This is a genomic window from Cupriavidus sp. Met-2, from assembly GCF_049843575.1.
GTDB classification, from domain to species: Bacteria; Pseudomonadota; Gammaproteobacteria; order Burkholderiales; family Burkholderiaceae; genus Cupriavidus; species Cupriavidus metallidurans.
Genome location: NZ_JBBHZL010000007.1, coordinates 171,168 through 284,917, shown reverse-complemented (window position 1 = coordinate 284,917; position 113,750 = coordinate 171,168). Strand labels below are relative to the sequence as shown.

Below are 113,750 nucleotides of genomic sequence, written 5' to 3'. Positions count from 1 at the left end.
AAGCTCAACGCGGAAGGGATCAAGGACAAGGGCAAGCCCAACCGCGTCGATTTCTCAATCCGTCAATGATGGGACGCGTGCCGGCGTTTGAACGAAATGCTCGAACGCCGGCGTGGTGACCGTCATCGAAAACCGCGTATCATGCGCCCCGAAACTTGAATCGATATCGGGAGCGAGATGTGCAGCAGGAAGCAGTAGCCTACAAGACTTGGGTTTGCCTGATTTGCGGCTGGGTGTACGACGAGGAACTGGGCTTGCCCGAAGAAGGCATTGCCGCAGGCACGCGCTGGGAAGACATTCCGGACGACTGGCGCTGCCCGGAATGCGATGTCGGTAAGGGCGATTTCTCGATGATCGAGATCTGAGGTCAGGTCAAGGCGCTTCGCGCTGGGTCGCCGATCGACAGATGCCCGCGCGCCGTCGCTTTTGCGCGCAGCGCGTATAGCGCATCCGGTATGGGTGGCTGCAGCGCCACAATGCCGTGCCCACAGTCACGACCAGCAGCGCCACCATCACGGTGGCGAGCATAAGAAGAGACATCGCACCTCCTTCTCGCCTGCAGCCGCTCTGGCCGTCTTGCCTGGCGGCGTTCTCTCTCTAACTGGTGTCCTGTTCGATCGCCGATCGCTAGATCAGCAGTGGCAGGGCTTCCAGCACCAATACCCCAAGCAGGACTCCCAGGATCGCGCCGGCGCAACGGCAACTGATACGCAACGCCTTGGCCGCAACTGGAATCGCGCCCATCGCCAACAAGCCGACGAGTGCCATGGGGATCAGGAATACAAGATCGTGCGCCTGTAACTGAAGATGCAGCATGGCGGTCTCCTATCTTGTTTCTTTGTTCTTCCAGTATAGGCAGTGTGTGGCGAATACAAGGCTGTAGTGCTTGGGGTTGTCCCGTACTGTTTGCGTCATGTCATGCTCTGCCAAGTATCTCGCGCGAGACTTGGCCCGAAGCCGTTTGTACCGTTGACAGCGCACCTGGACGGTTTCCCACGCGGTTTTCCTGTCGTGTCAGCCGTATTGATGACGAGTGTCCTATGCTGGACGCACGGGGTCACCAAAGCAGACTGAAGCAGACTGGAGGACGCTATGGAACTACATATGCATTCGCACCACTACATGCGTCGCCTGCCGGACTGGACGGCGGCCGCCGTGTCCGGGCTCGCGGCCGGTGCGCTGCTGATCGTCGTGGAGATGTTCTGGTCGACGATGGTGGCCGGCGTTCACCCATGGGGCACCACGCGCATGGTTGCCGCAATCGTGCTCGGGCGCGATGTTCTGCAGAACTCGTTCTTCAGCGTCAGCACGGTCGCCGCAGCGTTGATTATTCACTTCGTGCTCGGCGCGATACTCGGCTGCGTGCTGTGCGCGATCATCGCGCCGTTCCAACTCGATTCGAGCGTCGGCATGTCGCTACTGGTCGGGGCGGTATTTGGCCTGGTGGTGTACATGTTCAACTTCTACGTGATGACAAGCGCCTTCCCGTGGTTTGTCGACCAGCGTGGCTGGCATACGCTGGTAGGGCACCTCATCTTCGGGATGGCCATCGCCATCTGCTACTGGAAGCTGGAGTCGCGCGGTGTATCTCGTTAGATACCTGCCGTGAGATTCTGTACCGAATACATCATGTGCTGATGGTCTGATTGCGTCGCGCACTTTGCCACTACACGGGGCCGCGCGTGGCCACGATGGCGGATCGGGAAGTAAGCTTCCCCTCCGCCATTTTTTATTGTGGCCATGCGCGTCCTGGCGCACCGATATCGGCACGATGTCGCCTTGCCGTGACCTGAAACGATGCACTAGTCTTAATCCACCTGCGCAGTCTGCGCATTCCTCGCGGCTTTTCGTCCGCGCGGAGGAGGGGGGTCATGGCGATCGCCATCGCACTCGTCATCATTGTCGTTGCCTCGGTGCTCTTTCATTTCCTGAGCCCGTGGTGGGCGACACCGCTGGCGTCCAACTGGAAACAGATGGACGACACGCTGACCATTACCCTCGTCATCACCGGCCTGTTCTTTGTCGTTATCAACCTGCTCGTCGGATACATCGTCTGGCGCTTCCGTCATCGTGCGGGGCATCGCGCTGCCTATGCGCCGGAGAACCCGAAACTGGAGCGCTGGCTGATCGGGTTGACCGCCGTGTGCATCATCGCGTTGCTGGCACCAGGCCTGATCGTCTACGCGGAGTACGTGCGGCCACCACGCGATGCGATGGTCATGGAGGTGGTGGGGCAGCAGTGGCAATGGGCCTTCCGCTTCCCCGGCAAAAGTGGCCAGCTCGGTACCACGGATCCGCGATTCGTCAGCGGCACGAATCCACTCGGCCTGAATCCCGATGATCCAAATGGACAGGACAACATACTCGTCATGGGGCCGGAGGTACACCTGCCGCTGAACCGGCCCATCAAGGTGCTCCTGCGCTCGAAGGACGTTTTGCACGATTTCTATGTGCCACCGTTCCGCGCGCGCATGAACATGGTGCCCGGCATGGTCACATCGTTCTGGTTCACGCCCACCAAGACCGGTCGCTTCGATATTCTTTGTGCACAACTCTGCGGTCTGGGCCACTACAACATGCGCGGCCACGTCGTGGTCGAGGAGCAGGCCGCTTTCGACACGTGGCTTGCGAAGCAGCAGACGTTCGCGATGACGCTGGCAAAGGTCGCCGCTCCCACCGCTGCGCCAGCCGAAGGCCCCGCTGTGGCGGGTGCGTCGGCTGGCGCCGCCGATCTCGTGGCGCAGGGCCGCGCACTGGCGCAAAGCAAAGGATGCGTGGGATGCCATAGCGTCGATGGCAGCGTGGGTGTCGGCCCAAGCTGGAAGGGCCTGTACGGCAGCACGCAGACCTTCAGCAACGGCAGCAGCGCGACCGTGGACGATGCGTTCCTGAAGACGGAGATTGAGGACCCGCAGGCCCGCATCGTCAAGGGCTTCGGGTCCGTCATGCCCAAGTTGCCTGTTACCGATGCCGACGTGGTGGCGCTGTCGGCGTATATCCGTTCGCTGGGTGCTGGCGCAACGGGCACCCCGCAGGCCGGCAAATAGCGGCCCGGTGCACAGTCAGAGATCGGAGAGCAAAAAGATGGCCTATGCCGATGATGCCGCCCACCACGGCCCACAGAGTTTCTGGACGCGCTACATCTGGAGCCAGGACCACAAGGTGATCGCCGTGCAGTACACGCTGGTCGCCATCGTGGTCGGGTTGATCGGTGTGACGCTGTCGAATCTGATGCGGATGCAACTGGGTTTTCCGGGGAGGTTCGATTTCATCGACGCCAATCGCTATTACCAGTTCGTGACGATGCACGGGATGATCATGGTGATCTACCTGCTGACGGCACTGTTTCTTGGCGGTTTCGGCAATTACCTGATCCCGCTGATGGTTGGCGCGCGCGACATGGTATTCCCGTTCCTGAACATGCTCAGTTTCTGGGTCTACTTCCTGTCGGTGCTCGTGCTGCTCGCCAGCTTCTTCGTGCCGGGCGGACCCACCGGCGCGGGCTGGACGCTCTATCCACCGCAGGCAATCCTGCCCGGCACGCCAGGGCATGACTGGGGCATCATCCTGATGCTGGTGTCGCTGCTGATCTTCATCGTGGCGGCTACCATGGGTGGCCTGAATTACGTGACCACGGTGCTGCAGGCGCGTACCGAGGGCATGACGATGCTGCGGATGCCGCTGGCCGTGTGGGGCATCTTCATGGCGACGATTCTCGCACTGCTGGCGTTCCCGGCGCTATTTGTATCCGGTGTGATGATGCTGCTCGACAAGACGCTCAGTACCAGCTTCTTCATGCCCGCAGTCGTCTCGATGGGGCAGCAGCTCAACTACAAGGGCGGCAGCCCTCTGCTGTTCCAGCACCTGTTCTGGTTCTTCGGTCATCCCGAGGTTTATATCGTCGCGCTGCCCGCGTTCGGGATCGTCTCCGATCTGATCAGCGTGCATTCGCGCAAGAGCATCTTCGGCTATCGCACGATGGTGTGGGCGATTCTGGCCATCGGTGTGCTGTCGGTGGTGGTGTGGGCGCACCACATGTTCGTGAGCGGCATGAATCCGTACTTTGGCTTCTTCTTCGCCACCACGACGCTGATCATCGCGGTACCCACCGCCATCAAGGTCTACAACTGGGTGATCACGCTGTGGCAGGGCGACATCCATTTCTCGGTGCCGATGCTGTTTGCCATCGCCTTCATCAGCACGTTCGTGATCGGCGGCCTGACGGGGCTGTTCCTCGGCAATGTCAGCGTGGACATTCCGTTGTCGAACACCTACTTCGTCGTGGCGCACTTTCATATGGTGATGGGCGTCTCGCCGATCCTGGTCGTCTTCGGCGGGATCTACCACTGGTATCCGAAAGTCACTGGACGCCTGCTCAACGACACGCTTGGCCGCATTCATTTCTGGATCACGTTCGTGGGCACCTACGCCATCTTCTTTCCGATGCACTACCTCGGTATTCTGGGGATGCCGCGGCGCTACTACGCGTGGCAGGGCTATGACTTCATACCCGAGTCCGCGCACACCCTGAACATGTACATCTCGATCGCAGCGTTCATCGTCGCGGCGGCGCAGTTGCTTTTCATCTTCAACCTCGCGTGGAGCGTGCGGCGTGGACAGCCTGCAGGCGCCAACCCGTGGCGTGCCGCCTCGCTGGAGTGGCAGACGCCGCAGACGCCGCCGGCGCACGGCAACTGGGGCGCGCATCTTCCCGTGGTCTATCGCTGGGCTTACGCGTACAGCGTGCCGGGTGCGAAGGAGGACTTCATTGCGCAGAATGCGCCGCCAGACGCAGGTGGGAGCGAACCCGAGCCACACGCGAGAAGGGGGGCCGTGGCATGAAAGCCGAATCGTTCGCGGTGGATACGGGTGGCGGCGTCTTCCGGGCTTCGCGTGAAGCGCCCGGAGGCAGCCCCGCCGGTGGCGACGCCTTGCATGGACATGGGGCCCACACCCCCGGCAGCTTAGGGTTGTGGGTATTCATGGGCGTAGTCACGGCGCTGTTCACCTTGTTTCTGGCCGCCTACATCATGCGCATGGACAGTCCGGACTGGCAGCGCATTGCGCTGCCGTGGCAGGTCTGGCTGTCCACGGCCGTGCTCGCCGCCGCGTGTGTGGCGATGGAGATCGCCAGGCGGGCGGCGCACTCGGGCCGCATGGTGAGAGCACGTCATGCGTTTCGCCTTGGGGGGATGGGCGCCGTGGCGTTCGTTGGCGTGCAGTTGTGGGCGTGGCAGGCGCTGTACGCGCTTCACGTCGTCCCAGCGAACAATCCAGCGGGCAGCTTCTTCTACTTGCTCACGGCCATGCACGGTCTGCACATGCTTGGCGGGCTGGTGGCCTTCGCGTTTGTGGCGGTGGATCGCGGTAGTGGCACGCGCACGGTGACGCGCATCGGGCTGTGCGCGCGCTATTGGCACTTCCTGTTGGCGGTATGGGTCGTGTTGCTCGGCGCGCTGGGCTGGCTCACGCCGGAGCTCGTCGCGTACATCTGTGGCAGGTCTTGACGGAGAGCGCCCATGCATTCGCAAGTTCCTTCTTCGGCCGGATCGCATCCGGAAGCCTGGAATCCGCCGGGCGGCTTCAGGGGCCTCGTCGCTGACTGGTCATCCGACCAGCGCGCATTCAAGGTGTCATGGGGCAAGGCAATGATGTGGATCTTCCTGCTTTCCGACACCTTCATCTTCAGTTGCTTCCTGATCGGCTATATGACTGTGCGCATCTCCACCACGGTGCCATGGCCGGATACCAGCAAGGCTTTCGCCGAGAACATCGGCGGTCATACGCTACCGCTGATCCTGATCGCAATCATGACCTTCGTGCTGATCACCAGCAGTGGCACGATGGCGATGGCCGTGAATTTCGCCTACCGTCGCGAGCGGCGCCCCTGCGGCCTGCTGATGCTGGCGACCGCCGCGCTCGGGGCAACGTTCGTCGGTCTGCAGGCGTTCGAATGGACCACACTGATCGTGCACGAGGGCGTGCGGCCCTGGGGCAATCCAATGGGCGCCGCGCAGTTCGGCTCCACGTTCTTCATGATCACCGGCTTCCACGGCTTTCACGTGACCTGCGGCGTGATCTACCTGCTGACGATCGCCAGCAAGGTCGTGCGCGGGCACTACGAACCAGGCGGCAACTACCAGGTCGTGGAGATCGCCGGCCTCTACTGGCACTTCGTCGATCTGGTGTGGGTCTTCATCTTCGCGCTGTTCTATCTCTGGTGAGGGCGACCATGGCATCGACACCCATCACTCCGGCCCCCGAGGCGGCCCACGGTGGTCACGGCAAACAGGAACATCCTATCGGCCTCTATCTGAAGGTCTGGGGACTGCTGTTCGTGCTCTCCACGATGTCCTATCTGGTGGACTACTTCGGGTTCACGGGATACCTGCGCTGGTTCCTGATTCTGCTGCTGATGATCCTGAAGGCCGGCCTGATCGTCAGCGTATTCATGCACATGGCCTGGGAGCGCATGGCGCTGATCTGCGCGATCCTGATCCCGCCGCTGTGCCTGCTCGTGCTGGTGTTTCTCATGGCGGCCGAAGCGGATTACACTTTCCTGACTCGCGGCGTGTTTTTTCACTGAAGTCGCATGATGGAATGCGATGAGGGCGCTGCGCAACCCGATCGAGGACTCCGCCGCCCATGCACGCTGCTACCGAAAGCATCCTGATCTACAACCACGGCCGCGATCCCGAGCGGCTGACGATGAAGCTGGCGGCGATCGCAGCCGACCCGTTCGCTTTCTTCCGAGGCACCAACCACCTGTACGCGGCATCGCTCGAGCGCGAGGCTGGTCTGCTCGATGCGCCTAGCACCTATGTGTGTGGCGATCTCCATGTGGAGAACTTCGGCACGTTCAAGGGCGACAACGGACTCGTGTACTTCGATCTGAACGATTTCGACGATGCCATGTTGGCGCCGCTGACGGTCGACGTCATCCGTATGTTGTCGAGCGTGCTGGTGGCCGGAGAAAGCATTGGCCTGTCGGAAGCCGATGCCCGTACGGCCTGCGCACAGATGCTGTCGGTTTACACGGCCATGCTGCGCGCGGGCAAGCCGCGCTGGCTGGAGCGTGCCACGGCGAGCGGTCTGGTGGCCATGCTGCTGCGGCAGGTCAAGCGCCGCAAGCGCGGCGCGCTGCTGAACGCGCGCACGGAGATGCGTGGCGGGCGGCGGCGTCTGAAGTTCGACGGCCATGCGCTACGCGCGGACAAGATGCAGCGTGAACGCGCTTCCGAAATTCTGGGGATCTACTCGAAGCAGGAACATCACGGTCATCGCTTCGTCGCCGAAGACTCGGCGCGACGCGTGGCTGGTGTGGGCAGCCTGGGGCTCGAACGCTACGTCGTGCTGGCGCATGAGCGTGACATGCCGGCAAGTCAGCGGCTTATCGATATCAAACGCGCGGCACCGAGCGCCTGGACCGGGATGCGCACAGGCGGCCAACCGCGCTGGGGCAGCGATGCGCAACGCGTGGCGACCATCCAGCAGATCATGCAGGCCGCATCGCCCGCACTGCTCTCATACGTGCCGCTGGGCAAGGCTTCGTACCTGGTCAAGAGCTTGCAGCCGAGCACCGACCGAGTGAATCTGGAGCACTGCCGGGACAAGACTGTGTTGCAAGACGTGTTCGCCACGATGGCGCGTGCCGCAGCCTCGGCCCATCTGCGGGGCTGTGGCCATCAGGCGGCGGATCGTGTCGAGCAGTTGCAGGATTTCGCCGCAGGTGGGCGCTGGCAATCCACCGTGCTGCGGCTGGCAAAGCACGGGCGCGATGTTTCGCTCGCGCAGTGGAAGCAGTTCCGGGAGGACTATGCGAAGGCGCGGGGGAAGGGCGCCTGATCAACTGAGCAGCTAAACAACTGAGCGGCTGCTCGGTCGTTCCCCTCTCACATTGCATGTGAGAGGGGAGATCCCAGCGAATTACGCCATCAAACCTGGGTAATAAACTTGGTCACCAGGTAACCGTCGAAGGTTTCCTGGCCACCTTCGCTGCCGATTCCCGAATCCTTGATGCCGCCAAACGGGGTCTCGGCCAGCGCCATGCCGAAGTGGTTGATGTTGACCATGCCGGCTTCAAGTCCGTTCGATACAAGGTTGGCCGTCTTCAGAGAGTTGGTGAAGACATACGAGGCCAGGCCGAACGGCAGGCTGTTGGCGCGGCGCAGCACTTCTTCCGCATCCTTGAAGCGCGTGACCGGGGCTACCGGGCCGAACGGTTCATCGACCATCAGCTTGGCATCGTCGGGCAGGTCCGTGACGACGGTCGGCGCGAAGAAGAAGCCCTTGTCGCCGATGCGCGAGCCGCCGGCGACGATCTTGCCGCCGCGATGGCTGGCATCGTCCAGGAACTGCTCCATCGACGCGATGCGGCGTTCGTGTGCGAGCGGGCCCATCTGGGTGCCGTCGTCCAGGCCGTTGCCGACCTTGATCGAGCCGATGACCTCGGTGAAGCGCGCCAGGAACTTGTCGTAGGCCTTTTCCTGAACATAGAAGCGCGTGGGCGATACGCAAACCTGGCCGGCGTTGCGCAGCTTGAAGCGGGCCAGCATTTCAGCGGCCGGTTCGATGTCTGCGTCGTCAAACACCAGCACGGGCGAGTGACCGCCCAACTCCATCGTCACGCGCTTCATGTGCGCGCCGGCCATCGCGGCAAGCTGCTTGCCCACCGGTACCGAGCCGGTGAACGAGATCTTGCGCACGATCGGCGATTCGATCAGGTAGGTCGAAACTTCGCTCGGCACGCCCCATACGATATTCAGCACGCCCGGGGGCAGGCCTGCATCGTGGAACAGGCGGGCCAGCGCCACCACGGCGCTCGGGGAGTCTTCCGGACCTTTCAGGATCAGCGTGCAGCCGGCGCCCAGCGCAGCCACGATCTTGCGGATGGCCTGGTTGAACGGGAAGTTCCAAGGCGTGAACGCGGCGCAGACGCCGATCGGCTCGCGCACCACGATCTGGCGCACCGCTGGGTTGCGCGGCGGAATCACGCGGCCGTAGATACGACGACATTCCTCGGCGTGCCATTCGGCATGTTCGGCGCAGATCATCACCTCGCCCACGGCTTCGGCCAGCGGCTTGCCCTGGTCCAGCGTGATGTCGCGGCCAATTTCCTTGGCGCGGGTACGGGTCAGTTCTGCTACGCGGCGCAGGATCTGCGAGCGTTCCAGCGGCGACGTTTTCTTCCAGGTTTCGAAGGCGCGCTGCGCGGCAGACAGCGCACGATCCAGGTCGGCAGTGGTGGCGTGTGGCAGCTTGCCGAGCAGTTCCTGCGTCGCCGGGTTGATGACGTCCTGCTCGCGGCGGTCGCCTCCCTTGATGAATTCTCCATCGATGTAGAGGGCGAGATCCTGGTACATGCCTGTCTCCTGAAGGAAATGGACGGCGCAGCGAAAGGGGCGCGCCGCGGGTGGTCGAAGAATGAAAGCGCAAGCTTAACGCTTTGGGCGGAAGTCCGCACTGGCAGACTTGCGGGCGATTATCGCCCTGCCGCGACGGTCATGTGCACGGCGGCTGGCATGGTGCCCAGCCAGGGACTAGACTGACACGTTCGCAACCCTCGCACTGCTGCGGTGCGGAAAACCTGTCCCAATGAAGCCTGACGCCAGACTGACCACCGGCCCGATCGGCCGCACGCTGCTGATGTTCTCGCTGCCGGTGCTTGGCAGCAACATCCTGCAGTCGCTCAACGCCTCGATCAATTCGGTCTGGGTCGGCCGATACCTTGGTGAGGCGGCGCTCACGGCCACGTCGAACGCCAACATCATTCTGTTTTTCCTGCTCGGCGTGGTGTTCGGGATCAGCATGGCCAATACGATCATGATCGGCCAGGCAGTCGGCGGGCGTGACATCGAAGAGGCGCGACGCGTGGTGGGCACCAGCACCACGTTCTTCGTCGGTCTGTCGGTGCTGGCCGCCGTGCTGGGCTTTGTCTTCACGCCGCATATCCTGGCCGCGATGCATACGCCGGACGATGCCACGCCGCTGGCCATCATCTACCTGCGCATCATCTTCATCGCGCTGCCGTTCATGTACTTCTACAACTTCGTGATGATGACGCTGCGCGGCGCCGGTGACTCGCGCACGCCGTTCTACTTCATGTTGCTGTCGGTGGTGCTGGACGTCGTGCTGAATCCCGTGCTGATCTTCGGGGTAGGCCCGATTCCCCCGCTCGGCATCGCGGGCTCGGCGCTCGCCACGCTGATTGCGCAACTGACCAGCCTGGCGGCGATGATCGGGTTGCTGTACCGGCGCCGGCACTTCCTGCTGCTGCACCGGGAGCAACTTGCGCTGCTCCGGCCGGACATGGCGATCCTGCGCGCGCTGGTGATGAAGGGGCTGCCGATGGGCCTGCAGATGGTGGTGATCTCGTCGTCGGCCATCGTGATGATGTCGCTGGTTAATACGTACGGCTCGCGGACGACCGCGGCCTACGGTGTGGCATCGCAGCTCTGGACCTATGTGCAGATGCCGGCTCTGGCGGTTGGCGCCAGTGTGTCATCGATGGTTGCGCAGAACGTAGGGGCGGGATTGTGGGTGCGTGTGGCGCGTGTCACGCAGGTTGGCATGCTCTTCAACATGTTGATGACCGGCGCGCTGGTGGCGCTGGTCTATGTATTCAATCGTCACTCGCTTGGTCTGTTCCTGGGGGAGGACAGCGTCGCGATCGAGATTGCTCAGCACATCAACAACGTGGTGCTGTGGTCGTTCATCCTGTTCGGCTTCACCATTGTCGTGTTCGGCGCCGTGCGCGCCACGGGCGCCGTCATGGCGCCGCTGGTCATTCTGTTCGTGTCGATGTGGCTGATCCGGCTGCCGTTCGCGTGGCTGCTCGGCCCGCACATCGGCGCCGAATCGATCTGGTGGAGCTTCCCGCTCGGCTCGGTGGTGTCGGTGCTGCTTTCGTTTGGCTACTACCGATATGGCAATTGGCGCCGCAGCCATATCCTGCCGGTCGCGCCACATCCGGAAGCGGTGGGGAATGCACCCGATACCAGCATGGGTGTGCCATGCGAGGATGCCGATGCGGGCGCGGAAGCCGATGAGGGAGTCGCACGACAACCTTCCTAATGCATCCAGACAGGTTTCTGAATGTATGGATGAGAGACATTTGATCGCGTCGCTTACGCACCGCCCGGCGGTGTAAGCAAGTCGAAAGCTGCGCGGCATCCTCTGCCGCGCAGTGCCGCGCCAATCCGCGTTCTTCCCTTTCAAACACCTTTCCACGCCGTCTTTCATTTAACTTTCAGTGGTGTATTCGGTTGCCCACTGAATACGTCACAACGTGATGGAAATGAAAAATCGACGCGAGCGCTGAGGATTGGGGGATACCCTACACCCCAGACAAATGAAAGGAGCCTGAAAGTTCCCGACTCTACTGTTCGCTGCGATGAACGTGTCGAAGTTGATACGTTCGCCGTGGAGATGCCCCAGAGCCGGTGTGTCGCACGGTGCCGCAATTCACAACCTTGAGGAGAATCGTTTTGCGCATACGCAGCCAAAAGGACTTTGCCTCCGGCCTGATGTTTATTCTGGTCGGTCTGGGCTTTTCCTTCGTCGCGCGCGGCTACAGCATGGGGACGGCCGCCAAGATGGGCCCCGGTTACTTTCCGTTCCTGCTTGGCCTAGTACTGGCCATCCTGGGCGCGCTAGTGTTGATGGGGTCGTTGTCGTCGAAGGGTGAGGAAGATCAACTTGCCCGCTGGGATCTGAAGACGCTTCTGTGGATTCTCGGTTCCGTCGTGCTGTTCGGCCTGTTGCTCAAGCCGCTCGGCATGGTGCTGTCGGTGTTCGTGCTGGTGATGGTGTCGTCGATGGCCAGCCATGAGTTCAGCTGGAAGGGTGCCCTGCTCAACAGCGTGGTGCTCGTGCTGATCGCCCTGGGCGCCTTCGTGTACGGCATCAACCTGCAGATGCCGGTCTGGCCTGCCTTCATTACCGGCTAAGGAGTCGCCCGAAATGGAATTGTTTGACCATCTTGCCCTGGGCTTCTCCACGGCATTGTCGCTGCAAAACCTCGCGTACGCGTTCCTGGGCTGCGTGCTCGGGACGCTGATCGGCGTGCTTCCGGGCCTTGGGCCTCTGGCAACCATCGCCATGCTGCTGCCGGTGACGTACTCGCTGCCGCCGGTGGCCGCGCTGATCATGCTGGCCGGTATCTACTACGGTGCGCAGTATGGCGGTTCGACCACCGCTATTCTGGTGAACCTGCCGGGCGAATCGTCGTCGGTGGTGACCACGATCGACGGCTACCAGATGGCACGTCGTGGCCGCGCCGGTGTGGCGCTGGCTACTGCTGGCCTTGGTTCGTTCTTCGCTGGCTGCGTGGCCACGCTGATCCTGGCTGCGTTCGCTACACCGCTGTCGGAACTGGCGTTCAAGTTCGGTCCCGCCGAGTACTTCTCGCTGATGGTGCTGGGCCTGATCGGCGCCGTGGTGCTGGCTTCGGGCTCGCTGCCGAAGGCCGTGGCGATGATTGTGCTGGGTCTGCTGATGGGCCTGATCGGTACCGACGTGAACTCGGGCGCCGCGCGCTTCTCGTTCGACGTGCCTGAACTGACCGACGGCATCGACTTCGTGGCACTGGCCATGGGTATGTTCGGCTTCGCGGAAATCATCGCGAACCTCGAGCAGAAGGAAGCCCGTGAGACGTTCACGAACAAGGTCACGAACCTGTGGCCGACCAAGGAAGACTTCAGGCGCATGATTCCGGCCGTGCTGCGTGGCACGGCGCTGGGTTCGGCACTGGGTATCCTGCCGGGTGGCGGTGCTGCGCTGGCTTCGTTTGCGGCCTACTCGCTGGAAAAGAAGACGTCGAAGTACGCTCACGAGTTCGGCAAGGGTGCGATCGAAGGCGTGGCAGGTCCGGAATCGGCCAACAACGCCGCTGCCCAGACCTCGTTCATCCCGCTGCTGACGCTGGGCATTCCGCCCAACGCCGTGATGGCGCTGATGGTCGGTGCGATGACGATCCACAACATCCAGCCTGGTCCGCAGGTGATGAGCAGCAACCCTGCGCTGTTCTGGGGCCTGATCGCTTCGATGTGGATCGGCAACCTGATGCTGATCATCCTGAACCTGCCGATGATTGGCGTGTGGGTGAAGCTGCTGACCGTGCCGTATCGCTTCCTCTACCCGGCAATTCTGGTCTTCTGCTGCATTGGCGTGTACTCGGTGAACAACCAGACGTTCGACGTGTTCATGGCTGCCGCTTTCGGCGTGATCGGTTACCTGTTCCTGAAGCTGAAGTGCGAACCGGCACCGCTGCTGCTGGGCTTCGTGCTCGGACCGATGATGGAAGAGAACTTCCGCCGCTCGCTGCTGCTGTCGCGTGGTGACTTCACCGTGTTCGTGACGCGTCCGCTGTCGATGGGCCTGCTGATCGCCGCTGCCGCACTGGTGGCCGTGGTGGCACTGCCGTCGATCAAGGCGAAGCGCGAAGAAGCGTTCCAGGAAGAGTAATTCTGACGACAAGCGCCGGCGTCACGCCGGCGCGAACCGAGTAAGCTTTCGGGGGTGCCAAAAGCGCCCCCGTTTCTTTGATGCACTGAAAGGACTGCCCGACTGCGCTGCAGTCATGGGCTGCGCACGATGATTCGATTCTCCGCACCGCTAGTTGCGTTGCCTGCGCCCATGAAAACGCCATCGCTCGATCGTATCGTTTCCAGGCTTTATATCCTCCGGCTTGTCCAGGCCAGTCCATCCACGGTATTCAACCTGATGGAGCGGCTGCGCGAGCGAGGCATCGACAAGAATATCCGCGCGCTGCGCCCAATCCTGCGTAGCCTGATGATGGCGCGATCCATTACCGCCGAACTTGTCGAGGGAAATGGCCGTGTCTACAGCATCACGGATGCCGGACGGGCCGAACTGGACGCCTACCTTGCACATCTCAACGTCCTTCAGGACGACATGAGCGAGACAGCCGAATAGACCAATGCAAATGCCGGTACGTTGCCTGGAATGAGGCGCGGTACCGGCATTGTCATGTATGCATTGTCGTTATCAGGGTTCTACGAACGAAGCACTCAACAAGGCCGCTGGCTTTGTTCACGAGAGATGAGATGCGCGTCGGCGCGCAGTGTGAAAAAGCGCCGGTGCAGCGTCTTGTTGGAAACGCTGCACCGGCGCCGGGGTGGCAACTTTGCTAGTGCGTCAGAGCTTTTCGAATGCGGCGTTCAGCTTGACCCTGTCAACGATTCTGTCGCCGGCACTGCTGACGGCATGCACGTCGAGCAGCTTTACGGCGTCTGTCATTGTGTAGCGTCCGGCCGGCAACGCGGTGTTATCGTCGGCATGAACCCAGATACTGAGGCGCTGTAGTTTGTCCTTGAGCAATTCCGGCGCGGTCCAATAGTTCGCCGGGCTCAGGCGATAACCATCTGAGGTCGTATTGACGGCGCGCGAGGCTCGGAATACCACGACGCGTTGATTGCCGTCCGGACCGTTCATCAGTACTTCAAGCCGCATCGGCGCGCCCTTGGGGTTCCCAACGGGAGTCGTCAGGCCGAGCGAAGGCCGCCCGGCGACGAAATACAGTTGCGACTCGTCATCCGGATGCCAGGCGATATCGATACTCTCTGTCTCGCATGTCTGAGTCGTGCATAGCTTGCTCACCATTGCCGTACGCGATTCTTGCAGGGAATCACCGCCCCGAGTCACGGGCGCAGGCATGGAGGCGGGTATCGTGATGGCCTGGGTAGACAGGAGTGTGTCAACGGAGGACAGCGCGTGGAAACTGTTTGCGGTGTACGGCAACTGCAAGCGGTACAAGGATACTTCGACAGGCTTGTCGGCAATCGGAAGGTTGAACGAGAAATAGTATGCGCGGTCCTTGCCAGCCATTTCTTTCGGGATAATGAAGATTCGCTGGTTGCCATCAGCGTAGCGGACCCGTGCCGCGTACCTTGCCCCTCTGTAATTGTTGGAAGTAGTGCCGGCTTCTTCCATGACAAAGGTGTTCCCGCTGGCCGCGAACAACGGCGGGAAGAGCATGGTGGCGCCCGGATTCTCGCTGGATGTCAGCGAGCCGATCACGGTCACCACCGGAATGCCCATACGATCGGGTTTCAACTGCAACGCCGCACCTTCCCAGTCTGGCGCGACGGGAGCGAAAGTTCGAGTCGTGTTATCCCAACGATAGTAACCTGGGCTTCCAGCCACGGTCCGCAGGGTTGGCGTTGAATCCAGCCGCAGCTGGATCGCGCGCGTGTTGTAGTTTGTGTAAGGAGAGAAGCAGCTCTGACTGTCGGCAGGCTCTTTATCACCGTAGAACTGTGGATCAATCCGGCCTCGCGGCTTGTCTGACGACCGCATGGTAAATCCATCGGTGGCCGCATACCATGTTCTGAATACACCGCGCGCGGTATCGAATGGCTGCGGGTGCGAGGCTGTCCATACGAGACCATCGGGATACTCGCTACCGAACTTCCAGGGCTCCCCTCGAAAGACTGGGGACAAGCCTATGACGCTGCCTAGTGCCTCGTTCATCTGAGGGGCACACTCCCTGTTCCATTGCGTCTGAGCCCAGCCAGAGAAGGCGATATCAATGGGGAAGGCGTCCTGGAGATTTCCGTCGAGGTCCTTGTACCGTCCTTGGGAGAGGGTGGCTCCATAGGCAAGTGGCGACGACTGATTGAACATAGAGTAGACGTAGATGGCCTGCAAACCGCGTCCGGTGTTTGCCTTGTCCACCATGATGTTCGCGGCCCATGCAGTGTTGCTGGTTGGACTGATTCTAGGGGCCGGTATCTGCCTCAGTGAATCAAACCTCATGGGGGGGCCATCATGATGACGCTGTTCCAGCGTGCGGGCAGGTAGTCCACGACGGATATTCTGCTCACCGGCATGCGGGCGTGGATTTCGTCAGCGAGCTTGTCCGAATCGAGGGTATCGGCATTGGAATCAGCATCCTCCCAGAACAATACCTTGGTTCGTGTGTATGTGAGTTCCGATGGACCCGCCAGTGGGGGGAGGCCATTCGTTATGCGATATGCGTAGATCCGTTTTTCATCGTGGCGCACTTCGTCATAGCCAACGGCTAGCTGGACATCGGCCTTCATCCACCCGGTGGGCATTTGCGTGCTCCACGCTTGTGTGCTGTAGCGTGGCAAGGTGTCCTGGGTAATCCTGTCTTCGGCATAGCCAACCAGGCCGGCGGGTTTCTTCAGGCGGAGGCGCCCCATCGATACGCCGTTCAGCGTTGCTTCGACAAATACCTCTTGATCTTTGCTGATGGGGTTGGTTGGCGTAAACAGCAGGAGCGTGCTGCGGCCTTCGACCAGGCGTGGTGCGATGCGCGTTTCATTCTGCCTCACAACACTGGTTTGCCCATATTCGACCGAGCCGGCCAACGCGAATGTCGTGCGTGGGTATTCAGACGCTGGTGTCGGAGTCGGAGTCGGTTGCGCGCTGCTCGATGACGGGCTGCTGTCTCCACCGCCCCCACATCCGGCCATCGTCGCAAGGGCTAAAGCCGATGCCGCTGCAATGCGAAGGAGTTCCATGCGCGGCCGGCGAAGCATTGAGGCCCTGAAAACAGGTGACGCTGATGCGAAGTACTGTGAATGATGGTTGTTTGTCATTTCAATGCCCTCGTGCATTTCGGTGTAAATAATAATGTTTTTGTCATTTATTATTTTCAATTAAATTCAATTGGTTGCTGAATCAATAATCTTAGCCGGATGCTAGATATTATTCTGGCGGCATTTCTTGCTCTGAGGCAAATAAATGTATTTCTACATTTTTAATGAAAATACTATTTATCTTGCGCATTAGTTTTGATATTGGCGCGCAAGAAAGAAGGCCGATTTTTGTGGATTGGGGTGCCTCGCATTTAAATGCGGAGCATAATGTCGGGCAAGAAGGGGGTTGAAACTAAGAAATATCCGGCACGGCATTGCGCCGGGCCATCTGCCGGGGGAATGAGGGCGATGGTTCCCAAACGCATCGGAATGCCGATGCGTATCAATGAGTTGACTTGTCGCGTCCCAGGCGAGGATCTACGTTGGCTTTGGCTGTGGAAACCAAAAACTGGATGCCCAGGAAACCGAAGATTCGGAACTACGCCATCACTACCTGGTTTCGTCCATTACGCTTGGCCTGATAGAGGCCAGCATCGGCAGCCTCTATCAGCCGGCTGAAATCGGCATCGCCTCCCGGCACTATCACCGCGCCGCCGATACTGACCGTGACAAATCCGCCAGTTGGGGAGCAGGCATGCGGAATGCGCAGCGTCTCGATCGCGCGCCTGACCTTCTCGGCCAGCAGTCGTGCGCCGCCGGGCGATGTGGCCGGCAGGATCATCGAGAATTCCTCACCGCCGAAGCGCGCGGGCAGGTCCGCCGGGCGTGCGCAGTTCTCGCGGATCACGGCGGCCACGCGGCGCAGTACCTCGTCGCCCGCCACGTGGCCGTAGGTATCGTTGTAGCCCTTGAATGCATCGACGTCGATCATCAGTAGCGCGAGCTGGGTCTGTTCGCGCTGGGCGCGTTTCCATTCCGCGCCCAGGTACTCGTCGAAGTAGCGACGGTTCGACAGGGAGGTCAGTCCGTCGGAATTGGTTAGCCGCTGCAGTTCGAGATTGGTCTCAAGCAATTGCTGCTGGCTTTGGCGCAGCGCCCGATATGCCTCGTCACGTTGCAGCAGATTCAGGTAAGAGCGAGAGTGGTAGCGGATTCGCGCGATCAACTCGATCGAATCCGGAAGCTTCACCAGATAGTCGTTGGCGCCGGCCGCGAAAGCCGCGCTCTTCATGGTGGGCTCTTCCTTCGTCGACAGCACGATGATCGGAATATCGCGCGTGGTGGCGTTTTCGCGGTAGCGGCGCACCAACGTCAGCCCGTCGGTGCCGGGCATGACCAGATCCTGCAAGATCACGGTGGGCTGGGTGCGCTCGGCCACCGTCACGGCCTCTTCGGGCTGCGAGCAATAGTGGAAGTCGATATCGGACTCGCTGGCCAGCGCGCGCCGGATAGCCTCGCCAATGATGGCTTGGTCGTCAACCAGCAGCACCATCGCCGGGTATTCATGGGTGGCCGCCGCATCGGCCGAATTGAGTTGTCTGGGCATTATTCGCCTCCTGTACTTTTCTTTTACCGCCGACCACCACCACACGTCATGACTAGCCGCGGCGCGATCTTCTGCAGTGGCAGAATTTCGCTCGCCGCGCCCAGCGTGGCCGCCGCCTTGGGCATCCCGTAGACGGCGCTCGTGGCCTGATCCTGCGCGATGGTCTGGAAGCCGCGTTCACGCATGGCCTTCAGGCCTTGCGCCCCATCGCGTCCCATGCCGGTCAGCAATACTCCGATTGCTTCACCGCGCCAGTGTTCCACCACGCTTTCAAAAAACACATCGATCGAAGGGCGATACAGGTAGTCGCAAGGGTCGGGGGTGTAGATCAGTCGTCCCGCGCTGGTCAGGCGCAAGTGATCGTTCGTGCCGGCCAGCACCACCGCGCCGGCCTGCGGTACCTCTCCAGCCCGGGCAAGGCGCACCGGTAGTTGGCACTGCGCGTCGAGCCACTCGGCCATGCCCTGGGCGAACGCTTCGTCGACATGTTGCACGGCGACGACCGCCGCGCCAAAGTCGGCTGGCAACGCGCCGAGCAGCGTGGCCAGCGCGGCCGGGCCGCCGGCCGATGCGCCAATCGCGACCAGCCGGGGCGCGGTGGGCGTTGGCGTGGCCGCCGCGAGCGGATGGGGCGCCTGCGCGCGTCCGCCAAGCAGGCGTGCGATGTTTCGGATCTTTCGCAATAGCGGGCCGGCCGCGAGCTTGGTGTCGGAGTCGGTAAGCGTCGGGGTGTCCACGGCATCGATCGCACCGTGCCCCATGGCATCAAACACCTGGTTCGCGTTACGACCGAGGTCCATGGTCACCACGACGATCGCGCACGGCGATTCGGCCATGATGCGCCGTGTGGCTTCCACGCCGTCCATGACCGGCATCAGCAGGTCCATCAGGATCAGGTCGGGGGTCTGGGTCGCGGCCATCCGCACGGCTTCCTCGCCGTCGCCGGCGATCCAGGCGATTTCGAGCGTGGTGTCCAGCGCAAGCGCGCGCCGCAACGCGGCAACAGCCAGTGCGGAATCATTGACGATGCCGATTCTCATGAGCGTGCCTCGCCGATCAGGTCACGTACCGCGTCGAGCAGCGCGGTATCGTGGAAGCTGCCTTTGGCCAGATAGTAATCCGCGCCAGCCTGCAGGCCGCGCTCGCGATCCTGCTCGCGGTCCTTATAGGAGACGATCATCACGGGGAGATGCGTCAGGCGGGTATCGCCTCGTATCCGGCTGACGAGTTCAATGCCGTCCATGCGCGGCATGTCGACGTCGGTGATCACCAGATCGAACGATTCCGCGCGCAGCACGTTCCATCCGTCCATGCCGTCCACCGCGACGGCCACGTCGTAGCCGCGTCCGCTCAGCAGCTTGCGCTCCAGTTCCCGCACGGTCAGCGAGTCATCCACCACCAGCACGCGCTTGCGTCGCGTCTGGGTGGCTTCCTCGCCGCCGTGGCGCACCCGTTCGATGCGGCCATCGGAGACGAGTTTCTCCACCGACCGCAGCATGTCCTCGACGTCGAAGATCAGGACCGGCATGCCATCGTCGGTCAGGCTGCCCGCCGCGATGTCCTTGATCTTGCCGAGGGCCTGCGCGAGTGGCTGCACCACCAGCAATCGCTCGCCGATCAGGCGATCCACTGCGATGCCATACACACGATCCTGCTCGCCGATGACGACCACGGGAACGGTATCTCCATCCTGGCCACGCTCGGGACGCTGGAGCACCTGCGCGGCGCTGATCAGCCCCACCGGCTTGCCATCGTGGCGGAAGTGCTGGTGCTGCTCGGTCTGTTCGATGTCTTCGCGGCGCACGGCCACGGCACGCAGCACGTGGCCCAGCGGGAAGGCATAGGCTTCGCCCGATATTTCCACGAGCAGCGCCCGCACGATCGACAGCGTCAGCGGCAACTCGAGATGGAAGTGCAGGCCGCTGCCAGGCTGCTGGGAAAGCCTCAGGCTGCCCCGCACGGCACGCACCATGTCCTGCACGGCGTCGAGCCCGACACCGCGGCCGGAGACCTCGGAAACGGTCTCGCGCATGCTGAAACCCGGCAGCAGCAGGAACTCGAGCAATTCGGCTTGCGATAGCCGCGCGACGGTGTCCGCCTGGGCGAGGCCTCGCCGCACGATGGCGGCGCGCAACGCTTCCAGATCGACGCCCGCGCCGTCATCGAAGATCTCGATCACAAGCCGGCCGGCGTTGTGCCACGCATGGAGTGATACGCGGCCTTCTTCCGGCTTGCCGGCGGCGCGGCGCGTGTCCGGCGCTTCGATGCCATGATCCACGGCATTGCGCAGCAGGTGAGCCAGCGGCGCGTCGAGATGCTCCAGGATGTCCCGGTCGACCTGGGTTTGCTCGCCGGACAACTCCAGTCGGACACGCTTGCCGAGCGAGCGGCCCAGGTCGCGCACCATGCGCGAGTAGCCGGTGATGCCATCGGCCAGTGGGCGCATCCGGCACGACAGCGCCGTGTCGTACAGGCGGCGCGACAGTCCACTTTGGCGGTGATCGTACTGGTCGAATTCCTCCACGCGCTGGGTGAGTTGGCCGTGGCTGTCCTCAAGCAGTTGGCGAGTCTCCATCAGTGCCGCCCGCAGGCGTGGCACGGTGCTATCGGGGCTGTCGAGCAGCGCCTGAACGCCATCGAGCGCCTGCATCACGCGCATCTGTTGACGCCTGGCCTGCTGGATCGCAACTCCGAACGGCCGTAGCCAATGCGTCTCCACCATCGACTCGCCGGCCATCGCCAGCAGCCGGTCCAGCCGTTCGGCATTGACGCGCAGGATGCGTTCCTGGTTGCTGCCGGTGTACTCCTGTGGCTGCGCCGGGACGACGGTGCTCGTTGACGGGTGATTGACCGTGGGTAACGGGGGCTCCGGCGGCGCGGGCTCGGCGGCCGGCGGCAACACTGTCGGTGCTGCCAGTGCCGCCACATCCGCGCCGCCATCGAGCAGCGCCTCGAGACGGGCGACGAAAGCGTCGATCTCTGCCTTGCCGCCAAGCTCCGGCCAATTGGCGTTGCCATCGGGCGGATGGCCGATTCGCTGCAGCAGGTCAGTGCCTTGCAGCAGTGCATCGATATGGGAGGCGCTCAGCAGAAGGCCGCCACGTTGCGCGGCGACGAGGCAATCCTCCATCACATGCGCAACGCGCACGCCACCTTCGAGCCCGACGATGCGCGCGGCCCCTTTTAGCGAATGCGCGGCGCGCATGCATGCCTCGAGCTGGACGGCTGCCGTGGGATCGCGCTCCAGGGCCAGCAGGCCGGCATTGAGCACATCGGCCTGCGCGTCGGCTTCGAGCGCGAACAGGTCCAGCAACGAGGCATCACGGAGCTGTTCCGGATTCATGACAGGCTCCGGGTCAACGCCTGCCGCAGCAGGTCGGCATCAAGCAGACCGACGCTGTGGCCGTTGAAATCGAACAGCGCGCGTGAATAGCGGGCGGAGGCGCGCGCGAGCGTCGCCGGCAAGGGCAGCAAGACATCCTGCGTGACGCGCTCGACGCCGGCTACCTCGGCAACGGGCAGCGCGATCGCATTGCGTCCCTGGCCAAGAATCAGGAAGCGCGCCGCGCGCTGGGCATCCTGGCCGCCACGCCCGTTGGATTCAGTGGATTCAGTGGATTCAGTGGATTCAGTGGATTCAGTGGATTCAGTGGATTCAGTGGGTTCGGCCGATTCGCCAAACAGCAGCGCCAGCGAGATGCACGTCAGCAGCGCGCCGCGCACGGCCGCTACCCCGATCAGCGCGGCATGGCGCCGATGCGGCAGCGAGTGGACCAGTGCGGGCGCAGTGACTTCGCCGAGCGTGGCCGTCGGCAAGGCCAGCCATTCGTCGCCGACGCGGAACACCATGTACGACTCTCCGGCCAGCCGGTCGGCTGACGATTGGTCGATGGGCGTATCGCTATCGCTGGCAGGCTGGACGATCGGGTCGATTGCCAGTGTGTCGAGCAACACCAAGGCGGCCTGGGCGTAGACCGGGCAATTCCTGCAGGTGATGTGCGTGGCGAGTAGCGGGCAGGTGCGGTCGCCGGTCACGCCGATGCGGCGCCAGCAGTCGTCGATGGCGCCTGCCGGGGCGGCATGGGGCAACAATGAATTCGGTTCAGCCATGGCTCATTCGGGCATGACGTTGGGCGCGTTCGCGCAAGCGGTGCGCGCCGGCGGCGTCGCCTGCGCTGTCGAGCAGGGCGGCCAGATGATAGAGCGCTTCTTCATGGCCAGGGTCGAGATACACCGCCTTGCGGTAGGCCGCGTGCGCCTCGGTGGCGCGGCCAGAGGCATCGTGCAGCACGCCCAGCAGGCACCAGCCGTCGGCGGATGTTCCGTGTTCGGTCAGGAATAGCTGGCACGCCGCCAGGGCGCGATCGAGTTCGCCGCGATCGGCCATGGCTGCAATGGCAGCCAGCGCGGCGTCGCGGCTGGGTGCGGATGCCGGCTGCGCTGACGGGTTGCTCGCCGCCACATCCGGCGCGCGCGCCGCGTGCTTTGCCGGGGCGGTGGCGGCCGATCGGGCCCTCGCGATCATTGGCTGTGGCGGCATCACCGTGTGCGCTGCTGACGCGTGGCTCGATGGGCTGGCTGGCTGAGCATGGAAGGCGAAGCCCAGCGGGACCCCTGCGCCGGCCAGCCCCTCGCGCGTCAGCAGGCTTGCTTCCGCGGGCCCAACGAAGATCATGCCGTCTGGCCGGGTCAGGCGGCGCAGGGTCCGGATCGCTTCGCACTGCGTGGCCGGATCGAAATAGATCATCAGGTTGCGGCAGAACGCAAAGTGGTATGGCGCTTCGTGCCTCAGCAAGTCAGGGTCGACCAGATTGCCGCATAGCAGCCGTACCTGATTGCGGACCTTTGGCAGCAGTTGATAGGTCGCCTGAGTGCCGGTGACCGACATGAAGTAGCGGTCGCGGAAGTCCAGCGGCTGGCTGCGAAACGCGTTGTCGCCATAGACGGCGGCGCGCGCGCGTTCCAGGGCGCGGGCGCTGATGTCGATGGCATCGATGCGGAAGCGATCGCCCGGAATGCCGGCGTCAAGCAGCGCCATCGCGATCGAATAGGGTTCTTCGCCGGTCGAGCAGGGCAGGCTGAGGATGCGTAGCATCGGCTCCCCGGCGCCAAACACCCGTTGCGCGGCGAATCGGGCCAGCGCGAGCAGTGCCTCGCGGTGCCGGAAAAACCAGGTTTCCGGGACAACGACGGACTCGATCAGCGCCTGCAGTTCGTCCGGCACCGCATGAAGCAGGTTCCAGTAGGTCGCCGGGTCATCGGCGCCCATGGCCTGGCGCCGTTCTTCCACCGCGCGCTCGATCGTGCCTCGGCCGACCGATGCCGCATCGAGCCCGATGCGCTCCTTCAGCAGCGCCTCGATCAAGGTGGACGGGTGGGGGGCGTCGGTCATGCCGGGGACGATGCGGGAAACAGTATGGCGTGGACGGCGTCGGGCAGCAGCGCACCGACATGTACCCACTGGATCAGGCCACGCGGATCGTGGCGCACCGGTCCAAGGTAGCGGGCGTGTGTCGGGTCGATGCCGCCATCGATGAACGATGCGGGATCGCAGCGCAACGTTTCGTTGGCGTGCTCGAGCCGCAGGCCGAGCACGCGAGGCTGGGTGCCGGAGTCGCGCGCGCGCCGATAATGCACCAGCGCGGTGCGGGTGCTGGCGCGCGCAGTGGCGGGTGTGCCAGTGGCCAGCGCGGTGATGTCGATGACGGGCACGGGCTGTCCGTGCCGGGTCATCAGTCCGCAGACCCACTCCGGCGCGCCGGGAATCTGTTTCACGGGGCCGAGCGGCAGGACCTCGGCCACCTCGGCGCTATCGAGCGCGTAGCGATCGGCGCCGATGCGGAAGAGCAGGAAAAGGGCCATGGCGATGGTGGCTCCGGGATCGCCTGTTCAGACTTTGAAGCGCGAGACGCCGCTGCGCAGTTCGTTGGAAACCAGCGTCAGTTCGTCGATGGCCTGGCTGGACTGACGCAGCGACTCCACCGTCTGCTGCGCGGCTTCGGACAACTGGATCAGCGCCTGATTGATCTGCTCGGCACCGCCTGCCTGCGCCTGCATCCCTTCGTTGACCATCTGCACGCGTGGCGCCAGGGACTGAACCTGCCCAATGATCTGCGAAAGCTGGTCGCCAACCTGGGTGACCTCGGACATGCCGCGGCGGACTTCCTCCGAGAACTTGTCCATGCCCATCACCCCGGCGGCCACGGCCGACTGGATCTCGCGCACGATCTGTTCGATGTCGTAGGTGGCCACGGCGGTCTGGTCCGCCAGGCGCCGAATCTCGGTGGCCACCACGGAGAATCCGCGGCCGTACTCGCCAGCCTTCTCGGCCTCGATCGCGGCGTTCAGCGACAGCAGGTTGGTCTGGTCCGCTACGCGCGCGATGGTGGTCACCACCTGGTTGATATTGCCGGCCTTCTCGTTGAGCGTGGCCAGACGGGCGTTGACCGAGCCGGCGGCTTCCATCACGTGGTTCATCGTCGCTTCCATGCGCGACAGACCCACCTGACCGGTGCCTGCCAGTCCGGCTGTCTGGTCGGCGGCGTGGGAAACCTCGCTCATGGTGCGGACCAGGTCGCGCGCGGTAGCCGAGATCTCGCGCGAAGTCGCGCCGATCTGCGTGGTCGTGGCGGCCGTTTCGGTGGCGGTGGCCTGCTGCTGGCGCGCCGTGGCGGCGATCTCGTTGACCGAGGTCGTGACCTGGATTGCCGAGCGTTGCGCTTGTCCGACCAGCGACGTCAGCTCGTCGGCCATCTGGTTGAAACCTTCCTCCACGGCCTGGAACTCGTCTCGCCGATGCAACACCATCCGCTGGCGCAGGTCGCCGCCGCGCATGGTCTTCAGCAGCGAGACGATCTTGCCCATCGGCACCGTAATGGCGCGTAGCAATTGATAGCCGGCGATCAGGGCGGCGAGCACGGCGATGCCGAATGCCACTTCGATACTGACCTTAGCCGTTACCACCGAGTCGACGATGCCAGTGGAGGCCCGCTCATTGACCTTGCCGTTGTCGTCGACGATGTCCTGCAGCAGCTTCCGGCCATCAGACCAGAGGTCGTGCGCGCTGCCGCGCAAGGCGGCCTGGGCCGTGGCGGCATCCTTCCACTGAGCGGGGTCAAGGTACGGCTGGGCGGCCTGCTGGTACCGGGCGCGGACGGCCTGGTAGTTGTGGAAGCGGGCACGGTCGTCGTCACGGACGATGGTGGCGTCGTACTGCTGTTCCAAACGATCCAGACGCTGCATGGCGTCCTGCGTCTGCGCCAGCAGGCGGGCGCGTTGGGGAGCATCGGCCGCGGTTACCGTCTGCCAGGCCAGCACGTAGATTTCGCCCCAGACCCCGCGCATTCCGGCGCTGAAGTTCAGGCCCGGCAGCGCATCGGTGCGCATCACGGTGGTTTCGTGCTCGATGGCGGACAGCCTTCGGTAGGCGACGCCGCTCATCAGGGCCATGACCAGCAGGATGATGGTGAAGCTCGCCAGAATGCGGGTGCGGATGGTCCAGTGGGTCACGATCAGGATCGTCTCCGGTGAAGCCGCCGGGGTTGGGGCCGGCTGGGTCATGCTTTGGGGCGGGGGGCGCCGTCACCCAGTTGGGGGTATCCCTCGTTTGGGTGGTAGCCTTTTGCGGCGTAGGGTACTGTAACGCCCAAGCCATTTCAACGCGGTGCCCGGGGCGTTGCGCCGTTGCGCCGGAAATTGGAAGCGCTTGCATTTTCCAAGGTTTTCGTCACACTTGCCAAATAGCTTGAGCAGGGAACATGTTCATCACAACAGATAGGGCAGGGATGGTGGCCAAGTCGGAGGCGCAGGCGACTGGTGCCTTGCCGCCGGCGGATGTTGATCCGCTGACCGGCGTGGTCGCTCGCCAGTCATTCTTGAATCGGCTGGAAACGCGCCTGCATAGCGAGGCGACGCCCCGCTTTTCCCTGTTGCTGGTTGGCATCGACGATTTCCGCGCGTTCAACGACATGCATGGCCACATGGAGGGCGATGCAATCCTCCTGCAGGTTGCCCGCCGGCTGCGTGATGCCGCGCCGCGCGACGCCGTGGTTGGCCGCGTGGGCGGCGACGAGTTCGCCGTACTGCTGACCTCCATCTCGGACCCGACGCTGGTGCGGCACGTAAGCGCCGCCATTCTGTCGATGCTGTCTGCCCCCCACGAACTAAATGGCCGCCGCCACCATGTGCTGGCCAGTCTGGGCGCGTGCGTGATGCCGACCGGCGGAGATACCACTTCCGACGTGCTGGCTGCCGCCAGCCTGGCGCTGGCCCGGGCCAAGCACGATGGCGGGCGCACGATTCGTTTCTTCAAGCCGCAGATGCGCACGGACGTGATGACGCGACTGTCGCTCGTCCAGGCCTTGCGGGAAGCCTATGCCCAGCGGCAGTTCGAACTGCTGTACCAGCCGCAGGTGGATCTGCGGGATGGCCGCGTGCTGGGCGCGGAGGCACTGATGCGCTGGCGGCATCCGACGCTGGGCCTGCTCGCCCCGGCCGCGTTTATCGACGCCCTGGCCGCGAGCAGCGTGGCGGCGGACGTCGGTATGTGGCTACTGCACACGGCTTGCGCGCAGGCGCGGGCGTGGTCGCTGACATTTCCCGACGCCCCCCGGGTGGCGATCAACCTGTTTGCCGCCCAGCTGTCCGAAAGCCGGTTGCTGACCGAGGTCCGCCATGTGCTGCGGGCGCTCGAGCTGCCGCCCGACCGGCTGGAGATCGAGATCACCGAGACCATCGCACTGCAGCAGGGCGATGAGGTGTCGGGCCAACTCCAGGCGCTGCGCCGCGATGGCGTGACACTGACCTGCGACGATTTTGGCACCGGCTATGCATCACTGAGCTTCCTGAAGTCCTTCCCTGTGGACCGGCTCAAGATCGATCAGTCGTTTATTCGCAACGTCACGCAAGACAGTGTCGATGCGGCGATCGTGCGTTCGGTCATCAACGTCGGGCAGAGCCTGCGCATCGGCGTGGTCGCCGAAGGGGTGGAGAATGCCGCCCAACGGGAATTCCTGCTGGCCAACGGATGCGTCGAGGCGCAGGGCTATCTCTATGGGCGCCCGATGTCGGCTGACCTCCTGACGGAGCACCTCCGCCACCAGCCGCGCTGACGCCGGCGACGGATTTGTTTCCACCTTTATCCCCCATCGCCTGGCCGGGCTGCGGGGAAATATGTACTTACAAAGTCCGGTACACAGGTAGAACACTGCATCGTTATCAGATGTAGGGTGGCACTGACAGGTCGCCACGATGGCGGCCGCGCGTGGGCGCGGTGGCCCACCGGACTCAGGTAACACACATGCAATCCCATACAAGATTCGCGCTGGCGCCTGTGGCGTTCGGCCTGGCCGCGCTGCTCGCGCAGGCACCGGCCGGCGCTCAGGGCTACAACCCGAACATGCCTCCCGGCTACGTCGAGCAGGGGCAAGGCGGGGCCGGAATGCCCGTCGGCCCGGAAACTGCGCAGTCGGCGGACCCTTCCTCGCGCATCGCCACGGTGACTGATGCGGCGGGCGGCCTCAGTTTTGCTCCGGCGGGCTCCGACGAATGGGCTGCGATCGGCCTGAATCGGCCAGTGACCACTGGCGACCGGGTCTGGGTCGATCCGGGCGGCCGGGCGGAGCTCCACGCCGGCGCCACTGCGATCCGGCTGGGTGGCGGCACCGCCGCAGGGGTGCTGAACCTCGACGATCACACCACGCAGGTAAAACTGACACAAGGCACGCTCCAGTTGCGCGTGCGCGCGCTGCCACCCGACCAACAAGTGGAGATTGATACGCCTAATCTGGCGTTCGTGCCACGAGAGCCGGGTGACTATCGGCTTGATGTTTCCCCCGACGGCACAACGACGCAGGTGTCGATCCGCCACGGTACCGCTGTGCTTTATGGCGACACGCGTTCGATCGAAATGAGCCGTGGGCAGCGGATGCGCTTTGCCGGCGCCGATCTCTCGGACGCCGGGCCGGGCAACGCCGGTGGACCCGACAGCTTCGATCAGTGGACGGCCGCGCGCGACGCGCGCGAGGACGAGTCCGTATCGGCGCGTTATGTGCCGCGCGATATGACGGGCTATACCGCGCTGGACGACTATGGCGACTGGCAGCAGGACCCGGGCTACGGCGCGGTGTGGTTTCCTCGCGCCGAGCCAGCCGGTTGGGCACCCTACAGTTCGGGCTACTGGGCCTGGGTAGCGCCCTGGGGCTGGACCTGGGTCGACGACGCGCCGTGGGGCTTCGCGCCTTCTCACTACGGGCGCTGGGCCTACTTTGGCAACCGGTGGGGATGGGTGCCGGGGCCGATCGCGGTGCGGCCTTACTATGCGCCGGCGGTGGTCGGATTCGTTGGTGGTGTGAGCGCGACGATCAGCATCGGCGGCGGGCCGGGGGTGGCCTGGTATCCATTGGGCCCGCGCGACGTGTATCGCCCGATCTATCGCGCCAGCCCGACGTATATCACGCGCATCAACAACGTCACGATCAACAACAACTTTATCGCCCGTGGCGATCGGGATCGCTGGAACAACCGCGAGGTACCTGGCGCGATCTCTGGCATGTCGTCGCGCAGCTTCGTGGAAGGCCGGCCGGTGCCGCGTGCCCGTACGCGCGACGAGTGGCGGCATCTGCCCGCCGGCGAGGGCAACTTTGGCGCGCCGCCGATGGCGCCGGTCAAGACCAGCCTGATTGGCGCGGCCCAGCCGCGCGGGCTGCCGCCGATGGCGCGCGCGGGGTTTGAGCGGCAGGCGATCGCCGCGCGTCAGCCCGGCAGGGTGGGACCCGACGAACTGGCAAACCGCTTCGCGCGCGAGGGCGGCACGGCGGGCGCGGGGCCGGCATGGCGGGGGCCGACGCAGGACGCGCGGCCGCAGCAGGGTTCGCGCCGGGGTGGGCAGCCAGCCCAGGCCATGCCGTGGCAACCCGATGTGCGCGTCAGCCAGGCGGCCCAGAGCGGTCGCGGCTTCGCGCCGCGCCCGGACCAGATGCGTGGTCTGCCGCAGGAGTCCCAACGACAGGAGCAGGCGATCCAGCGTCAGCAGTTCGACCAGCAACGCCAGACGGAAGAACGCCAGCGGCAGTCGGCGGATTTCCAGCAGCGTCAGCAGCAGGCGCTGCAGCGACAGGCGCAGGACCAGCAGCGGCAGCAACTCGATCAGCAGCGTCAAGCGCAAGAACGCCAGCAGATGGACCAGCAGCGGCAAGCGCAGGAGCGGCAGCAGATGGACCAGCAGCGGCAAGCGCAAGAACGCCAGCAAATGGATCAACAGCGGCAGGCACAGCAGCGGCGGCAGCAGATGGACCAGCAGCGGCAAGCGCAAGAACGCCAGCAAATGGATCAACAGCGGCAGGCGCAGCAGCGGCAGCAGCAGATGGACCAGCAGCGGCAAGCGCAAGAACGCCAGCAGATGGATCAACAACGGCAGGTGCAGCAGCGGCAGCAACAGCAGCTAGAACAGGCACGCCAGCTCCAGGAGCAACAGCGCCAGCAATTCGAGCAGCAGCGTCAGCAGGCCATGCAGCGGCAGCAGGTGGATCAGCAGCGCCAGGCGCAGGAACAACAGCGGCAGGTACAGGAGCAGCAACGGCAGATGCAGGAGCAACAGCGCCAGCAGCAGGACCGCCAGCGCCAGATCCAGCAGCAACAGCAGCAACAGCAACAGCAGCAACAACGTGCGCAGCAGGAGCGCGCGCGTCAGAGCCGCGAGGAACAGGCACATAACGACGGTCGTTGATGAGCCCGTGGTGTTCTACCCTCGCGAGCTGGCGGGATAGGGGGGCGGATGTCCAGCGCCACCGCCTGAAAGACAAAGGGCGTCCGAATCATCGGACGCCCTTTGCTTTCTTTCCACTTGCGATTCTAGTTATGGCGCTGGCTTGCCCGCCAGCAGGGTCCCACTCCTCCGTCGTCTCTCTCCGGCGGACTGCTTACTTGCCCAACTCCGACAGGCGTACCGGCGCGATCTTGCCGTTCTGCACCCAGCCCACCACGGTATCGGCCATGGAGCCGCCCTTGGCGTCGATGCCTTCCACCTCGTTCGGATTGACATCCTTCGGCAGCGTCTTGACCGCCTCGGGCATCTTCGCGCGGATGGCCGCTGCGTCGCTGGTGGTGCCGGCCAGCTTCATGGCAGTGGCCAGCGCCCAGGTCATCGTGTAGTTCAGCGACATTTCCGTGGTGGCATCGCGACCGTCGTGCAGCTTCTTGTAGCGGGCGTTATAGGCCTGTGCCACCGGGCGTGCATCGTTGACCAGCGGCATCACGCCGATCGAGCCTTCGAGCATGGTCAGACCGTTCGTGACCTTGGCCATTTCGTCCATCTTGGCCTGGTCCATGATGATGAAGCCGCCCTTGAAGCCAAGCTCGCGTGCCTGCTTGACCACCAGCGCGGTCGGCTCCGACGGGCCGCCGACGAACATCACGTCGGGTTTGTCGGCGATGGCGCGCGAAACGCCAGTGTAGAAGTCGGTGGCCTTGGTGTACGACATCGGATTGTTGCCCACCACCTTGCCGCCCGCGCCTTCCCAGGCGGGCACGAACGCTTGCACCCAGGCCTTGGCGTAGTCATGCTCGGCAGGTACCAGCGCCACGTTCTTGCCAAAGCGCTTCATCTGCGCCTTGACGAACGGCTCGATGTAGCCGGTGTATGCCGGTGGGATGCGGATCGTCAGCTTGTTGCCGGCGTCGGTAATGCGCGGCACGCTCGAGTACGCCATCACCATGAACTTTTCCTGCTCATTGAAGGCCTGCAGCGCAAAGATGCCGCCCGAGTGGGGTACAAACACCGCCGGGGTCTTGTACTGCTGCACCAGGCGACGCGCATTGATCGCCGCTTCGGCAGGCGCGTACTTGTCGTCGAGCGAGACGACTTCCAGCTTGATCTTCTTACCCTTGACCTCGAGGCCGCTGGCGTTGATCTCGTCGACAGCCATCTGGATGCCCGACAGCACGTTCTTGCCGTAGAGCGCCGCGCCACCCGACAGCGGGCCCGTGTAGCCGATCTTGACCACTTCCTGCGCCAGTGTCGGTGCCGATGCGACCATTGCCGCCACCGCGCACGCGGCCAGCGGGAAGAAACGACCCAATGTCTTGTACTGCATTGCTGTCTCCTTTGAGTATTGACTGCGCTTGTTCTCTACGCCCTTATCGCCCTTTTCCCGCGAGTGAGAGAAGGGTGTATCTACTCGGTTCGGCGAATCGAATTACCCGCCGATGTACGCCTTCCTGATCCCCTCATCCTTCAGCAGCGTATCGCGATCACCTTCCATCACGATGTGACCGTTCTCGATCACGTAGGCGCGATGGGCGATGCCGAGCGCCGCGTAGGCGTTCTGTTCCGCCAGCAGCACGGTGGTGCCAGCGCGGTTGATGCGCTGGATGATCTCGAACATCTGCTTGACCACCAGCGGTGCAAGACCCAGCGACGGCTCGTCGAGCAGCAGCGCGCGCGGGCGGCTCATCAGCGCGCGGCCCAGTGCCACCATTTGCTGTTGCCCGCCAGACAGCGACCCCGCGGGATCGTCCTTCTTCTGGAACAGGATCGGGAACATCTCGTAGACCTCTTCGAGCGTCTTGCGGATGCCGGCGCGGTCACGGCGATGCACATACGCGCCAAGCGTCAGGTTCTTCTCGACGCTCATTGCGGGGAACAGCTTGCGGCCCTCTGGGCAGTGCACGAGTCCCGCCTGCACGATTTGCGACGGTTTCATCCCGCTAAGCTCGCGGCCGTCGAAACGCATGCTGCCGCCGCTGATGCGATGGATGCCGCTCATCGCCAGGAAGATGGAGCTCTTGCCCGCACCGTTCGCGCCAAGCAGTACCACGAGTTCTCCGGCGCCTGCGTGCAGCGAGATATTGTCCAGGGCGCGGAAGCTGCCGTACGACAGCGAGACGCGATCAAGCTGCAACATGGTCGGCTCCCAGGTAGGCCTCGATGACGTGCGGATCTTGCTGGATCTGCGCCGGCGTGCCTTCGGCGATCTTTTCGCCGTAGTTGAGCACCATGATCTTGTCGGCCAGTCGCATGATCATGTCCATTTTGTGTTCGATCAGGCAGACGGTCTTGCCGTGCCGGACCATCTTGCGGATCAGTTCGGCAAGGCCGACCGTCTCCTCAGGGTTCACGCCACCGGCAGGTTCGTCGAGCAGCAGCAGATCGGGGTCGGTGGCCAGCGCCAGCGCGAACGCCACGCGCTTGCGCGCCTCCTGGGTGATATCGGCAGCCAGTTCATGCGCGAGGTGTGACAGCCCGACGAAATCGAGTGCGGCCTCGGCCTTTTCCCGGCACAGCTTCTCTTCCTCGCGCAGGCGGCTCGTGTTGAACAGCACGTCGGCCAGCCCGGATTTTGTGCGCAGCCGATGGCCGACGATCAGATTGTCGAGCACGGTCGCCCGGTCGAACAGCGAGGTTGCCTGGAACGTGCGCGCCACGCCCAGGCGGGCGATCTGGTCCGCGCGTAATCCGGCGACGTCCTGCCCCTTGAGCAGGATCTGGCCTGATGTCGGCGCGTGGGTGCCAGCGATCAGATTGAAGAACGTCGTCTTGCCGGCACCATTGGGACCGATGATCGCGTTGATATGGCCGGTCTCGAACTTTACGGACACATCGTGTACCGCGGTCAGGCCGCCAAATTTCTTGGTCAGGTTGCGGATCTCAAGCATTCTCGGCTCCGGGGCGGGTGGTCGGGACGGACGTGGTTTGCGTCGGGCGCGGGGTGGCCATCTGCCCACGGCGCGCGGCGGCGGCTCGGCGGACTTGCCGCTTCAGGAACGAACCGACGATGCCATCCGGCACGAAGATGATCAGCAGGATCAGCACCGGACCGAACACGAGCATCCGGTAGTCCTGCAGGAACTGCAGGGTCTGCGTGACCCACGGTACCAGCAGCGAACCAAGCAGCGGACCGAGCAGCGTGCCCGTGCCGCCGACCAGCATCGCCATGACCATGTCGAACGTGATGTCGGTGCGGGCGATGTCCGGACCCAGGAAGCGTACCTGGCCGGCATAGAGCGCGCCGGCGAATCCGGCGTAGCCCACGGAGAGCACGAACGACAAGACCTTGGTGCGCATCAGGTTGATGCCGAGCGCTTCCGCGAGAGCATCGCTGTTACGCACGGCCATGAAGCTGCGGCCGACCAGTGAGCTGACGATGCGATGCATGACGAACGTGCCCAGGGCCAGGAAGACCAGCACCAGGTAGTACTGCGCCTGCACGCTGTCGAAGGCGATCGGACCGATCGAAGCCGGGACCGGGATGCCGATCAGGCCTACCGCACCATGGGTCAGGCTTTCCCATTTCTCGATCAACAGATAGATGATGTAGCCTACGCACATCGTGAAGATCGAGAAGTAGTGCCCTTTCAGGCGCAGCGACACCGTGCCGACGACATAACCCAGCACCATGCAGACCACGCCGGACAACGCGAACGCGAGCCAGTACGGCATCTGATGATCGACGGTCAGGATGCCCAGCGTGTAGGCGCCGATGGCCATGAAGCCGCCATGCGCGAGATTGAGCTGGCCCGTGTATCCGGTCAGCAGGTTCAGCCCGAGCGTGGCGATAGCCATGATGAAGGCCAGCGTCATTACCGTCAGGTAGTAGCTGTTTGGGACAGCCAGCGGGAACACGATGGCCGCGACGAACAACAGCGTCCAGCCGATTTTGCCTTGCATTGATTTCATGGTGGTCTCCTGGTTCCTGTCAGGCGGTCTTGCCGGCGAACAGGCCCTGCGGACGCACCGACAGGATGATCACAAGCAACAGGAAGGCGATGATGTCCTTGTAGTCGGTGGAGATGTAGAAGCCACCGAAGCTTTCGGCCATGCCGATGATCAGCCCACCCACGATCGCGCCGGGGATGCTGCCCATGCCGCCGAGGATGATGATCACGAACGCCTTGGTGATGACAAGGTTGCCCATGCTCGGATAGACCAGGTTGATCGGCGCGTAGAGCGTGGCGGCGATGGCGGCCAGCGCGCCAGAGATCGCGAACACAAGCAGTGTCACGCGCATGGCGTCGATACCGACCAGCGCGGCGCCTTCGCGGTTCTGCGCCATGGCGACGATCGTCGAACCCGTGACCGTGCGCGTCAGGAACAGGTGCAGCAGCACCATCAGGCCGAATGCCGCGACGATGATCAACAGTCGTTGCAGTGGAGCGGTCAGGCCGAAGATCTCGACCATCTGTCCATATGGGGTGGGCATGCGGTGGAAGTCGGCCCCCCACAGCGCCTGCGCGCCGGCTTCGAGAAACAGCAGGATGCCGATGGCGGCGATCATGTCGTGAATCTCGGGCGCATGGCGCAGCGGATAAAAGACCAGGCGGTCCGCCAGCATCGACAGCATCGCCACCACGACGGCCGCCGCCAGCATGGCCAGCCAGTAATTCATGCCCAGCGTGGTCATGGCGTAGTACGACACATACGCGCCGGCCATGTAGAACGCGCCGTGCGCGAAGTTTGGTACGTGCAAGATGCCGTAGACCAGGGTCAGCCCGAGTGCGACCAGGCTATAGACGCCGCCCAAAGTCAGGCCATTGAGAAACTGCTGAAAAAACAATGCCATGAACTGTCTCCTTGCGCCGATACAGGGGTTTGTACCGACACTGTCTGTTGACGCCGTGACGTTCTCGCACGGTCGTTCTTTTTTGGTCACTGTTGCATAGCGTTTTAAGCAGCGTCAAGCGAACAGACGTAGTATTCCGCTGTGCGAAATATGGGCTTGCGGAAGCCTTTCAGAACCTCCGCGTTATCCCTGATTTCAGTGTGCAAGTGGCCTCCGGGCGGGCCTTGCCTTACTTGCCGTGTGTATGACCTCTATTCTTTCCGCACATAGCGCGGTCGTTCCTTGCCGGAAACTGATATGAAGTCGAAATGAAGCGCACAACCTCGATTCCGATGCCCGCCGATACCGCCCTGGTATCGGCCGATGCCGCGCGTCCCGCCGAGGACGGGGATCGGAATTTTGTGACGGCGCTGGCCCGCGGCGTGGAGTTGCTGCGTGCGTTCGGGCCGGACGATGACTTCCTTGGCAATGCGGAGTTGTCGCGTCGTACCGGCATCCCCCGACCAACGGTTTCGCGTCTGACGTACACACTGGCCAGTCTCGGATACCTCGTGTACGTCGAGGCCCAGGAGAAGTACCGCATTGGCCAGGCGGCGATGCTGCCCGCGCAGCGCTATCTCTCGGGGGCCGGCATTCGCGATATCGCGCAGCCGCTGATGCAGTCTCTGGCGTTTGCCACTGGCTGCACGGTGGCGCTGGCGGCGCCGGATCGTCACGACATGGTGTATCTCGAGGTGTGCCAGCCGCGTGGTGCGTTGGTGATGAGGCTCACGCCTGGCTCGCGGCTGCCGATGGCGACATCGGCCATCGGCAAGGCGTGGCTGGCGGGCCTGACATCCGATCGGCGAGGCGCGGTGTTCGCCGAACTCGAGCGTCACCACGGGACGCGCTGGGCATCCATCCGCACCAAGCTTGAGCGTGGACTGCGCGAACACGCGCGACGCGGCTTCTGCATGGCGCACGCCGAGTGGGACCGTTCGGTGAGTGGCGCCGCCGCGCCGGTGAGTCTGGCGGATGGCTCGGAAGTGCTGTCGATCAACATCGGCGGGGCGTCCACGCGGCTCTCGCCCGAAATTCTTGAAGGCAATCTTGGCCCCCGCATTCGCGAGTTGGCGGACGCGCTCGCGGCAAGACTCTGGCGGCCAGGCTGATCTTATTCAACGCAGACATCGAACCTTGGAGGCATGCATGGAAGTTCGCAACAAGACCGTAATCGTGACCGGTGGTGGCACCGGTATTGGACGCGCCCTGGTGCTGGCGTTTGCCCGGGCCGGCGCACGCGGCATCGCCGTGGCGGATATTGACGAGGCCGGGGCGTCGCAGGTGGCTGCCGAGGCCGTGGCGGCCGCGCCAGGCTGCCAGATCTTCTCGCAACGCGTGGACGTCGCGAATGCCGAAGCCGTGCAGAAGCTGGTCGATACTGCCACGCAGCGTTTCGGTCAGGTGGACGTGTTCTGCTCGAACGCCGGCATCATCCTGCGCAAGGGCCTGGATGCCACCGCGGACGAATGGCAGCGCATCTGGGAAATCAACGTCATGGCGCATATCCACGCGGCCAAGGCCGTGCTGCCGCAGATGCTCGAACGTGGCGATGGGTACTTCGTGAACACGGTTTCGGCTGCAGGTCTGCTCTCGCAGATCGGATCGGCGCCTTATGCCGTGACCAAGCACGCGGCGATCGGCTTTGCCGAATGGCTGTCGATCACCTACGGCGACCGCGGCATCAAGGTGAGTTGCATCTGCCCGCAGGGCGTGCAGACGAAGATGCTGTTCGGCGAGGGCGGCGAGCGCAAGGGCTTCCTGCAGGCCGGTTCGGTCACGGCCGAGCACGTTGCCGAGAAGACGCTCGAAGGCGTTGCCAACGAGAGCTTCCTGATCCTGCCGCACCCCGAGGTGTTGGAGTACTACCGTCGCAAGGGGCAGGACTATGATCGGTGGCTGCGTGGCATGCGTCGGCTGCACGACCAAGTCACCAAGGAGTTCGGCAACATCGTCGTTTAACGCAGGGCCCCGCGTGGGGCCTATCCCATATCCAGAGGCGAAAAGCCCGGAAAATCAGGAGACAGATCCATGTGTGCACGAATGTTCGCGCGTCGCCAGGTCGTGGCGATGCTGGCTGCCACGGCCTCGTTGGCGGCGATTCCCGCCGCGCAGGCCAACGATGCCTATCCGTCCAAGCCGATCCGCATGGTGGTTGGCTTTCCGAGCGGCGGCGCGCCGGACATTCTTGCGCGGATTTTCTCCGAGAAGATCTCACTGGGGCAGCCCGTTGTCGTCGACAACAAGCCGGGCGCGGGCGGCAACATCGGTGCGGAGACGGTAGCCCGTTCGGCGCCCGATGGTTACACGCTGGCGCTGGGCACGGTCGGCACGCACTCGATCAATGGCGCGCTGTACAGCAAGATGCCCTATGACATGGTCAAGGACTTCACGCCCGTGATCCTGTTGGCGTCCACGCCGAACGTGCTGGTCGTGCACCCCTCCGTGCCCGCGAAGAACGTGCAGGAACTGATCGCGCTGGCCAAGGCCAAGCCGGGGCAGTTGACGTTTGGCACGCCGGGCATCGGTACATCCTTGCACGTGGCGGGCGAGTTGTTCAATACGATGGCGGGAACGAAAATCGAGCATGTCCCATACAAAGGGCGGGCGATGGCCATTCCGGACTTGCTGGGCGGCCACATCACGATGATGTTCGACAACCTGCCGTCCGCGCTGCCGGTGGTGAAGGAGGGCAAGCTGCGCGCGCTGGGCGTGACCAGCGCGCAGCGGTCGACCTCCGCGCCAGATATCCCGACCATCGCCGAGCAGGGCCTGCCCGGTTACGAGGCAACATCGTGGTTCGCGGTCTTCGTGCCGGCGCATACGCCGAAAGAGATCGTGGCCAAGCTGAACGCCGAGATGAACCGCATTTTCACGCTGTCCGACGTGCAGACAAAACTCAAGACGTTGGGTCTCGATCCGATTCTCGGGACGCCTGAGAAGCTGGCCGAGTATCAACGCAGCGAGATCGCCAAGTGGGCGAAGGTTGTGAAGGACTCTGGCGCGAAGGCGGACTAATACCGCATGATCCCAACACGGGCCGGGGCCCTCGCGAGTCCCGGCCCTTGAGTAATCAGGCGTCCGGCTCGGCCGCGCCTTCGGCGGGTGCGGGCTGGGCGTCGCGCAGCCGGCTGAAGCTGATGATCGCGCCGATCGCTGCCACGCCGGCGGCGGCGAAGAGCGCGGTTCTCGCCGCACCAGCGTTGTCGAGGCTGAACAGCAGCGCAACCACCGCGGTTCCCGTGGTCTGCCCCAGCAGACGCGTCGTTGCCTGAGCACCGCTGGCACCGCCGCTTCGCTCACGTGGCGTGGCGCCGATCATCGCCCGGTTGTTCGGGGACTGGAAGAAGCCGAAGCCGATGCCGCACAGCGCGGTGCGCCAGGCGATATCGAAGCTGCTGGCGGTTGGCGAGAGCCAGGCCAGGCCGATCAGCCCGGTAGTCAGCATGATCAGGCCCGCACCCGCCAGGATGCTGGCCGGATAGCGATCCGACAGCCTGCCGGACAGCGCTGCCATCAAGGCGACCATCAGCGGCCACGGGGTGATCAGCAAGCCTGTTTCCTGCAGGCTGCGCCCAAGCTGATACTCGAGATAGAACGGCAAGGCCACGAACGCGAGCATCTGCGTCATGAACGAGCAGAACGATGTGCCGACAGCCAGCGTGAAGGCGCGGCTCGCGAACAGATCGACCGGTACCAGCGGCGCCGGACGTCCGCGTTGCCGACGTACCAGCAGCCAACCAAGGACGACGGCCAACGCAATCCCGATCGCGCCAACGACGCGCAGTGTTGCGTGGCCCATGCTGTCGACGCCGAGGATAAACATGCCGAAGACCACTGCGGACAGCACGGCGCTGGGATAGTCGAACGCGCGCGGCTGGGCCGGTGTATCAGGCAGCGCCCAGCGCGAGATCCATAGCGCGACGATGGCCACCGGTACATTCACCGCGAACAGCCACTGCCAGCTGCTGATGCCAAGGATCAGCGCGCCGAGTGACGGGCCAACGGCGATCGTCACGCCAACCACCAGCGCGTTGAGTCCGATGCCGCGTCCGAGCTTGGTCGGCGGATAGATGAATCGCACGAGCGCGGTATTGACACTCATGATTCCGGCGCCGCCGATGCCCTGGATGACGCGGGCCGCCACCAGCATTGGCAGGTTCACCGCGCATGCGGCGATCAGCGATCCGATGAGGAAGATTGCCAGCCCTGTCCGGTACACACGCTTGTAGCCGAGGATGTCGCCCAGTGACGACAACGGCAACAGACAGATGGTAACGGTCAACTGGTAGGCGTTGACGACCCAGATCGTGCTGGCGGCTTCGGCGTTGAGCTCACGGGAGATCGATGGCAAGGCGATATTGGCGATCGAGCCATCGAGCACGGCCATGATGAGACCGCAGAAGACGGTCAGGATTGCCCAGACGCGCTGGGGATAGGGGAGTCCTTGATGGGGCTGCATGGAACGGGGCGGAGAGCGGCTTGGGCTTGCCATTCCGGGCCCGGAGACCCCGTCAGACCGCTTTTGGCGCCCTGGATCTGGAAGAGAACGGCCCCGCCATTATCGTCCTGTCAGGCCATGCAGCGCAAATCTGGAAATCTCTGGCGGCGTGTCATGCGGCTACGTGACAACGCTTTCCTGCGCCGCCGGATCAGGTGGTTGACGTTTCCTCGGGCTGATTCGGGCTGGCACGGAAGTCATGCACCGCAGCCTGCAATGCCCGGGCTTCTGTTTCCAGGAGGGGTGACCACTCGTTACCGTCATCGCAGAGCCGCTCTACGGCTCGACAAAGCTTGACGATGGTGGTTGCGCCGACGATCAGGAATGCCCCCGCGCAACGGTGAGCCCATTGGCCCAACGCCTGGGTATTGCGGCTGAGCAGGATGCCGGCAAGCTTGGGCTCGTCCGTTTGCAGGTGTTCGCGCAGCAGCGCCAGGTAGCGCTCGCGATCCGCCCCCGCGACGATGTCGGTGGGGCTTCCGGTGGAGGCGGGCGTGGAGCGCGCGGCATCTACGGCCAGTTGCGAGGACACGCCGTGCAGGGCGTGCTCTAGCTCCGCCAGCGACACGGGCTTGGCAATGTAGCCGTCAAACCCGCGCGCTTGCCAGTCAGAGGCCTGACCGGCGTGCGTGACTGCGCTGAATGCGAAAACGGGCAGCGGCGGCCTTTTGGTCTTGATTGCAGATAGCAGTTCATATCCGTTCATTACCGGCATCTGAATGTCGGTCAGCACGATGTCGACAACTCGTTGATCGAGCACCGCGAGTGCCTGGCGCCCATCGTTGACCACGATTGACGCCCAGCCGATCGTCTCGAGTTGCTCGGCAATCAGCATGCGATTCAGTGGGTTGTCTTCGGCGACCAGAACCGTGCCGTGCTGATGGGGCGAGTGGGAAGCCGCTTCGGGCCGCGCGTTTTCACTGGTGCTGGCGGTTCGGTTCGTTGTCTCGACCAGTCGCGGAGGAGCGACCAATGCGGCCTTGACGCCCGCCAGGATGGCGGTGTGGCTGTATGCGGAAACCTCGAAGATCCCCGATTCCAGCTCTGCTGGGCGATCCGGCCCATTGCGCGTGATCCACACGGCGTTTGTCGGGCAAACGGTTCGAAGTGATCTGATTGTGTCGAGTCCATACTCTCCGGTCACAACCATAATCTGGGGGTGGCTGGTACACAGCCACGCGTGGGCGGCGCAACTGGCAGGCAGTACATGCACCTGGCAGCCTACCCTTGTCAGCCACGCTTCCAGCGTGGCGCCGGATTCCGTTTCCTGGCACAGCACCATGACCATGCCACCGAGCATCGTCAGTCCATGTGGAGGGGCCGTTGCCGCGGGCTCGGCAAACGGAATGACTACCGTGAAGGCACTGCCCACGCCCTCGACGCTTTCAACGCTGATGTGTCCGCCCATCAGCTCGCTAAGTCGGGCGCAGATGGAGAGGCCGAGTCCAGTGCCGCTGTATTGAGCCGTGGTGCTGGTCTCGCCTTGCACAAAGGGTTGGAACACACGGGAAGCCAGCGCCTGAGACATGCCGTCTCCGGTGTCTCGCACCCGGCAGACCAGCGTCGCCAGTCCTTGCGCATCTCGAGAAATTTCCGCACTAAGCGAAATTTTCCCGCTCGCCGTGAACTTGAACGCATTGCCAAGCAGATTGTTGACGATCTGCGCCAGCCTCATACGGTCGCCCCTCAGAAGCGTACTCAGGGTAGGCGAAAGGTGGGCGTAGAAGCGGATCGGTCGATCCGTCACCATGGGCGCGTAGGAAAGGGACAGACTCTCAAGTTCGTCGAGTGGATTGAAAGGCGCGGAGACGAGCTTCATCTCGCCAGCATCTATCTTCGAGAAATCAAGAATATCGTTGACGATGCGGCGCAGCCCTTCGGAGGACGACTGCAATGCGCGCAGCCGGGTTGCGTGTGCCTCGAGGCCGGCGCTACGCCCAAGCAGTTCGAGATTGCCCAGAAGCGCATTCAGTGGTGTGCGTATCTCATGGCTCATCGCGGCAAAGAAGTTTGATCGGGCACGCATCATGGCTTCCGTAGCTTGCTGGGCCGAGCGAAGCTTCTGTTCGAGTTGTTGTTGTGCTGTTACGTCCTGAATGGCACAGAAGAGCACGCACTCTCCGCGGTACTTGGCGGGGGCTGATGTAATCTGCAAAAACTGTGGCTTCGAAGCAGGTGCGGCTTCCGTCGTGGAATTGCACTGCTGGGCTGCGTCGGCATTGGCGCACCCGGGCACCCTGATCTGTGCAATTGGCCCGAACGCGTCACTGAAAGCCTGCGAGGGGCGTTGGCGCAGGGCGTCGATGATCCGGGCGGGCATGGTTGCTCCCTGACTGAATCCAAGCAACGTGTCGGCAACCAAGTTCGAGGTCACGATGACGTGGTCTTGCTGGCAGACGATGCAAAGCCCGATCGGGGTGGCATTGACGAGGATATGGTTGATCGTTTCGTTTTCAAGCGCGCGAGTAGCTTCGGCCTGGCCGTGCCGCAGCAGATGAATGTCCCAATAGCGCGCGGATATCACGATTGCGATGATCAACATCATGCTCAGGGAGCCAATGGCTATCAGTTCGTAGTAGATCGAACTGAATAGCTTGCCATAGGACAGGAAATAGACGAGGGAGCCAAACTCCTGGCGCAATGGCTGCACCAGCACCAACCCGGATCTTCCGAGCCGGAGTGTATCGGGGGGCAGGCGGCGCGTGCGCGAGAGAATGCGTTCCGCGACTTCGAGTGAGCTTCCCGACGGGGAGATGTCGATGCGGTCTTCGGCGCGATTGAGCAACAGCAGCATGGCCGCACCGCTCGGGCGCTTGAGCTGGGACAGGAAGGCATTGACAGGTGTACTCGATGCGATGAGCGCAGGTCGGTGTCCGTCGCCTGCCGTTGTAGCGGCCACGGACGTCATCACTTGCGAGTGCAGCACCGGATCCTCGACGGGGCCGATCCATACTTGCTCGCCGCTACGCGGAAGTTCCTGACCAGTCTGGGCCTGCAATGCCTGAACGATTTTGTCCCGCAGTACTGTCACAGGGTCGCTTTGCTCTGAAATCAGAAGCACCGCATCGAGTGACATTGGAGACGGTGTCAGGATGACCGCGTACTCGGCATTCGCGTCGACCACGTAGGCGGGATTATCGAGCTCGAAGGCGAGGCGGGTGGTCAGCGCGGCGATGGCAATCTGCTGCAATTGCCAGACGCGTTCTGGGAGCGAACGGCCCCAAGCCTGCTGCGTGCTCGAGGGTATCAGCAATGTGTAGCGGCCATCAGGAGCAACGGCGACGCCAGTCCGACGAATGCGTTCGAGCAGATCGGGATCGGTAGGCGAATCGCTGTGGGCATTCAGGTAATGCGCCACCGTCAGCGTCGTTCGGCGCAGGAATGAGGCATCGCTCTGGAGTTGAAGGGAGATCGCGCTGACATATTGGGCAAGACGACTGCGCCGGATGTCGAGCTGCTTGGCAGCCGCGAGTCCGCCGAGCAGGATGGCCGATACGATGACGATCGCAATCAGGAGGCCGACTGTGGCGTAGTAGAGCTGACGCTGCCGTCTTGCGTTGCGCGCCAGGGAAGCAAACGCCTGCGCCAGCGACTCCTGAGTGCGATCGAGAACTTGCTGCATTTGAAGGATCAGATCAGACCGTTTTCATAGGCATAGCGGATAAGGTCCGTATTGGTTTGGACGCTCAGCTTGCGCATGGCAACGGTTTTCTGACTGGAGATCGTGCTCACCGACCGCCCGAGCTTGTTGGCGATCTCGGTGAGCTGGAAGCCCTGCGCATAGAGCCGCACGACATCGAGCTCACGCAATGTCAGATCCGTGGCGGGGGCGGCTGTGGCCGCCGCGGTGGCGCTGTCCAGCACCGCCCGAATCGACGGCGAATAGAAGTGGCCGTTGCTGACGGTGACATGGATACAGGCGCGCACGATTTCGTCGAGTTCGTCTTCTTTGCTGACGAACGCACGCGCGCCGAGCTTCATCGCGCGGCTGACCACACCAGGATTCGTCTGGGCGCTGACCACCACGATACGCGTGTCCGGATGGCGTCTGTGCAGTTTGCGCAACAGATTGAATCCGTCCAGCGACGTATCGCCATGCCCCATGCTGAAGTCGGTGACGGCAACGTCGACCGGATTCTGCGTCAAGGCGTCGACCAGTTCACTGCCGTTCGTGCATTCACATGTCACCTGGAAGCCCGGAGTACGCTGCAAGCAATCTCGCAAAGCGACAACGACGAGCGGATGATCATCCGCCAGCGCCACCCGAATGGTTTTCGCAATCATGCATCAATGTCCTTTCGCAGCCAGGCAACGCATTCTGGCGAACGCGCTGCGTGAGAGGGTTTAGCTATCTGAAAATTAGGGAATGCACTCTATATCGTATCGGCACGAGATAGTCGCACCTGTTTAGTCGAAATTGTTTGTGATCAACTTGTGGTGCAACTGTCCGATAGCGAATGTCGCTATGAAATCTCAACTGCACGACTATCGTCGCAGTTGAGTTGGATATGGGAGGGTCATGCGAGGCGTTCAGGCAAGAGTCGTAAGGCGAAGATTCTCGCAATTAACTAATCAAACGAAAATCGTACTTCGACTGATTTTGATGGTTTCGATGCAAATAAATCGAAGGCCGGTAAGACGATAGGTTGAAAAATCGAAGATCTAGCTTGAAAGTTTGCGCGATGCGGAGATCTGACGGTCAAGCGCGGCGGACAAATCTCCATACTGAGGGAGAAGCGTTGTGGCGCTGGTGATGAAGCTGTGACACAGTTGCGATTGAGATGGGGTGGTCGCTTTGAGCATGACCGCCGCAGGGTGGGAGAAAGCACCGTGGCGGGCGAGCCATGCCGGGACCTTGTCGCCGTCGCGCAAGCGCAGAAGCATCAGAAGCTCGACGGGAATGGCCTGCTCGACGGGGTGATCGAAGTCGAACAGCGAGTGGTCGGTGTCGAGCCGGCATTGGTTGACGTGCCTGTCGGCCAGTTCACGAGCCAGCGGCGCGAATGCGATATCGCTATCCTGCCAGTGATTGACGATCTTTGAGAGCACGGCGTCACCCTTCTGGAACGTGACTTGCGGCACACCGACCCCAAGCGCTTGACCCGCGACACCGATGATCAAGCCGGTCATGCCACTGACCGGGTGCAGGGAAGCCAGCTCGCTGTTGGTGCCGAACCAGGCTTGCAGTGCGAAGGCGGCAAGTTCGCGCCACTCCAGCGCTAGCAGCATCGCTACCTGCAAGGCCATATCGCGTTCGTAAGCCTGACGGCTGTGCGGACCACTCCATTTTTCTTTGTGGAGCGCCAGCGCATGTGTGCCGGCGATGGACTCGATGACGCCGAGCTGCAGGGAGGTCATGTTGGGGACCGGGCACGCTTCGTCGCCGCTCAGGTCGATCGCGCGCCATTGCCGCAGCCGCCCGAGCCAGAACATCGCGCGGGCGGCTCGTGGCAGCGGCATGGCATTTGGCGCGACGAGGAACGCTGAGAGTGTGTTCTGATACATCCCGTTGAGCGCTTCCGCCTGGGCCCGTGCCGTTTGCAGGATGGTTTGTCGCTGTTGTTCCGTCTCCCGTAACGTGCTGGATTTCGTCTGCATTGTGTGTCTCGCCCGTGATGAATGAGTAGATGAGCAAAAACACTACGGGCTGGGGAGTGTCGGGTCCATCGCTGTTCCTTGAAATGTGCGATATACACCGTCACGCTACGAACGTCGGCTGCGTCACAATACATTCGATATGGCCATGGTCTTTCGTCGCGCGCCACTTGCCGTTGATTTTGGTGGCATTCTCTAAGCCGCGCGTGGCAGCTTGTATTCGTTGCATCGCGCCGTACAACCCCCGCATGGAGGTGTGCCATGGCAATGCGTCAATTCGCCGAGTTTCCCGCCAACGAACGTCAGGATCTCGAAGCCTTGTTCCGGCAGGTTGGTCTTGCAGCCCAGGAGTTCGAAGTTTTCGATGTAAACGGAACGTCCGCCCGTCAGGTGACGGTGCGGCGGCAGCGTACCGGCGCGGAAAGCGTCTACGAGGCCGGCCCGGGGTCGGCGTGGATCGAGGAATTCGAGAGCGATCTGGAATGCGGCCTGTTCGGGCAGGTATCTACACAGTAAGACGCAAACGCGCAGGCATTTACGTGGTCATGTGGCGGTCGGGCTCGCCTTCGGTCGTCAGTGGCGTCCTCGCTCGCCACCGCGGCCGATGATCGACGCTCCGGCGATCAGTTCCGTGAGGAGTGCCAGCGATGCCGCACCGGGCATGCGGCAGGGGTCGAGTTCGCCTTGCGCGGAGTACTTGAGCAGCGTCGCGGCATTGATCCGGCCCGCGTTGACGCGTCCCATCGACCAGCCGGCGAAGGCCCGCTCGGCGATCTCTTCGTAGCTCAGCAGCACGACGTGGTGGTGGCGATCATCGCGGCCGATATTCAGGAAAAGCCGAGAGACGGCTTCCCGATCACCTTCCAGTGCCTGGAGGAAGACGGTGTTGCTGTGGCACAGCACGCCGGTGATGCCGTGACGTAGGTTCTGTTCCAGGCTGGTGTCGAGGATGGCGTCCAGCACATCGGCGTCAAGCGGTTGTCTGGCGCGGCTGGCGTAGAGCAGGCGGACTAGCATCGGTGTTCCCTCCGGGCAGCGAGTCAGCGGCGATTGAGATTCAGCAGGGTGAGAAATTCACGGCGCAGCTTGTCGTCCTTGAGGAACGAGCCGCGCATGACGCTGTTGGTCATCTTGGCGTCGGTATCGCGCACGCCACGCCAGTGCATGCAGAAGTGCTCGGCTTCCATGACGATTGCCAGGCCGTCTGGATTCATCTTCTCCTGCAGCAGATCGGCGACCTGTGCCACGGCTTCTTCCTGGATCTGCGGCCGGCACATGATCCATTCCGCCAGTCGCGCATACTTGGACAGGCCGATCAGATTGGAATGACGGTTCGGCATCACCCCCACCCACAAGCTGCCGATGATCGGGCACAGGTGATGAGAGCAGGCGCTGCGCACGCGGATGGGCCCGACGATCATCAGCTCGTTGAGCTGTTCCACGTTCGGAAACTCGGTCACATCCGGCGCCTTCGCGTAGCGTCCCGCGAAGATCTCCTTGAGATACATCTTGGCTACGCGGCGAGCGGTCTCGCGTGTGTTGTGATCCTGGTCGACGTCGATCACCAGCGTGCGTAATACGTCTTCCATGCGGGCTTCGACCTCGGCCTGCAGGGCTTCGAGTTCACCGTGCTCGATATGGCGAGAGATATTGTCGTTGGCGTGGAAGCGCTCGCCGGCAGCCTCGATGCGCGCCCGAATCCGGTTGGATACGGGCGAGGCGGTGGGCGTGTGCTCGGGGCGATCGGACTGATCCTTGTGTGACATGTGTGGCCGCAGGGAGTTGGGCGTCGGCGCACGCGGTGCGCGGTGCTTCACTATATGGCAGTTGGCATTGCACCACAACCTGCAACAGCCCGCTGCTGGGCATGGCCTCAGCGCAGTACCGCCAGGGCCGGGAGTAGTGCCAGCGGCATGACGAGCGCACCGGTCTTCAGGAAGGTGCCGGCGCCGACCATATGACCTTCACGGCGCAGGGCGGTCAGCCAGAGCAGGGTGGCCAGCGAGCCGGTAATGGACAGGTTCGGGCCCAGGTCCACACCGATCAGCACGGCAGCCGTGACGGTATCAGAGGCGTGGCCTGCCGCCAGCGCCGAGGCTGCGAACAGTCCGGCCGGCAGGTTGTTGACGATGTTGCTCGTGATGCCGACGAGCACGCCCGCCACACCGGCGCCAAGCACGGCCTCCGGCCCTTGCAGCCCGGATAGCATCCGCACCCAATGTGCAAGCTGAGCGGTCAAGCCGGTCTGGGCCAGGCCGGCAACCAGGACGAACAGTCCGGCCACCAACGGCAATACGCCCCAGGACACCTCCTTGAGCGCCGGCACAAGCAGTCGCGGCTGGGTGGCGCAGACGACAGCCAGGGTCAACAGACCACCGATGAACGTCGGCCAGCCGAGATCCTGCCCGTGCAGCGAGGCCGTCAACAGTGCCGCTCCGGTCAGCACGATGCCCAGCGTCGTCAGCCAGGCCTGGAGCGTCAGAGGGGGCGTCGGCACGTCGTTCTCAATCGGCTCGGCCAGTGCATCGCGTTGCGTCCAGTACAGGACGATGAACGTCATGGCGATGGCCACCACCGACGGCAGCGTGAAGCGTGCCAGCCAACTGGTCAGAGGTGGCATGCGGTCACCGAACAGCACGAGGTTGGCCGGATTAGAGATCGGCAGGAGAAAGCTCGCCGCATTGGCGATGAACGCGCAGGCGTAGAGATAGGGTAACGGGTGCTTGACCCGTGCCGCGCGTGTCGCGGCGATGACCGCGGGGGTGAGGACGACTGCCGTGGCATCGTTCGACATGAACGCTGTCACCGCAATGCCGAAGCCATAGACCAGCGCAAATAGCTTGCGCGCCGACCCCCGCGCGGCGCGCACGGCCAGCGCGGCCACATGATCGAACAGACCTGTCTTGCGGGCGAGTTCCGAGATCAGGATCATCCCGGCCAGGAACAGATAGACGTCGTTGCCGCGTGCCACGGCTTGGAGGGCGTCGCGCCATGGCAGCAGTCCTGCCACGCATAGCACCAGCGCGCCAGCCATTGCCCAGAACGGCTCGGGCAGGCGAAAGGGCCGGAACAGCACGCCCGCCGTGGATAGTGCCGCGACGCTCCAGATCAGCGGTGTCGCGTAGGCGGGCATGTCGGCCGTGGTCACAGGCCGGTAGCGGCAGGACGTTGGGACGATACCTGCGGCGATACCTCAAGCGCTGCAGGGGTCGGCGCCGCGGCTGTCGGTGCGCCGGGAGGGCTGCCCTCGGCAGGTACGTCCGGCGTGACAGTCGGCGGCGGGAATCCAATCGATGCAATTCCGTGGGATCCGTCCGCGTTCTCCGCGTAGGCCCAGTCGTCATTAAGGCGGGCAAGCTGCGGTGGCGTCGGGAAGCTGGCTTCTGGCGCGCCGGCCAGGCGTCCTTCCATGTAGGCAGCCCAGATGGGCAGCGCGGTGGTCGCGCCGAACTCGTGCCGGCCCAGGCTGCGATTGTCATCGAAGCCCATCCACGTCACGGTTACCACATCACCCGCGTAGCCGGCGAACCAGCCGTCTACCGAATCGTTGGTGGTGCCGGTCTTGCCGGCCACATCGTCCCGGCGCAGATAGCGTTTCACGCCGGTACCGGTGCCCTCGTCCACCACGCTTTGCAGCAGGCTGTTCATCACGAACGCATTGCGCTCGGAGATCACACGCGTCACCTCCGCTGCGTTCTGCGCGGCAAACAGCACGTTTCCGTCGCCATCCGTGATCTTGTCTATCAGGTAGGGTTCGATGCGGTGGCCCTGGTTGGCGAACACGCCATAGGCGGCCGCCAGTCGCAGCGGCGACGTGGTGCCCGTGCCCAGCGCAAGCGGCAGATACGGCGGCAGCCGCTTGGTGGAGAAGCCGAACTTGCCCGCGAAGTCGATTGCGTAGGGGATGCCAATGGCGCGCAGCGTGCGGATAGCCGGCAGGTTGCGCGATTCCGCCAGCGCCTGACGTACCGTGATCGGGCCGACGAAGCGATTGTCATCATTCGACGGCTGCCAGCGCGGGTCGTCGAGCGGCGCGTCGTTGATCAGCGTGCCGGGCGAAATGCCGCGCTCCAGCGCGGCCGAATAGATGAACGGCTTGAACGTGGATCCCGGCTGGCGCTGTGCCTGCGTGGCGTGGTTGAACCGGCTCGTATCGAAACTGGCGCCACCCACCATGGCTTCGATCGCGCCGGTGCTCGCATCGAGCGAGACCAGCGCCGCCTGGGGCAGCGCGACCTGTGCCTTCGCCGAGCCGTGCCGCTTGCCGTAACTGGCCAGTCCGGCCTGCACGGCGTCGTACGCCAATGTCTGGCGCACCGACGACACCGTGGTGTAGACATTGATGCCGCGCGTATAGGCTTCGTCGCCGAAGCGGTCGAACGCCAGTTGCCGTGCCAGTTCGGCCACGTACTCCGCGTGCCCGCTGAAGCTGCCGTTGGCGTCGCGGCTCACTACGAGTTGCGCGCCGCGCGCCTCGCGATACTGGTCCTGCGTGATCATGCCCAGCGCCAGCATCCGGCCGAGCACATACTCCTGGCGACGTTTGGCGCGCGGGTAGTTCACCTGCGGATTCATCGTCGAGGGTGCCTTGGGCAGCCCCGCCAGCATTGCGGTCTCCGCCAGAGAGAGCGACGCCAGCGGCTTGCCGAAGTACGTCTGCGCGGCGCTGCCGAAGCCGTAGGCGTGCTCGCCCAGGTAGACCTGGTTCATGTAGAGCTCAAGGACGCGGTCCTTGGGCAGCGTGCGGTCGATCTGCCATGCCAGCAGGACTTCGTACCATTTGCGGGCGAGCGTCTTTTCGCGGGACAGGTAGAAGTTGCGCGCCACCTGCATCGTGATGGTGGATGCGCCCTGCGCGTAGCCCTCGCCGAGGTCTGCCAGCGCCGCGCGGACCAGGCCGGGGATGTCCACGCCGGCATGGTTGTAGAACTGGTCGTCCTCGGCCGCGAGTAGTGCCTCGGTCATCAGCTTCGGCATTTTCTCGATCGGGATGAACTCTCGATGCTCGGCGCCAAACTCGCCAATGAGAACATCGTCGCTGGTGAACACGCGCAGCGGTACCTGGGGACGATAGTCGCGCAATGCGTCGACCGAGGGAAGTTGCCGCAGGCTGACTACCGCGGCAAAGCCGACGAGCAGGACGCCGGCGGCTCCCAGCGCCGCGACGACGCCGGCAGCCTTGACTGCAATCTTTTTCATGGCGCGCATTCTACCGTGCTGCGGGGAGCGGCAAAGGCACACCGGATTCGGTATGGTCGGAGGGAGGATGCTGTTGGGTGCGGTCTGGCGGCTGATGCGGCACTTCCCGCGCGAATTCGCACAGCGCGTGCCATGTCTCCCAACGCTCGATGATCGTGTAGTGATCGACCCCGGAGATCATCTGCAGCGCGACCGGGCCGGGCCAGGCCGCCATCAGCCGTTCAGAGCATTCGTGGGGCACAACGTCGTCGCTCTCGGCCAGAAGGACCTTGGTGCTCTGGACCACCTTCTTGCAATGCGAGATCGAATCGAAGTGATGCCGCATCAACTGACGCAGGGGCACCAGCGGAAAACGCTTTCGCACGATCTCGAGCAGGGAATCGTACGGCGTGATCAGTTGCAGGCTTTCGAAATCCTGCAGGTCGGCAAGCTGGATTGCCACGCCGGTGCCGAGCGAACGGCCCACCACATGCACCCGCACGCCGGGGAAGGCCCGGCGAAGATGCAGCAGGAACTGGCTGGCATCGGCAACGGCAGCCGCCTCGGAGGGCATCCCGTCCGAGTGACCGATTCCGCGATAGTCGAATGTCGCGAAGCCCATTCCGTGCGGCAGCCACTTCACGAACTGAAGCGTTTCCAGCACATCCTCGCCCCGTCCCGGCAGATAGAACAACAGGTCGCCCACGCCCTCGTGGTCGGCGTGGTAGCAGTAGCCGCGAAACTGGCCGCCGGGCACGGCATGAGAGTAGCCGACGATGCCATCCGGCAGATCGCGCGGCGGGCGCCGGCGTGCATCGAAGAGCAGCCGTTCCTGGTTGATGGTCAGGTAGGTCCAGTAGCAGACGAAGCCTCCGGCGGTCACGAGCGTGGCGGCCAGCGTTCTGCGCAGGAGTGAAAACATGGGGGCGAAGGGTTGGTCACGGGCGAACGATCTTGCCCAGCCTAACCGAAAAATGGGTAACGCGGCGTTGGACTGGGCCGGGTGCCCGCGAGTTCTTGTACGATATGCCGCATATCGAATCCAGGCCCAGGAGGGCTGTTGCGCATGAACGACGAACAGAAGCGCGCCGAAGAAGCGCAAGCCATGGAGCGTGTGGTCAATGCCACGCGCCAGGTTCAGGTGGCGTTTACCGCCCTGCTGAGCCAGTATCCCCCGCAGGGCGCCGGCAAGCCGTCGAAGCTTGCGCTGCAAACCTTCGACGCAGCCCTGCAGGGTCTTGAAGACGCTCAGGCCGCCTTCGACGAGATCCTCAACGACCTGCTCGACGGCAACCGCTGACGCGCCTCATTCCAGCGTGAATCGCGCCTCGCGCACCGAAGCCGAATCCAGGCCGATCTGAAGATTGAAATCGCCCGGTTCGGCCACGTACTCAAGGCGCGCGTTATAGAACTTGAGCGTGTCCTCGGTGACGGGGAATTCGATCGCGCGCGATTCGCCGGGCGCGAGCAACACCTTGCGGAATCCCTTGAGTTCCTTGACCGGACGCACGACCGATGCGGTCACGTCCTGCACGTAGAACTGCACTACCGTTTCCCCTGCGTACTTGCCGGTGTTCTTCACGGTCACGCTGGCGTTGATCGTCCCGTTGCGGGCCAGTTTCGGGCTCGACAGCCGGATTTCGGACACGCTGAACGTGGTGTAGCTCAGGCCGTAGCCGAACGGGTAGAGCGGGCCGGATTCTTCCTCGAAGTACTGCGATGTGTAGTTGGCTGGCTTGCCTGGCGTGAACGGCCGGCCAATGCGCAGGTGGTTGTAATAGGTCGGAATCTGGCCGATCGAGCGCGGGAACGAGACCGGCAGCTTGCCCGACGGATTCTCGTCTCCGAATAGCACGTCCGCGATCGCGTGACCGCCTTCGGTACCGGCGTACCAGGTCTCGAGCATCGCGTCAGCGTTGTCCTTCTCCCAATTGACTGTCAGGGGGCGGCCGTTCATCAGTACCACCACCAGCGGCTTGCCGGTGGTCTTCAGTGCCTTGAGCAGTGCCTCCTGGCTGCCCGGCAGTGACAGGCTCGTGCGGCTCGAGGCCTCATGGGACATGCCGCGCGACTCGCCCACGGCCACGACGATCGCGTCGGCATCGCGTGCCGTGCGTACCGCCTCGTCGATCATCTCTCCCGGCGAGCGCTTGTCCTGCACCACCTCGGGGCTGTCCCAGTTCAGGAAGTTCAGATAGCCGACCACGCGGGCGTCGTCGGTCACGTTGGCGCCGCGCGCGTAAATCACCTCGCCCTTGCCGGCCAGCGCGTCGCGCATACCCTGCAGCAGCGAGACCGATTGACGAGGCTTGCCCGCAGCGGACCAACTACCCAGGATGTCGATCTGCGCGTCGGCCAGCGGGCCGATCACGGCTACCTTGCCTGACTTGCGCAGCGGCAGCGTCTGGTTGCGGTTTTCCAGCAGCACGATCGACTTGCGGGCGGCCTCGCGTGCTTCGGCACGGTGCAGGCGGCTCTCCGCATCGACATCGGCCGGGTCCTGCGCCGCGACGCCGATACGGCGGAACGGGTCGGCGAACAGGCCCATGTCGTACTTCGCGCCAAGCACCTCACGCACGGCATCGTCGATCAGCGCTACCGGCACGGCACCCGATTTCACGAGGGTCGGCAGTTGTTCCAGATAGCGCGTGTCCGCCATGCTGATGTCGACGCCGGCTTCGATGGCCAGCTTAGCCGCCTCGCGGCCGTTGCTGGCCACGCCGTGGCGCAGCAGTTCGTCGATCGCGCCGTGGTCGCTGACGGTGACGCCCTTGAAGCCCCATTCCTTGCGCAGCAGGTCACGCAGCAGCCATCTGTTGGACGTGGCGGGTTGGCCGTTGATTGAATTCAGCGCGATCATCACGCCGCCGGCCCCCGCGTCCAGACCGGCGCGGTAGGGCGGCAGGTAGTCCTGGTACATGCGCTGCAGGCTCATGTCCACGGTGTTGTAGTCACGCCCACCCTCTACCGCACCGTACAGCGCGAAATGCTTGACGAAGGCCATCAGGCTGTCGGCATTGGCCGGAGACGTGCCCTGGAAGCCCTTGACGCTTGCGCGCGCGCATTGCGATACCAGATACGGGTCCTCGCCGAATCCTTCCGAGGTGCGGCCCCAGCGCGGATCGCGCGAGATGTCGACCATCGGCGCGAACGTGGCGTCGATGCCATCTGCTGCGGCTTCCACGGCTGAAATCCGCGCGGTCTTTTCCACCAGACCCATGTCCCAGCTCGACGCCAGGCCAAGGCTGATCGGGAACACGGTGCGATGGCCGTGGACCACGTCGTAGGCGAAGAACATCGGAATCTTCAGCCGGCTCTGCATGACTGCCGCATCCTGCAGCGGACGGTTTTCCGCTTGCGTGATGGAGTTGAACGTGCCGCCCACGCGGCCTGCCGCAATCTCTTTGATGAGCTGCGGCTGCGGCATCTCGGGCCCGATGCTGATCAGGCGGAGCTGGCCGATCTTCTCGTCGAGCGTCATCCGGCCGATCAGATCGGCGATGAGCGCCTGCTTGTCGGACTTGCCGGTGGCTTGGATGTCCGCCGCGTAGGCTGACGATACGGAAGTTGGCGCAATCAAGGGCGCGCAGGCAAGGCCAGCCGCGAGGGCCAGCGTGGAAAGCATTCGCATGTTGCTTTTGTCTCTGATGGGCGGATTGCAGTAGCCTCGTCCGGCAATGATGCGGCACGGAGGATGAGCCGGCTGTCGCCATGTGTCTGACAGGCTAGTCAGGCGAAATGGGTTATTTTTGTGAACTGCGCCGCAAGTCTACAGCCTTATACGCCATACACTGGCAATCTTGTGGCCTTTGATCGATGTCTGTACCTGGAGGGTTTTGTGGTTCTTGCCGTCTTTGCCGCGTCTTTGCGTAACAGGATGAAACTTCTCTTGCCGGGGCTTGCGTTTGCCGGGTGCCTTGTCGGCGTGTCGCCGGCCGCCCATGCCTTTTCGCTCGACGACGTGACCGCGCGTGCCAAGAAACTGGCGGAGCAGCCCTATGCGGCGCCAGTCAGCAACCTGCCGCCGGTGTTCGCCCAGATGCAGTTCGCCGATTACATCAAGATCCAGCCTAAGCTGGATCATCTGGCCTGGAACGATCAGGGCACACCATTCCGCCTGGGCTTCTATCACCAGGGCATGCAATTCCGCTCGCCGGTCCGCATCAGCGAAATCGCCGGCGGCAAGGTCCAGGAGATTCGCTACGACGCAAGCCGCTTCGACTTCGGCGATCTGAAGTTGGACCGCGCGGCGACGAACAAGCTGGGCTATGCCGGCTTCCGCGTGCTGTATCCGGTCAACCGGCCCGACAAGCTCGATGAAGTCATGAGCGTGCTTGGCGCCAGCTATTTCCGAGTGATCGGCAAGGGGCAGGTTTATGGCCTGTCGAGCCGTGGCCTGGCCATCAATACGGGTCTGTCCGAGCCCGAGGAATTCCCGGCTTTCCGCGAGTTCTGGATCGAGCGGCCGAACCCGCAAGACAAGCGCGTCGTGTTCTATGCGCTGCTCGATTCGAAGAGCGCCACGGGCGCCTATCGCTTCGAACTCCATCCGGCCGAGGATGCGACGCTCAAGGTGCAGGCACGCGTCTTCATGCGTGGCCCGGTGACGAAGGTTGGCATCGCCCCGCTGACCAGCATGTTCCTGTTCGGCCCGAACCAGCAGCGTGACGCCAACAATTTCCGCCCGGCGTTGCACGATTCGAATGGCTTGGCCATCCATACTGGCGACGGGGAATGGCTGTGGCGTCCGCTGAACAACCCGAAGCACGTGGCGCTGAGCACGTTCGCAGTCAACAACCCGCGCGGCTTTGGCCTGTTGCAGCGCGGGCGGGAGTTCTCTGCCTATGAAGACCTGAAGGACCGCTACGATCTGCGCCCGAGCGCGTGGATCGAGCCGCAGGGTGACTGGGGCAAGGGCAAGGTCGAACTGGTGGAGATTCCCACGCCCGACGAGACCAACGACAACATTGTCGCGTTCTGGACGCCGGACCAGTTGCCGCCAAAGGGGCAGCCGATTCGCGCCGACTACACGATGCACTGGACCATGGACGAGCGCGCGATCTTCGCGAAGGACCTTGCATGGGTCAAGCAGACGATGCGGACCGCGGGCGAGATCACGCAGGCCAACCTGATTCGCCATCTCGACGGCAGTCTTGGATTCGTGATCGACTTCGAAGGCCCGGTGCTGGCGAATCTGCCGCCGAACACGCAGGTGCAGCCGTCGTTCAGCGTCAGCGACAACGCGGAGGTGATCGAGAACGTGATCCAGCCGAATCCCGTGACCAAGGGCTATCGTGTGACGCTGCGCATCAAGGTCAAGGACCCGAAGAAGGTGGTGGAAATGCGCGAGGCGCTGGTATCGAACGGCAAGGTGCTTAGCGAGACCTGGAGCTACCAGATTCCGCCCGACACGGTGAATCAGGTGGTGTCGGGGCAGACGGTGCGCTAGGCGTACCCGGTGTCAGCGGCGGCCCATCTGTGCCCGCAATGGTTTGAGCAGATGGGCCAGGCCGTTGTGGTCAAGCTCATGCATCAGTGCCAGCAGACGGCCGATTTCCCCCGGAGGAAAGCCCTCCCGGGCGAACCAGTTCAGGTAGTTGCCCGGCAGGTCGGCGATCAGTGTGCCCTTGTGCTTGCCGAAGGGCATTTCGCGTGTCACGAGCAGGAGTAGGGATTCGCTGTCCGGCAACATGATGGCGATCTCCGGGAATGGTCGAGCGCGCATTGTAGCGCCGGCAGCGGCCTGCCAGCCTTGCCAGGCCGCTCTACCTGTCTCCCGTGGCCCAGTCGATCGCAGCATCGAATAGCTTGATACCCGCGCCGGACAGGTTCGTGAACGTATCGTTGCCGAGGAAGAACATCACGCGACGGGCGGGCGCGAGCGACTCGTAGTCCATCGTTGCCCCTTTCTCGTAGGTGAAGATCACCGCCTTCTCGGGTTGCCCGTAGAGCGTGGCGATGATGCTGGCACCGAGTCCGGGCTTGCCCCAATTCATCGCCGCCTGTTTCCGATACACGTTCGTGGCGCCAGCCGGCAGCCCTGCCGCGACCGGATGCGGGGCGTTGACCAGCCACACGAAGCGCTCGCGCCGGGATTCGCCGTAGTCGGTGTCCAGACGCTTGCCTGTCATGGCCAGATCGTCCAGCAAGTCGTTCTCCCAGGTCAGCAGCGGCACCGCCAATTCGCGCCAGCCCGCGCTGACCTGCTTGGCGGAGATCGTTGACGACAGGATCACGAGGCGGACGTCACCTGCGTTCGATGCCGGGGTGTCCTGGTTCAGCATCCTGACGGTGAATCCGCGTCCTTCCAGGTGGATACGGATATTCTGGTCGACGTCGGCATTCGGCCCATTGGATTGCATGACAAGCGCGATGGTGCCGCGCGAAGCGGTGGTCGCAAGGGTGTTGGACGTCATGCCGCAGGTGGCGAGCATGACGCCGATTGTCAGCGCGCGGCGGAGCAGGGAAACTGGCATCGTGAATCCTTAGAACTCGAAAGTGGTCAGCAACGTGACCTGACGTGGGTTGCCAACGGCGACCGCATACTGGTTGACCGCCGACGGGTAGTACACGCGGTTGAACAGGTTCTTGACGTTGAGCTGCATACGCATCTTTTGTCCGCTGACCCGCGTTTCGTAGGTGGCGAAGGCATCGAACACCGTATAGGCTGGCAGCCAGAAACTGTTGGCCGAATCGCCGGGACGATTGCCGACGTAGTGCGCGCCACCGCCGAGCCGGAGGCGGTCACCCCCGAATATCTCGCCGAAGTCGTAGACCGCCGACAACGCGGCCGTGTGCTGTGCAACGTTCCAGAGCCGGTTGCCGGCGTACTTGGGGTCTTCAGTGGTCTTGGCGTCGATATAGGCGTAGCTCGCGATCACGTTCCAGCGCAGGCCGATCTGGCCAGTTACGTCGAGTTCCACGCCGCTCGATCGTGCGCGCCCCGATGTGCGCCAGTCGGTCAGTCCGGTGGTCGGGTTGAACTGCGAGACGAGCACGTTGCGCTTGTCGATGTTGAACAGCGCCAGCGTGCCGCTCACCCCGCTGGCCAGATCGACCTTGCCACCGAGTTCCCAGGATTGGGCCTGTTCCGGGGCGATCGACGCGTCGATCACCGCGCCGCCGCTGAGCGGTGCGATCGTCGAATTCGGCTTCAGCGATTGGGTATAGCTACCGTAGAGGGAAAGCGCCGGCGTCCATTTGTAGACGATGCCGGCGCGCGGCAGCCACTTCTGGTCCGAGATATTCGTGTTCGTGACGAACGGTCGGCCGCGTCCGGCTACCTGGCTGTAGCTCAGGTAGCGTGCGCCGCCGACCAGGATCCATTTGTCCGTCAGGTACAGGCTGTCCTGGAAGAACAGCGACGTGGCGTGCAGGGTGTCGGTCTGGTCGCTGTCGCTCGCTGAGATCGTGGTTGATGGAACCTCGCGGCCATAGACCGGGTTCCAGAAATTGAATGGTGCGGTGGCCTTCTGGCGCAACATGTTCTGTCGATAGATACGACGGTATTCGCTGTCCATGCCCATCTGCAGTTCGTTGCGCAAGCCGGCGACGCGGAAATTGCCGCTGACGTACGCCACGCCGTAGCTGTCGGTGCTCAACGCGCCGTCCGTGCCATCGTTGCGGCGAGTGACGGCGCCGGTGACGGGGTTAATCCTGGTATTGCGCAACTGTCCGGCGTCATAGCCTTCGCGGTTGTAGCTATAGGCGAAATGGGCCCGCCAGTCCGTATGGAACTGATGGTCGACGGTCAGTTGCGCGAGGTGCGATTCGCCATGCATTTCATTGAGCGGATCGTCGATGCGCCGGCGGCTTGGAATCGGTAGTGGTTCCATCGTGCGCGGATCAAGTGCCGTGCCGCGATCGAATGGATAGAGAAACTTGCGGTACTCGTACGACAGATTGACCTGGGTATCCTGGCCATACCAGGCTATCGAAGGTGCGATCAACGTCTCGCGGTGCTCGCCGAAATTGCGCCAGTACGATTCGTCGACGTAGTCGGCCACCAGCCGGTAGGCCAGTCCGGTGGTGCCAATGCCGCCCGTGGTGTCGATCGTGCCGCCCGCGCCGTTCTTGCCGTGACCGTAGGTCGTGCCCAACAGCGAAAGCGAGGTGGAACGCTGCAGCGACGGGCGTTTGCTGACGATGTTGATCACGCCGCCTGGATCCATGATGCCGTAGAGCAGTGACGCAGGTCCCTTGAGTACCTCGACGCTATCGGCATTAGCGTTGAGACTGCGGCCTTGTACCAGCGGCATGCCATTGCGCATGATGGAGCCGTCGCGGTTGTTGCCAAAGCCGCGTTTCATGATGGCGTCCATCGTGCCGGCCAGCGTGTTGCCCTGCGTGATGCCGCTGATGTTGTTGACGGCGTCGTCGAGGTTGCGTGGTCGTTGGTCGGCCATGACCTGCGCCGGCACGACATTGACGGCCTGCGGGGTATCCATCAACGGTACGTCCGACCGAAGCACCGATGTGGTGGGTGGCGCGCGATAGTTCTCGGCATCGGCACTGACCGTGACGGGCGGCAGCGCGGCCACGTGGCCATCGGTGGCAGGCTGGCCCTCGGCATGGGTGACTTTGCGTGCCAGCACGTAGCTGCCGTTGGCCTGTGCTGATGCGGCGAGGCCGGTGCCTTGCAGGATCGTATCGAGTCCGTCGTGCACACTGTACTGGCCTCGGAGGCCCGGACTCTGGTGGTTGGCGGCCTGTTCGGGCGTGAATGCCAGCAGGATGCCGGCTTCGCGGCCAAAGCGGTTCAGCGTGGGCTGCAACGGCCCAGCAGGAATGTCATAGGTGCGAAGCGGTGACATGGTCTGTGCGGTCGTGCCCTGCGCGATGACATCGATCGCCGATAGGGCGCCGGCGCCGTACAGGGCGGCCAGCAGGATCGTGTTTTTCAGAACAGCGGTGGAGCGGCGGCGCGGCAGCGCCAGGATTCGGGATGGCATGGATTCGACTGCGGGAGAGGCGTGAAAGTAGGTCTCATCTCCTATGTCACGCGAGAATCCAGAACAGACCACTCCTTGGCGGAAAAAAACGAAACGTCAGGCGGGAAGGACCGTTGTCCAGTAGCGCGTCAGGAAATGGATGCGCACGGGGAGGGCGGTGCGAAGGGCATCGAGGATGCGATCGGTATCGGCTACTGGAAAGGTGCCGGACACGCGCAGATCGGCCACGTCCGGGGCGCAGCGCAGCCGCCCGGGTCGGTAACGGTCGACCTCGGCGAGGAAATCCGCCAGGCGCATGTCCGTGGCGACGATCATGCCGTCGGTCCAGGCGGTATCGCTCTCGGGCAGCGGCGTGGGCGCACCGACGCTCGCCGGGGTGAATCGTGCCTGCTTGCCCGCGGCGATGATGCGTCCGCCAGTAGGGTCCGCCTGTGGCTGAACCGCGACGGCGCCTTCGGTGACGGCGATCCAGCCGGCGTCACCCGATACGCGCACCGCGAACCGGGTGCCCATTGGGCGTAGCGTGGCCGAGGCGGTTGCGACGATGAATGGGCGCGCTGGCCAGTGTCGATCCGGGGCTGTCTGGACATGGATCTCGCCGCGTCGCAGGACAACACGCCGCTCGGTGGCCGTGAAGGTGATATCGATGGCGGTATCGGAATTGAGTCTGATCTGCGTGCCGTCCGCGAGCGACAGAAGACGTTGCTCACCCACGGCCGTACTTACATCGGCCAGCCAGTCCTGCAATGGCGCGTGATCTCGCGCAGCCCATGCTGCCGCGCCGCCGGTGAAGGCAACCACCAGCGCCTGGACGGCCCGGCGGCGACTCGCGGAGCGCGGCGTAGTCAGCGCCGCGTGCGCGACGGCCGTGGTCAGTGGCGACGCGACGTCGCGCAGCCGCGCATTCACTGCCTCGATCCGCGCCCAGGCGCGCGCGTGGTCGGGATGCTGAGAGAGCCAATGGCGCCACGCGGCGTGGGATGCCCCATCCGTTTCACCGCCTTGCAGCGTTACCAACCATTCCACTGCGGCGAGTGCCACGTGCGGTGGTATCCCCAGATCTTGCGCGCTCATGCGAGGGACATCGCGAAATAGCACTTTGTGCCGGCGCGAACCAGATAGCGCTTGACCGTCGTCACCGAGATTCGCAAGGCGGAAGCAATATCGGCCTGGCTCTGGCCTTCGAGCTGCGCCATCAGGAACGCGCGCTTGACCACCACAGGCAATCCGTCGAGCCGTTCAGCGATGTCGTTGAGGGTTTCCAGCAGGATCGCGCGTTCTTCCTCGGAAGGAGCCAGTGCGGCCGGCCGGCTGGCGAGGGCTTCCAGATACGCCTGCTCGAGCTTCTCGCGTCGCCACTGGTTGGCCAGCACCCGTTGGGCGACGGTCGTCAGGAACGCGCGGGGTTCGGCGATCGCCAGGGCTTCCTCACGCGCCAGCAGACGCATGAAGGTGTCATGTGCGAGATCGGCTGAGCGGTGCCAGCAGCCGATCTTCCGATGCAGCCAGCCGAGCAGCCAGCGATGGTGGCAGCTGTAGAGCGCTTGGATATCGTGATGTGGGCCAGCGTCGGCGGCCATCGTCCATTCCTTGTCGCCCGATGGGCCGGCTGAGGTTAGATTGTTTGTAAATGAGAATCGTTATTGTATGGATTGCCGCGAAGCCATGCAATGCTCGGAGTGGTGTAGCTACCACGCCGAGCGCCTGGTTGCGCCTGGGGGCACAGCAGGTGAATCGAAAGAGATGATTAAGGCGCTCGCGGGTGCTATCAAGGCCGGTGCTTCAGGGTGACGGGATGGCGTGCCATCGTGTGGCAATCATTCCTGTCCGTAACGGCCGGGCGCGGCATTGAGAAACACGTCGATGGGCTCGGGCGGTGCCCACAGGTATCCCTGGCCGATATCGCACCCGAGTGCGTGAAGCGCCGCGCACTGCGCAGGCGTTTCCACGCCTTCGGCTACGCACTCCATGCTGAGATCCTTGGCCAGCCGGATGATGCTGCGGCAAATCGTGGCGCGCTGGTTTCCGGCCAGCATCTGGCTGACAAATGACTTGTCCACCTTCATCTGCGTGAATGGAAGGTCCGCCAGCAGTTTCAGCGTGGCAATGCCGATACCGAAGTCGTCGATGGCAATGCGGTAGCCGAGCAGCCGCAGGCGGTTGAGCGCAATGCCGAGCGCGAAAGGATCCCGGACGGTGGTTTCCTCGGTCAATTCGAGTGTCAGCCGTGCGCGCGGCACGCCGCTTGCGGCGACCACGCTTTCGAGCCGCTCCACGAGGCCAGGTCGGCAGAGCGTCTGCGCCGACGCATTGACACTGATTGGCACGGCAACGCCGGCCTTGGCCAGAAGAATCAGAGCCGCAAGGCACCGGTCGATCGCGGTGAGGAAGATCACATCGGCGGCGTCCAGCGCTTCGAGCTGGGGGATGAAGAGCGTGGGCGGTATCAGGCCCAGTCTCGGATGCTGCCAGCGGCAAAGCGCTTCCGCACCAGCAAGGCGACCGGTCGCAATGTGAAACTGTGGCTGGAGCATGAAGACGAGCGCGTCCGGGTGGCTGGTCAGATCACGCAACTCGTCGTCGGTTGGCCCGTTGTGGTTCGCAATGTTCAGCACGCTCTTGCTGGTTGCGACCTCTTCCAGGATGGCCTGAAGCGTTATCAAATTCAGCGGCTTGGCCAGCGCGTACACGCGCGGGAAAATGTGCTCGCTGGCGAAGGCGCGATGCGAATCGAGGATGTCTGGTGCCAGACTGCTGGTCCATGCCCAAGTCGGCGGTGTGCCAAAGAACGCGTGCTCGCGATCGCGGGTCAGCCGCGCCATCAGTTCCGGTCCGTTGCAGTTGGGCATATCAATGTCGCAGAGGACCAGGTCGAACGCCTGTTCGCGCAATGCCTGTTCCGCCTCGCGCCCGTCTGCCGCCGCATGGGTATTCATGGCACCCAGCCGGTGGAGCAAGTGGCCCGCTACCGCACGCTGGAACGGATGGTCTTCGACGATCAGGACTCGCAGGGCTTCGAATTGGGCGGGCATGGGGCTTTCTGCGATGGCAGGTGGAGAGCGAAGTACTTGAATTCTACGGAGCTTTATGAGAAAGGACAGGCCATATTGGTAGGGGCAACGCCATTCGATCCGAGGTTTCTCGGCGAAGATGCAGAGGTTTCTCCACGGCACTCGGGGGTGATTTGTCCATGCTTGAGCGGAGATGAAAGCAAAGGGATGCGCAGGATGAAAACAATAGGACTGATTGGCGGCATGAGCTGGGAGTCGTCGGCCGAGTACTACCGGCTGATCAACCAGGGGATGAAGGCCCGCCTGGGCGGACACAGGAATGCCCGTAGCGTCATGGTCACTGTCTGCTTCGAAGAGGTCAAAACGTTACAGCACGCGGAGCGATGGGAGGACTTGGGAAGCCAGATGCAGCAGGCGGCACGCCAGGTCGAAGCCGGCGGCGCCGATTTTGTCGTGCTTTGCACGAACACAATGCACAAGCTGGCCCCCGCTATTGAAGCGGTGCTCGAAGTGCCCTTCCTGCATATCGTCGACCCGACCGCGGACGCGCTGCGCCGTGCCGGTATCGAACGGGTCGGCCTGCTCGGCACGCGATTTACCATGGAGCAGGATTTTTACCGCGCCCGAATGGAACAGCGCCATGGTATCCAGGTTGTGATACCGGATCAGGATGACCGTACGCTTGTGCACGACGTCATCTACGACGAGCTTTGTCACGGCGTCGTGCGGAGTGAATCGCGCGCAGTCTATCAGCGCATCATTGAATCGCTGAAAGCCGGTGGTGCGCAGGGCGTGATTCTCGGCTGCACGGAAATCACGTTGCTGATCAAGCCCGAGGATTCGGCATTGCCGACATTCGATACCACCGAGCTACATGCCATGGCAGCGGTGGCGCTTGCAGCCGGGGAGGTGGCCAGGTGGCCTGAGGCGCTTCTGCCCGGATAGATGCGACGCTCCAAGATGGACTTGTCGCCCGGATTCGAACGTTCTCTATGTTGTTGCGTCAGGGGGCGTTTTATTCTCGGGCCTGTCCGCGCCGAATGGCGTGGACATCGCTGGTTCGAGGAGTGACTCCCCGGAGCCATGTTTCCCTTGCCTCAAGTTGTCCTGCGACTTGAGGCATTTTCTTGCCCTGAGCGCCGCAAGGCAGGGCGGCTTGTATCGCTTGTGCGTGATGCTTGCCGCTTGCGGCTATCAGTCCAATATTCGGACAACTGCGATGGAGGGGGCCGGGTCCTTGTGGCACTCTGTGCAGCCTTAACGTATGCGGATGTACGTTTGTCATTCGAAATCGTCGGGGTTGCATTGTTGAAAATACTTGCCTCAAATTGGAGAAACCGTTGGCTGGCGTCCGTGTTCCTGTTTTTGGCCTGGTCTCCTGCTATGGCAGCCTGGTGTACCTCGACGTCACCAGTGGCTACCTTGAATATTAATCTTGGCACTGTTTCTGAAGCTACCGCCGACCGTATGCCAGTTGGATCGGTGATTTACACCGTGTCTGGCGACTGGGATGCCTACGGCGGTCATAATGCGGGCTGGTGCCAAAATCTTCCGGCTGGGAATCTAAGCCCTATCGGAAATCTCCGGGTCAAGACAAAAGTCTATTTCTCGATGCTAGGCACCCCGGTGCAAGGGTATTGGAATGATGTTTACCCCACGAATTTGGCGGGCGTTGGCGTGCGGATCTATATCTGGAATCCGAGTTCGTATTACGGCACACCCACCAGAGCGACCGCTATCCCACTGTCGTTCACCGCAGACTTGCAGAATTCCCTGCCATCCATGCGACCCGCATATGGCACAGGCGGTCTGCGAGTACGCGTGGAAGTCATCAAGACAGCGCCAAATTGGCAGGCGGGATCACTTCGATATGTTGGGGGCCAGTTGCGAGTGACCGCAGCCGATAACGCAAGCAACAGCGTGACTCTCACGCAAGTCAGCATCATGGGAACAATGAATACGCGTTCCTGCTCGGTTGCCGCGGGCTCCCGGAATGTAAGCGTCAATATGCGAGAGGTTGCCTATCCAAACGGGTTCAGTGGGCGTCAGGCAGGTGCTTACGGACCCACGATACCGTTCCGGATTACTATGAATTGCGTTTCTGGCCCGAGAACATCTATCCAGTTCGACCCAGTGACGGCGATAGCCGGAAAGCCCGATATCCTTGGCCTCACACCTAACTCATCGAATGCCTCGGGCATAGGCGTGCAATTGCTGAGTTCGGTTGGAGTACCGCTGCAACTGCGGACGCCGGTGCTGCTGACAGCGCGGGCGCCAGATGGTGCAAGTACCTACAGTTTTGGTGGACGATATATTTTGACTGGCGAGCCTGTAAGAGGCGGGCGAGCGGATGCAACTTCGATCTTCACCATGATGTACGAGTAGGGTACGAGCACTGAGTATCTGATTGTCTGGTCATGAACAGAGCGTGTTGTACATCTTGGGTGCAATCGCTCCGAGGGTCCGCTTGGGCCCGTTGAATGGACCTGGTGATTCGTGGTCCCCGCGCTTGTCAGTCTCTTATGCCTACGCGGCAGTTCATATCCGCCTTGCCGGGGAGCGTTAACTGTGCGTCCGGCCCCTTGTCCCAGAACACTGCTTCCCCATTAGCGGTCGTGGCCGTATAGCGTGCGCCTGAAGCAGCAGGCGTTTGCGTCAGTACCAGTTGTTGATCGAGCCAGCGCAGATAGGCGAACCCCGGCTCTGTCTGTACGAATGTGCCGGCAATCACGGCTTTGACGTCTGGGCAGCGGATATCGAACGGGCCGCGGCTGATGCCCTTGTCGTCCTGCGTGCGAGCACCAGCATAGGCGTGGCGCAGCTCGTGGATGCGCTCCAGATAGCTGGCAGCGACGCAGACCCCGGCATCGCTGGCTTTCCAGCAGTCGTTGCGGCCCTTGATCCAGCCGCGCTGCTCCGCCAGGAGCGTTTTCTTCTGTGGGGCCGGCAATGATCGGGCGTCGAGCGCCATTCCGTAGAGCCGGGTGGTTTCTCGATCGAGTCGTGCCAACGTATCGTCCTTGCAGATCAATTGCTCCACCTGTCCTTTGGCGTTCCCGCAATCGAAGCTTGGGCTGGCGGCCATTGCCACGCTGGTGGTGCCAAGCATTGCCAGTGCTACGGTCGGAACGGATAGACGGATGGGCATGGCACGGTCTCCTGAGAATGAAATCAACTGGCGTTGCGATCGATAACGACGAAATGCTTGCGCACGGGCTCGAGCACCTCGAACACGCCCTCGAATCCGGCGGGAATCACACAGGCGTCGCCGGGCCCGAACTCACGGGCCTCGCCGGCCAGGCTGGTAATGCGCAAGCGGCCGCTGATGACGTGGAAGAACTCTTCCTTGCCGGCGGGGAAAGCGATGCGCCACGCGCCTGGCTCGCACGCCCAGATGCCACAGTCGAAGTCGCCCTGGGTGGCGCTGTAGTGCGTCCAGGTGGTGCGATCAGGGTTGCCTTTCACGAGTCGGTCCGGCCGCGGATTGTCGTGGCTCGGCGCCGGACGGCCCAGGAAGTCGGTCAAGGTTGGCAGAGAGGGTTGAGTCGTGGAGTTCACAGCGGAAGCGATAAAGACGGCGTTGAAACTGTAAGTGTAGTCTCATGGCCGGCTGCTTCCTTGACTCAGCACCGTGCCGCCTGGCATCGCCCGCGGAGTAAGCGTGGGCATAAAGCGAGAACCCGTCGCACGGACGGCACGTCGCTGAAGGGGTTCAGGATTCGGACGCCGGTGTTCGCGAAGTCCCGGACGTTGCGCGTTACGACTGTCAGTCCGTGCACGAGCGCTGTGGCAGCGATCAGTTTATCGAGTGAGTTTTGCGTGTCGGGCACGCTCAGATGGCCCCAGAGTTCGACGATTTGCGCATCGATGCCGAGGATGTTGTGGGTATGGCGCCGGTGTACCGTCAGCACCCAGTCATCCAGGACCTGGCATTGCTTGTGGTCCCCGCGGAAGCGCTTGAGCTCCACGCCGCGTCGCAGTTCTTCAAGTGTGATGACCGAGAGAAATATCTCGCGACCGTTGGCGGCGGCATCCTCAAAAAATTCGAGCACGCCCGGGTTCGCCCGGGCGCTCTTGCGTTGCTCGCTGATGATGTTGGTGTCGACCAGATACATGCTCGGTCGCTCCGCTCACTGGACCCGCGCGAAATCCCATTCATCGCTGGCGTCGCCGGGAGGAATTGCCAGGATTAGCGCGGCAAGGGATCTGGATTGCGCGACTGCTGGATTCGAGGGCTGGTCCTGCGCTTCGACGGGGCATTGACCATCTGTCGCCCGGTTGAGGCATTGCGTGTCGGGGTGGTGTGTCATCTCCATGGTGGACCTCCTTGCTGAGTCGTTGAAGAGGTCGCCATCGTGCACCATGGCGGGGTGGAAAGTTGTGTCCGTCTGTGCCGAGAGGTTTGAGGTTTGATACAGGGCAATCGAGTCGGCCCTTGTCGGCAGAAGCGGTGCCGCAAAAGAAAATACCCCGGCGCGCGGGATCGCCGGGGCAGCAAGAGTTGCCAAGTCGTTTCAGGGTCGTGTCGACTGACCCCCGGCAAGTGTGCATCCAGAGTAGCTTGCGGACCAATAACTCACTTGAGTTATTGGTCATGAGTGGTCACTTCATGCGTGGGGGAATGGATCGGGAGGCGCAAGGTCCAACCGTGCCAGGACATTGGCGACAGCCTGGGCAATGCTGCCACCATGGGCTGGCATGACGATGTGGGCAATTTCCCGGTACAGCGGGTCGCGTTCGCAAAACAGCGCCTCGAGCCGCGCGCGCGGATTGTCGGTCTGCAGCAGCGGACGGTTGCGGTTGCGCCGCGTGCGGCGCCAGATCTCGGGCAGCGAGGCGTCGAGGTAGACCACTTGGCCGCGCGCACGCAGCATGGCGCGGTTCTCCGGACGCAGTACCGCGCCCCCGCCGGTGGCCAGCACGATCCCGCTGCGCTGCGTCAGTTCATCCAGGACGCGCGACTCGCGCTGGCGGAAGCCTTCCTCGCCCTCGAGCTCGAAGATCGTGGCGATCCGCACACCGCAGCGCGTCTCGATCTCGTGGTCGGTGTCGAAGAACGGGCGGCCGAGCTCGTGCGCCACGGCGCGCCCGATCGTCGTCTTGCCGGCGCCCATGAAGCCGATGAAGAAGAGATTGTCTCCGGAGGTTTGCTGATCCAAGATCGCGCGCTGGACACTGGTACCTCCGAACGGTAGCACGTATGGGGCAACTTCACCGGCGCCTGGGCGGCGCCGGCCGGTCTCAGTGCCCGGACACCATGGCTCCGCCAGTGTCGACGGGGGCCGCGCCCCGGGCGCCCACATGCTTGGCGACCAGCGCGGCAGTGGCGGCGAACGCGGGGATCGCCAGCAGCGTGAAGATGACGTCGAAGCCCAGATGCAGGCGCAACAGTTCGGCGCCGAGCAGTGCGCCGGTGATGCCGCCGAATCGTCCGATGCCGAGCATCCATGCCACGCCGGTGGCGCGGCCTTGCGTCGGATAGAACGCGGCGGCCAGCGACGGCATCGACGACTGCGCCCCATTCATCGCGGTGCCGGCCAGGAAGATCAACACGCCCAGCACCACCTGATCGCCGCTGGCGACCTGGCCCACGGCATAGATCAGCACGCCGGTCAGGGCGTAGGTCATGGCGATGACCTTGTTCGGATTGAAGCGGTCCATGAACCAGCCAGCCGCGATGGTGCCGATGCCGCCGCCAAGTGGGAACAGGGCGGTCAGGAAGGACGCACGCTGCAGTGAGAAACCGGCGTCTTTCATCAGCGTCGGCATCCAGCTCGTCAGCAGGTAGAAGATCACCAGTCCCATGAAGTAGGTAAGCCACAGCATGGTCGAGCCCAGTCGATAGCGCGGCGCCAGCACAGTGCCGATGGCCGACGACGACGCGGGCGCGGCCTCGCTGATCGTGAAGACGCCTGCGCCATCCACTCGGGCGCCGGTCACGCGCGCCAGCACCTGCCGGATCTGGTCGGCGGGGTACTGGCGCACGACCATATAGCGGACCGACTCCGGCAGCGTAGTCACCAGCACCACCGCAAGTACCAGCGGCACTACGCCACCGAAGACCAGCACGCTATGCCAGCCGAACTGCGGGATGATCGCCGCCGCGAAGAAGCCGCCGGCGGCCGAGCCCAGCGGGAAGCCGCAGAACATCGTGTTGACCAGTACCGCGCGGCGGCGCGCTGGCGCGTACTCGGACATCAGCGTTACCGCGTTGGGCATGGCGGCGCCCAGGCCGAGGCCGGTCAGGAATCGCAAGACAGTTAGCCACCAGATCGTCGGCGCAAATGCCGTGGCAAGACTGCAGGCACCGAAGAAGAACACGGACAGCACCAGCACCTTCTTGCGGCCGACGCGATCGGCCATCGGCCCCGCAAAGATCGCGCCGAAGGCCAGGCCGAACAGCGCGGCGCTCATGACGGGGCCAAGTGACGATTTCTCAATGCCCCAATCCTGTACCAGGGCCGGCGCAACGTAGCCCATGGCCGCTGTGTCAAAGCCATCTACGGCGACGATAAGGAAACATAGGGCTAGGATGAGCCATTGATACGCGGAGAAGCGCTGGCTGTCGATGAGCGACTGGACGTCTAGCGTACTGGTCGCTGAGTGCGGGGCATGGGACATGATTGTCTCCGTTTCGGATCTGTCGGCGACCGCTCTCGCATTTCTGACGGGCGTTTGGCGCGGCCGTTTCGCCTTTATTGTTCTAAGGGCGAACCACTGTTCTCAGTAGGAACGGATCATACGCAGCGTTTCGGCGCGCGAAATATCGGCGTAAACCCGCAAGACACGGTTGGCTGGAGCCCGCGTATCCGCCGCGATGCCTCAGCGGAAAAGGGCGCGCGGGGAATGCGGAATATCGGGAAAAAACCGGGCAGGCGGCAGCGAGTGCCGACGGCAACCCTATCGGCTGGCCGCGATGCGGCGGATCGTATCGGCGAATGCTTCGGCCACCGGCTCAAGTGTGCGATCGCTCCGGCGGAGCAATCCGATCGGCTCTTCGGTGCCTTGCGTGTCGACGGACAGCAGCACCAGTTCGCCGGCCGCGACGGCGCGGCGCGTTGCCGAAAGCGGTGCCGCCCAGACGCTGTCGCCTTGCTGTGTCACGAGCCGGCCCAAGTAGCCATCGGCCGTTTCCAGACAGCCGGCCGGCAAGGCGAATCCGTGTCGCGCCAGCAGGCTCTCGGTGCTGTGGCGCGGGATCGAGCCCACCGCCGGCACCACCATCGGCCAGGCCAGCACGTCGCGCATCGTCGGGCGAGCATTGCCGGCAAGCGGATGGCCCGCCCGCACCGCGAGCACCAGTGGTTCGGCTGCGAGGGATTCGAACCACAGCCCCTCCATCGCGCCGGGGTCGTCCATGCGGCCGATCACCACATCGAGCACGTCAGCCTTGAGCAGGTCGATCAGCGTCCGGTTCATGCCGCTTTGCACCGCAAGTCCGACTTCCGGGTGATTCGCGCGGAAGTCGGTCACTGCCTCGAGCAGCAAAGCCGGGACGATGCTCGGCAGCGCACCCACGCGAATACGCTCCTGCCGCGCGGCGTCAGCGCCGGCCAGGCTGTCCGCCACGGCGTCGAGGTCCTCGAGCACGCGCAGCGCCTGGCGCAGAAAGCGCATCCCGGCGGCGGTCAGGTCCGTGCCTGCACGCTGCCGCACCAGCAGCCGGGCACCGACCAGTTCCTCAAGTTCGGTCAGCGTCTTGGAGACGGCCGGCTGTGTCAGGCCGAGGCGCTCCCCGGCCCGGCCCAGATGCTGGGTTTGCGCCACAGCGACGAAGCAGTGCAGATGGCGTAACCGGATCCGGCTGCGGAACGTGTCGATGCGGGCTTCACGTGACGGCGAGCTACCATGCATAACAAAAAATCATTCAAATTGCGGAAAAACTCAATTTACATGACTTATGGCGTTGAATACAGTCGAGCCCATTCACTCACACAACACAACCACGGAGACAGCACGATGCCCCCACGCTCCGCCCGCCCGGACCAGTACCGTCGGCCGTACTGGAACACCCAGCCCGAGTACCGTTTCGATCCGTATGCCTCGACGCAACTCCGCTCGCCGAGCCAGTCGCTGATCGCCTTGCCGCAATCGCTTTCCGAGGTCACCGGCCCGACCTTCGGCCCCGAGTTTGTCCGTGAGGGCGATAACGACCTGACCGTAGGCACCGGTGGCGAGCCGATCGGCGAACGTATCCTGGTGACAGGCCGCGTGCTCGATGAAAACGGCCGCCCGGTGCCGAATGCGCTGATCGAGGTCTGGCAAGCCAACGCCGCCGGCCGTTACGTGCACAAGCGCGACCAGCACGATGCGCCGCTCGACCCGCACTTCTCGGGCCAGGGCCGCACCATCACGGATGCCGACGGCCGCTACCAGTTCAAGACGATCAAGCCCGGCGCCTATCCGTGGCGCAACCACCATAACGCCTGGCGGCCGCAGCACATCCATTTCTCGTTGTTCGGCAACGCGTATGCCACGCGGCTGGTCACGCAGATGTACTTCCCCGGCGATCCGCTGCTGCCGTTCGATCCGATCTTCAACTGCGTGCCGGACGAGAAGGCACGCAATCGGTTGATCTCGACCTTCGACTGGGAAAACACCGCCCCCGAGTACGCGCTCGGCTACCGTTTCGATATCGTGCTGCGCGGCCGCGATGCCACGCCGATGGAGTAAGGCCATGCTGTACGCCACCGCATCCCAGACCGTTGGACCCTACCTGCATATCGGCCTGGCCGGCCTGAACTGCGCCGACCTGACCGCCGACGCGCCCGACCTGGCCGCGCAGCGCATCGTGATCGAAGGCCGCGTTATCGATGGCAACGGCGAGCCTGTGCCCGATGGCATGGTCGAGATCTGGCAAGCCAATCCGGCTGGCCGCTATCGCCATCCGGAAGACAAGCGCGAGCTTGGGCTGGTCCCCGGCTTTACCGGTTTCGGCCGGGTGCCGACCGAGGGCGACGGGTCGTTCCGCTTCGTTACCGTCAAGCCCGGCGCCGTGCCCGACGTGGAAGGCCGCCCACAGGCGCCGCACATCATGGTGTCGGTGTTCATGCGCGGGCTGGTCAAGCACGTCGCCTCGCGCATCTACTTCCCCGAGGAAACCACGGCCAACGCCGCCGACGGCGTGCTGGCGCTGGTGCCGGCCGAGCGTCGCGCCACGCTGATCGCGCAGCCGAATGGCCAGAACAGCTACCGCTGGGACGTCGTGCTGCAAGGCGCGGGCGAGACCGTGTTCTTCGATATCTGATCTGATGCACTGCAAGCAGGGCGCGGGGTTTCCCCCGTGCCCTGCTTTGCATGACAATCGGCGCATTACCACCGGTTTGCCCCCACCGACGATGCCCACGCTTTCTCGCCTGACCGACCCGATGTTCGGCAGTCCCGCCGTGCTCGAGGTCTTCTCCGATACTGGCACCGTACGCCGGATGCTCGATGCCGAGGCCGCGCTCGCGCGTGCCGAAGCGCAGTGCGGCGTGATTCCCGCCACTGCCGCCGCCGTCATTACTGAAGTCTGCGGCAGGGTCGATGTGATCGACCTCGAGGCGCTGGCGCAGGCGGCAGTATCCGCCGGCAATCTCGCCATCCCGTTCGTCAAGCAATTAACTGCAGCCGTCACCCAGCGCGACGCCGACGCTGGCCGCTACGTGCATTGGGGCGCAACCAGCCAGGACATCATCGATACTGCGCTCGTGCTGCAACTGCGCGATGCCCTGCGCGAGATCGTCGTCGATTTGCTGCGCGCGGGGGATGCCTGCGCGACGCTGGCCGCGACCCATCGCGCCACGCCCATGGTGGCACGCACATGGCTGCAACATGCGCTGCCCACCACGTTTGGCTGCAAGGCCGGCGGCTGGCTCGATGCCTTGCGTCGCGATCTGACGCGGCTAGACCACGTTGGGGCGCAGGTCCGCGTGATCCAGTTCGGTGGCGCCGCCGGCACCCTTGCCAGCCTGGGCGATGACGCGCCGGCCGTGGCGGCCCGCTTCGCCGCCGAACTCCAGCTCGATGTGCCCGCGCTGCCGTGGCACGCGCATCGCGATCGTCTGGTCGAAGTGGCCACCGCGCTCGGTATGTTGACCGGCACGCTGGGCAAGATGGCGCGCGATGTCTCGCTGATGATGCAGACCGAGGTTGGTGAGGTAGCCGAGCCATCTGGCCCGGGACGCGGTGGATCGAGCACGATGCCCCACAAGCGCAACCCGGTGGGATGCGCGGCGGTGCTGACCGCGGCGACGCGTGTGCCACCGCTGGTGGCGACGATGCTTGCGGGCATGACACAGGAACATGAGCGTGCGCTCGGTGGCTGGCAGGCCGAATGGGACACGCTGCCGCAGATCGTCACGCTGGCGGCAGGCGCGCTGCGCCAGATGGCAGACGTCGTGTCCGGGCTGCAGGTCGATGAAGCCCGTATGCGCGCGAACCTCGATATCACGCATGGCCTGATCCTCGGTGAGGCAGCCATGCTCGAACTGGGGCGGCGCATCGGCCGGTTGCAGGCTCACCATCTCGTGGAGCAGGCTTCGCGCAGCGCGGTGGCGGAAGACACCACGCTGCGTATCGCGCTGGCCCGCACACTGGCCGAAGATCCGAATCATGCGGGATTGCTCGACGACGCCGCGCTCGACCGCCTGAGCGATCCGGCGCAGTACGCTGGGCAATCCGAACGTTTCGCCGATGCCGCCGTTGCCGCATGGCAGGCGCTACGCGCGAACCCACAGAACTAAGAGAACCAAGACCAGGCCTGACAGGAGACTCCCTTGCCTTACCTCGATCAAGCCGGCGCCCGGCTGTTCTACACCGTCGACGGACCGGAAGACGCACCGGTCATCGTTTTCTCGAACTCGCTCGGCACCGATCACACGATGTGGCAGCCCCAGGCCGACGCGCTGGCTGGCCGTTTTCGCGTGGTGCGCTACGACGTGCGCGGCCACGGCCGATCCACTACGACCGAGACTTCGCTGACCGTGGAGACATTGGGCCGCGACGTGCTGGCCATCCTCGATGCGCTTCACGTTGACAAGGCCGTGTTCTGCGGCCTTTCGATGGGCGGTCTGACGGGCATGTGGCTCGGCGCGTATGCGCCAGAACGCTTCTCGAAGATCGTGCTGGCCAATACCGCGCCGAAGATTGGCACGGCCGAATCCTGGAATACGCGCATCGACGCGGTGATTCGCGATGGCCTGGGCGGCATGGTCGATGCATCGCTGGGCCGCTGGTTCACGCCGACGTTCGTCGCCACGTCCGGACGCGCGCTCGATGATCTGCGTGCCGTGCTGGCGGGGCTCGATCCGCGTGGGTATGCGGCGAGTTGCGCCGCCGTGCGCGATGCCGACCTGCGCGAGGCGGTCAAGACGATGCCGGTACCCGTGCTGGTGATCGCCGGCAGCGACGATCCGTCGACCACCGCGGAAGAGGGCAGGGCACTGGCCGCAGCCATTCCCGGGGCCATCTATGTAGAGCTCCACGCCGCGCATCTCTCGAACCGCGAGCAGCCGGGGCGCTTTACTGCCGCGCTGCTTGACTTCATCAACGGCCGCCTGCCGGTGACGGATGATCAGGCGCGCTACGATGCGGGCCTCGCCGTGCGCCGGGAAGTGCTTGGCAGCGCGCACGTCGACCGTTCGCTGCAACGGCTGACGCCGCTGAACGAGGAATTCCAGAACCTGATCACGCGCTATGCCTGGGGCGAGATCTGGACGCGTGAAGGGCTGCCACGTCATTCGCGCAGCTTGATCACGATCGCGATGATGGTGGCGCTGAACCGTTCCGAGGAACTGAAGCTGCACCTCCGTGCAGCCGCCAACAATGGCGTCACGCGCGACGAGATCAAGGAAGTCCTGTTGCAGACCGCGATCTATTGCGGTGTGCCGGCGGCCAACTCGGCATTCCACATGGCCGGGGAAGTGTTTGCAGAATTGGATCGCGCACGCGGTTGATGCTTAGGCGTCCGCCGCGCCTGCCATATCTGTCGCGTTCAAGGCGTCCTTGATTGCGAACGCTGGCAGGCGGGCGCGGCCCGATTCACGGAATGCGGTGGGCGTCTGCCCGGTCAGCCGCGCGAAGAAGCGCGAGAAGTAGCCTGCGTCCGAGAAGCCGAGTGTCATCGCGATCTGCTTGATGTCGAGATCGCTGAAGAGCAGGTCGCGCTGCGCTTCGGCCAGCACGCGTGCGTGAATGAGCTGCAATGCGCTATGCCCGGCCAGTTGGCGGCAGATGCGGTTGAGCTGCGTCGGGGTGACGCCGATCGCCCCGGCGTAGTACGCGATGTCATTCTGTTCGCGATAGTCGGTCTCCAACAGTTGCTGGAACTGCCGGAAGTGCCGGGCCGGCCGGCTGCCGGCCTGCGTCTTCGCCGGGGCCGACGCCTCGGCGATGCGCGCGATGCCCACCAGCATCAGCGTCAGCAACGCCGATAGCGATGCGCCGCGCCACGGCGATACCGATTCCATCTCCTCCCTGAACAGCGCCAGCGTGCCCGCCAGCGCGTGGCGTCGCGCCACGCGGTCATGCCGTGGGTGCTCGAACAGCGGCACCGTCCCCGGCAAGCCGGCCAGCAACGTGCGCAGGTAGGTGTCGGTCATCGTCACGATGATGCCGTCGACGTCGGGCGCGAACACGAAACCGTGCACGTGGTGCGGTGGCACCGTGATCAGCGACCCGCTTGCAAGTCGTTCCTTGCGGCCCTCCAGCAGGGCCTCCCCACTGCCGCGATGGATGTACAGAAATTGAAGGAAGCGTTCGTGCCGGTGTGGCTTGATCTCCCATGCGTAGAGCTGGCTGCGCGAGGCGATGGACTCGAAATGGAGCTGATCCAGCAGGGGCTCCGAGGAATTTACGCCATAGAGCGAGTAGGTCGGAACGGTTCTCATGGGGGCATATCGGGTGAACCCTGAATGTTCGGATTGTCACTTCGATGGTTCGATCTGTCCATTCCTGCAGGGCGCGCGAGGCTCTATCGTTAGGCCCAACAAACACACACAAACCAGGAGACTCGCCATGGCCCCCAATGGCTCGATCAATTCCCGTTCCACGCGCGTCGCCATCATTGGCGCAGGTCCTGCCGGGCTGCTGCTTGGGCAGTTGCTGACCGTCGCGGGCATTGACAACATCGTCATCGAGCAACGCAGCCCCGAGTATGTTCTCGGCCGCATTCGCGCGGGCATTCTCGAATGCGTGACGGTAGAGGCGCTGAAGCGTGCCGGTGTTGACGGCCGGCTACGTGACGAAGGATTGGTGCACCACGGCATCGAACTGTCGTTCGGCGGCGAGCGCCACCGCATCGACTTCCATGCGCTGATCGGCAGTGACGTTACCGTCTATGGGCAGACCGAGGTCACGCGAGACCTGATGGCCGCGCGTCAGGCGTCGGGCGTGCCGACGGTCTATGAGGCCGAGGATGTTTCGCTGCACGATTTCGACAGCAATCGCCCACGTGTGTGCTATCGCAAGGATGGTGTCGAGCATGAGGTGGTCTGCGATTACATCGCCGGTTGCGATGGATTCCACGGCGTCAGCCGTGCCAGCGTGCCGGAACCGTCGAAGCGCATCTTCGAACGTGTCTATCCTTTCGGCTGGCTTGGGATTCTTTCCGAGACCCCGCCGGTGGCCGACGAACTGATCTACGCCAGCCACGAACGCGGATTTGCGCTGTGCAGCATGAGGTCGAAGACCCGCAGCCGCTACTACGTGCAGGTGCCGTCCACGGAGAAACCCGAGGACTGGTCTGATGCCCGCTTCTGGGACGAACTGCGCCATCGCCTGGACCCGGCCGCGGCAGAGGCGCTGGTCACTGGCCCGAGCATCGAAAAGAGCATCGCCCCGCTGCGCAGCTTCGTGTGCGAGCCGATGCGCTACGGCCGGCTGTTCCTGGCGGGCGATGCGGCGCACATCGTGCCGCCAACAGGCGCCAAGGGCCTGAACCTGGCCGCCAGCGACGTGCTCTACCTGGCCGATGGCCTGATCGCGCACTACCAGCACGACGACTCGCACGAACTGGACATGTACTCGGAGAAGTGCCTGCGCCGCGTCTGGAAGGCGGAGCGTTTCTCGTGGTGGATGACGTCGTTGCTGCACCGATTCCCAGACGCCGACGCGTTTGCGCACCGCATCCAGCAAGCCGAACTCGACTACCTGGTCGGCTCCGAAGTCGCATGCCGTTCGCTCGCGGAAAACTATGTCGGCCTGCCGCGCTGAGTGTGACGAGGGTTTGCGCCCGACGTCCACGTCGGGGCGGTCGCGAACCCATATCAAGGGCTGATAGTCAGCGGGAATGGAGCGGGATCGGCTAAAGTAAGGGTCGCTTTCGCGCGGCGCTTCGGGGCTGCGCGGCGGGCCTTCTCCAACCACCTGAGCCTATTCCATGTCTGAACCTGTAGTCGAACGCGTGCTCCTGACCAATGACGACGGCATCGATGCGCCGGGCCTTGCGGTGCTGGCGGAGGTCGCCGCCACGATCGCGCGCGAAGTCTGGATCGTCGCGCCCGAGCACGATCAAAGCGGCACCTCGCACTCGATCAGCCTGCATGATCCGCTGCGTATCACCGAGCATGGCCCGCGCCGCTTCGGCATCAGCGGTACGCCGGGAGATTGCGTCGTGATGGCAGTACGCCACGTGATGCGCGATACGCCCCCGGACCTGGTGCTGTCCGGCATCAATCGTGGTGGCAATCTCGGTCTCGAAACCGTATTCTCTGGCACCGTCGGCGCAGCCATGACCGGCATGCTGCTGGGCATCCGCTCGATCGCGCTGAGCCAGGTTTTCAAGGATCGCAATGCGGTGAAATGGGGGACGTCCCGGGCGCTGGCAGGTGATGTGATTCGTCGACTGGTGACGGCGGGCTGGAGTGATGACGCGTGCCTGAACGTCAATTTCCCGGACGTTGAAGCCGATGCGGCCGGTCCGCTGACGGTATCGCGGCAGGGCGTCGGGCTGATCAATGCGATCGACGTCCGCGCGCACGTGGACCCGCGCGGCTTCCCCTATCACTGGTTGCAGTTCTCGCGCGGCCCGAGGCCCGATGTGGACGATGCGGAGGCGATGGTGGTGGCGCGTGGCGCGGTGTCGGTGACGCCGCTGCGTTTCGAGCGCACCAGCGAGGAAGCCGCAGTGGCGCTGGCGGACAACCTGATGCGGGCCTGAGTGCGGCACAAAGGTGGAGGGGGAAGTCCGAGGCAGACCTCGGGGTAGCCCCTCTTGCCAGAATTTGTCAGTGACGATAGTCTTCTGTTTGCATACAAAAAATGAACGCAAAACGGAGACAAAGATGGAGCTTGCGGCCCAAATCCCCAACCTGCTCAACGGACTGGAATGGTCGGGCTGCGCCCTCGCGATGAGCGGCTCCTTCCTTGTTGCACTCCACAACCGCGCGTCGCGCTGGGGCTGGATTGCCTACATCTGCTCGAACCTGGTGTGGAGTGCCTTCGCGCTGGCCACCGGCACCTATGGCCTGTTCGTGCAGCAGCTCGGTTTCACGGCAACCAGCCTCTACGGGCTCTATCGTCATACGCGTTATTACCGCGAACTGGCTGCCCACACGCCCACGGCTGCCGCAGCGGCCTAGTTCTCCAGCGCCACGTGCGCCGCGAATCCGGTCTGTCCGGGTGAGATGTCCGACCGCAGGATCAGTGACGGAATCTCGTACTGGCCGCCGTTCTGTGGCCGGAAGGCGATGGGTTCCGTCGTGAATAGCGTGTCCAGCCGCTGACCAAGTTCTTCGGTCACCGCGGCATAGCGATCGCCGTCGATCCGGCCCGACCGAAACACCAGGAAGGGCGGCAGCACGTCGAATCCCGGGTAGTACAGGATGCCGTGATGGATCGGGAACAGGATGTCCTCGATCGGTCCGTTGATCCCGCGCGCATCGTAGTGGGATTCCCACCCCCCAGTCGTCACCATCAGCATGGCGCGCTTGCCTGCAAGCGTGCCCTCGCCATATCGATTGCCCCAGCGCGAATCGGAATGCTCGCCCACACCGTAGGCGAAGCCAAAGGCATAGACGCGCTCGATCCAGCCCTTGAGGATGGCGGGCATTGAGAACCACCAGAGCGGAAACTGCAGGATTACCGCGTCGGCCCACTTCAGCTTTTCCTGCTCGCGTGCGATGTCAGGACTTTGCAGTCCGTTCTCGAATGCGTGCTTCGAAGCGAGCGACGGATGAAACGGCGTGCCATTCGCAGGTGCCAGCGAGTCGCCGGCATCGAGCGGCGCCTTCCATTGCATGGCATAAAGGTCCGAGACCCGCACCTGGTGGCCTGCTGCCTCCAGCCGTTGCACGGCGAAGTCCTTGAGCGAGCCATTCAGCGATTTCGGTTCGGGGTGAGCATAGACAAGCAGTACGTTCATGTCGGTGTCCTGATGACTGAGGATGGGGCAGGACCAAGATTAGGTTCGCCTGAGCTATATTGGAAATGAATTCCTAATATCCCAGGTATTGCCATGATTAATTTGAGGCGTCTCGATCTGAACCTGCTCGTCACACTCGACACGCTGCTGGCCGAGCATAACGTCACGCGCGCGGCCGAGCGGCTGCACTACTCCCAGCCCTCGGTGAGCGTGCATCTGGCCAGGCTGCGAGAGATCTTTGACGATCCGCTTTTGCTGCCCGGGCCACGTGGCATGCGCCCCACCGCCCGCGCCGAATCACTGCGCGAACCGCTGCGCGAGGCGCTGGCCGCGCTGGAGGCGGCCATCTCGCCAGAGCATCCGTTCGACCCCGCCGAGGCCACGCAGACATGGCGCGTTGCCGCCACCGACTACAGCGAAACAACCGTATTGCTGCCGGCGCTGGCCGGCTTGCGCCAGGCTGCGCCCGGCACCCGCATGGCGGTCATTGAACTGGCGCCGCCACGGATTGCGCGTCAGGCGGAGCAAGGTGACGTCGATCTGGTGTTCCATATCACCACCGATGCCCCGGAAAGCCTGCATCTCCGTCCGCTGTTCACCGAGCGCTTCGTGCTGGCCGGCCGCCGTGGACACTCGCGCCTGAAGCGCAAGCCGACCATCGCCCAGTTCTGCGCACTGGAGCATGTGATCGTGTCGCCCGAGGGCGGGGGATTCGTCGGTGCCACCGATGAGGCGTTGGCCGAGGTGGGGCTGTCGCGACGGGTCGTGCTGTCCGTGCCGCACTTCCTCTACCTTGAATCGGTGCTGGCCAGCACCGATCTGGTAGCGATGCTGCCGGCCCGGCTGGTGCGGGACAACGACCGGCTGCAGATCGTCGATGCGCCAGTGGAGGTGCCAGGATTCGAGATGTCGATGTTGTGGCACGAGCGGGTCCATCGCGACCCCGCGCATCAGTGGCTGCGGGAGTCGATCGCGGCGGCGGTGCGATAGGTGGGGCCCGGATGGCTCCGGGCCCGTGATGGCGGTGTGATGGTGGTGTGATGGCGGCCGCCGGATGACAGTCAGATGTCGTCGGGATGACGTTGGGATGTCGATGGGGAAGTCTGCAAGCGTTAGTTGCAGGCCGTTCCGGGAACTGGCTTGCCCGTGGCAGTCAGGCCCTGACAGGCGTCGCCGACCATCAGCGCGGCATCGCCCGATTGAGGTGTGGTCAACCGCAACTTACCTGCCACGGTGCAACAGTTGCGCGGCGCGCTCGCGGTGGTAGACGCGGGAGCCAGCCTCATGGCCGACTGCGCGGGTGGTGCCGGCTGTACAGGTTGTGCCGGTTGCCCAGATTGTCCCGATTGTCCCTTGGAAGTGGCGGCGTCGGAGTCGTCGCTTTCGGGCGTCATGCACTGGCCCTGCTGACAGATTCGGTCGCCCTTGCACTGCATGTCGTATTGGCAGCCCGCCGCGGCTGCAGGCGAATTCCAGGTAATGGTGACGGCGGCGATGAACAGGATGCTACGCAGGGACATATCCCCTCCCACACACGAGTCGCGGCACCCGGGCCGTGGTTCACGGGTACGGGACGCGGGCGTCGCATAACTTCAGCATAGGGCGGCGCATCGTGCGCCGATAGCCCTGCGCGCAGTACTGATGCGATGGAATCGTGGGATCGACCACCATGGCGCGATCGTGCGCGGATTGCGCGCGGATTGTGCGTCGATCGGCCTTTTCATCCACACCGGGCCGTGTCCGGCAGGCTGCGCCGTTTTGCTTCACAATAGCGCCTTCGCGCCGCGCGGAGCACGCTGGAGCCCCCGAGACAGGACGCAAGATCCTGTCCGCCAGTGAGCGGCGACAAGCTATGACAAGTGCTTCGCAATCTCTCTGCTCATGACCGCCCCACACGGAAACTTCGACAGCGTTCCCGATCTCACCCGTTCGTCCCCGAATTCATCTACCGAAGGCGATGCCGCCACGGCCCGTGATCGCGCGGCTGACCGCCGTGCCTTGCTGGCGCTAGGCGTTGGCAGCTTTGGCATTGGCACCGGCGAGTTCGTCATCATGGGCTTGCTGCCCGACGCCGCGCGCGATCTGGCAATCACCATTCCCGAGGCCGGCCACCTGATCAGCGCGTACGCGCTGGGTGTGGTCATCGGCGCGCCCTTGCTGGCCGTGCTGGGCGCGCGCTGGCCACGCCGTAACCTGCTGATTGCGCTGATGAGCGTCTTCGCCCTGGGCAACTTCGCCAGCGCGCTGGCGCCGGGGTATCTGCCGATGCTCGCCGTGCGCCTGCTCACAGGATTTCCGCATGGCACCTACTTCGGCGTGGCCGCATTGGTGGCGGCGAGTCTGGTGGCGCGCGAGCGCCGTGCGCAGGCCGTCGGCCTGGTCATGCTCGGGCTGACCGTGGCGACCCTTGTGGGAGTGCCGATCGCTGCCGGCATTGGCACGTGGCTGGGTTGGCGCGCCGCGTTCGTGATCGTGGGCGCCATCGGCGCGCTCACGGCTTTGCTGGTGTGGCGCTGGGTGCCGTTTGTGCCCGCCGATCGCCATGCAAGCCCATTGCGCGAACTGTCCGCGCTGGCGCGCAAGCAGGTCTGGTTCACCCTCGGCATTGGTGCCATCGGCTTTGGTGGCATGTTCGCGGTGTTCAGCTATGTCAAGCCGACGATGCTCGAGGTGGCGCATATGCCCGCCAGCGGTATTCCCATCGTGCTGGCGTTGTTCGGCGTCGGCATGGTGGCCGGCAATCTGGCCGGCGCGAAGCTGGCGGACAAGGCATTGATGCCAACCATCGGTGGTGTGCTGCTCTGGTCCGCGCTGGTGCTGGGCGCCTTCGTGTACACCGCGCCACACCCGTGGCTTGCTTCGCTCAATGTGATGCTGGTAGGCACCGCCGTGGCGCTGGGCCCGCCGTTGCAGATACGCCTGATGGACGTGGCCGGAGACGCCCAGACGCTGGCCGCCGCGCTCAATCACTCGGCGTTCAATATGGCGAACGCGCTCGGCGCATGGCTTGGTGGCGTGACGATCGCCGCCGGTCTCGGCTGGACCTCAACCGGCTGGGTCGGGATGCTGCTGGCGTTGGCCGGTATGGTCGTGTTTGGGTGGTCACTGATGAGTGCCTCTCGCCGTGACATCACCGTGACAGCCTGAGCAAGACCCCAAGGCGCGGGACCGGAGGCAGGATCCCGCGCCGGGCTCAGGACGGCCAGAAGAATCAGAAGATCGAGTCGTCGTTCCGGTAGTCGTCGTCGACGAAGTCGTCCAGACCATTGTCGAGGTTGCCACTGTCGAGGTTACCGTTGTCGGCCAGCAGCGCATTGCTGCCACCACTGCCGCCGTTGCTACCGCTGCCATCCTCGTAGTAGTTGTTGATCACGGTCTCGGTGGGCGCCGAACCCATTGCAGGTTGCCCGAAGAAGCCGCCGCTGTTGCGGTGGAACAGATTTTCGATGCCCTGGAATAGCATCGCGCCGCCCGCGACACCCGCTGCCGTGGTGGCGATGCTGCCAAGCGTGCCGCCCAGGCCTCCGCTCAGGAAGCCGGGCCGGGCCGCTTGCGGTGGCTGCGGGGCGGGTTGCGGCGTGGATGGATACTGCGGGGCGGCCTGATAGGGCGGTGGCGCGGACGGAGCGGCGCCGGGCATCGCGCGGCCGGGATGGTTGCCCCAGGCGTTGGCGTCATCGATAAAGCTGCGCGAGCCCTGGCCCTGCTGCATTTGTTGAAGCTGCTGCTGGAGCGATGCAATCTGGGCCTGGGCATTCACCAGTGCGCGATCAAGCAACATGGCGCGCTGCACGAGCAGATAGGCGGCGTCGGGCTGCCGGCCGGCCGCATCGGCGATCATCGCCGCGGCCTGCGGGTCCTTGCCATCGGCGCGAGCCTGCACGAGTTGGCTCAGGAAGGTTTCCAGTGCTTGCATGTCTTGAGGGGTCATACGTCACCTTTCCAGGAGGCGGTTGCGGTACGGCTCCACTGTAGGGACCAAGACTTAAACGAAACTTAAAGGCGCGTTGCACTGCACGATGGCACTACACTTGGCTTCCCTCAAGGCTTTCCGGGAGGCGACATGCCTGAGCCGCGCACCCTTTATCCCGCTATCGAACCCTACGAGACCGGCACGCTCGACGTCGGTGATGGCCACGTGCTGTATTACGAGCGCGTCGGCACGCGCGGTGCCAAACCGGCGGTGTTCCTGCACGGCGGGCCGGGTGGCGGCATCTCGCCAGATCATCGACGTCTGTTCGACCCCGCCCGCTACGACGTGCTGCTGTTCGACCAGCGCGGCTGCGGCCAGTCGACGCCTCATGCCGAACTGGAGGCCAATACCACCTGGCATCTGGTCGACGACATCGAGAAGCTGCGCGAGCGGATCGGCGTCGAGCGCTGGCTTGTGTTCGGGGGATCATGGGGATCGACGCTGGCGCTTGCCTACGCGCAGACACATCCTCGGCGCGTGAGCGAACTGGTGCTGCGTGGCGTCTATACGGTGTCGCGGGCCGAAGTCGACTGGTATTACCAGTTCGGCGTATCGGAGATGTTCCCCGACAAATGGGCGCGTTTTCAGGCGCCGGTGCCGGAGGCCGAGCGCGGCAACATGATGGCCGCCTATCGGAAGCTCCTGACCGGCGACGACAAGGCAAAACAGGTCGAGGCCGCTCAGGCCTGGAGCGTCTGGGAAGGTGAGACGATCACGCTGCTACCGGACGCCGGTATCAGCACCAAACATGCCGACGGACATTTCGCGCTGGCATTCGCGCGCATCGAAAACCACTACTTCACACACGGTGCCTGGCTTGACGACGGGCAACTGCTGCGCGACGCCCATCGTCTGGCCGGCATCCCTGGCGTGATCGTGCATGGTCGCTACGACATGCCTTGTCCGGTGCGTTACGCCTATGCCCTGCATCAGGCCTGGCCGGACGCGGACTTTCATCTGATCGAAGGCGCGGGCCATGCCTGGAGCGAACCCGGCATTCTCGACCAATTGATCGCCGCAACGGACCACTTCGCCGGTAAGGAATAAGTCACACCGCCCGGGCGTGGCGATCGAACGATCGTGCGCCTATACTGGATTCTGCTGCGTTGCACAAAAATCACCTGTCGCGGGTGTCATTGCCGCGAATCGCACCAGAATCTGGAGAGCGCCATGGTTCCTTGCGAACTCTGCAAGAGCCTGCTGGGTCGTCCCGGTTATGTTCCGCCACACCCCCGCCTGATCCGCACCGGCGATGCCATATCCGGCACCGGTGCGCAGGCCTTTCTCTACACATGCCAACGGTGCACCCAGGTGATCGCGCTCGCCACCCATGACGATGGCGCCGATTATTGGACTGGGCACGAAGGAGCAATGGGGTGACGTGGTGATGGGGTGACGGGGAGTCAACTCGTCCCAATCTACGTCCCTGATCTACACCCCTATTTACGTCCCCAATGCCTCCATATTTTCCAGCCGCAGCGTTTGTGGCGCCGACAGTGGAATCTCCTCGGCGCGTAGCCGCTTGAGGATCTCGAACAGCAGGTCGCTCTTGGTGCCACCAGCGATGCGGGGGCTGTTCACATAGCCGGTGACGCTCAGCGTGATGCCGTTCGGCGCCAACTGGCTGAACGTCACCGATGGCGCGGGGATGTCGAGGATCGCTTCGTTCTGGCGGTAGACGTCGAGCAGCAGGTCGCGCACGGCTTCGGGGTCGGTGTTCAGCGGGAACGTCAACTGCAGCGTGGCCACACCTTGCGTGTTGTTGTGCATCGTCACGTTACGCAGGTTCTGCGAGATCAATTGCGAGTTCGGCACGATCACGGTCGAGCGGTCGGCCAGCTGGATTTCCGTCGCGCGTACGTTGATGCGACGGATATCGCCTTCGACGCCGGCCAGGCTGACCATGTCGCCTACCTTGACCGGGCGCTCGGTCAGCAGGATCAGGCCGGAGACGAAGTTCTTGACGATCTCCTGCAAGCCGAAGCCGATACCGACCGACAGCGCGCTGACGATCCACGCCAGGTTTTCCCATTTGACGCCCAGCAACGAGAGCGTCAGCAGCACCAGCAGCACATAGCCGATATTGCTGAACAGCGTGATCAGCGACGCACGCAGCCCGGACTCCGAGCAAAGCTTCGGCAGCAGTTCCGCATCGAGCCATCGGCGTACCGAGCGTAGCAGCCAGATGCCGACCACAAGCGCGATCACCGCGTTCATGATGCGGTCCGGCATGATGTTCAGCGCGCGTAGCTTCTCGCCGCCGAGCATGGCCAGCAGGCTGTTGAAGAGATCGGCGGGTGTCGTGCCGAAGCCGCCGGTGAGGAGCGCCAGCACGGCCAGCAGAAGCAGCACGCTGGAGCCGAGACCGGAAAAGACCGTGGAGGCCTGTTCGAGCTGGGTATCGCCTGCGCCGAACAGTTGCTTGATGACGCGTCCGCCGCCGTACTGCGTGGAGAACGTGGCCTCGCAGATGTCGCGCGTCAGTTGCGTGAGCAGGTAGAGGCTGCACAGCACGATATCGAACCAGACCAGTTCGTAGGTCAGGAAGCGCGCGATGCTGATGTAGCCGATCAGCAGCGCGCCGAACGAGATCGCCACGGTCAGCGTGACGCCGACGTGGATCAATCCGACGAGCGTGGCGCGGGCTTCGGGCTGTTCTCCGGCTGCGAGCAGCTCGGCGCGCACGCGACTGGCACGCAGCAGTGCGGCGCCAATCGTCAACACCACCACCAAGGACACAACGCCTCTGCCGAGCAGCGTGACCGGCAGGCTCGTATCGGCCATGCGGTTGAACTGCTCAAGCGTGCCGGCCAGCAGGAGCAAGCCTGCCAGCACCGTCGGGAACGGCTTCATGGCGAGCGCCAGCCGGTCGGCCAGCGCAGGCAGCCGCCATGAAGGATGCCGCGTGCAGAGCAGGGCGCGGCCCAGGCCCGCGATCAGTGCGCTGGTCATTGCCAGCTTGGCGATCTCGTTCAGCAGGTCCTGAATCTCGGGCGGGACGTCTTCGCCGCCGGTGAACGCCGCGAATGCAATGCGCACGCCGGTGGCCGTGGCGATCACCGTGGCCAGTGTTGTGGCGAACGCCAGCGCGCTACGGCGGATGCGAGCTTCGGGCAACTGCGTCAGGCAGAGCCACGCCGCGCCGCGTTCGAGCAGACGGCGCCCCAGTGTCCACGCGGCCAGTGCGATCACGAGCAGGATGACCGTGGTCGCCCGTTGCCCAGACGCCCAGGCGTGCTCGAACATTGGGACGATCTCGTCGGTGAAGGCGCCGGGCTGCTCCGGATCCTCGGGGGCGCGCCCGAAGAGCGGCTTCCAGAACTGGGGATTCAGGATGCTCTCGGACCGCAACGCAAGCTGATCCTTCATTTGCGTGCGTTGCAGTTTGGCCAACTGTTCCTGCAGGTGCGCGATGTTGTCCTTGCTGCTGGCCGCCTGCTTCAGTTCGTCGTCGAGCTGCGTCTTGCGCGCGGTGAGTTCGGCGCGCTGCGCGACCACGGCCGGGGCTTCCTTTGCCTTGCCGGTTTCGGGCGGCGGGCCCAGCACATCAAGCTGGGATTGCAGCTGCGCGCGTTGCGGCGTCAGTGATGCAGCGAGCTTGTCGACATCGGTGGCCAGTTGCTTGAGGTCGTCGTCGAGTCCATTGATTTTGGTGCGCCCCAAGGCGCTGGAGGCCTGCTGCTTGATCTGGTCCTGCGCGGTCTGCAGGCGCTTGAGTTCGGCAACGGCCTCCGCGTGCGTCAGCACGGGAATCTGCTGGGCCTCGGCGTCCGAGGCGCTTTCCGCGGCAAGCGCGGGGGCGGCGACATGAAACAGTGCGGCCAATACAAGGCTCAAGGCGAGCCTGGAAATCTTGCTCATGGCGAATTGCACTTCGTGGAAATTTTCCGGGTTCGCCAGTCCCGGCAGGCAGTGCCGGGCGCGACGCGCCAGGATGAACAACGAAAGCGCAGCCGCGCATGGTGCGCTGGGCCGCCACTTTCAACGAGTGCGGGCTGACATGCGGATGGGATGCCGCCCGGCGGAGGAGACTGAGTCTGGGCGCGTCAGTTACGTACTACGCGCCCGTCGTGGAAGACCGCATTATACGTACGCGTATGCATCACACGGGGTGTACAGTACCGCTTGTTTCACAGCCAAACGTCTTGTTACATCTCGCTGTCGGTATCGTACGGACCCCGACAATCCCTTCAGGAAAAAGGCCCCCATGACGCTCGCAATCGATCGCTTCGACCATATCGTGCTCAATGTGAAGGACATGGAAACCAGCGCCGCGTGGTACGAGCAGGTGCTCGGCATGAAGCGTGAGGACTTCGAGTCACGTTCCGGCAAACGGGTATCGGTGAAGTTCGGCCAGCAGAAGATCAACCTGCGCCCGGTGGGCGAAGACACCGTTGCATGGTTCACGGGTGTGCATCCGACCTCCGGCAGCGACGATCTCTGCTTCATCACGCACATGCCGCCGAAGGAGGTGGTTGCGCATTTCCTGGCCCACAAGGTGGCCGTGGAAGTCGGGCCGGTGCAGCGCACCGGGGCGCTGGGGGCGATCACGTCGGTCTATTGCCGTGATCCCGATGGAAACCTGATCGAGGTGGCGAGCTATCCCGCAGCATGAAATACGCATTACCCCTCGTTCTTGCCCTGCTTGTCCATCCAGTCGCCAATGCAGCCAATGCCACCGTCGGTAATGTCCAGACCGGCAAGGAGACCTTCACTCGGCTCTGCGCCTCATGCCACCGCGTCGGCCCGTCGGCGCGTGGCGCATTCGGACCCCAGCTCAATGGCGTGTTCGGTCGCAAGGCCGGCAGTACGGCGGATTATCGTTATTCCGATGCGATGAAGACGTCGAACGTGGTCTGGTCGGATGCCACGCTGGGTGCCTTTGTACAGTCGCCAGGCAAGGTGGTGCCGGGCACGAAGATGCGTTTCTGGGGCATGAGCGATCCGCAGCAGATCGCCGATCTTCTTGCTTACCTACGCACCTTCCAATAGCGGCAAAGGCGGCGGCAAAGGCGGCGGCAATGGCGGGAGCGCAGGGAAAGCAGGAAGAGCAGGAAGAGCAGGGCGGCGCGTCAGCGCGGCTGGAACACGATGATGGCCATGCCACCCAGCGCCACCGCCACGCCCGCGATATCCCACGGACTCGGGCGCACGCCATCCACCGCCCAGAGCCATGCGATGGCCATCGCGATATAGACGCCGCCGTAGGCTGCATACACACGGCCGGAGGCGTCCGGATGCAGTGTCAGCAGCCACGCGAACACGGCCAGCGATGCCGCGCCGGGCAGGAGTACCCACGGGCTCGCACCCTGGCGCAGCCAGAGGTAGGGCAGATAGCAGCCGAGAATCTCGGCCAGCGCGGTAAGCAGATAGAGTCCGACGGTTTTCATCCCGGTTTTCAGCCTTTTCCTTTTTCCTGCTGTCGATTCAGATGGCCTGGCGCAGTGCCGCTGCCAGCCCCGTCACCAGTTCGTTTTCCTGCGACTCGCGCCGCCACATCAAGCCCACGGGTGGCAGGTCCCACGAGAGCGAGAACGGCAGCATCGCGGCATCGCCCAGTTCGACCAGTTCTGCCCCAACTGACCTCGGCACGATCGTGATCACGTGCGGCTGGCTGCGTAGCAGTGTGGCCATGGGCTTGACCGAATAAGTCTCGACGATCGGCAGCGGCGGCGCCACGCCGGCCAGCGCGAACATCGTATTGATCGTGCGGCGCACCGGCGTATGGTGCGGCGGCAGAATCCAGTCGAGCTCGGCCAGCCGCTTCCAGTCCAGTCCGCCGCGCGACAGCCGCGCGGCAGCGCGTGACGGTACCACGAGCACCGGCTCCTCGCGATAGAGCGGTTGCTGGACGATGTCTTCCCCCGCCAGGTAGAACGAGCGCGCGATCGCGCAGTCGAGTTCATGCTGGCGCAGCGCGACGACCAGTTCGTCGGTGGTGCCCTCCCTGACCAGCACCGAGATGCGCGGCGTGCGGTTCAGCCCGTAGGCGAGCGCGGCATCGAGCACGGCGCGCGCCGTATAGGGGATGGCGCCGATGCGCAGCCGGCCGCGCAGACCGGCTTCGATCACGGCCAGCTCGCGCCCCAGCGCGTCAGCGTCGGCCAGCGCCATGCGCGCATGGCCCAGCACTGCCGTGCCGGTTGCGGTTGGCTCCAGGCCGTTGCGGGTGCGGGTGAACAGCGGCGTGGTGAAAATGTCCTCGATTTCCCGCAGCGCCTTGGTCACGGCCGGCTGTGACAGGTTCATTTCGGCCGCCACGCGCGAGATCGAGCGCTGCTGCTCGAGCGCAAGCAGCAGCGGCAGGTGACGCAGGCGCAGCCGGGAGACGATGTTGTGCAGCAGCTTGTCGGTGGCGATCGGCATGGCGGCAATGGGAAGGAGTTGTATAACCAAATGGTAATGCATCGATAAGTATTTGGCTCTTGGTGGTTATTTCACTTGCCTATACTCGAATACATTCCGATCCAGCCATTGCGCGCACACTTCATGTTCACGACACGCCCCGAGATCGTCGGCACGTTCGGCGTTGCCGCTTCCACCCACTGGCTTGCGACGCAGACCGCCATGGGCGTGCTCGAACGCGGCGGCAATGCGTTCGATGCCGCCGTGGCAGCCGGCTTCGTGCTGCAGGTGGTGGAGCCACATCTGAACGGGCCTGGCGGTGAGGTGCCGATCCTGTTCTGGAGCGAGCGTGAGCGTGCCGCGCGCTCGGTCTGCGGCCAGGGCCCCGCCCCGGCGCTGGCTGATCCGGAAGCGCTGCGGAAGATGGGCATGGAGATGATGCCCGGCATCGGGCTGATGCCGGCGACGGTGCCGGGGGCGTTCGGCGCATGGATGACGATGCTGCGTGATCACGGCACCTGGTCGCTCGCCGACGTGCTTGAGCCGGCCATCGGCTACGCGCGCGATGGCTTTCCGCTCGTGCCTCGCATCTCGCAGGCAATCCTTGCCGTGCAGGCGCTGTTCCGCGACGAATGGCACAGCTCGGCCGATACCTGGCTGCCGGACGGCAAGGTGCCGCGCCCCGGCAGTTTGCACACGCTGCCGGTGCTGGCCGATACCTATACGCGCATCGTGACGACTGCGATCGCGCAGAGCGACACCCGCGAGGGCCAGATCGACGCGGCCATGCGCTGCTGGTATCAGGGCTTCGTGGCCGAGGAGATCGACGCGTACTGCCGCAACACGCCGGTACGCGACACCACTGGCGAAAAGCACGTCGGCCTGCTGCGCTTCGAGGACATGGAGCACTGGCAAGCCACGGTCGAGGCGCCTGTCTCGCTGGACTTTGGCCGTTACAGCGTGGCCAAGTGCGATATCTGGAGCCAGGGCCCGGTGTTCCTGCAGCAACTCGGGATGCTGCGCCATGCGGGGCTGGAGGCGCACGCGCCAACATCGCCCGAGTTCGTCCACACGATCGCCGAGGCTGCCAAGCTGGCGATGGCCGACCGCGCCGCCTGGTATGGCGATCCGCGCTTCGTCGATAGCCCGCTGGCCGCGCTGCTCAATCCGCACTATCTGGCCAGCCGCGCGGCGCTGATCGGTGATCGGGCGGCGCTGACGATGTTCCCCGGCGCGCTGGGTGGCCGCGCGCCGCGTATGCCTGACCCCGCCGTGGCCGAGCGCACGCTGACTGCCGCCGATACGCGCTTCGGCGTGGGCGAGCCGACCTTCGCCGCGCTGCCGCCGGTAACCGAATGGGCCGAACGCGAGCTGTTCGTCGGCGACACCTGCCATATCGACGTGATCGACCGCCACGGCAACATGGTGGCGGCCACGCCCTCGGGCGGCTGGCTGTCGTCGAGCCCGACGATTCCGTCGCTCGGCTTCGCGCTCAACACGCGCCTGCAGATGACGTGGCTCGAACCGGGCCTGCCCAACACGCTGGCGCCGGGCAAGCGGCCCTGCACCACGCTGTCGCCGTCACTGGCGATGCGCGACGGCGAGCCCTACATGGTGTTCGGCACGCCCGGCGGCGACCAGCAGGACCAGTGGTCGTTGGCATTCTTCATGCGCCACGCGGTGCATGGCATGAACCTGCAGGAATCCATCGACGCGCCCGCCTGGCATATCGACCACTTCCCGCAGTCGTTCTGGCCGCGCCAGACCACACTGAACCGCATCACCGTCGAATCGCGCTTTCCCGCTGCCACGATCGAAGCGCTGCGTGCCCGTGGGCACGAGGTTCGCGTCGGTGATGACTGGTCGGAGGGCCGCATGTCGGCATGCACACGCGAGCGCGATGCCAGAGGGCGGCTCGTGCTGCGCGCCGGCGCCAACGCGCGCGGCATGCAGGGCTATGCCGTCGGCCGCTGATACACACACGACATTACCGAAGACCGAGACAGAAACAGAAACCGAAGGGGGTTGGAGATGAAGTCCGAGATGAAGTCCGTATTGAGAAGCCTGCTGTGCGGTGCCGCCGCATTGACGATGTCGTTTGCGAACCTGGCCAGCGCGGCCGATGCCTGGCCGACCAAGCCGATCACGCTCATCGTGCCGTGGGCGGCGGGTGGTTCGACGGATATCCTGGCGCGCACGCTGTCCGAGCAGTTGACCAAGTCGCTCGGCCAGCCGGTCATCGTCGACAACCGGCCGGGTGCTTCCGGCAACATCGGTTCGGCAATGGTGGCACGCGCGAAGCCGGACGGCTACACGCTGCTGATCGGCTCGATGAGCACGCACGCGATGAACCCGGCGTTGATGCCGAACATGCCGTTCAAGGGTGTGGATGATTTCACGCCGCTGGGATTGCTGGCCTATGTGACCAACACGATGGTCGTGAACGCGTCCGTGCCGGTGCACAACGTCAAGGAACTGATCGCGTACGCGAAGGCCAATCCGGGCAAGGTCGCCTACGCCAGCGCGGGCCCCGGCTCCACCAATCATCTGAGCGCGGTGTTGTTCGAGAAGATGGCCGGCGTGCAGTTGCTGCATGTGCCGTACAAGGGTGGCGCGCCGGCCGTGGTCGATACGGTGGCGGGCCAGACGCAATTGCTGTTCTCGGCGGGTACCCAGACGCTGACGCACGTGAAGTCCGGCAAGCTGCGCCTGCTGGCCGTGACCGAAGCCAAGCGCTCCCCGCTGCTGCCCAATGTGCCAACGGTGGGCGAGACCCTGCCCGGCTACGAGCTTTCGGTCTGGTACGGCGCCTTTGGCCCGAAGAACATGCCTGCGGAACTGGTGACGCGCTTGAACAACGAGATCAACCGCGCGATGGCGCTGCCCGACGTCAAGGCCAAGATGGAGTCGATCGGCGTCGAGACGGCGACGTCCACCCCGCAGGAATTCGGCAAGATCCTGCGCCGCGATGCGGACCGCTACGGCAAGCTGATCCGCGAACTCGGCATCCAGGGCGAATGATGGTGGACGCGGCGAACATGACATTGCCGATGCATTGGCAGGCACAACTGAATGCACTGCTGGACCGCCTGCGCGATGCGGCCACGCCGCAGGGCGCGATGGATGCCGTTGGGCAGGCCACGCTGGCGATGGTCGGCCCCGGCCTGCTGACGATCAACGCATGGCACGTGAGGACGGGCGAGATCGAACGGCTATGGTCGTCGGACTCGGCGGCCTATCCGGTGGGCGGCAAGAAGATCAAGGGCGATACGGCCTGGACGCGCCAGTTGCTGGTGCGCGGGGAGGTCTTCGTCGGTGAGGGTGACGAGGCGCTGGCAGCGGTGTTCGACGACATCGCCGTGATTCGTGGCCTTGGCCTGAACGGTGTGGTCAACGTGCCGCTGAGCCGGCGCGGCGCGGTGATCGGTACGTTCAACTATCTGGCGGATGTGCAGGCGTGGACGGCCGATGAGATTACTGCGCTGCGGCTGCTGGGGCAGCTTGTGGCGCCGGCTGTCGTTGAAGTGATTGCCGGTTGAAGGGCCGACCCCGCTTCTATTCCGTCGTGCTCGCGCTCCAGAACGCCTGACTGACCACGCTGGTGCCGCCGAGTCGGGCGACGCTCGCGTCGAGCGCGTCGCCGTCCGCCGAGGTGGCCACCAGTGCTGCCTCGATTTCCACATCCTGATCACCGAACGCGCGGACCTCCAAGTCGCGCGATTGTGGCACAGGCACTGCGCTCCCTGACACCCGTCGGGGTTTCATGTTCCTGTCATGAAGCTGGATCTCCGGGCCAGACGCCAGTCCGCAGCGCCTGCGGCGATTCGCCGCCGGGCATGAAATCCCAGCGCAGCGGCAGCGCCCGATCGCGGCGCACGATCTGCTGGGGGAAAAAGCGCCACAGCCGCTCCGCACCCTCGACAGTGCCGATCTCGGGCGAATCGGTGATGACCTCGGCGCGGCCCGTCATCTGCAGCAGGTCGCCGGTCGGATAGCTGACGAACACCAGTCCCGCCACCGGATTCACCAGCATGTTGCCAAGCGTATTGAAGAACGTATTGCCGGGGAAGTCCGGAATCGTCAGGCTGCCATCGGCATCCACGCGCACGAAGCCGGGTCGGCCGCCACGATGGGATACATCCACCTGGCGTCCCCCCGGCAGATCCACATAAGTCGCGACGAAGAACGAATCGGCATGGCGGATCAACGTCCGCGCCCGAGCATCGAGTGCGGTCAGGATCTGGGGCGCGACGGTGCCTGGCGTCGCGGGGTCACGCGTGACCACGAACTCGCGCTTCTGAATGTACTGCGGGCAGTTGCCGAAGCTTTGTCCCACCGTCACGCCAAAGCCGCGCGCGTCATCGCGGTGCACAGTGCCGTTCAGCCGGTTGCGGCGGCGGGTCATTGGGTCAAGGCCGAGCAGTGCGATGGCGTTGCCGTCTTCCATACCACTGTCGGCGGGATCATCGGCATCGCGCGGGCTCGCGACTTCCAGCAGGTACGGATTGGGCGATTGGAGGAAGTCGGGCTGTCCCGCGCGCAGGGTGGCCCAGACGTGGCCGTCCGGGGCCACGGCGCCGATGACGACGGAAGGCAGCATCGCGAAGAATTCGCGATGCTGGTCGGACATGTAATCACGCACCACGCGCGGACCCACTTCGGCCAGACGCTCTTCCACGCCGGCCCGGGATTGCAGGATGCGCTCGCCGGTATGCCAGGGCGTGCCGGGCAGCAGCGCCGCATGGGGGGCAGGTTGACGGTTCATGGTGCGCTCCAGGTGGTGACTTGTCGGGCAGGCGATTTCAGGCAGGCGGATTCAGGCTGGCGATTTCAGGCTTCGAGCCCCACCGGGCTTTTCACAATCGGCACGAAGCCCGGCAGGGCCTCCACGCGAGCCAGCCATTGGCGCACTTTGCCGTAGTCCCGCAGATCGACAAAGCCCTCCGGCGCCCGCGCGGTGTAGCTGTAGAGCGCCACGTCTGCAATCGTTGGATGATCGGCGGCGATCCATGGACGATCGGCCAGCGCATCGTCCATGCGCTTGAGCACGACGTGGGCCCGCGCGACAGCATCATCCAGATCGTACGGCGCGTTGAACAGCGTGGCGATGCGCGCGCGGGCAGGTCCGAAGGCAATGTCGCCCGCGGCGACCGACAGCCAGCGTTGCACAGCCGCTGCCGTCGCCGGTGCTTCGGGCAGCCAGTCGGTGCGGCCAAGCTTCTTGCTCAGGTAGACCAGGATCGCGTTCGAATCGGGCACGACCGTTTCGCCATCGACCAGCACCGGGATCTGGCCAAACGGATTCAGCCGCAGGAACTCGGGCGATTTGTGCGCGCCGGTCATCAGGTCCACTTCGATCAGTTCCGCCGGCTGGCCGAGCAGGGACAGGAGCAGCTGTGCGCGGTGGGCGTGGCCGGAAAGCGGGTGCACATAGAGTTTCATGGTCGGGACGTCCTTGGATGCGATGGTTCGGCGCCACGGCAAATGCCGGGTTCGCATCAAATATAGGGACGTCCCGTGCCACGAAAAACGGCCGGGGGAAGAAGTGACTCTTGCGGATTCGAGAAGAATCCGCGGAGAACCCGACGATGGGGCGTCCTACGGATTCAGCGACGCCGTGCCGCGCAGCGTATCAACGGCCAGATCGATGAAGGCGCGCACCTTGTGCATGGCATGGCGGCCTTCGCGATGGATCACGTGGATCGGCAGCGGCGGTTGCTCGAATGTATCGAGCACGATGCGCAGCTTGCCGTCGCGGACTTCGTCGGCGATCTGGTAAGAGAGTACCGCCGCCAGCCCGAAGCCCGCAACCGCCGCGCCAATGGCCGAGTCGTTGGTCGAGGTGGCCAGGCGCGGCGTCAGGCGCGTGGGCGCGGTCTCTCCATCGCGCATGAAGCGCCATTCGGGCAGGGTGGAGATACCCGTGGTCTGGATGACGGTGTGGTGGGCAAGATCGTCGGGCGTGGCTGGCGTGCCGAACCGGGCCAGATAGTCAGGCGCGGCGCAGACCACGCGGCGGACCCGACCGACCGGGATGGCCTGTAACGACGAACTGGGCAGTGGGCCGATGCGGACCCCGACGTCGATGCCTTCCTCGACAAAATTGACGTTGCGGTCGATCAACAGGCATTCGGCATCGACTTCCGGATAGCGTCGCAGATACTCGACCACGATCGGCGTGACGAACCGACGGCCGAACAGGACCGAAGCCGTGATCGACAGCTTGCCGCGCGGCGCGGCATGGGCGCCCGTGGTGGCAAGCTCGGCTTCCTCGATCTCGGCCAGGATGCGGCGGCAGTTTTCGTAGTAGGTGGCGCCGGTTGCCGTCGGGCGCACCAGCCGCGTGGTGCGCGTGAGCAGGCGCACGCCCAGGTGTGTCTCCAGCTCGGTGATGACCCGGCTGACCACCGAGAGCGACACGTCGAGCTTCCGGGCCGCGGGCGTAAAACCCCCCGTATCCACCACGGTTACGAACGTCTTCATGGCCTGCAGGCGATCCACCGTCGTTCTCCGTCAGGCGGCGGGGCCGTTGCTGCCGATATCGCCGTTCTCGTCGATACCGTGGGCGTTCAGGTCCCAACAGGCGATGAACAGCGCGGCGATCAGCGGCCCAATGACGAAGCCGTTGAGCCCGAACAGCGCCATGCCGCCGAGCGTGGAGATCAGCACCACGTAGTCCGGCATCTGGGTGTCCTTGCCAACCAGGATCGGGCGCAGCACGTTGTCGACCATGCCGATCACCAGCACGCCGAACCCAATCAGCACCAGGCCCGTGACCGTCGATCCGGTCAGCAGAAAGTAGACCGCGACGGGCGCCCAGATCAGACCTGCGCCCACGGCGGGCAGCAGTGACAGGAACGCCATGATCACGCCCCAGAGCAGCGCGCCCTGGATACCAAGGACCGCGAAGATGCCGCCGCCGAGTGTCCCCTGCACAAGTGCCACAGCCACGTTGCCCTTCACGGTGGCGCGTACCACGGTGGTGAACTTCTGGATCAGGTGCTGCTTGTACAAATCGCTGAGCGGCACGGCCGTGCGGATCTTGCGGGACAGCCGCGGGCCGTCGCGCAGCAGGAAGAACAGCAGGTACAGCATGATGCCGAAGCTGATCACGAACTGGGCCGTATTCTGGCCGATGCTCAGTGCCCGCGTGGCCACGAACTGGCTGGCCTGCAACGCGCTGGCGCTCAGCTTTTCCTGCAAGTCCGCGATGCTGGTCAGATCCACCTTCGCCAGCAGCGTGCGCACGTAGGGCGGCAGGGCGTCCACGGCGCGCTGAAAGTACACGCCGAAATTCAGTTGGCCCGAGCGGATGCTGTCGTAGAGACTGACGCCTTGGTTGATCAGCGAGGCGGTGATGATCGTCAGCGGCAGGATGACCAGCACTAGCACGAGCAGCAGCGTGAGCAGCGCGGCCACATTGTTGCGCCCACGCAGCCCGGCCGTCAGGCGCCGTTGCAGCGGGGCGAAGATGATGGCGAGGACGGCGCCCCAGAAAACAGCGCCATAGAAGGGCAGCAGAATCCAGAAGAACGCGATGGAGACCGCCGCGAGCAACAACAGGAACGTCTTGTGATACAGACCGGGTGATTCGGCCATGGTGGAATCCTTAAGCGCAAGCCAGCAGCCATTCTACGATGCCGTGAGGTCGCCACCCGTGACATGTGCCCAGGTGTGGCCGCACGGCCGTGAATGGCGCTATTTGCGCTGTCCGGGTTCCGCTACCGACCGGGCGGCCGCCAGATTGGCGGCGATCCGGCCGGCGGTCTGCGAATCCGGGGGCAGCAGCCGGTACAGGTGCTCCCAGTAGGCGATCGCGCCGGCCTTGTCGCCGCGTTCGGCCGCGGCGCTGGCGGCCAGCGCCAGCCCCTTCGGGTCGTCGGGGTCGAGCCGCAGCGCGGCGTCGATCTGTGCCATCGCCGGGCCTTCCAGCGATCCGCCGTTGACGCTCGCCAGCACGTCCGCGTAGTCGGAACGCAGCGACGCCACCTCCGGCTCCAGCGCCACGGCGCGGGCGAATGCTTCCGCCGCGTCGTCGTTGCGTTCGAGCACGGTGTACGAACGCCCCAGCATGACCCAGCCCTCGGCGTCGTTCGGATTCTTGCGCAGGCGCGCGGCGAGCTGGTCGACCATGTCCTCGACGCGGGCCGCCGCCAAGGTGACCTCGCCATCGGGGCCGTGAGGTCCATCGTGCGCCACCGCCGATCCGAGCAGCGATACTGGCGAGCCCAGGTGCAGATACAGCGCGACGGCCACCGGTGGCAACACGGTAAACAGCATCGCATTGGTCAGCAGCGACTGGCGGCGCGCGGGCGATTGCATGTCCCGCTCCGTCTCCTCCACGGCATTGCCTGCGGCCATCTGGCGGCGCCTGCCGCGCCAGAGCCAGGCCAGCACCGCCACGAGCAGGAGGAACGGGCCGAGCCACAGCAGCCACGTCTGCGGCTTGAACGGCGGCTTGTAGAGCACGAAGTCGCCGTAGCGCTGCACCAGATAGGTCTTGATCGCGTCGTCGCTGGCCCCTTGCGCCATCTGGGCCCGGATCTGGCGGCGCAGGTCGACGGCCAGGTCGGCGTTCGAATCGGCCAGTGTCTGGTTCTGGCAGACCAGGCACCGAAGCTGCGAGGAGAGCGCCAGCACGCGCGCGTCGAGTTCCGCATCCGTCAGCGCGAATGCCGCCCCGGTATGGAGCGCGATCAGCAGCGTCAGCGTGGAGAGCCAGGTTCTAGGCACGACTGCCCCCGTTTTCGAGCGATTTCAGGAGTGGCAGCAGCTTCTGTTCGAGGACCTGCTGCGTGACCGGGCCGACCTGGCGATAGCGCACCACGCCCGCTGCGTCGATGATGAAGGTCTCTGGCACGCCGTACACGCCAAGGTCGATGCCGACGCGGCCATCCGCATCGACGGCCGAGGCCTTGTAGGGGTCGCCCATCCGTTGCAGCCACTCCAGTGCTGCGCCGCGCGTGTCCTTGTAGTTCAGGCCATAGAGCGGCACCTGCGTTTGCCCGGCCATGCCGAGCAGGACCGGATGCTCGGCGCGGCACGCGGTGCACCAGGACGCCCAGACATTCAACACCCAGACCTTGCCGCGCAGGCTGGCCGGGTCGAATTTTTGCGCATTGGCGTTTGCAGAGGTCTCGAGTACCGGCAGCACGAATGCGGGCGCAGGCTTGCCCACCAGCGAAGAAGGCAGCTCGCGCGGATCGTGGCGCAACCCCGCCGCCAGGGCGATCACGATCGCCAGGAATACGCCCAATGGAAGCAGGAAGCGCATCATGCTTCGGACTCCTTGCCAGCAGGCAGCGTCAGCGGTGGCGTGGCGGGCCGGGCCCCCGCATCGTCATTGGCCGTGACCGCAGACGTGACCGCTGCCGCCGGATGGCGCGCGCGATATCGGCGGTCGCTGGCGGCAAGGAGTCCGCCCAGCGCCATCAACGCGCAGCCGCCCCAGACCCACGAGACGAAGGGCTTCACGTAGACCCGCAGCGCCCAGCGGGCATCGGCGGACGTGGCATCCGACGAATCGCCGAGCGCCACATAGAGATCGCGTGCGAGCCCGGTGTCGATGGCGGCCTCGGTGGTCGGCATGTCCTGGCTGCGGTAGACGCGCCGCTCGGTGGCGAGCGTGGTGACCGGACGGCCTTGCCGCGTCACCGTGACCGTGCCCCGCAGCGCGTCGTAGTTCGGTCCCCTGACCGGCGCCACGCCGTCGAAGCGGAAATCGTAGCCGCCCACCGCGACCGAATCGCCCACGCGCATCGACAACTCGCGCACGCTCTCCTGGCTCTTGACCAGCGTGACGCCGGTGATGAACACGCCCACGCCGATGTGGGCCAGCAACATGCCGTAGTAGCCGGCCGGCAACTGGCGCAGGCCGGAGCGCCAGTCCCGCGCGTGCCGCATCTGCGTGGCCAGGCTGGCCAGCCCGCTCATTGCGCACCACGCGGCCAGCGTGAGGCCGAGCCCGGTCATGGCGGAGCTGTTGCGCAGCACGGCCAGCAGCCCAAGCGCGATGACCACACTTGCCACGGCCGCCCAGCGCAGTCGCCTGGCCATGTCGGGCAGGTCGCTGCGTCCCCAGCGTGCCAGCGGGGCGGCACCCATCAGCAGCACGGCGGGGGCCATCAGCGGCACGAACACCTCTTCGAAGTACTCGGGGCCGACCGATACCTTGCCGAGATCCAGCACGTCCAGCAGCAGCGGATACAGCGTGCCGAGCAGCACCGCCGAGGCGGCCACGGCCAGCAGCACGTTATTGGCCAGCAGGAAAGATTCGCGCGAGGTCAGGTTGAAATCGGTGCGCTGGGTCAGCCGGGGCGCGCGCCACGCGAATAGCGCGAGCGCCAGCCCCGTGACCAGTCCCAGCAACGTCAGGATGAAGATGCCGCGCCGAGGATCCACCGCGAACGCGTGGACCGAGGTGAGCACGCCAGAGCGGACCAGGAACGTGCCGAGCAGGCTCAGCGAGAACGTGAAGATCGCCAGTAGAGCGGTCCAGGCGCGGAACGCGCCGCGCTTCTCGGTGACCGCCAGCGAGTGGATCAGCGCGGTGCCGGCCAGCCAGGGCATGAACGACGCGTTCTCCACCGGGTCCCAGAACCACCAGCCGCCCCAGCCCAGTTCGTAGTAGGCCCACATGCTGCCCATCGCAATACCGATGGTCAGGAACATCCAGGCCAGGATCGTCCACGGGCGCGACCAGCGTGCCCAGGCCGCGTCGAGTCGTCCTTCGAGCAAGGCCGCCACCGCGAATGAGAACGCCACCGCGAAGCCGACGTAGCCCATGTACAGGAATGGCGGATGGAACACCATGCCGGGGTCCTGCAGCAGTGGATTGAGGTCGCGCCCCTCCATCGCGCGGGGCAACAGACGCAGGAACGGATTCGAGGCGAACAGCACGAACAGCAGCAGTCCGGTGCTGATGCCCCCCATCACGCCAAGCACGCGGGCGACGAACGCCAGTGGCAGGCGGCGGCTGAAGCCAGCCACGGCCATTGCCCACAGCGCCAGCATCAGCGACCACAGCAGCATCGATCCCTCATGGCCGCCCCATACCGCCGCCATGCGGTAGATCAGTGGCAGCGCGCTGTTAGAGTTCGCCGCCACATAGAGCACGCTGAAGTCGTTGTCGACGAAGGCGTATGTCAGCGAGAGGTAGGCCGCGATCAGCAGCGTGCCATGCAGGAAGGCGGCGGGCCGTGCAAGGCACATCCAGGCAACATTGCCGCGCGCCGCGCCCACCATCGGCAGCGTTGCCAGCACCAGCGCCACGAGCATGGCCAGGATCAATGCGAAGTGGCCCAGTTCCGGATTCATCGCGTTTTTTCCGTGGGGTTGTCCGATGCGGCGCGTTTGAGCGCGTCGGCGGCTTCGGGCGGCATGTAGTTCTCGTCATGCTTGGCCAGGATTTCGCTGGCGACGAACGTGCCGTCGCGATCGAGTGCCCCGCGTGCCACCACGCCCTTGCCCTCGCGGAACAGGTCCGGCAGCAGGCCACGGTAGACCACGGGTATGTCGTGCCGTGTATCGGTCACGACGAAGCGGATCGTCAGGTTTTCTGGATCGCGCTTCAGCGAGCCGGGGGCGACCAGGCCGCCGAGACGAAAATTGCGTGACGCCGGCGCTTCGTGCGCGGCCACCTGGGTCGGGCTGAAGAAGAAGACGAGATTGGAGCGAAACGCATTCAGTACGAATGCCAGTGCCGTGCCGCCGCAAAGCAGCGCGGCCAGCAGCAGACCGAGGCGACGTTGCCTGCGCGTCATCGGCGCGACCGTGCCCGCAGGCTGTTGCGGCGCCGCGCGCGGAGCAGGATCAGTTCCGCGGCGATTAGCACAAAGGTCATGCCGAAGGCGCTTGCGATATAGCCGGCGTGTCCGGCCAGCATGTCGAGATTCAGCGTGCTCATGGCATGGTCTCCAGGGTGCCGGTGTCGATCTCGCCGCGCTCGCGCAGGATGCAGCGCAGGCGCACCAGCGCCACGCCGATCGCGTATAGCCAGCAGGCCACCGTCATCGTCAACATGCCGGCCAGCATCGTGGCCGCCATGGTTGGCGCGGCGGTCAGGCTGACCGATGCGCCCTGGTGCAGCGTGTTCCACCACTGCACGGAAAAGTAGATCACTGGCACATTCGCCACGCCGACCAACGCCAGCACGGCGCAGGCGCGCTCGGCGCGACGGGGCTCGTCGATGGCCGCCTCCAGCGCCATGTAGCCGAGGTAGAGGAACAGCAGGATCAGCTCCGACGTCAGCCGTGCGTCCCAGACCCAGTACGTGCCCCACGTGGGTTTGCCCCAGAGTGCCCCGGTCCACAGCGCGATGACCGTGAACATCGCGCCCGTGGGCGCCAGCGCCGACGCCATCATCGAGGACAGCCGCGTGCGCAGCACCAGCGCCAGCGCACACCAGCCCGCCATGACCACGTAGATGAACATCGACATCCACGCTGCCGGCACGTGGATGAAGATGATCCGGTAGACCTCGCCCTGCTGGGCATCGGTGGGCGCCACCACGAATCCGAGGTACAGGCCGAGGGCCAGGAACAGCGCCGCAACGGCGAAACACCAGGGCGCAAGCCGTCCCGCGAGCGGGTAGAAGCGCACTGGCGCGGCAAAGGCCAGCCAGCGCGCCCGCGCGGTGCGTGGCGAACGGGCGTTGGCGTCGAGGGAAATGTCGCGCTGCATCGTGTTACTCCATGGCGATGCGCAAGCCTGCCGCCGTGGCCAGCGGACACAGGAACAGCGATAGCGCCAGGCAGGCCCCGAGTAGCGAAAATTGCGGGATCACGTCGAGTCCGGCATCGGCCGCCGCGCCCGCGCTGGCGCCGAACACCAGCACAGGAATTGACAGCGGCAGCACCAGGATGCACAACAGCACGGCGCCACCGCGTACGCCCAGCGTCAATGCCGCGCCAACGGCGCCGATCAGGCTAAGTGCAGGGGTTCCCACCAGCAGCGAGGCCGACAGCAGCAGCGCGGAGCCGGCCGGCAGGCTGTATTGCTGGGCCAGCAGCGGCGTCAGCACGAGCAGCGGCAGGCCGCTGGTCAGCCAGTGCGCGCCGATCTTGGCCAGCACGAGCAAGGCCAGCGGGTGGGGTGACAGCAGGAACTGGTCGAGACTGCCATCCTCGTGTTCCTGTGTGAACAGCCGCGACAGCGACAGCATCGACGCGAGCAGTGCCGACACCCACAGGATGCCCGGCGCCAGCGCGCGCAATTGCTGCGGGTCCGGGCCGATGGCCAGCGGAAAGAGGCTCGTGGCGATGACGAAGAAGACCAGGCTGGAAAGCAGCCCGGTGCGCCGCCGCCATGCGATCGACAGGTCGTGCGCGATGATCGTGCCGATGGCCTGGATCATGGCGAACCCGCGTCTGTGGCGAGATCGAGCACCGCACCCTCGGCGGGCAGCCGCTGATGCGTGGCGACCACGGCGATGCCGCCCCGCTGCAGGTGCTCGGCGAGCAGCGTGTGGAAGCAGTCGGTCGATGCGTCGTCGAGCGAAGTCAGCGGTTCATCGAGCAGCCATAGCGCGCGTGGCGTCAGCGCCAGCCGGGACAGCGCCACGCGGCGGCGCTGTCCTTGCGAGAGCGTGCGCGCCGGGGCATCGGCGACACGATCGAGACCGAACCGGGCAAGAGCATGGTGCATGGCATCCGCATCGGGCTGCTGGCCAGCCATGCGAGCGGCGAACTGAAGATTCTCGAAAGCGGACAGGTCGGGGTAGATGCCGTTGACGTGGCCGAGGTAGGCAACCTGCGCGAGATAGTCGGGGTCTCCGGCCCGCACCGCGCGGCCTCGCCAGTACAGGTCGCCCTCGGCGGGTGGCATCAGGCTGGACAACACGCGTAGCAGGCTGGTCTTGCCAGCACCGTTCGGGCCCATCACCTGCAACAGGTCGCCGGGTGCCAGGGAAATGCCGAGGCCACGGAAGATAGCGCAATGGCCGCGCCGGACGCCAAGCTCGCGGGCCTCCAGTACCGCGTCGGCCATAGGCTATTGCTCCTCGGCCTTGGAGATGTCAGGCAGATGGTGGGCGATCCCCTTGTGGCAATCGATGCAGGTCTTTTCCTTGTTGGCCAGATAGGTCGAGTGCATGGCCTGCGCGCGCGGGCTCTGGCGCGTGAAGTCCATCGACTGGTAGTCGTGGCAATTGCGGCATTCGAGCGAATCGTTGGCCTTGAAGCGGGCCCATTCGTGCTGCGCCAGCTCCAGCCGGTGCGCCTGGAACTTCTCGCGCGTGTCCACGGTACCGAAGATCTTGGCCCAGACTTCCTTCGACGCCTGCATCTTGCGCGCCATCTTGTCGGTCCAGTTGTGCGGCACGTGGCAGTCCGAGCATTTGGCGCGCACGCCGCTGCGGTTGGTGAAGTGGATCGTGCCCTGCAGTTCCTGGTAGACGTTGTCGCGCATCTCGTGGCAGCCGGTGCAGAATTGCTCGGTGTTGGTGAGTTCCAGCGCCGTGTTGAACGCGCCCCAGAACACCACGCCGGCGATGAAGCCGCCCAGGGTCAGGAATCCCAGGCTGAAGTAGGCACTGGGGCGGTTGATGGTATGCCAGTAGCGCTTGATCAGGTCCCACATGATCGGTCACCGTCGCCTGGTTATTTGGCACCCTTGGTGCCGCCACTGCGTTTGAGGATCGCCTCCACATCGACGAACGTGTTGTTCACCAGTGGCTTGGCGTCGGCCTGCGGCACGTGGCATTGCGTGCAGAAGTAGCGCCGTGGCGAGATCTCGGCCAGCACGTTGTTGTCACGATCCATGTAGTGCGTGATGCTGACCGGGATGGCCTGCGTTTCCTCCGTGCGCGTGCGCGCGTGGCAGAACATGCAGCGGTTGAAGTCCTTGTCGAGCTGGTAGCTGTCGATCTTGTGGGGGATCGTCGGCGGTTGCATCGTGTAGTTGCGGGTACGGCGGATGTCCTTGTTCTCGGTCGGGAACAGTATTGGCGGCGAGGTCTCGTTGGCCACCGGCGTGGGGCCACGCATCGAGTCCACCAGGCCCTGCGCGCGCGCCAGCGGCACGCTGAGCAGCATGACCACCAGCATGAGGACCAGCAGGGGCAGGGGGACCCAGGATCGGCTTGGCAACATGGCGTGTCCTCCTGTACTCATACCTTGACGATCTTGACCGCGCACTTCTTGAAGTCGGTCTGCAGCGAGATCGGGCAGGTGGCGTCGAGCGTGACCTTGTTGATCAGCTGGCTGGCATCGAACCAGGGCACGAATACCAGACCGCGAGGCGGCGCGTCGCGTCCGCGGGTTTCGATGCGCGTGCGCATACGGCCGCGACGCGAGACCACTTCCACTTCCACCCCGCGCCGCAGCCCCAGTGCCTTGGCGTCTTCCGGATGCATGAAGCACACCGCGTTCGGGAAGGCGCGGTACAGCTCCGGCACGCGCCGTGTCATCGAGCCGGAGTGCCAGTGTTCGAGCACGCGGCCCGTGGCCAGCCAGAACGGGTATTCCTTGTCCGGGGACTCGGCCGGCGGCTCGTAGGGCAGCGCGTAGATCACGGCCTTGCCGTCCGGGTTGCCGTAGAACTGGAAGCCGGTACCCGCCTTCACGTACGGGTCCGAGCCTTCGCGATAGCGCCAGCGCGTTTCCTTGCCGTTGACCACCGGCCAGCGCAAGCCGCGTGCCTCGTGGTACATGTCGAACGGCGCCAGGTCGTGGCCGTGGCCACGGCCGAAGGTCGCGTATTCCTCGAACAGGCCCTTCTGGACGTAGAAGCCGAAAGCCTTGGACTCGTAGTTGTTGTAGTCGGAGGCGGTTTCCTTGAGCGGGAACTTGTCGACCTGGCCGTTGCGATACAGCACGTCGAAGAGCGTCTTGCCCTTGTACTCGGGTTTCTTCGCGATCAGTTCCGCCGGCCAGACGTCCTCGACCTTGAAGCGCTTCGAGAATTCCATCAACTGCCAGAGATCGGAGCGCGCCTCGCCCGGGGCGTCTACGAGCTGGTGCCAGAACTGCGTGCGGCGTTCCGCGTTACCGTACGCGCCTTCCTTTTCGACCCACATCGCGGTGGGCAGGATCAGGTCGGCCGACAGCGCGGTGACCGTCGGGTAGGCGTCGGAGACGACGATGAAGTTCGTCGGATTGCGGTAGCCGGGCAGGGTCTCCTCCATCATGTTGGCTGCCGCCTGCATGTTGTTGTTGACCTGCACCCAGTACGCGTTGAGCTTGCCGTCCCTGAGCATCCGGTTCTGCAGGACGGCGTGGTAGCCGGGCTTGTCGGGGATAGTCCCCGGCGGCAGCTTCCAGATACGTTCGGCTTCCTCGCGGTGCTTGGGATTGGTGACGACCATGTCGGCCGGCAGCCGGTGCGAGAACGTGCCTACCTCCCGTGCCGTGCCGCAGGCGGATGGCTGCCCTGTCAGCGAGAACGGACTGTTGCCCGGCGTGGCGATCTTGCCCGTCAGCAGGTGGACGTTGTAGGCCATGTTGTTGACCCACGTGCCGCGCGTGTGCTGGTTGAAACCCATGGTCCACAGCGACATGACCTTGAGATTCGGGTCGGCATAAAGCTCGGCCAGTTGCTCGAGCTGCTTCTTGGGCACGCCGGAGAGCTTGCTGACGTAGTCAGCATCGTACTTCGACACGAACTTCGCGAAGTCGTCGAACGTAATCAGCTTGGAGTCGTTCGGGTTGCCGGCGTTCTTGGCCGCCTTCTGGAGCGGATTGTCCGGGCGCAGGCCATAGCCGATATCGGTCACGCCTTCCTTGAACACCGTGTACTTGTTGACGAAGTCCTTGTTGACCTTGTTATTGCGGATGATGTAGTTGGCGATAAAGTTCAGCATCGCCAGGTCGGTCTGGGGCTTGAAGATGACCGGGATATCGGCCAGGTCGAACGAACGATGCGTGAACGTGGACAGCACGGCCACGCGGGTCTTGGGGTGGCTCAGGCGGCGGTCCGTGATGCGTGTCCACAGGATCGGGTGCATCTCCGCCATATTGGAGCCCCACAGCACAAAGACGTCGGCGGCCTCGATGTCGTCATAGCAGCCCATCGGCTCGTCCATGCCGAAGGTGCGCATGAAGCCGGTCACGGCCGACGCCATGCAATGGCGCGCGTTCGGGTCGATGTTGTTGGAGCGGAACCCCGCCTTGTACAGCTTGGAAGCGGCGTAGCCTTCCCATACGGTCCACTGGCCGGAGCCGAACATGCCCACGGCGGTCGGGCCTTTCTCCTTGAGCACGCGCTTGAACTGGGCCTCCATCTCGTCGAAGGCGCGATCCCAGCTGACCGGCGCGAATTCGCCGTTCTTGTCGTACTTGCCGTTTTTCATCCGCAGCAGCGGCTTGGTCAGGCGGTCCTGCCCATACATGATCTTCGACAGGAAGTAGCCCTTCACGCAATTCAGGCCCTTGTTGACCTCGCAAAGCGGGTCGCCCTGAGTGGCCACCACCTTGTTGTCCTTGACCGCGACGGTCACACCGCACCCCGTGCCGCAGAAGCGGCAGGGCGCCTTCGACCATTTCAGTTTCGTGACTTCGCTGTCCGTCACGAAGTTGGCCGCATCCGTCGGCAGCGAGACGCCCGCCACCGAGGCCGTGGCGGCGATGGCTGTCTGCTTGATGAAATCACGGCGCGTGAGTGGCATCGGAGATCTCCTCGTTCATGGCGGCGGCATCTTCGTTGTGCTGGTAGACCAGCGTGGCGGAAAAGACGCCTTCGAGTTGATGCAGACAGGTGAGTTGCGCGGCGATGGCGCGCGAGCTGGGTGCTTCCGCGGTGACGACGATCTTGCCGGCGTCACTGATCGCATGGATCTCCATGCCAGTCATGGCGTCGATGGCCGAGCAGACGGCATCGAGCTTTTCCGGGTTCGCGTACACCATGATGCCGGCGATATGCCACTCTTCGCCGGCCGGCACGGGCACGATGGGAATCGACACTCCTGATGCTGGCATGACGGGGGACTCCAGCTTTTCGGCTGCTCAGGCTAGCTTCGCAGCCTTGTTATGGCACGGGCATTGGACCAAAGGCCAATCCTGCATGGCAATGTTCAATGGGTTGGCGGTCCGCTGATCAGTTGGCTCATCCAGACGATGAAGCCATAGCCGGCCACGACGATGACCGAGAGCACGGGCACCATCACGGCGGTCAGAAACAGGAAGCTGCGCAGTTCTTCCGTTTTGCGCTGGGGATCTTCGACGCTGCCTGATTGCATAGCGGCCTCTGGTTATGTACAGGCTTGCCGGACTTTGCGCCGGTTATGCGTACTTATTAAAGAAACCATTAAGCAAAGTGTCAAGGCGGCCACACGCGGTGGTCACGCCGCTCCGACGGCGGTGGAATATATCAAGACGTGATCTGATTCGTGACCGTGGCCTGCGCGAAGGCGCTGAAGATGGGAAAAGCGTGGTTCTGGTACCTTCGACGGAGATCGCCGTGGCCGCCGCCGGCCCTACCATGCCCATCGCCCGTAAAGCCATGCAAAGCAAAGATCACTGGGAGACCGTCTACGCGACGAAGCCGCCAACAGAGGTCAGTTGGTATCAATCCGCGCCGACCCTGTCGCTCGACCTGATCCGCAAGCTCGATCTGCCAGCGGACGCCACCATCGCCGACATTGGCGGGGGTGCCTCGACGCTGGTCGATCATCTTTTGTCACTGGGATTGCATCGCCTGGTAGTTGTCGACCTTGCCGGCCATGCACTGGCCGCTGCGCGGGACCGTCTGGGTGCACGGGCGGCCGGTGTGCGCTGGATCGTCGGCGATGTCACCACGCCGGTATTGCCGGAAGCGTCCGCCGATCTCTGGCATGACCGTGCTGTGTTTCACTTTCTGACCGCGTCAGAGGATCGCGCGGCGTATGTGGCGCAGGCCAGGCGCGCGGTCCGGCCCGGCGGTCACTTGATCATCGCTACCTTCGCGCTGGACGGGCCCACGCAATGCAGCGGCCTGCCGGTGGTGCGATACGACGTCGCAGGGCTGCGGGCCGAGTTCGCCCCCGCCTTCGATCTCGTCGCGCACACCACGGAGACCCATACAACCCCGGCGGGGCACGCGCAGTCATTCCTGTACTGCCACTTCGTGCCTCATCCTTCGGCCTTGATGCCCGACTGAGCCACGAGCGTCTGCCAGACCTGCTGGTCGCGTCGGAGCAACGCGGCGAACTCCTGCGCCGTCGTGCCTCTGGGCAACATGCCGCTGTCAATCAGCATCTTCGAGCCGGCAGGCGTCTTGATGATCGCCGCAAGCTCGTTCGAGAGCCGCTGCACCAGTGACGCCGGCGTCCGGGCCGGCGCCAACATGCCGATCCAGCCGATGGACTCGAAGCCGCTGAACCCGGCTTCGGCGAACGTCGGTACATTCGGCATCGATGGCACGCGCGACCGGCCTAGTGTTGCCAACACCTTGATCCGGCCGGCATCGCCATAGGTCTTGGCCATCACCGTGGATACGAAGCCTACCGGCAACTGGTTGGCCAGCAGATCGCCGATGGCTGCCGTATCGCCCTTGTAAGCGGCATGGACGATATTGATACCGGCCTTGCGCTTGAGTAGTTCTCCGTACAGATGGCCAGTGGAGCCGACCCCCAGGCTGCCATAGGCGGAGCCGGGATGTTTGCGGGCCCATTCCACGTACTCGGGCAGTGTCCTGGCCGGGGTGGCATCGCTGGCCACCAGGACCTGCGCGGCATCTGCCACGAGCGTGAGTGCCTCGAAGTCGGTCAGCGGGTTGTACAGCGGCTGCGGCTGGATCAGCGGGCTCTGGATCAGGGCGGTGTTCGTGAACAGCAGCGTGCGGCCATCAGGCGCGGCTGTGGCGACAGCGGCGGCGCCGATCATGCCCGCCGCGCCGGGACGGTTGTCGACGATCACGTTGGTCTTCAGCGCGGTACCGAGCTTGTCCGCGATAAAGCGCGTGATCGCATCGGTGGAGCCGCCGGGCGGATAGGGCAAGACGATGCGGATCGGGCCGGTGACGGTCTGCGCCAACGCTGGGCGGTGCAGCGCGAGGCCGCCGAGCATCGCGGCGGAGAGCTTCAACAAGTGGCGTCGCTGGGTGTTCATCGTTGTCTCCAATGGTCTCTTGGTCGTGTCGGGGCGCGGTGGCGGGCTGTCAGCCCACCTCTTGTTCGTCCTGCTCGAACTGTTTCTGCAGTTCCCCCTTCTTGACCTTGCCCGTTGCCGTCATCGGCAACTCGTCCACCACGCGGATCTCGGGCACCTTGTAGGTCGCCATATGCTCGCGGCACCATGCCGTCAGCGCCTCGGCCGACACATCGTCATACCCGGGGCGCAGGCGGATGAATGCCACCGGCACCTGGCCCTTGTCCGGATCGGGACGTGCCACCACGGCAGAGCCGAGTACGGCGGCATGACGTCCGAGCAGGACTTCCAGCTCTGACGGGAATACGCTCATGCCGCGCACCTTGATCATCTCCTTGCGCCGTCCAAGGAAGTGCAGGTAGCCCGCATCGTCATAGGCGCCGATATCGCCTGTCCTGAACCAGCCGTCCCGGAACACCTCCGCATTGGCGTCGGGGCGGCCCCAGTAGCCCTTGAGCAGCGAAGGCGTGGTGACGACAATCTCGCCTTCCTCGCCAACCGGCAGCGTCATGCCGGTTTCGAAGTCGCAGATCTTGATACGCGTGCCCGGCACTGGCAGACCGACGAAGACTGGCCGGCCGTGCAAGTCCATGTCGTCTGTCTGCATCCCCGTGGTGAAGGTGTCGCTCGTGTGCGTCTCCGTCATGCCCCAGGCGCCTTCGGCCACGACGCTGCCGGTCAGCGCGTGCCACTGGCGGCGCAGGTCCACGGTCAGCTTGCGGATGAACGATGCCACGCGCGTATGTTGCAGCGAGCGCATGTCGTGCCGCGCAAGTTCGGGGTGCTGCAGCAGTTCCACAAGGTTGTCGACCACCATGAACGTGCGATTGACGCGGTAGCGATCCACGGCAGACATGACGGCGAGTGGGTCCCAGCGCGCCAGCAGCACCAGCGTGGCGCCGCTGAAGATCGGATAGATCAACCCGAGGTTCTCGCCGGCGATCCAGAACATCGGCAGGAAGTTCAGCATCACGTCGGACGACGGCAGCGTTGCATCCTGGTCTTCGCGCCCGCTGGTGACCGCCAGCGTGGCGGCCGCCGTGTAGATCATGTCGCGCTGGGTATGCATGCAGCCCTTGGGCATACCGGTGGTACCGCCCGTGTAGTTCAGCGCGGCCAATGCGTCGAGATCCACGCTCACGTCGCGCACGTTGCCTGTGCATGTCTGGATGGCCGCCATCAGGTCGATCGTGCCCGCGTGCGCCACTGGCGCGGCGTCGAGTCCAGCCGGAACGGGCAGCGTGGGATGCGCGGGCAGGAATTCGCCGGCCGATGTGCTGAAGACCGTTTCCACGCTGGTTTGCGGCTTCACCGTCATCAGCATCGGCACGAGCGTGTCGAGCGCGATCACCATGGTCGCGCCGGCATCGTTCAGCTCGTAGGCCAGTTCGTGTTCCTTGAACAGCGGATTCACGGGCACATAGACGGCGCCAAGCTTGAGAATCGCGTAGAACACGATATGGAACTGCGGACAGTTGCCCAGCAGTACGGCCACACGATTGCCGGGGCCGATGCCGTGGCCCCGGAGCAGTTCCGCGCAACGCTCGCTCAGGTCGTCGAGTTCGGCGAAGGTGATCTCGCTGCCGTAGTAGACCAACGCCGGCCGCTCAGGCTGGATGCGTGCCCATGCCCGCAGGGTCTCGCCAAGGCTGATCTCGCCGTGTGGATACTGCGGCGAGGTGGGCAGGCCTGCGGGCCAGATGCGGCGATGCCGCGCTTCAAGATCTGCGAAGAAAGCTGCGTCTTCCATCGTGTCTCCAGGAGTATTTGCTCCGCGCTCCGGCATGGCGGGAGCGGAGTCAGGGGGCAGTTCAGTCAATGCGGTGGCTACCACGCATCCACGTAGCGTCGGGGCGCCTCGTCTCGTGGGGCGGCATCGAGGCCGGCCAGCAACCAGCGCCGCGTTTCGGCCGGATCGATGACCGCGTCGATCTCGAGCCCGGCTGCGGCATTGATCGCGTGTCCGCGTTCGTACATCTGCGCCACGAGCTGCTGGTAGAGCGCGTCGCGTTCGGGGCCGGCCGGCAGCGCTTCCAACTCCTTGCGGAAGCCGAGCCGTACCGCCCCTTCCAGTCCCATGCCGCCGAACTCGCCGGTTGGCCAGGAGATGGTGAAGGCCGGCGCGCGGAAGCCGCCTGCAGCCATGGCCATCGCGCCCAGGCCGTAGCCTTTGCGCAGCACCACGGCCATGAACGGCACGCGCACCTTCGCGCCCAGCACGAACAATCGGGACACATGACGGACTTGCGCGCGGGCCTCAATCTCCGGGCCGACCATAAAGCCCGGCGTGTCGATCAGCGAGACGATCGGCAGGCCATGCGTATCGCACAGCTGCATGAATCGCGCGGCCTTGTCCGCGCCGTCTACGTCGATGGCGCCACCCAGGTGGCGCGGGTTGTTGGCGACGATGCCCACGGGTCGGCCTTCGATACGCGCCAGCGCGGTATGCACGCCAGTGCCATAGCCCGCGCGCAATTCGATCACGCTGCCAACGTCGGCAATGCCCTGGATCGCGGCACGGGTGTCGTAGACGCGCAGGCGGTTCTCGGGCACCACGCCGCGCAGCATCAGGGCGTCGGGCGCCTCCCAGTCCTGCGTGCGGCCCTGGAACATCGACAGGTAGTGCTTCGCCGCGCGCACGGCCTCGGCTTCGTCGTCGACAAGCAGGTCGACCACGCCATTCTGGTACTGCACGGCGGCGGGGCCGATGTCCTCCGGGCGATACACGCCAAGGCCGCCGCCTTCGATCATCGCGGGGCCGGCCATGCCGATGTTCGCGTCGCGCGTGGCGATGATCACATCGCTGCAGCCGAGCAGGGCAGCGTTGCCCGCGAAGCACCGGCCAGCGGCGATGCCGATCACCGGCACCTCGCCGCTCAGCGCGGCAAATGCGGCGAAGGACGGTTGGTAGAGGCCAGCGACGGTAGGAAAGTCCACATCGCCGGGGCGTCCGCCGCCGCCTTCCGCGAAGATCACGGTTGGCAGCTTCTGTTCGGCGGCCACCTGCAGGATGCGATCTGTCTTGATGTGATTGCGCTTGCCCTGCGTGCCCGCCAGCACCGTGGCGTCGTACGCCAGCACTGCGCAGCGCGCGCGCTCCGGTGCGAATCGGGTGCCGTTGATGCGGCCGGTGCCGGTGATCAGGCCATCGGCTGGCGTATTGGCGATCAGGTCCTCGGCGCTGCGTCGGCTGGCCTGCGCGGCTACCGCATAGGCGCCGTACTCGACGAAACTGCCTGCGTCGCACAGATCAGCCACGTTCTCGCGCGCGGTGCGCTGGCCGCGCGCATGGCGTTTCGCCACCGCGTCCGGCCGCGCGGCATCATCGAGGAACGCATCGCGATCGCGCACACGTTGCAGATCGGGGCGGATCGCGCGTGGGTCTGCCGCCTCGCTGCGGTGATGCGCGACGCCGGCGTCAGCCACCGGCTCCAGCACGAGCAGGATTTGCCCTTCGACAGTCTGCCCGGTGGCACCGACGCGCACGTCGATCACACGCCCCGCGCACTCGGCCGCGATGGTGTGCTCCATCTTCATCGCGTCGAGGATCGCCACGATCTGGCCCGGTTGCACGATGTCGACTTCCTGGACGCGCATCTCGACCACGCGCCCGTTCATTGGCGCGCGCACTGCAACCAGTCCTTCGTCGATGGCCTCGGCAGTAGCGGTCGGTACAGGCACGGGGGCGGTCTGCGCGATGCCGATGGAAGCCTGTCGCGCGGCGTCACTGGCCGCCACGCGTTGCGCGGCGGTCAGCAGTTCCGGCAGGATCGCCTCGAAGTGACGTGTATGGACATGCTGTGTCGCGAAGTCTTCGCGTGCCACCAGGGCGCGCAGCAGGTCGAGGTTGCTTGGCACGCCGTCAACACGGCATTCACCGAGCGCACGCCGCACGCGCCGCACCACGTCCTCGAAACGGGGTGAAGAAGTGCTTACGATCAGTTTGGCCAGCAGCGAGTCATAGCCAGCTGGCGGCGCGTAGCCGGTATAGCCGTGCGTGTCGACGCGAACATCGGGCCCGGTGGGCGGATCGAAACGTTCGAGCCTTCCGTGCGCCGGGCGCGCCTGGCCCTGCGCATCGGTGGCCTCGGCATTGATGCGTAGCTGAACGGAGAACCCGCGCGCCGCGGGCGGCGCGGCGGGGTCGAGACCCAGGTCGCGCAGGCTCCGGCCATCAGCAAGGCCAAGCTGGAGGGCAACGAGATCGAGACCCGTCACCTGTTCCGTGATGGTGTGCTCTACCTGCAGACGGGGATTGGCTTCGATGAACACGAAGCCGTGGGGCGTGCCGGCGTCGTCGGTCTCCACCAGGAACTCGAACGTGCCCAGGCTGCGGTAGCCGGTGTGCTTTGCGATTCTGCTGGCGGCCTGCACGATGCGGTCGCGCAGGGCGGGTGTCAGCACCGGGCTCGGCGCGATTTCCACCAGTTTCTGGAAGCGCCGCTGTAGCGTGCAATCGCGTTCGCCGAGCGCGATTGTCTCAGTCCCATCGCCGATGATCTGCACTTCAATATGGCGCGCGCGTTCGACCAGCCGCTCGGCATAGATCGCTTCGATGCCGAAGGCGCTGCGGGCCTCCGACTGGCAGCGCGCGTAGGCTTCGGCCAGCGCTTCGGCATCGCGGACGACGCGCATCCCGCGCCCACCGCCGCCGCCCACGGCCTTCAGCACGATGCCATTGCCTTGCTGCGCCGCGAAGAATGCGCGGACGTCGTCGAGCGAAGCGCCACCGGGGGTGGCCGGCATCACCGGGACATCGCACTGCGCGGCCAGCTCGAGCGCGCGGCCCTTGTCGCCGAACAGGGCAAGCTGCTCGGGCGTGGGGCCGACGAACGTGATACCTGCTGCCGCGCATGCCTGCGCGAAGTCGGCACGCTCGCTCAGGAAGCCGTAGCCGGGATGGATTGCATCGCAGCCAGCGGCGCGCGCCGCGCCGAGAATGGCGTCGATGTCGAGATAGGCAGCCGGACCATTGCCGGGCAGCGCGATGGCTTCGTCGGCAAGCTGGCGATGGCGCGATTGAGCGTCGTCGGTGGCGTACACCGCGACAGTGGCAATGCCGAGATCCTGCGCGGCGCGTTGAACCCGCAGCGCGATTTCGCCGCGGTTGGCAATCAGAAGCTTTTT

General features: G+C 64.2%; 107 protein-coding genes (2 of these 107 cut by a window edge). 39 read left to right on the top strand and 68 right to left on the bottom strand.

Annotated features, from left to right (window positions below):
• A protein-coding gene (locus WD006_RS17420; protein ID WP_080711498.1) for a DUF748 domain-containing protein crosses the window boundary here: on the top strand, positions 1-69 show its 3' end. It extends 3,945 nt beyond the left edge of the window; 69 of the gene's 4,014 nt are visible here — the last part of the coding sequence; the start codon falls outside the window, past its left edge; its stop codon occupies positions 67-69.
• A 110-nt stretch (positions 70-179) separates the two neighbouring features.
• Positions 180-365, top strand: a complete 186-nt coding sequence (locus WD006_RS17415; RefSeq protein WP_008644636.1) for a rubredoxin — start codon at positions 180-182, stop codon at positions 363-365.
• 7 nt (positions 366-372) lie between these two features.
• On the opposite strand, the gene WD006_RS17410 is transcribed toward WD006_RS17415, so the two are convergent.
• Both WD006_RS17410 and WD006_RS17405 read right to left on the bottom strand, forming a co-directional pair.
• Positions 373-540, bottom strand: a complete 168-nt coding sequence (locus WD006_RS17410) for a hypothetical protein (protein ID WP_155714372.1) — start codon at positions 538-540, stop codon at positions 373-375.
• Positions 541-627: 87 nt separating this feature from the next.
• Positions 628-816, bottom strand: a complete 189-nt coding sequence (locus WD006_RS17405; protein ID WP_008644630.1) for a hypothetical protein — start codon at positions 814-816, stop codon at positions 628-630.
• 276 nt (positions 817-1,092) lie between these two features.
• Here WD006_RS17405 and WD006_RS17400 point away from each other — a divergent pair, with 276 nt between their 5' ends.
• The 7 genes from WD006_RS17400 (at position 1,093) to WD006_RS17370 (ending at position 7,845) form a co-directional block, all read left to right on the top strand.
• Positions 1,093-1,596, top strand: a complete 504-nt coding sequence (locus WD006_RS17400; protein WP_011518461.1) for a membrane protein — start codon at positions 1,093-1,095, stop codon at positions 1,594-1,596.
• 275 nt (positions 1,597-1,871) lie between these two features.
• Positions 1,872-3,047, top strand: a complete 1,176-nt coding sequence (locus tag WD006_RS17395; protein ID WP_029309293.1) for a cytochrome c oxidase subunit II — start codon at positions 1,872-1,874, stop codon at positions 3,045-3,047.
• A gap of 37 nt (positions 3,048-3,084) precedes the next feature.
• On the top strand, positions 3,085-4,842 hold the full coding sequence (ctaD, locus tag WD006_RS17390; protein WP_008644623.1) for a cytochrome c oxidase subunit I: 1,758 nt from the start codon (positions 3,085-3,087) through the stop codon (positions 4,840-4,842).
• Positions 4,839-5,507: a bb3-type cytochrome oxidase subunit III gene (locus tag WD006_RS17385; RefSeq protein WP_029309294.1), complete on the top strand. Its 669-nt coding sequence runs from the start codon at positions 4,839-4,841 to the stop codon at positions 5,505-5,507. The genes ctaD and WD006_RS17385 overlap by 4 nt, the downstream gene beginning before the upstream one ends.
• Positions 5,508-5,519: 12 nt before the next feature.
• Positions 5,520-6,224, top strand: coding sequence for a heme-copper oxidase subunit III family protein (locus WD006_RS17380; protein WP_011518465.1), 705 nt, complete (start codon positions 5,520-5,522; stop codon positions 6,222-6,224).
• A gap of 8 nt (positions 6,225-6,232) precedes the next feature.
• On the top strand, positions 6,233-6,586 hold the full coding sequence (locus WD006_RS17375; RefSeq protein ID WP_011518466.1) for a cytochrome C oxidase subunit IV family protein: 354 nt from the start codon (positions 6,233-6,235) through the stop codon (positions 6,584-6,586).
• Between the two features lie 59 nt (positions 6,587-6,645).
• Positions 6,646-7,845 (top strand): DUF2252 domain-containing protein, encoded by a 1,200-nt coding sequence (locus WD006_RS17370; RefSeq protein WP_029309295.1) that lies wholly within the window; start codon positions 6,646-6,648, stop codon positions 7,843-7,845.
• A gap of 89 nt (positions 7,846-7,934) precedes the next feature.
• Here the strand turns inward: WD006_RS17370 and WD006_RS17365 are convergent, their stop codons facing one another.
• Positions 7,935-9,362: an NAD-dependent succinate-semialdehyde dehydrogenase gene (locus tag WD006_RS17365; protein ID WP_029309296.1), complete on the bottom strand. Its 1,428-nt coding sequence runs from the start codon at positions 9,360-9,362 to the stop codon at positions 7,935-7,937.
• A 232-nt stretch (positions 9,363-9,594) separates the two neighbouring features.
• On the opposite strand from WD006_RS17365, the gene WD006_RS17360 reads away from it, so the two are divergent.
• The 4 genes from WD006_RS17360 (at position 9,595) to WD006_RS17345 (ending at position 13,935) form a co-directional block, all read left to right on the top strand.
• The gene (locus WD006_RS17360) at positions 9,595-11,073 is read left to right on the top strand and encodes an MATE family efflux transporter (protein ID WP_011518469.1); all 1,479 of its coding nucleotides are present in this window, start codon (positions 9,595-9,597) and stop codon (positions 11,071-11,073) included.
• A 413-nt stretch (positions 11,074-11,486) separates the two neighbouring features.
• A complete protein-coding gene (locus WD006_RS17355; protein ID WP_008644611.1) occupies positions 11,487-11,948 on the top strand; it encodes a tripartite tricarboxylate transporter TctB family protein in 462 nt (153 codons plus the stop codon).
• A 13-nt stretch (positions 11,949-11,961) separates the two neighbouring features.
• Complete coding sequence (locus WD006_RS17350) at positions 11,962-13,464, top strand: tripartite tricarboxylate transporter permease (RefSeq protein WP_011518471.1); 1,503 nt, start codon at positions 11,962-11,964, stop codon at positions 13,462-13,464.
• 171 nt (positions 13,465-13,635) lie between these two features.
• Positions 13,636-13,935 (top strand): helix-turn-helix transcriptional regulator, encoded by a 300-nt coding sequence (locus WD006_RS17345; protein ID WP_029309297.1) that lies wholly within the window; start codon positions 13,636-13,638, stop codon positions 13,933-13,935.
• 222 nt (positions 13,936-14,157) lie between these two features.
• Here the strand turns inward: WD006_RS17345 and WD006_RS17340 are convergent, their stop codons facing one another.
• From WD006_RS17340 to WD006_RS17300, 9 genes are all read right to left on the bottom strand, one after another.
• A complete protein-coding gene (locus WD006_RS17340; RefSeq protein ID WP_227874005.1) occupies positions 14,158-15,699 on the bottom strand; it encodes a TagA domain-containing protein in 1,542 nt (513 codons plus the stop codon).
• A gap of 74 nt (positions 15,700-15,773) precedes the next feature.
• Positions 15,774-16,355 carry a M66 family metalloprotease gene (locus WD006_RS17335; RefSeq protein ID WP_029309299.1) on the bottom strand — a complete coding sequence of 194 codons (582 nt, stop codon included), beginning with the start codon at positions 16,353-16,355 and terminating at the stop codon, positions 15,774-15,776.
• 709 nt (positions 16,356-17,064) lie between these two features.
• Positions 17,065-18,072, bottom strand: coding sequence for a response regulator (locus WD006_RS17330; RefSeq protein WP_029309300.1), 1,008 nt, complete (start codon positions 18,070-18,072; stop codon positions 17,065-17,067).
• Positions 18,073-18,095: 23 nt separating this feature from the next.
• Complete coding sequence (locus tag WD006_RS17325; RefSeq protein WP_029309301.1) at positions 18,096-19,112, bottom strand: chemotaxis response regulator protein-glutamate methylesterase; 1,017 nt, start codon at positions 19,110-19,112, stop codon at positions 18,096-18,098.
• Positions 19,109-21,415, bottom strand: a complete 2,307-nt coding sequence (locus tag WD006_RS17320) for a hybrid sensor histidine kinase/response regulator (RefSeq protein ID WP_011518476.1) — start codon at positions 21,413-21,415, stop codon at positions 19,109-19,111. Before WD006_RS17320 ends, WD006_RS17325 begins: the two co-directional genes overlap by 4 nt.
• On the bottom strand, positions 21,412-22,182 hold the full coding sequence (locus tag WD006_RS17315; RefSeq protein WP_062794295.1) for a chemotaxis protein CheW: 771 nt from the start codon (positions 22,180-22,182) through the stop codon (positions 21,412-21,414). Before WD006_RS17315 ends, WD006_RS17320 begins: the two co-directional genes overlap by 4 nt.
• A complete protein-coding gene (locus tag WD006_RS17310; RefSeq protein ID WP_011518478.1) occupies positions 22,175-23,464 on the bottom strand; it encodes a CheR family methyltransferase in 1,290 nt (429 codons plus the stop codon). Before WD006_RS17310 ends, WD006_RS17315 begins: the two co-directional genes overlap by 8 nt.
• Entirely contained in the window at positions 23,461-23,934 is a 474-nt protein-coding gene (locus WD006_RS17305; RefSeq protein ID WP_011518479.1) for a chemotaxis protein CheW, read from the bottom strand. Before WD006_RS17305 ends, WD006_RS17310 begins: the two co-directional genes overlap by 4 nt.
• A gap of 27 nt (positions 23,935-23,961) precedes the next feature.
• On the bottom strand, positions 23,962-25,632 hold the full coding sequence (locus WD006_RS17300; RefSeq protein WP_051723380.1) for a methyl-accepting chemotaxis protein: 1,671 nt from the start codon (positions 25,630-25,632) through the stop codon (positions 23,962-23,964).
• A 224-nt stretch (positions 25,633-25,856) separates the two neighbouring features.
• Between WD006_RS17300 and WD006_RS17295 the strand changes: the two genes are divergently transcribed.
• Together WD006_RS17295 and WD006_RS17290 are read left to right on the top strand one after the other, a co-directional pair.
• Entirely contained in the window at positions 25,857-27,182 is a 1,326-nt protein-coding gene (locus tag WD006_RS17295; RefSeq protein WP_011518482.1) for a putative bifunctional diguanylate cyclase/phosphodiesterase, read from the top strand.
• Positions 27,183-27,370: 188 nt separating this feature from the next.
• Positions 27,371-29,797 (top strand): DUF6600 domain-containing protein, encoded by a 2,427-nt coding sequence (locus tag WD006_RS17290; protein WP_029309304.1) that lies wholly within the window; start codon positions 27,371-27,373, stop codon positions 29,795-29,797.
• A gap of 193 nt (positions 29,798-29,990) precedes the next feature.
• Here WD006_RS17290 and WD006_RS17285 read toward each other — a convergent pair whose 3' ends face one another.
• From WD006_RS17285 to WD006_RS17265, 5 genes are all read right to left on the bottom strand, one after another.
• A complete protein-coding gene (locus WD006_RS17285; protein ID WP_029309305.1) occupies positions 29,991-31,163 on the bottom strand; it encodes an ABC transporter substrate-binding protein in 1,173 nt (390 codons plus the stop codon).
• A 102-nt stretch (positions 31,164-31,265) separates the two neighbouring features.
• On the bottom strand, positions 31,266-31,973 hold the full coding sequence (locus tag WD006_RS17280; protein WP_011518485.1) for an ABC transporter ATP-binding protein: 708 nt from the start codon (positions 31,971-31,973) through the stop codon (positions 31,266-31,268).
• Positions 31,960-32,724 carry an ABC transporter ATP-binding protein gene (locus WD006_RS17275; protein WP_011518486.1) on the bottom strand — a complete coding sequence of 255 codons (765 nt, stop codon included), beginning with the start codon at positions 32,722-32,724 and terminating at the stop codon, positions 31,960-31,962. Before WD006_RS17275 ends, WD006_RS17280 begins: the two co-directional genes overlap by 14 nt.
• Positions 32,717-33,745: a branched-chain amino acid ABC transporter permease gene (locus WD006_RS17270; protein WP_029309307.1), complete on the bottom strand. Its 1,029-nt coding sequence runs from the start codon at positions 33,743-33,745 to the stop codon at positions 32,717-32,719. The genes WD006_RS17275 and WD006_RS17270 overlap by 8 nt, the downstream gene beginning before the upstream one ends.
• A gap of 19 nt (positions 33,746-33,764) precedes the next feature.
• Complete coding sequence (locus tag WD006_RS17265) at positions 33,765-34,628, bottom strand: branched-chain amino acid ABC transporter permease (RefSeq protein WP_011518488.1); 864 nt, start codon at positions 34,626-34,628, stop codon at positions 33,765-33,767.
• A gap of 308 nt (positions 34,629-34,936) precedes the next feature.
• On the opposite strand from WD006_RS17265, the gene WD006_RS17260 reads away from it, so the two are divergent.
• From WD006_RS17260 to WD006_RS17250, 3 genes are all read left to right on the top strand, one after another.
• Positions 34,937-35,779, top strand: coding sequence for an IclR family transcriptional regulator (locus WD006_RS17260; protein WP_029309308.1), 843 nt, complete (start codon positions 34,937-34,939; stop codon positions 35,777-35,779).
• Positions 35,780-35,816: 37 nt separating this feature from the next.
• Positions 35,817-36,629: an SDR family oxidoreductase gene (locus WD006_RS17255; protein ID WP_011518490.1), complete on the top strand. Its 813-nt coding sequence runs from the start codon at positions 35,817-35,819 to the stop codon at positions 36,627-36,629.
• 108 nt (positions 36,630-36,737) lie between these two features.
• Positions 36,738-37,685: a Bug family tripartite tricarboxylate transporter substrate binding protein gene (locus WD006_RS17250; protein ID WP_375199042.1), complete on the top strand. Its 948-nt coding sequence runs from the start codon at positions 36,738-36,740 to the stop codon at positions 37,683-37,685.
• 55 nt (positions 37,686-37,740) lie between these two features.
• On the opposite strand, the gene WD006_RS17245 is transcribed toward WD006_RS17250, so the two are convergent.
• From WD006_RS17245 to WD006_RS17230, 4 genes are all read right to left on the bottom strand, one after another.
• Complete coding sequence (locus tag WD006_RS17245) at positions 37,741-39,129, bottom strand: MFS transporter (RefSeq protein WP_029309310.1); 1,389 nt, start codon at positions 39,127-39,129, stop codon at positions 37,741-37,743.
• Between the two features lie 190 nt (positions 39,130-39,319).
• Positions 39,320-42,790 carry a hybrid sensor histidine kinase/response regulator gene (locus WD006_RS17240; RefSeq protein ID WP_029309311.1) on the bottom strand — a complete coding sequence of 1,157 codons (3,471 nt, stop codon included), beginning with the start codon at positions 42,788-42,790 and terminating at the stop codon, positions 39,320-39,322.
• A gap of 8 nt (positions 42,791-42,798) precedes the next feature.
• A complete protein-coding gene (locus WD006_RS17235; protein WP_011518494.1) occupies positions 42,799-43,452 on the bottom strand; it encodes a response regulator transcription factor in 654 nt (217 codons plus the stop codon).
• A gap of 378 nt (positions 43,453-43,830) precedes the next feature.
• Complete coding sequence (locus tag WD006_RS17230) at positions 43,831-44,766, bottom strand: hypothetical protein (protein WP_029309312.1); 936 nt, start codon at positions 44,764-44,766, stop codon at positions 43,831-43,833.
• Positions 44,767-45,024: 258 nt separating this feature from the next.
• Here WD006_RS17230 and WD006_RS17225 point away from each other — a divergent pair, with 258 nt between their 5' ends.
• A complete protein-coding gene (locus tag WD006_RS17225) occupies positions 45,025-45,279 on the top strand; it encodes a hypothetical protein (protein WP_008643850.1) in 255 nt (84 codons plus the stop codon).
• A 57-nt stretch (positions 45,280-45,336) separates the two neighbouring features.
• Here WD006_RS17225 and WD006_RS17220 read toward each other — a convergent pair whose 3' ends face one another.
• From WD006_RS17220 to WD006_RS17200, 5 genes are all read right to left on the bottom strand, one after another.
• Complete coding sequence (locus WD006_RS17220; RefSeq protein ID WP_011518497.1) at positions 45,337-45,780, bottom strand: BLUF domain-containing protein; 444 nt, start codon at positions 45,778-45,780, stop codon at positions 45,337-45,339.
• Between the two features lie 23 nt (positions 45,781-45,803).
• Entirely contained in the window at positions 45,804-46,529 is a 726-nt protein-coding gene (folE, locus tag WD006_RS17215; RefSeq protein WP_011518498.1) for a GTP cyclohydrolase I, read from the bottom strand.
• Positions 46,530-46,636: 107 nt separating this feature from the next.
• Entirely contained in the window at positions 46,637-47,896 is a 1,260-nt protein-coding gene (locus WD006_RS17210) for an arsenic transporter (RefSeq protein WP_029309313.1), read from the bottom strand.
• 11 nt (positions 47,897-47,907) lie between these two features.
• Complete coding sequence (locus tag WD006_RS17205) at positions 47,908-49,971, bottom strand: penicillin-binding protein 1A (RefSeq protein WP_029309314.1); 2,064 nt, start codon at positions 49,969-49,971, stop codon at positions 47,908-47,910.
• Position 49,972: 1 nt separating this feature from the next.
• Positions 49,973-50,863: an alpha/beta hydrolase gene (locus WD006_RS17200; RefSeq protein ID WP_011518501.1), complete on the bottom strand. Its 891-nt coding sequence runs from the start codon at positions 50,861-50,863 to the stop codon at positions 49,973-49,975.
• 144 nt (positions 50,864-51,007) lie between these two features.
• Between WD006_RS17200 and WD006_RS17195 the strand changes: the two genes are divergently transcribed.
• Positions 51,008-51,241, top strand: coding sequence for a hypothetical protein (locus tag WD006_RS17195; protein ID WP_011518502.1), 234 nt, complete (start codon positions 51,008-51,010; stop codon positions 51,239-51,241).
• A 6-nt stretch (positions 51,242-51,247) separates the two neighbouring features.
• Here the strand turns inward: WD006_RS17195 and bglX are convergent, their stop codons facing one another.
• Positions 51,248-53,566 carry a beta-glucosidase BglX gene (gene bglX / locus WD006_RS17190; protein ID WP_029309315.1) on the bottom strand — a complete coding sequence of 773 codons (2,319 nt, stop codon included), beginning with the start codon at positions 53,564-53,566 and terminating at the stop codon, positions 51,248-51,250.
• Between the two features lie 252 nt (positions 53,567-53,818).
• Between bglX and WD006_RS17185 the strand changes: the two genes are divergently transcribed.
• Complete coding sequence (locus WD006_RS17185; RefSeq protein WP_175582362.1) at positions 53,819-55,390, top strand: glucan biosynthesis protein G; 1,572 nt, start codon at positions 53,819-53,821, stop codon at positions 55,388-55,390.
• Positions 55,391-55,402: 12 nt separating this feature from the next.
• Here the strand turns inward: WD006_RS17185 and WD006_RS17180 are convergent, their stop codons facing one another.
• The 6 genes from WD006_RS17180 to WD006_RS17155 form a co-directional block, all read right to left on the bottom strand.
• On the bottom strand, positions 55,403-55,633 hold the full coding sequence (locus WD006_RS17180) for a DUF3820 family protein (RefSeq protein WP_008643829.1): 231 nt from the start codon (positions 55,631-55,633) through the stop codon (positions 55,403-55,405).
• Positions 55,634-55,706: 73 nt separating this feature from the next.
• Positions 55,707-56,417, bottom strand: coding sequence for a hypothetical protein (locus WD006_RS17175; protein WP_029309317.1), 711 nt, complete (start codon positions 56,415-56,417; stop codon positions 55,707-55,709).
• A gap of 9 nt (positions 56,418-56,426) precedes the next feature.
• Positions 56,427-58,892: a TonB-dependent siderophore receptor gene (locus tag WD006_RS17170; protein WP_029309318.1), complete on the bottom strand. Its 2,466-nt coding sequence runs from the start codon at positions 58,890-58,892 to the stop codon at positions 56,427-56,429.
• 96 nt (positions 58,893-58,988) lie between these two features.
• A complete protein-coding gene (locus WD006_RS17165; protein ID WP_029309319.1) occupies positions 58,989-59,966 on the bottom strand; it encodes a FecR domain-containing protein in 978 nt (325 codons plus the stop codon).
• Positions 59,963-60,472: a sigma-70 family RNA polymerase sigma factor gene (locus WD006_RS17160; RefSeq protein WP_029309320.1), complete on the bottom strand. Its 510-nt coding sequence runs from the start codon at positions 60,470-60,472 to the stop codon at positions 59,963-59,965. Before WD006_RS17160 ends, WD006_RS17165 begins: the two co-directional genes overlap by 4 nt.
• A 237-nt stretch (positions 60,473-60,709) precedes the next feature.
• Positions 60,710-61,924, bottom strand: a complete 1,215-nt coding sequence (locus tag WD006_RS17155) for an EAL domain-containing response regulator (protein ID WP_029309321.1) — start codon at positions 61,922-61,924, stop codon at positions 60,710-60,712.
• Between the two features lie 195 nt (positions 61,925-62,119).
• Here WD006_RS17155 and WD006_RS17150 point away from each other — a divergent pair, with 195 nt between their 5' ends.
• Positions 62,120-62,848 carry an aspartate/glutamate racemase family protein gene (locus WD006_RS17150; RefSeq protein WP_029309322.1) on the top strand — a complete coding sequence of 243 codons (729 nt, stop codon included), beginning with the start codon at positions 62,120-62,122 and terminating at the stop codon, positions 62,846-62,848.
• Positions 62,849-63,181: 333 nt separating this feature from the next.
• Entirely contained in the window at positions 63,182-64,288 is a 1,107-nt protein-coding gene (locus WD006_RS17145) for a fimbrial protein (RefSeq protein ID WP_227874004.1), read from the top strand.
• Positions 64,289-64,415: 127 nt separating this feature from the next.
• Here WD006_RS17145 and WD006_RS17140 read toward each other — a convergent pair whose 3' ends face one another.
• The 7 genes from WD006_RS17140 to WD006_RS17110 all read right to left on the bottom strand — a co-directional run bounded on the left by WD006_RS17140 (position 64,416) and on the right by WD006_RS17110 (position 69,757).
• Entirely contained in the window at positions 64,416-65,051 is a 636-nt protein-coding gene (locus tag WD006_RS17140) for an MliC family protein (protein ID WP_011518513.1), read from the bottom strand.
• Between the two features lie 23 nt (positions 65,052-65,074).
• Positions 65,075-65,461, bottom strand: a complete 387-nt coding sequence (locus tag WD006_RS17135) for a cupin domain-containing protein (protein WP_011518514.1) — start codon at positions 65,459-65,461, stop codon at positions 65,075-65,077.
• A 65-nt stretch (positions 65,462-65,526) separates the two neighbouring features.
• Complete coding sequence (locus WD006_RS17130; protein WP_425648220.1) at positions 65,527-66,018, bottom strand: type II toxin-antitoxin system VapC family toxin; 492 nt, start codon at positions 66,016-66,018, stop codon at positions 65,527-65,529.
• A gap of 15 nt (positions 66,019-66,033) precedes the next feature.
• A complete protein-coding gene (locus tag WD006_RS17125; protein WP_011518516.1) occupies positions 66,034-66,411 on the bottom strand; it encodes a hypothetical protein in 378 nt (125 codons plus the stop codon).
• 99 nt (positions 66,412-66,510) lie between these two features.
• Complete coding sequence (locus tag WD006_RS17120; RefSeq protein WP_029309323.1) at positions 66,511-67,017, bottom strand: shikimate kinase; 507 nt, start codon at positions 67,015-67,017, stop codon at positions 66,511-66,513.
• A gap of 127 nt (positions 67,018-67,144) precedes the next feature.
• Positions 67,145-68,524, bottom strand: coding sequence for an aromatic acid/H+ symport family MFS transporter (locus tag WD006_RS17115; RefSeq protein WP_029309324.1), 1,380 nt, complete (start codon positions 68,522-68,524; stop codon positions 67,145-67,147).
• Positions 68,525-68,803: 279 nt separating this feature from the next.
• On the bottom strand, positions 68,804-69,757 hold the full coding sequence (locus WD006_RS17110; RefSeq protein WP_029309325.1) for a LysR substrate-binding domain-containing protein: 954 nt from the start codon (positions 69,755-69,757) through the stop codon (positions 68,804-68,806).
• Between the two features lie 105 nt (positions 69,758-69,862).
• Between WD006_RS17110 and pcaH the strand changes: the two genes are divergently transcribed.
• The 4 genes from pcaH to pcaD all read left to right on the top strand — a co-directional run bounded on the left by pcaH (position 69,863) and on the right by pcaD (position 73,839).
• Positions 69,863-70,576 carry a protocatechuate 3,4-dioxygenase subunit beta gene (gene pcaH / locus WD006_RS17105; RefSeq protein WP_029309326.1) on the top strand — a complete coding sequence of 238 codons (714 nt, stop codon included), beginning with the start codon at positions 69,863-69,865 and terminating at the stop codon, positions 70,574-70,576.
• Positions 70,577-70,580: 4 nt separating this feature from the next.
• On the top strand, positions 70,581-71,150 hold the full coding sequence (pcaG, locus tag WD006_RS17100) for a protocatechuate 3,4-dioxygenase subunit alpha (RefSeq protein WP_011518522.1): 570 nt from the start codon (positions 70,581-70,583) through the stop codon (positions 71,148-71,150).
• A gap of 121 nt (positions 71,151-71,271) precedes the next feature.
• Positions 71,272-72,627 (top strand): 3-carboxy-cis,cis-muconate cycloisomerase, encoded by a 1,356-nt coding sequence (locus WD006_RS17095; protein ID WP_051723388.1) that lies wholly within the window; start codon positions 71,272-71,274, stop codon positions 72,625-72,627.
• Positions 72,628-72,660: 33 nt separating this feature from the next.
• Positions 72,661-73,839: a 3-oxoadipate enol-lactonase gene (pcaD, locus tag WD006_RS17090; protein ID WP_011518524.1), complete on the top strand. Its 1,179-nt coding sequence runs from the start codon at positions 72,661-72,663 to the stop codon at positions 73,837-73,839.
• Between the two features lie 3 nt (positions 73,840-73,842).
• On the opposite strand, the gene WD006_RS17085 is transcribed toward pcaD, so the two are convergent.
• Positions 73,843-74,772, bottom strand: coding sequence for a helix-turn-helix domain-containing protein (locus tag WD006_RS17085; protein ID WP_011518525.1), 930 nt, complete (start codon positions 74,770-74,772; stop codon positions 73,843-73,845).
• 127 nt (positions 74,773-74,899) lie between these two features.
• Between WD006_RS17085 and pobA the strand changes: the two genes are divergently transcribed.
• The 3 genes from pobA (at position 74,900) to WD006_RS17070 (ending at position 77,463) form a co-directional block, all read left to right on the top strand.
• Positions 74,900-76,096, top strand: a complete 1,197-nt coding sequence (gene pobA, locus WD006_RS17080; protein ID WP_029309328.1) for a 4-hydroxybenzoate 3-monooxygenase — start codon at positions 74,900-74,902, stop codon at positions 76,094-76,096.
• Positions 76,097-76,262: 166 nt separating this feature from the next.
• Positions 76,263-77,042, top strand: coding sequence for a 5'/3'-nucleotidase SurE (surE, locus tag WD006_RS17075; RefSeq protein WP_011518527.1), 780 nt, complete (start codon positions 76,263-76,265; stop codon positions 77,040-77,042).
• A 124-nt stretch (positions 77,043-77,166) separates the two neighbouring features.
• Positions 77,167-77,463, top strand: coding sequence for a nicotinamide mononucleotide transporter (locus WD006_RS17070; RefSeq protein WP_008648027.1), 297 nt, complete (start codon positions 77,167-77,169; stop codon positions 77,461-77,463).
• Here the strand turns inward: WD006_RS17070 and WD006_RS17065 are convergent.
• A complete protein-coding gene (locus WD006_RS17065; RefSeq protein WP_011518528.1) occupies positions 77,460-78,245 on the bottom strand; it encodes an NAD(P)H-dependent oxidoreductase in 786 nt (261 codons plus the stop codon). The genes WD006_RS17070 and WD006_RS17065 overlap by 4 nt on opposite strands.
• A gap of 93 nt (positions 78,246-78,338) precedes the next feature.
• Between WD006_RS17065 and WD006_RS17060 the strand changes: the two genes are divergently transcribed.
• Complete coding sequence (locus tag WD006_RS17060; protein ID WP_029309329.1) at positions 78,339-79,235, top strand: LysR family transcriptional regulator; 897 nt, start codon at positions 78,339-78,341, stop codon at positions 79,233-79,235.
• A 122-nt stretch (positions 79,236-79,357) separates the two neighbouring features.
• Here WD006_RS17060 and WD006_RS17055 read toward each other — a convergent pair whose 3' ends face one another.
• Complete coding sequence (locus WD006_RS17055; RefSeq protein WP_029309330.1) at positions 79,358-79,765, bottom strand: hypothetical protein; 408 nt, start codon at positions 79,763-79,765, stop codon at positions 79,358-79,360.
• Between the two features lie 361 nt (positions 79,766-80,126).
• Here WD006_RS17055 and WD006_RS17050 point away from each other — a divergent pair, with 361 nt between their 5' ends.
• Positions 80,127-81,392: an MFS transporter gene (locus tag WD006_RS17050; protein ID WP_029309331.1), complete on the top strand. Its 1,266-nt coding sequence runs from the start codon at positions 80,127-80,129 to the stop codon at positions 81,390-81,392.
• Positions 81,393-81,456: 64 nt separating this feature from the next.
• On the opposite strand, the gene WD006_RS17045 is transcribed toward WD006_RS17050, so the two are convergent.
• Positions 81,457-82,176, bottom strand: a complete 720-nt coding sequence (locus WD006_RS17045; protein WP_029309332.1) for a DUF2076 domain-containing protein — start codon at positions 82,174-82,176, stop codon at positions 81,457-81,459.
• Positions 82,177-82,308: 132 nt separating this feature from the next.
• Between WD006_RS17045 and pip the strand changes: the two genes are divergently transcribed.
• Positions 82,309-83,265, top strand: a complete 957-nt coding sequence (gene pip / locus WD006_RS17040; protein WP_029309333.1) for a prolyl aminopeptidase — start codon at positions 82,309-82,311, stop codon at positions 83,263-83,265.
• 396 nt (positions 83,266-83,661) lie between these two features.
• On the opposite strand, the gene WD006_RS17035 is transcribed toward pip, so the two are convergent.
• Entirely contained in the window at positions 83,662-86,079 is a 2,418-nt protein-coding gene (locus WD006_RS17035; RefSeq protein ID WP_029309334.1) for a DUF3772 domain-containing protein, read from the bottom strand.
• 346 nt (positions 86,080-86,425) lie between these two features.
• Here WD006_RS17035 and WD006_RS17030 point away from each other — a divergent pair, with 346 nt between their 5' ends.
• Positions 86,426-86,833, top strand: coding sequence for a VOC family protein (locus WD006_RS17030; RefSeq protein WP_029309335.1), 408 nt, complete (start codon positions 86,426-86,428; stop codon positions 86,831-86,833).
• Positions 86,830-87,210, top strand: coding sequence for a c-type cytochrome (locus WD006_RS17025; protein WP_029309336.1), 381 nt, complete (start codon positions 86,830-86,832; stop codon positions 87,208-87,210). Before WD006_RS17030 ends, WD006_RS17025 begins: the two co-directional genes overlap by 4 nt.
• Before the next feature lie 80 nt (positions 87,211-87,290).
• Here the strand turns inward: WD006_RS17025 and WD006_RS17020 are convergent, their stop codons facing one another.
• Both WD006_RS17020 and WD006_RS17015 read right to left on the bottom strand, forming a co-directional pair.
• Positions 87,291-87,608 (bottom strand): YnfA family protein, encoded by a 318-nt coding sequence (locus WD006_RS17020; protein WP_011518539.1) that lies wholly within the window; start codon positions 87,606-87,608, stop codon positions 87,291-87,293.
• A 37-nt stretch (positions 87,609-87,645) separates the two neighbouring features.
• Positions 87,646-88,584: a LysR family transcriptional regulator gene (locus tag WD006_RS17015; RefSeq protein WP_024570653.1), complete on the bottom strand. Its 939-nt coding sequence runs from the start codon at positions 88,582-88,584 to the stop codon at positions 87,646-87,648.
• Positions 88,585-88,707: 123 nt separating this feature from the next.
• Between WD006_RS17015 and WD006_RS17010 the strand changes: the two genes are divergently transcribed.
• From WD006_RS17010 to WD006_RS17000, 3 genes are read left to right on the top strand one after another with little or no spacing between them, the layout of a single operon-like run.
• Positions 88,708-90,537, top strand: a complete 1,830-nt coding sequence (locus WD006_RS17010; RefSeq protein WP_029309337.1) for a gamma-glutamyltransferase family protein — start codon at positions 88,708-88,710, stop codon at positions 90,535-90,537.
• A gap of 57 nt (positions 90,538-90,594) precedes the next feature.
• Positions 90,595-91,584: a Bug family tripartite tricarboxylate transporter substrate binding protein gene (locus WD006_RS17005; protein WP_008644606.1), complete on the top strand. Its 990-nt coding sequence runs from the start codon at positions 90,595-90,597 to the stop codon at positions 91,582-91,584.
• A 17-nt stretch (positions 91,585-91,601) separates the two neighbouring features.
• A complete protein-coding gene (locus WD006_RS17000) occupies positions 91,602-92,102 on the top strand; it encodes a hypothetical protein (RefSeq protein WP_029309338.1) in 501 nt (166 codons plus the stop codon).
• A 16-nt stretch (positions 92,103-92,118) separates the two neighbouring features.
• On the opposite strand, the gene WD006_RS16995 is transcribed toward WD006_RS17000, so the two are convergent.
• The 18 genes from WD006_RS16995 to napE form a co-directional block, all read right to left on the bottom strand.
• A complete protein-coding gene (locus WD006_RS16995) occupies positions 92,119-92,328 on the bottom strand; it encodes a hypothetical protein (protein WP_011518544.1) in 210 nt (69 codons plus the stop codon).
• A gap of 7 nt (positions 92,329-92,335) precedes the next feature.
• Positions 92,336-93,328 (bottom strand): pyridoxamine 5'-phosphate oxidase family protein, encoded by a 993-nt coding sequence (locus WD006_RS16990; RefSeq protein ID WP_029309339.1) that lies wholly within the window; start codon positions 93,326-93,328, stop codon positions 92,336-92,338.
• 65 nt (positions 93,329-93,393) lie between these two features.
• On the bottom strand, positions 93,394-94,005 hold the full coding sequence (locus WD006_RS16985; RefSeq protein WP_029309340.1) for a glutathione S-transferase family protein: 612 nt from the start codon (positions 94,003-94,005) through the stop codon (positions 93,394-93,396).
• Positions 94,006-94,161: 156 nt separating this feature from the next.
• Entirely contained in the window at positions 94,162-95,064 is a 903-nt protein-coding gene (locus WD006_RS16980; RefSeq protein WP_024570657.1) for a LysR family transcriptional regulator, read from the bottom strand.
• A gap of 12 nt (positions 95,065-95,076) precedes the next feature.
• Positions 95,077-96,162, bottom strand: coding sequence for an AI-2E family transporter (locus WD006_RS16975; RefSeq protein ID WP_011518548.1), 1,086 nt, complete (start codon positions 96,160-96,162; stop codon positions 95,077-95,079).
• 99 nt (positions 96,163-96,261) lie between these two features.
• The gene (locus WD006_RS16970) at positions 96,262-97,296 is read right to left on the bottom strand and encodes a cytochrome c-type biogenesis protein CcmH (RefSeq protein WP_029309341.1); all 1,035 of its coding nucleotides are present in this window, start codon (positions 97,294-97,296) and stop codon (positions 96,262-96,264) included.
• Positions 97,289-97,840, bottom strand: a complete 552-nt coding sequence (locus WD006_RS16965; RefSeq protein ID WP_017514931.1) for a DsbE family thiol:disulfide interchange protein — start codon at positions 97,838-97,840, stop codon at positions 97,289-97,291. Before WD006_RS16965 ends, WD006_RS16970 begins: the two co-directional genes overlap by 8 nt.
• Positions 97,837-99,879 carry a heme lyase CcmF/NrfE family subunit gene (locus WD006_RS16960; protein ID WP_011518551.1) on the bottom strand — a complete coding sequence of 681 codons (2,043 nt, stop codon included), beginning with the start codon at positions 99,877-99,879 and terminating at the stop codon, positions 97,837-97,839. Before WD006_RS16960 ends, WD006_RS16965 begins: the two co-directional genes overlap by 4 nt.
• A complete protein-coding gene (gene ccmE / locus WD006_RS16955; RefSeq protein WP_011518552.1) occupies positions 99,876-100,325 on the bottom strand; it encodes a cytochrome c maturation protein CcmE in 450 nt (149 codons plus the stop codon). The genes WD006_RS16960 and ccmE overlap by 4 nt, the downstream gene beginning before the upstream one ends.
• Positions 100,322-100,468, bottom strand: coding sequence for a heme exporter protein CcmD (ccmD, locus tag WD006_RS16950; protein WP_008644368.1), 147 nt, complete (start codon positions 100,466-100,468; stop codon positions 100,322-100,324). Before ccmD ends, ccmE begins: the two co-directional genes overlap by 4 nt.
• Positions 100,465-101,244 carry a heme ABC transporter permease CcmC gene (gene ccmC, locus WD006_RS16945; protein WP_029309342.1) on the bottom strand — a complete coding sequence of 260 codons (780 nt, stop codon included), beginning with the start codon at positions 101,242-101,244 and terminating at the stop codon, positions 100,465-100,467. The genes ccmD and ccmC overlap by 4 nt, the downstream gene beginning before the upstream one ends.
• Positions 101,245-101,248: 4 nt before the next feature.
• Entirely contained in the window at positions 101,249-101,917 is a 669-nt protein-coding gene (ccmB, locus tag WD006_RS16940) for a heme exporter protein CcmB (RefSeq protein ID WP_029309343.1), read from the bottom strand.
• Positions 101,914-102,549: a cytochrome c biogenesis heme-transporting ATPase CcmA gene (ccmA, locus tag WD006_RS16935; RefSeq protein ID WP_011518556.1), complete on the bottom strand. Its 636-nt coding sequence runs from the start codon at positions 102,547-102,549 to the stop codon at positions 101,914-101,916. Before ccmA ends, ccmB begins: the two co-directional genes overlap by 4 nt.
• Before the next feature lie 3 nt (positions 102,550-102,552).
• The gene (locus tag WD006_RS16930; protein WP_008644358.1) at positions 102,553-103,140 is read right to left on the bottom strand and encodes a cytochrome c3 family protein; all 588 of its coding nucleotides are present in this window, start codon (positions 103,138-103,140) and stop codon (positions 102,553-102,555) included.
• 20 nt (positions 103,141-103,160) lie between these two features.
• Positions 103,161-103,652 (bottom strand): nitrate reductase cytochrome c-type subunit, encoded by a 492-nt coding sequence (locus WD006_RS16925; RefSeq protein ID WP_011518557.1) that lies wholly within the window; start codon positions 103,650-103,652, stop codon positions 103,161-103,163.
• A gap of 17 nt (positions 103,653-103,669) precedes the next feature.
• On the bottom strand, positions 103,670-106,165 hold the full coding sequence (gene napA / locus WD006_RS16920) for a periplasmic nitrate reductase subunit alpha (RefSeq protein ID WP_011518558.1): 2,496 nt from the start codon (positions 106,163-106,165) through the stop codon (positions 103,670-103,672).
• Entirely contained in the window at positions 106,146-106,475 is a 330-nt protein-coding gene (locus tag WD006_RS16915; RefSeq protein WP_011518559.1) for a chaperone NapD, read from the bottom strand. The genes napA and WD006_RS16915 overlap by 20 nt, the downstream gene beginning before the upstream one ends.
• Before the next feature lie 95 nt (positions 106,476-106,570).
• Positions 106,571-106,735, bottom strand: a complete 165-nt coding sequence (napE, locus tag WD006_RS16910; protein WP_011518560.1) for a periplasmic nitrate reductase, NapE protein — start codon at positions 106,733-106,735, stop codon at positions 106,571-106,573.
• 221 nt (positions 106,736-106,956) lie between these two features.
• Between napE and WD006_RS16905 the strand changes: the two genes are divergently transcribed.
• Positions 106,957-107,634 carry a class I SAM-dependent methyltransferase gene (locus WD006_RS16905; protein ID WP_324608822.1) on the top strand — a complete coding sequence of 226 codons (678 nt, stop codon included), beginning with the start codon at positions 106,957-106,959 and terminating at the stop codon, positions 107,632-107,634.
• Here WD006_RS16905 and WD006_RS16900 read toward each other — a convergent pair.
• The 3 genes from WD006_RS16900 to WD006_RS16890 form a co-directional block, all read right to left on the bottom strand.
• The gene (locus tag WD006_RS16900; protein ID WP_011518562.1) at positions 107,607-108,584 is read right to left on the bottom strand and encodes a Bug family tripartite tricarboxylate transporter substrate binding protein; all 978 of its coding nucleotides are present in this window, start codon (positions 108,582-108,584) and stop codon (positions 107,607-107,609) included. The genes WD006_RS16905 and WD006_RS16900 overlap by 28 nt on opposite strands.
• A 49-nt stretch (positions 108,585-108,633) precedes the next feature.
• A complete protein-coding gene (locus WD006_RS16895; RefSeq protein ID WP_029309345.1) occupies positions 108,634-110,373 on the bottom strand; it encodes an AMP-binding protein in 1,740 nt (579 codons plus the stop codon).
• 77 nt (positions 110,374-110,450) lie between these two features.
• A protein-coding gene (locus WD006_RS16890) for an acetyl-CoA carboxylase family protein (protein ID WP_029309346.1) crosses the window boundary here: on the bottom strand, positions 110,451-113,750 show its 3' portion. It continues 3 nt past the right edge of the window; the window shows 3,300 of its 3,303 coding nt (coding positions 4-3,303); the start codon falls outside the window, past its right edge; it ends in the stop codon at positions 110,451-110,453.

What these genes read in the sequence shown, in the direction of transcription:
- WD006_RS17410 (WP_155714372.1), bottom strand. Translation starts at nt 540, where the DNA reads ATGTCTCTTCTTATGCTCGCCACCGTGATGGTGGCGCTGCTGGTCGTG.
- WD006_RS17405 (WP_008644630.1), bottom strand. Translation starts at nt 816, where the DNA reads ATGCTGCATCTTCAGTTACAGGCGCACGATCTTGTATTCCTGATCCCC.
- WD006_RS17400 (WP_011518461.1), top strand. Translation starts at nt 1,093, where the DNA reads ATGGAACTACATATGCATTCGCACCACTACATGCGTCGCCTGCCGGAC.
- WD006_RS17395 (WP_029309293.1), top strand. Translation starts at nt 1,872, where the DNA reads ATGGCGATCGCCATCGCACTCGTCATCATTGTCGTTGCCTCGGTGCTC.
- ctaD (WP_008644623.1), top strand. Translation starts at nt 3,085, where the DNA reads ATGGCCTATGCCGATGATGCCGCCCACCACGGCCCACAGAGTTTCTGG.
- WD006_RS17385 (WP_029309294.1), top strand. Translation starts at nt 4,839, where the DNA reads ATGAAAGCCGAATCGTTCGCGGTGGATACGGGTGGCGGCGTCTTCCGG.
- WD006_RS17380 (WP_011518465.1), top strand. Translation starts at nt 5,520, where the DNA reads ATGCATTCGCAAGTTCCTTCTTCGGCCGGATCGCATCCGGAAGCCTGG.
- WD006_RS17375 (WP_011518466.1), top strand. Translation starts at nt 6,233, where the DNA reads ATGGCATCGACACCCATCACTCCGGCCCCCGAGGCGGCCCACGGTGGT.
- WD006_RS17370 (WP_029309295.1), top strand. Translation starts at nt 6,646, where the DNA reads ATGCACGCTGCTACCGAAAGCATCCTGATCTACAACCACGGCCGCGAT.
- WD006_RS17365 (WP_029309296.1), bottom strand. Translation starts at nt 9,362, where the DNA reads ATGTACCAGGATCTCGCCCTCTACATCGATGGAGAATTCATCAAGGGA.
- WD006_RS17360 (WP_011518469.1), top strand. Translation starts at nt 9,595, where the DNA reads ATGAAGCCTGACGCCAGACTGACCACCGGCCCGATCGGCCGCACGCTG.
- WD006_RS17350 (WP_011518471.1), top strand. Translation starts at nt 11,962, where the DNA reads ATGGAATTGTTTGACCATCTTGCCCTGGGCTTCTCCACGGCATTGTCG.
- WD006_RS17345 (WP_029309297.1), top strand. Translation starts at nt 13,636, where the DNA reads ATGAAAACGCCATCGCTCGATCGTATCGTTTCCAGGCTTTATATCCTC.
- WD006_RS17340 (WP_227874005.1), bottom strand. Translation starts at nt 15,699, where the DNA reads ATGGTGGACAAGGCAAACACCGGACGCGGTTTGCAGGCCATCTACGTC.
- WD006_RS17330 (WP_029309300.1), bottom strand. Translation starts at nt 18,072, where the DNA reads ATGCCCAGACAACTCAATTCGGCCGATGCGGCGGCCACCCATGAATAC.
- WD006_RS17325 (WP_029309301.1), bottom strand. Translation starts at nt 19,112, where the DNA reads ATGAGAATCGGCATCGTCAATGATTCCGCACTGGCTGTTGCCGCGTTG.
- WD006_RS17320 (WP_011518476.1), bottom strand. Translation starts at nt 21,415, where the DNA reads ATGAATCCGGAACAGCTCCGTGATGCCTCGTTGCTGGACCTGTTCGCG.
- WD006_RS17315 (WP_062794295.1), bottom strand. Translation starts at nt 22,182, where the DNA reads ATGGCTGAACCGAATTCATTGTTGCCCCATGCCGCCCCGGCAGGCGCC.
- WD006_RS17310 (WP_011518478.1), bottom strand. Translation starts at nt 23,464, where the DNA reads ATGACCGACGCCCCCCACCCGTCCACCTTGATCGAGGCGCTGCTGAAG.
- WD006_RS17305 (WP_011518479.1), bottom strand. Translation starts at nt 23,934, where the DNA reads ATGGCCCTTTTCCTGCTCTTCCGCATCGGCGCCGATCGCTACGCGCTC.
- WD006_RS17300 (WP_051723380.1), bottom strand. Translation starts at nt 25,632, where the DNA reads ATGACCCAGCCGGCCCCAACCCCGGCGGCTTCACCGGAGACGATCCTG.
- WD006_RS17295 (WP_011518482.1), top strand. Translation starts at nt 25,857, where the DNA reads ATGGTGGCCAAGTCGGAGGCGCAGGCGACTGGTGCCTTGCCGCCGGCG.
- WD006_RS17290 (WP_029309304.1), top strand. Translation starts at nt 27,371, where the DNA reads ATGCAATCCCATACAAGATTCGCGCTGGCGCCTGTGGCGTTCGGCCTG.
- WD006_RS17285 (WP_029309305.1), bottom strand. Translation starts at nt 31,163, where the DNA reads ATGCAGTACAAGACATTGGGTCGTTTCTTCCCGCTGGCCGCGTGCGCG.
- WD006_RS17280 (WP_011518485.1), bottom strand. Translation starts at nt 31,973, where the DNA reads ATGTTGCAGCTTGATCGCGTCTCGCTGTCGTACGGCAGCTTCCGCGCC.
- WD006_RS17275 (WP_011518486.1), bottom strand. Translation starts at nt 32,724, where the DNA reads ATGCTTGAGATCCGCAACCTGACCAAGAAATTTGGCGGCCTGACCGCG.
- WD006_RS17270 (WP_029309307.1), bottom strand. Translation starts at nt 33,745, where the DNA reads ATGAAATCAATGCAAGGCAAAATCGGCTGGACGCTGTTGTTCGTCGCG.
- WD006_RS17265 (WP_011518488.1), bottom strand. Translation starts at nt 34,628, where the DNA reads ATGGCATTGTTTTTTCAGCAGTTTCTCAATGGCCTGACTTTGGGCGGC.
- WD006_RS17260 (WP_029309308.1), top strand. Translation starts at nt 34,937, where the DNA reads ATGAAGCGCACAACCTCGATTCCGATGCCCGCCGATACCGCCCTGGTA.
- WD006_RS17255 (WP_011518490.1), top strand. Translation starts at nt 35,817, where the DNA reads ATGGAAGTTCGCAACAAGACCGTAATCGTGACCGGTGGTGGCACCGGT.
- WD006_RS17250 (WP_375199042.1), top strand. Translation starts at nt 36,738, where the DNA reads ATGCTGGCTGCCACGGCCTCGTTGGCGGCGATTCCCGCCGCGCAGGCC.
- WD006_RS17245 (WP_029309310.1), bottom strand. Translation starts at nt 39,129, where the DNA reads ATGCAGCCCCATCAAGGACTCCCCTATCCCCAGCGCGTCTGGGCAATC.
- WD006_RS17240 (WP_029309311.1), bottom strand. Translation starts at nt 42,790, where the DNA reads ATGCAGCAAGTTCTCGATCGCACTCAGGAGTCGCTGGCGCAGGCGTTT.
- WD006_RS17235 (WP_011518494.1), bottom strand. Translation starts at nt 43,452, where the DNA reads ATGATTGCGAAAACCATTCGGGTGGCGCTGGCGGATGATCATCCGCTC.
- WD006_RS17230 (WP_029309312.1), bottom strand. Translation starts at nt 44,766, where the DNA reads ATGCAGACGAAATCCAGCACGTTACGGGAGACGGAACAACAGCGACAA.
- WD006_RS17225 (WP_008643850.1), top strand. Translation starts at nt 45,025, where the DNA reads ATGGCAATGCGTCAATTCGCCGAGTTTCCCGCCAACGAACGTCAGGAT.
- WD006_RS17220 (WP_011518497.1), bottom strand. Translation starts at nt 45,780, where the DNA reads ATGCTAGTCCGCCTGCTCTACGCCAGCCGCGCCAGACAACCGCTTGAC.
- folE (WP_011518498.1), bottom strand. Translation starts at nt 46,529, where the DNA reads ATGTCACACAAGGATCAGTCCGATCGCCCCGAGCACACGCCCACCGCC.
- WD006_RS17210 (WP_029309313.1), bottom strand. Translation starts at nt 47,896, where the DNA reads ATGCCCGCCTACGCGACACCGCTGATCTGGAGCGTCGCGGCACTATCC.
- WD006_RS17205 (WP_029309314.1), bottom strand. Translation starts at nt 49,971, where the DNA reads ATGCGCGCCATGAAAAAGATTGCAGTCAAGGCTGCCGGCGTCGTCGCG.
- WD006_RS17200 (WP_011518501.1), bottom strand. Translation starts at nt 50,863, where the DNA reads ATGTTTTCACTCCTGCGCAGAACGCTGGCCGCCACGCTCGTGACCGCC.
- WD006_RS17195 (WP_011518502.1), top strand. Translation starts at nt 51,008, where the DNA reads ATGAACGACGAACAGAAGCGCGCCGAAGAAGCGCAAGCCATGGAGCGT.
- bglX (WP_029309315.1), bottom strand. Translation starts at nt 53,566, where the DNA reads ATGCTTTCCACGCTGGCCCTCGCGGCTGGCCTTGCCTGCGCGCCCTTG.
- WD006_RS17185 (WP_175582362.1), top strand. Translation starts at nt 53,819, where the DNA reads ATGAAACTTCTCTTGCCGGGGCTTGCGTTTGCCGGGTGCCTTGTCGGC.
- WD006_RS17180 (WP_008643829.1), bottom strand. Translation starts at nt 55,633, where the DNA reads ATGTTGCCGGACAGCGAATCCCTACTCCTGCTCGTGACACGCGAAATG.
- WD006_RS17175 (WP_029309317.1), bottom strand. Translation starts at nt 56,417, where the DNA reads ATGCCAGTTTCCCTGCTCCGCCGCGCGCTGACAATCGGCGTCATGCTC.
- WD006_RS17170 (WP_029309318.1), bottom strand. Translation starts at nt 58,892, where the DNA reads ATGCCATCCCGAATCCTGGCGCTGCCGCGCCGCCGCTCCACCGCTGTT.
- WD006_RS17165 (WP_029309319.1), bottom strand. Translation starts at nt 59,966, where the DNA reads ATGAGCGCGCAAGATCTGGGGATACCACCGCACGTGGCACTCGCCGCA.
- WD006_RS17160 (WP_029309320.1), bottom strand. Translation starts at nt 60,472, where the DNA reads ATGGCCGCCGACGCTGGCCCACATCACGATATCCAAGCGCTCTACAGC.
- WD006_RS17155 (WP_029309321.1), bottom strand. Translation starts at nt 61,924, where the DNA reads ATGCCCGCCCAATTCGAAGCCCTGCGAGTCCTGATCGTCGAAGACCAT.
- WD006_RS17150 (WP_029309322.1), top strand. Translation starts at nt 62,120, where the DNA reads ATGAAAACAATAGGACTGATTGGCGGCATGAGCTGGGAGTCGTCGGCC.
- WD006_RS17140 (WP_011518513.1), bottom strand. Translation starts at nt 65,051, where the DNA reads ATGCCCATCCGTCTATCCGTTCCGACCGTAGCACTGGCAATGCTTGGC.
- WD006_RS17130 (WP_425648220.1), bottom strand. Translation starts at nt 66,018, where the DNA reads ATGTATCTGGTCGACACCAACATCATCAGCGAGCAACGCAAGAGCGCC.
- WD006_RS17120 (WP_029309323.1), bottom strand. Translation starts at nt 67,017, where the DNA reads ATGGGCGCCGGCAAGACGACGATCGGGCGCGCCGTGGCGCACGAGCTC.
- WD006_RS17115 (WP_029309324.1), bottom strand. Translation starts at nt 68,524, where the DNA reads ATGTCCCATGCCCCGCACTCAGCGACCAGTACGCTAGACGTCCAGTCG.
- WD006_RS17110 (WP_029309325.1), bottom strand. Translation starts at nt 69,757, where the DNA reads ATGCATGGTAGCTCGCCGTCACGTGAAGCCCGCATCGACACGTTCCGC.
- pcaH (WP_029309326.1), top strand. Translation starts at nt 69,863, where the DNA reads ATGCCCCCACGCTCCGCCCGCCCGGACCAGTACCGTCGGCCGTACTGG.
- pcaG (WP_011518522.1), top strand. Translation starts at nt 70,581, where the DNA reads ATGCTGTACGCCACCGCATCCCAGACCGTTGGACCCTACCTGCATATC.
- WD006_RS17095 (WP_051723388.1), top strand. Translation starts at nt 71,272, where the DNA reads ATGTTCGGCAGTCCCGCCGTGCTCGAGGTCTTCTCCGATACTGGCACC.
- WD006_RS17085 (WP_011518525.1), bottom strand. Translation starts at nt 74,772, where the DNA reads ATGAGAACCGTTCCGACCTACTCGCTCTATGGCGTAAATTCCTCGGAG.
- pobA (WP_029309328.1), top strand. Translation starts at nt 74,900, where the DNA reads ATGGCCCCCAATGGCTCGATCAATTCCCGTTCCACGCGCGTCGCCATC.
- surE (WP_011518527.1), top strand. Translation starts at nt 76,263, where the DNA reads ATGTCTGAACCTGTAGTCGAACGCGTGCTCCTGACCAATGACGACGGC.
- WD006_RS17070 (WP_008648027.1), top strand. Translation starts at nt 77,167, where the DNA reads ATGGAGCTTGCGGCCCAAATCCCCAACCTGCTCAACGGACTGGAATGG.
- WD006_RS17065 (WP_011518528.1), bottom strand. Translation starts at nt 78,245, where the DNA reads ATGAACGTACTGCTTGTCTATGCTCACCCCGAACCGAAATCGCTGAAT.
- WD006_RS17060 (WP_029309329.1), top strand. Translation starts at nt 78,339, where the DNA reads ATGATTAATTTGAGGCGTCTCGATCTGAACCTGCTCGTCACACTCGAC.
- WD006_RS17055 (WP_029309330.1), bottom strand. Translation starts at nt 79,765, where the DNA reads ATGTCCCTGCGTAGCATCCTGTTCATCGCCGCCGTCACCATTACCTGG.
- WD006_RS17050 (WP_029309331.1), top strand. Translation starts at nt 80,127, where the DNA reads ATGACCGCCCCACACGGAAACTTCGACAGCGTTCCCGATCTCACCCGT.
- WD006_RS17045 (WP_029309332.1), bottom strand. Translation starts at nt 82,176, where the DNA reads ATGACCCCTCAAGACATGCAAGCACTGGAAACCTTCCTGAGCCAACTC.
- pip (WP_029309333.1), top strand. Translation starts at nt 82,309, where the DNA reads ATGCCTGAGCCGCGCACCCTTTATCCCGCTATCGAACCCTACGAGACC.
- WD006_RS17035 (WP_029309334.1), bottom strand. Translation starts at nt 86,079, where the DNA reads ATGAGCAAGATTTCCAGGCTCGCCTTGAGCCTTGTATTGGCCGCACTG.
- WD006_RS17030 (WP_029309335.1), top strand. Translation starts at nt 86,426, where the DNA reads ATGACGCTCGCAATCGATCGCTTCGACCATATCGTGCTCAATGTGAAG.
- WD006_RS17025 (WP_029309336.1), top strand. Translation starts at nt 86,830, where the DNA reads ATGAAATACGCATTACCCCTCGTTCTTGCCCTGCTTGTCCATCCAGTC.
- WD006_RS17020 (WP_011518539.1), bottom strand. Translation starts at nt 87,608, where the DNA reads ATGAAAACCGTCGGACTCTATCTGCTTACCGCGCTGGCCGAGATTCTC.
- WD006_RS17015 (WP_024570653.1), bottom strand. Translation starts at nt 88,584, where the DNA reads ATGCCGATCGCCACCGACAAGCTGCTGCACAACATCGTCTCCCGGCTG.
- WD006_RS17010 (WP_029309337.1), top strand. Translation starts at nt 88,708, where the DNA reads ATGTTCACGACACGCCCCGAGATCGTCGGCACGTTCGGCGTTGCCGCT.
- WD006_RS17005 (WP_008644606.1), top strand. Translation starts at nt 90,595, where the DNA reads ATGAAGTCCGAGATGAAGTCCGTATTGAGAAGCCTGCTGTGCGGTGCC.
- WD006_RS17000 (WP_029309338.1), top strand. Translation starts at nt 91,602, where the DNA reads ATGACATTGCCGATGCATTGGCAGGCACAACTGAATGCACTGCTGGAC.
- WD006_RS16995 (WP_011518544.1), bottom strand. Translation starts at nt 92,328, where the DNA reads ATGAAACCCCGACGGGTGTCAGGGAGCGCAGTGCCTGTGCCACAATCG.
- WD006_RS16990 (WP_029309339.1), bottom strand. Translation starts at nt 93,328, where the DNA reads ATGAACCGTCAACCTGCCCCCCATGCGGCGCTGCTGCCCGGCACGCCC.
- WD006_RS16985 (WP_029309340.1), bottom strand. Translation starts at nt 94,005, where the DNA reads ATGAAACTCTATGTGCACCCGCTTTCCGGCCACGCCCACCGCGCACAG.
- WD006_RS16975 (WP_011518548.1), bottom strand. Translation starts at nt 96,162, where the DNA reads ATGGCCGAATCACCCGGTCTGTATCACAAGACGTTCCTGTTGTTGCTC.
- WD006_RS16965 (WP_017514931.1), bottom strand. Translation starts at nt 97,840, where the DNA reads ATGATGCGCTTCCTGCTTCCATTGGGCGTATTCCTGGCGATCGTGATC.
- WD006_RS16960 (WP_011518551.1), bottom strand. Translation starts at nt 99,879, where the DNA reads ATGAATCCGGAACTGGGCCACTTCGCATTGATCCTGGCCATGCTCGTG.
- ccmE (WP_011518552.1), bottom strand. Translation starts at nt 100,325, where the DNA reads ATGACGCGCAGGCAACGTCGCCTCGGTCTGCTGCTGGCCGCGCTGCTT.
- ccmD (WP_008644368.1), bottom strand. Translation starts at nt 100,468, where the DNA reads ATGAGCACGCTGAATCTCGACATGCTGGCCGGACACGCCGGCTATATC.
- ccmC (WP_029309342.1), bottom strand. Translation starts at nt 101,244, where the DNA reads ATGCAGCGCGACATTTCCCTCGACGCCAACGCCCGTTCGCCACGCACC.
- ccmB (WP_029309343.1), bottom strand. Translation starts at nt 101,917, where the DNA reads ATGATCCAGGCCATCGGCACGATCATCGCGCACGACCTGTCGATCGCA.
- ccmA (WP_011518556.1), bottom strand. Translation starts at nt 102,549, where the DNA reads ATGGCCGACGCGGTACTGGAGGCCCGCGAGCTTGGCGTCCGGCGCGGC.
- WD006_RS16930 (WP_008644358.1), bottom strand. Translation starts at nt 103,140, where the DNA reads ATGTGGGACCTGATCAAGCGCTACTGGCATACCATCAACCGCCCCAGT.
- WD006_RS16925 (WP_011518557.1), bottom strand. Translation starts at nt 103,652, where the DNA reads ATGTTGCCAAGCCGATCCTGGGTCCCCCTGCCCCTGCTGGTCCTCATG.
- napA (WP_011518558.1), bottom strand. Translation starts at nt 106,165, where the DNA reads ATGCCACTCACGCGCCGTGATTTCATCAAGCAGACAGCCATCGCCGCC.
- WD006_RS16915 (WP_011518559.1), bottom strand. Translation starts at nt 106,475, where the DNA reads ATGCCAGCATCAGGAGTGTCGATTCCCATCGTGCCCGTGCCGGCCGGC.
- napE (WP_011518560.1), bottom strand. Translation starts at nt 106,735, where the DNA reads ATGCAATCAGGCAGCGTCGAAGATCCCCAGCGCAAAACGGAAGAACTG.
- WD006_RS16900 (WP_011518562.1), bottom strand. Translation starts at nt 108,584, where the DNA reads ATGAACACCCAGCGACGCCACTTGTTGAAGCTCTCCGCCGCGATGCTC.
- WD006_RS16895 (WP_029309345.1), bottom strand. Translation starts at nt 110,373, where the DNA reads ATGGAAGACGCAGCTTTCTTCGCAGATCTTGAAGCGCGGCATCGCCGC.